Source organism: Alkalihalobacterium chitinilyticum (genome assembly GCF_029028005.1).
In the GTDB taxonomy this organism is placed as follows: Bacteria; Bacillota; Bacilli; order Bacillales; family Bacillaceae_F; genus Alkalihalobacterium; species Alkalihalobacterium chitinilyticum.
The window spans coordinates 1-115343 of the sequence record NZ_JAOTPO010000009.1 but is presented as its reverse complement, the minus strand read 5'-3'; the positions used below and the strand labels follow the sequence as shown (position 1 = coordinate 115343).

General features: G+C 37.1%; 109 protein-coding genes, 1 other RNA gene and 1 riboswitch. Of the genes, 29 read left to right on the top strand and 81 right to left on the bottom strand.

Going from position 1 to position 115343, the window contains the following annotated elements; translation table 11 throughout:
• Nucleotides 1-397: 397 nt before the first annotated feature.
• The gene (locus N7Z68_RS13980; RefSeq protein ID WP_275119099.1) at nt 398-1462 is read right to left on the bottom strand and encodes an SDR family oxidoreductase; all 1065 of its coding nucleotides are present in this window, start codon (nt 1460-1462) and stop codon (nt 398-400) included.
• A 217-nt stretch (nt 1463-1679) separates the two neighbouring features.
• On the opposite strand from N7Z68_RS13980, the gene N7Z68_RS13975 reads away from it, so the two are divergent.
• Nucleotides 1680-1850: a hypothetical protein gene (locus tag N7Z68_RS13975; protein ID WP_275119098.1), complete on the top strand. Its 171-nt coding sequence runs from the start codon at nt 1680-1682 to the stop codon at nt 1848-1850.
• A 125-nt stretch (nt 1851-1975) separates the two neighbouring features.
• Here the strand turns inward: N7Z68_RS13975 and N7Z68_RS13970 are convergent, their stop codons facing one another.
• Nucleotides 1976-2893 (bottom strand): DMT family transporter, encoded by a 918-nt coding sequence (locus N7Z68_RS13970; RefSeq protein WP_275119097.1) that lies wholly within the window; start codon nt 2891-2893, stop codon nt 1976-1978.
• A gap of 147 nt (nt 2894-3040) precedes the next feature.
• Between N7Z68_RS13970 and N7Z68_RS13965 the strand changes: the two genes are divergently transcribed.
• The gene (locus tag N7Z68_RS13965; RefSeq protein WP_275119096.1) at nt 3041-3901 is read left to right on the top strand and encodes a hypothetical protein; all 861 of its coding nucleotides are present in this window, start codon (nt 3041-3043) and stop codon (nt 3899-3901) included.
• A gap of 197 nt (nt 3902-4098) precedes the next feature.
• Here N7Z68_RS13965 and N7Z68_RS13960 read toward each other — a convergent pair whose 3' ends face one another.
• Nucleotides 4099-5088: an NADPH:quinone oxidoreductase family protein gene (locus N7Z68_RS13960; protein WP_275119095.1), complete on the bottom strand. Its 990-nt coding sequence runs from the start codon at nt 5086-5088 to the stop codon at nt 4099-4101.
• Between the two features lie 131 nt (nt 5089-5219).
• Between N7Z68_RS13960 and N7Z68_RS13955 the strand changes: the two genes are divergently transcribed.
• Nucleotides 5220-5810: a TetR/AcrR family transcriptional regulator gene (locus N7Z68_RS13955; protein ID WP_275119094.1), complete on the top strand. Its 591-nt coding sequence runs from the start codon at nt 5220-5222 to the stop codon at nt 5808-5810.
• A gap of 101 nt (nt 5811-5911) precedes the next feature.
• Here the strand turns inward: N7Z68_RS13955 and N7Z68_RS13950 are convergent, their stop codons facing one another.
• From N7Z68_RS13950 to N7Z68_RS13910, 9 genes are all read right to left on the bottom strand, one after another.
• On the bottom strand, nt 5912-6097 hold the full coding sequence (locus N7Z68_RS13950) for a hypothetical protein (protein ID WP_275119093.1): 186 nt from the start codon (nt 6095-6097) through the stop codon (nt 5912-5914).
• A gap of 190 nt (nt 6098-6287) precedes the next feature.
• Entirely contained in the window at nt 6288-7664 is a 1377-nt protein-coding gene (locus N7Z68_RS13945; protein ID WP_275119092.1) for an MFS transporter, read from the bottom strand.
• A gap of 553 nt (nt 7665-8217) precedes the next feature.
• Nucleotides 8218-9132 carry a CBASS cGAMP-activated phospholipase gene (locus N7Z68_RS13940; RefSeq protein WP_275119091.1) on the bottom strand — a complete coding sequence of 305 codons (915 nt, stop codon included), beginning with the start codon at nt 9130-9132 and terminating at the stop codon, nt 8218-8220.
• Nucleotides 9133-9273: 141 nt separating this feature from the next.
• Nucleotides 9274-9519 carry a hypothetical protein gene (locus N7Z68_RS13935; protein WP_275119090.1) on the bottom strand — a complete coding sequence of 82 codons (246 nt, stop codon included), beginning with the start codon at nt 9517-9519 and terminating at the stop codon, nt 9274-9276.
• A gap of 232 nt (nt 9520-9751) precedes the next feature.
• Nucleotides 9752-10582, bottom strand: a complete 831-nt coding sequence (gene speD, locus N7Z68_RS13930; protein WP_275119089.1) for an adenosylmethionine decarboxylase — start codon at nt 10580-10582, stop codon at nt 9752-9754.
• Between the two features lie 138 nt (nt 10583-10720).
• Nucleotides 10721-11833: a polysaccharide deacetylase family protein gene (locus tag N7Z68_RS13925; protein WP_275119088.1), complete on the bottom strand. Its 1113-nt coding sequence runs from the start codon at nt 11831-11833 to the stop codon at nt 10721-10723.
• A 117-nt stretch (nt 11834-11950) separates the two neighbouring features.
• Nucleotides 11951-12343, bottom strand: a complete 393-nt coding sequence (locus tag N7Z68_RS13920; RefSeq protein ID WP_275119087.1) for a (2Fe-2S) ferredoxin domain-containing protein — start codon at nt 12341-12343, stop codon at nt 11951-11953.
• Between the two features lie 376 nt (nt 12344-12719).
• Nucleotides 12720-12931, bottom strand: a riboswitch (cobalamin riboswitch).
• Between the two features lie 68 nt (nt 12932-12999).
• Entirely contained in the window at nt 13000-13749 is a 750-nt protein-coding gene (gene map, locus N7Z68_RS13915) for a type I methionyl aminopeptidase (RefSeq protein ID WP_275119086.1), read from the bottom strand.
• Nucleotides 13750-14059: 310 nt separating this feature from the next.
• On the bottom strand, nt 14060-16831 hold the full coding sequence (locus N7Z68_RS13910) for a GTP-binding protein (RefSeq protein WP_275119085.1): 2772 nt from the start codon (nt 16829-16831) through the stop codon (nt 14060-14062).
• Between the two features lie 617 nt (nt 16832-17448).
• Here N7Z68_RS13910 and N7Z68_RS13905 point away from each other — a divergent pair.
• The 5 genes from N7Z68_RS13905 to N7Z68_RS13885 all read left to right on the top strand — a co-directional run bounded on the left by N7Z68_RS13905 (nt 17449) and on the right by N7Z68_RS13885 (nt 22267).
• Nucleotides 17449-17745: a hypothetical protein gene (locus N7Z68_RS13905; protein WP_275119084.1), complete on the top strand. Its 297-nt coding sequence runs from the start codon at nt 17449-17451 to the stop codon at nt 17743-17745.
• A gap of 145 nt (nt 17746-17890) precedes the next feature.
• Complete coding sequence (locus N7Z68_RS13900) at nt 17891-18232, top strand: hypothetical protein (RefSeq protein WP_275119083.1); 342 nt, start codon at nt 17891-17893, stop codon at nt 18230-18232.
• A gap of 210 nt (nt 18233-18442) precedes the next feature.
• Nucleotides 18443-19999, top strand: a complete 1557-nt coding sequence (locus N7Z68_RS13895) for a spore germination protein (protein ID WP_275119082.1) — start codon at nt 18443-18445, stop codon at nt 19997-19999.
• Entirely contained in the window at nt 19996-21168 is a 1173-nt protein-coding gene (locus tag N7Z68_RS13890; RefSeq protein ID WP_275119081.1) for a Ger(x)C family spore germination protein, read from the top strand. Before N7Z68_RS13895 ends, N7Z68_RS13890 begins: the two co-directional genes overlap by 4 nt.
• Nucleotides 21169-21181: 13 nt before the next feature.
• Entirely contained in the window at nt 21182-22267 is a 1086-nt protein-coding gene (locus N7Z68_RS13885) for a GerAB/ArcD/ProY family transporter (protein ID WP_275119080.1), read from the top strand.
• 54 nt (nt 22268-22321) lie between these two features.
• Here the strand turns inward: N7Z68_RS13885 and N7Z68_RS13880 are convergent, their stop codons facing one another.
• The gene (locus N7Z68_RS13880) at nt 22322-23494 is read right to left on the bottom strand and encodes a cyclic nucleotide-binding domain-containing protein (protein WP_275119079.1); all 1173 of its coding nucleotides are present in this window, start codon (nt 23492-23494) and stop codon (nt 22322-22324) included.
• Nucleotides 23495-23718: 224 nt separating this feature from the next.
• Here N7Z68_RS13880 and N7Z68_RS13875 point away from each other — a divergent pair, with 224 nt between their 5' ends.
• Nucleotides 23719-23976 carry a hypothetical protein gene (locus N7Z68_RS13875; RefSeq protein ID WP_275119078.1) on the top strand — a complete coding sequence of 86 codons (258 nt, stop codon included), beginning with the start codon at nt 23719-23721 and terminating at the stop codon, nt 23974-23976.
• A 93-nt stretch (nt 23977-24069) separates the two neighbouring features.
• Here N7Z68_RS13875 and N7Z68_RS13870 read toward each other — a convergent pair whose 3' ends face one another.
• Complete coding sequence (locus tag N7Z68_RS13870) at nt 24070-24330, bottom strand: hypothetical protein (RefSeq protein ID WP_275119077.1); 261 nt, start codon at nt 24328-24330, stop codon at nt 24070-24072.
• Between the two features lie 214 nt (nt 24331-24544).
• Between N7Z68_RS13870 and N7Z68_RS13865 the strand changes: the two genes are divergently transcribed.
• The gene (locus N7Z68_RS13865; RefSeq protein ID WP_275119076.1) at nt 24545-25036 is read left to right on the top strand and encodes a hypothetical protein; all 492 of its coding nucleotides are present in this window, start codon (nt 24545-24547) and stop codon (nt 25034-25036) included.
• A 100-nt stretch (nt 25037-25136) separates the two neighbouring features.
• On the opposite strand, the gene N7Z68_RS13860 is transcribed toward N7Z68_RS13865, so the two are convergent.
• The 7 genes from N7Z68_RS13860 to N7Z68_RS13830 form a co-directional block, all read right to left on the bottom strand.
• Nucleotides 25137-25931: a DUF4367 domain-containing protein gene (locus N7Z68_RS13860; protein WP_275119075.1), complete on the bottom strand. Its 795-nt coding sequence runs from the start codon at nt 25929-25931 to the stop codon at nt 25137-25139.
• Entirely contained in the window at nt 25909-26487 is a 579-nt protein-coding gene (locus tag N7Z68_RS13855; RefSeq protein WP_275119074.1) for an RNA polymerase sigma factor, read from the bottom strand. Before N7Z68_RS13855 ends, N7Z68_RS13860 begins: the two co-directional genes overlap by 23 nt.
• A 238-nt stretch (nt 26488-26725) precedes the next feature.
• Nucleotides 26726-27745, bottom strand: a complete 1020-nt coding sequence (locus N7Z68_RS13850; protein WP_275119073.1) for a potassium channel family protein — start codon at nt 27743-27745, stop codon at nt 26726-26728.
• A 93-nt stretch (nt 27746-27838) separates the two neighbouring features.
• Nucleotides 27839-29083 (bottom strand): glutathionylspermidine synthase family protein, encoded by a 1245-nt coding sequence (locus N7Z68_RS13845; RefSeq protein WP_275119072.1) that lies wholly within the window; start codon nt 29081-29083, stop codon nt 27839-27841.
• A 12-nt stretch (nt 29084-29095) separates the two neighbouring features.
• Nucleotides 29096-29512, bottom strand: a complete 417-nt coding sequence (locus N7Z68_RS13840; protein ID WP_275119071.1) for a DUF350 domain-containing protein — start codon at nt 29510-29512, stop codon at nt 29096-29098.
• Nucleotides 29509-30753 (bottom strand): glutathionylspermidine synthase family protein, encoded by a 1245-nt coding sequence (locus tag N7Z68_RS13835; RefSeq protein WP_275119070.1) that lies wholly within the window; start codon nt 30751-30753, stop codon nt 29509-29511. The genes N7Z68_RS13840 and N7Z68_RS13835 overlap by 4 nt, the downstream gene beginning before the upstream one ends.
• Complete coding sequence (locus tag N7Z68_RS13830; protein WP_275119069.1) at nt 30746-31261, bottom strand: DUF1190 domain-containing protein; 516 nt, start codon at nt 31259-31261, stop codon at nt 30746-30748. The genes N7Z68_RS13835 and N7Z68_RS13830 overlap by 8 nt, the downstream gene beginning before the upstream one ends.
• 314 nt (nt 31262-31575) lie before the next feature.
• Here N7Z68_RS13830 and N7Z68_RS13825 point away from each other — a divergent pair, with 314 nt between their 5' ends.
• Nucleotides 31576-31731 carry an aspartyl-phosphate phosphatase Spo0E family protein gene (locus N7Z68_RS13825; protein WP_275119068.1) on the top strand — a complete coding sequence of 52 codons (156 nt, stop codon included), beginning with the start codon at nt 31576-31578 and terminating at the stop codon, nt 31729-31731.
• 47 nt (nt 31732-31778) lie between these two features.
• Here N7Z68_RS13825 and N7Z68_RS13820 read toward each other — a convergent pair whose 3' ends face one another.
• Both N7Z68_RS13820 and N7Z68_RS13815 read right to left on the bottom strand, forming a co-directional pair.
• Nucleotides 31779-32288 carry a DUF6933 domain-containing protein gene (locus tag N7Z68_RS13820; protein ID WP_275119067.1) on the bottom strand — a complete coding sequence of 170 codons (510 nt, stop codon included), beginning with the start codon at nt 32286-32288 and terminating at the stop codon, nt 31779-31781.
• A 101-nt stretch (nt 32289-32389) separates the two neighbouring features.
• Nucleotides 32390-34825, bottom strand: a complete 2436-nt coding sequence (locus N7Z68_RS13815) for a S8 family serine peptidase (RefSeq protein WP_275119066.1) — start codon at nt 34823-34825, stop codon at nt 32390-32392.
• 476 nt (nt 34826-35301) lie between these two features.
• Here N7Z68_RS13815 and N7Z68_RS13810 point away from each other — a divergent pair, with 476 nt between their 5' ends.
• Nucleotides 35302-36735, top strand: coding sequence for a carbon starvation CstA family protein (locus tag N7Z68_RS13810; protein WP_275119065.1), 1434 nt, complete (start codon nt 35302-35304; stop codon nt 36733-36735).
• 387 nt (nt 36736-37122) lie between these two features.
• On the opposite strand, the gene N7Z68_RS13805 is transcribed toward N7Z68_RS13810, so the two are convergent.
• A complete protein-coding gene (locus N7Z68_RS13805) occupies nt 37123-38544 on the bottom strand; it encodes a hypothetical protein (protein ID WP_275119064.1) in 1422 nt (473 codons plus the stop codon).
• Between the two features lie 653 nt (nt 38545-39197).
• Between N7Z68_RS13805 and N7Z68_RS13800 the strand changes: the two genes are divergently transcribed.
• Complete coding sequence (locus N7Z68_RS13800) at nt 39198-39686, top strand: hypothetical protein (protein ID WP_275119063.1); 489 nt, start codon at nt 39198-39200, stop codon at nt 39684-39686.
• A 132-nt stretch (nt 39687-39818) separates the two neighbouring features.
• Here the strand turns inward: N7Z68_RS13800 and N7Z68_RS13795 are convergent, their stop codons facing one another.
• The 3 genes from N7Z68_RS13795 to dacB all read right to left on the bottom strand — a co-directional run bounded on the left by N7Z68_RS13795 (nt 39819) and on the right by dacB (nt 43434).
• Entirely contained in the window at nt 39819-41003 is a 1185-nt protein-coding gene (locus N7Z68_RS13795) for a sensor domain-containing diguanylate cyclase (protein ID WP_275119062.1), read from the bottom strand.
• A 183-nt stretch (nt 41004-41186) separates the two neighbouring features.
• Nucleotides 41187-41900 carry a DsbA family oxidoreductase gene (locus tag N7Z68_RS13790; RefSeq protein ID WP_275119061.1) on the bottom strand — a complete coding sequence of 238 codons (714 nt, stop codon included), beginning with the start codon at nt 41898-41900 and terminating at the stop codon, nt 41187-41189.
• 79 nt (nt 41901-41979) lie between these two features.
• Nucleotides 41980-43434, bottom strand: coding sequence for a D-alanyl-D-alanine carboxypeptidase/D-alanyl-D-alanine endopeptidase (gene dacB / locus N7Z68_RS13785; protein WP_373323150.1), 1455 nt, complete (start codon nt 43432-43434; stop codon nt 41980-41982).
• A 208-nt stretch (nt 43435-43642) separates the two neighbouring features.
• On the opposite strand from dacB, the gene N7Z68_RS13780 reads away from it, so the two are divergent.
• Both N7Z68_RS13780 and N7Z68_RS13775 read left to right on the top strand, forming a co-directional pair.
• Entirely contained in the window at nt 43643-43915 is a 273-nt protein-coding gene (locus N7Z68_RS13780; protein ID WP_275119059.1) for a DUF1292 domain-containing protein, read from the top strand.
• A 198-nt stretch (nt 43916-44113) separates the two neighbouring features.
• Nucleotides 44114-44983 (top strand): VanW family protein, encoded by an 870-nt coding sequence (locus tag N7Z68_RS13775; RefSeq protein ID WP_275119058.1) that lies wholly within the window; start codon nt 44114-44116, stop codon nt 44981-44983.
• Nucleotides 44984-45037: 54 nt separating this feature from the next.
• Here N7Z68_RS13775 and N7Z68_RS13770 read toward each other — a convergent pair whose 3' ends face one another.
• The 3 genes from N7Z68_RS13770 to N7Z68_RS13760 all read right to left on the bottom strand — a co-directional run bounded on the left by N7Z68_RS13770 (nt 45038) and on the right by N7Z68_RS13760 (nt 47666).
• Nucleotides 45038-45868 (bottom strand): 1,4-dihydroxy-6-naphtoate synthase, encoded by an 831-nt coding sequence (locus N7Z68_RS13770; protein ID WP_275119057.1) that lies wholly within the window; start codon nt 45866-45868, stop codon nt 45038-45040.
• Nucleotides 45865-46557 (bottom strand): futalosine hydrolase, encoded by a 693-nt coding sequence (locus tag N7Z68_RS13765; RefSeq protein WP_275119056.1) that lies wholly within the window; start codon nt 46555-46557, stop codon nt 45865-45867. The genes N7Z68_RS13770 and N7Z68_RS13765 overlap by 4 nt, the downstream gene beginning before the upstream one ends.
• A 161-nt stretch (nt 46558-46718) precedes the next feature.
• Nucleotides 46719-47666, bottom strand: a complete 948-nt coding sequence (locus tag N7Z68_RS13760) for a DMT family transporter (protein ID WP_275119055.1) — start codon at nt 47664-47666, stop codon at nt 46719-46721.
• Nucleotides 47667-47840: 174 nt separating this feature from the next.
• Here N7Z68_RS13760 and N7Z68_RS13755 point away from each other — a divergent pair, with 174 nt between their 5' ends.
• Complete coding sequence (locus N7Z68_RS13755) at nt 47841-48008, top strand: hypothetical protein (protein WP_275119054.1); 168 nt, start codon at nt 47841-47843, stop codon at nt 48006-48008.
• A 63-nt stretch (nt 48009-48071) separates the two neighbouring features.
• On the opposite strand, the gene N7Z68_RS13750 is transcribed toward N7Z68_RS13755, so the two are convergent.
• The 5 genes from N7Z68_RS13750 to N7Z68_RS13730 all read right to left on the bottom strand — a co-directional run bounded on the left by N7Z68_RS13750 (nt 48072) and on the right by N7Z68_RS13730 (nt 54531).
• Nucleotides 48072-49298 (bottom strand): SulP family inorganic anion transporter, encoded by a 1227-nt coding sequence (locus tag N7Z68_RS13750; protein ID WP_275119053.1) that lies wholly within the window; start codon nt 49296-49298, stop codon nt 48072-48074.
• Nucleotides 49299-49561: 263 nt separating this feature from the next.
• Nucleotides 49562-51007, bottom strand: coding sequence for a sucrose-6-phosphate hydrolase (locus N7Z68_RS13745; RefSeq protein ID WP_275119052.1), 1446 nt, complete (start codon nt 51005-51007; stop codon nt 49562-49564).
• A gap of 24 nt (nt 51008-51031) precedes the next feature.
• Nucleotides 51032-51979 carry a carbohydrate kinase family protein gene (locus N7Z68_RS13740; protein WP_275119178.1) on the bottom strand — a complete coding sequence of 316 codons (948 nt, stop codon included), beginning with the start codon at nt 51977-51979 and terminating at the stop codon, nt 51032-51034.
• Nucleotides 51980-52044: 65 nt separating this feature from the next.
• Nucleotides 52045-53421, bottom strand: a complete 1377-nt coding sequence (locus tag N7Z68_RS13735) for a sucrose-specific PTS transporter subunit IIBC (protein WP_275119051.1) — start codon at nt 53419-53421, stop codon at nt 52045-52047.
• 288 nt (nt 53422-53709) lie between these two features.
• A complete protein-coding gene (locus N7Z68_RS13730; protein WP_275119050.1) occupies nt 53710-54531 on the bottom strand; it encodes a PRD domain-containing protein in 822 nt (273 codons plus the stop codon).
• Between the two features lie 100 nt (nt 54532-54631).
• On the opposite strand from N7Z68_RS13730, the gene cbpA reads away from it, so the two are divergent.
• Complete coding sequence (gene cbpA / locus N7Z68_RS13725; RefSeq protein ID WP_275119049.1) at nt 54632-55279, top strand: cyclic di-AMP binding protein CbpA; 648 nt, start codon at nt 54632-54634, stop codon at nt 55277-55279.
• Between the two features lie 163 nt (nt 55280-55442).
• On the opposite strand, the gene N7Z68_RS13720 is transcribed toward cbpA, so the two are convergent.
• Nucleotides 55443-55616 carry a hypothetical protein gene (locus N7Z68_RS13720; RefSeq protein WP_275119048.1) on the bottom strand — a complete coding sequence of 58 codons (174 nt, stop codon included), beginning with the start codon at nt 55614-55616 and terminating at the stop codon, nt 55443-55445.
• Nucleotides 55617-55847: 231 nt separating this feature from the next.
• On the opposite strand from N7Z68_RS13720, the gene N7Z68_RS13715 reads away from it, so the two are divergent.
• Nucleotides 55848-56054, top strand: coding sequence for a YjcZ family sporulation protein (locus tag N7Z68_RS13715; RefSeq protein ID WP_373323149.1), 207 nt, complete (start codon nt 55848-55850; stop codon nt 56052-56054).
• A gap of 121 nt (nt 56055-56175) precedes the next feature.
• Here N7Z68_RS13715 and N7Z68_RS13710 read toward each other — a convergent pair whose 3' ends face one another.
• The 8 genes from N7Z68_RS13710 to N7Z68_RS13675 all read right to left on the bottom strand — a co-directional run bounded on the left by N7Z68_RS13710 (nt 56176) and on the right by N7Z68_RS13675 (nt 65657).
• A complete protein-coding gene (locus N7Z68_RS13710) occupies nt 56176-56580 on the bottom strand; it encodes a MaoC/PaaZ C-terminal domain-containing protein (protein ID WP_275119046.1) in 405 nt (134 codons plus the stop codon).
• Nucleotides 56577-57026 (bottom strand): MaoC family dehydratase N-terminal domain-containing protein, encoded by a 450-nt coding sequence (locus N7Z68_RS13705; RefSeq protein ID WP_275119045.1) that lies wholly within the window; start codon nt 57024-57026, stop codon nt 56577-56579. Before N7Z68_RS13705 ends, N7Z68_RS13710 begins: the two co-directional genes overlap by 4 nt.
• Before the next feature lie 12 nt (nt 57027-57038).
• Nucleotides 57039-57803, bottom strand: coding sequence for a 3-oxoacyl-ACP reductase FabG (gene fabG, locus N7Z68_RS13700; protein WP_275119044.1), 765 nt, complete (start codon nt 57801-57803; stop codon nt 57039-57041).
• A gap of 39 nt (nt 57804-57842) precedes the next feature.
• Entirely contained in the window at nt 57843-59018 is a 1176-nt protein-coding gene (locus N7Z68_RS13695) for an acyl-CoA dehydrogenase family protein (RefSeq protein ID WP_275119043.1), read from the bottom strand.
• 295 nt (nt 59019-59313) lie between these two features.
• The gene (locus N7Z68_RS13690; RefSeq protein ID WP_275119042.1) at nt 59314-62406 is read right to left on the bottom strand and encodes an AAA family ATPase; all 3093 of its coding nucleotides are present in this window, start codon (nt 62404-62406) and stop codon (nt 59314-59316) included.
• Nucleotides 62403-63560 carry an exonuclease SbcCD subunit D gene (locus N7Z68_RS13685; protein WP_275119041.1) on the bottom strand — a complete coding sequence of 386 codons (1158 nt, stop codon included), beginning with the start codon at nt 63558-63560 and terminating at the stop codon, nt 62403-62405. Before N7Z68_RS13685 ends, N7Z68_RS13690 begins: the two co-directional genes overlap by 4 nt.
• A gap of 208 nt (nt 63561-63768) precedes the next feature.
• Complete coding sequence (locus N7Z68_RS13680; protein WP_275119040.1) at nt 63769-65124, bottom strand: purine-cytosine permease family protein; 1356 nt, start codon at nt 65122-65124, stop codon at nt 63769-63771.
• A gap of 44 nt (nt 65125-65168) precedes the next feature.
• A complete protein-coding gene (locus N7Z68_RS13675; protein ID WP_275119039.1) occupies nt 65169-65657 on the bottom strand; it encodes a flavodoxin domain-containing protein in 489 nt (162 codons plus the stop codon).
• Between the two features lie 247 nt (nt 65658-65904).
• Here N7Z68_RS13675 and N7Z68_RS13670 point away from each other — a divergent pair, with 247 nt between their 5' ends.
• Nucleotides 65905-66384, top strand: coding sequence for a glutathione peroxidase (locus N7Z68_RS13670; protein ID WP_275119038.1), 480 nt, complete (start codon nt 65905-65907; stop codon nt 66382-66384).
• Nucleotides 66385-66519: 135 nt separating this feature from the next.
• On the opposite strand, the gene N7Z68_RS13665 is transcribed toward N7Z68_RS13670, so the two are convergent.
• Together N7Z68_RS13665 and N7Z68_RS13660 are read right to left on the bottom strand one after the other, a co-directional pair.
• Nucleotides 66520-67410, bottom strand: coding sequence for an NAD(P)-dependent oxidoreductase (locus tag N7Z68_RS13665; protein ID WP_275119037.1), 891 nt, complete (start codon nt 67408-67410; stop codon nt 66520-66522).
• On the bottom strand, nt 67407-68189 hold the full coding sequence (locus N7Z68_RS13660) for a hydroxypyruvate isomerase family protein (protein ID WP_275119036.1): 783 nt from the start codon (nt 68187-68189) through the stop codon (nt 67407-67409). Before N7Z68_RS13660 ends, N7Z68_RS13665 begins: the two co-directional genes overlap by 4 nt.
• A 143-nt stretch (nt 68190-68332) precedes the next feature.
• Between N7Z68_RS13660 and N7Z68_RS13655 the strand changes: the two genes are divergently transcribed.
• Complete coding sequence (locus N7Z68_RS13655; protein ID WP_275119035.1) at nt 68333-69730, top strand: class II fumarate hydratase; 1398 nt, start codon at nt 68333-68335, stop codon at nt 69728-69730.
• Between the two features lie 30 nt (nt 69731-69760).
• Nucleotides 69761-70975: a DUF4179 domain-containing protein gene (locus N7Z68_RS13650; RefSeq protein ID WP_275119034.1), complete on the top strand. Its 1215-nt coding sequence runs from the start codon at nt 69761-69763 to the stop codon at nt 70973-70975.
• A gap of 49 nt (nt 70976-71024) precedes the next feature.
• Here the strand turns inward: N7Z68_RS13650 and N7Z68_RS13645 are convergent, their stop codons facing one another.
• Nucleotides 71025-71660, bottom strand: a complete 636-nt coding sequence (locus N7Z68_RS13645) for a lytic transglycosylase domain-containing protein (protein WP_275119033.1) — start codon at nt 71658-71660, stop codon at nt 71025-71027.
• Nucleotides 71661-71679: 19 nt separating this feature from the next.
• Nucleotides 71680-74247, bottom strand: coding sequence for a DEAD/DEAH box helicase (locus tag N7Z68_RS13640; RefSeq protein ID WP_275119177.1), 2568 nt, complete (start codon nt 74245-74247; stop codon nt 71680-71682).
• A gap of 172 nt (nt 74248-74419) precedes the next feature.
• On the opposite strand from N7Z68_RS13640, the gene yxiS reads away from it, so the two are divergent.
• Nucleotides 74420-74722, top strand: a complete 303-nt coding sequence (gene yxiS, locus N7Z68_RS13635; protein ID WP_275119032.1) for a protein YxiS — start codon at nt 74420-74422, stop codon at nt 74720-74722.
• Nucleotides 74723-74753: 31 nt separating this feature from the next.
• On the opposite strand, the gene N7Z68_RS13630 is transcribed toward yxiS, so the two are convergent.
• Nucleotides 74754-75023, bottom strand: coding sequence for a hypothetical protein (locus N7Z68_RS13630; RefSeq protein WP_275119176.1), 270 nt, complete (start codon nt 75021-75023; stop codon nt 74754-74756).
• 167 nt (nt 75024-75190) lie between these two features.
• Between N7Z68_RS13630 and N7Z68_RS13625 the strand changes: the two genes are divergently transcribed.
• The 3 genes from N7Z68_RS13625 to N7Z68_RS13615 all read left to right on the top strand — a co-directional run bounded on the left by N7Z68_RS13625 (nt 75191) and on the right by N7Z68_RS13615 (nt 77325).
• Nucleotides 75191-75685: an NUDIX domain-containing protein gene (locus N7Z68_RS13625; RefSeq protein WP_275119031.1), complete on the top strand. Its 495-nt coding sequence runs from the start codon at nt 75191-75193 to the stop codon at nt 75683-75685.
• Between the two features lie 86 nt (nt 75686-75771).
• Nucleotides 75772-76104 (top strand): hypothetical protein, encoded by a 333-nt coding sequence (locus N7Z68_RS13620; protein WP_275119030.1) that lies wholly within the window; start codon nt 75772-75774, stop codon nt 76102-76104.
• 222 nt (nt 76105-76326) lie between these two features.
• Nucleotides 76327-77325, top strand: a complete 999-nt coding sequence (locus N7Z68_RS13615) for a DUF4003 family protein (RefSeq protein WP_275119029.1) — start codon at nt 76327-76329, stop codon at nt 77323-77325.
• Between the two features lie 100 nt (nt 77326-77425).
• Here the strand turns inward: N7Z68_RS13615 and N7Z68_RS13610 are convergent, their stop codons facing one another.
• Together N7Z68_RS13610 and N7Z68_RS13605 are read right to left on the bottom strand one after the other, a co-directional pair.
• Nucleotides 77426-79159, bottom strand: a complete 1734-nt coding sequence (locus N7Z68_RS13610) for a glycosyl hydrolase family 18 protein (protein WP_275119028.1) — start codon at nt 79157-79159, stop codon at nt 77426-77428.
• A 175-nt stretch (nt 79160-79334) separates the two neighbouring features.
• Nucleotides 79335-80312, bottom strand: coding sequence for an HD domain-containing protein (locus N7Z68_RS13605; protein WP_275119027.1), 978 nt, complete (start codon nt 80310-80312; stop codon nt 79335-79337).
• 141 nt (nt 80313-80453) lie between these two features.
• Between N7Z68_RS13605 and N7Z68_RS13600 the strand changes: the two genes are divergently transcribed.
• Nucleotides 80454-80714 (top strand): DUF6154 family protein, encoded by a 261-nt coding sequence (locus N7Z68_RS13600; protein WP_308447226.1) that lies wholly within the window; start codon nt 80454-80456, stop codon nt 80712-80714.
• 22 nt (nt 80715-80736) lie between these two features.
• Here N7Z68_RS13600 and N7Z68_RS13595 read toward each other — a convergent pair whose 3' ends face one another.
• The 4 genes from N7Z68_RS13595 to N7Z68_RS13580 all read right to left on the bottom strand — a co-directional run bounded on the left by N7Z68_RS13595 (nt 80737) and on the right by N7Z68_RS13580 (nt 86471).
• Nucleotides 80737-82134 (bottom strand): hypothetical protein, encoded by a 1398-nt coding sequence (locus N7Z68_RS13595; protein WP_275119025.1) that lies wholly within the window; start codon nt 82132-82134, stop codon nt 80737-80739.
• Nucleotides 82135-82612: 478 nt separating this feature from the next.
• Nucleotides 82613-84058: an aldehyde dehydrogenase family protein gene (locus N7Z68_RS13590; protein ID WP_275119024.1), complete on the bottom strand. Its 1446-nt coding sequence runs from the start codon at nt 84056-84058 to the stop codon at nt 82613-82615.
• Between the two features lie 58 nt (nt 84059-84116).
• Nucleotides 84117-84866: an oxygen-insensitive NADPH nitroreductase gene (nfsA, locus tag N7Z68_RS13585; RefSeq protein WP_275119023.1), complete on the bottom strand. Its 750-nt coding sequence runs from the start codon at nt 84864-84866 to the stop codon at nt 84117-84119.
• A 105-nt stretch (nt 84867-84971) separates the two neighbouring features.
• Nucleotides 84972-86471 (bottom strand): carboxypeptidase M32, encoded by a 1500-nt coding sequence (locus N7Z68_RS13580; protein WP_275119022.1) that lies wholly within the window; start codon nt 86469-86471, stop codon nt 84972-84974.
• Nucleotides 86472-86615: 144 nt separating this feature from the next.
• On the opposite strand from N7Z68_RS13580, the gene N7Z68_RS13575 reads away from it, so the two are divergent.
• Nucleotides 86616-86921: an iron-sulfur cluster biosynthesis family protein gene (locus N7Z68_RS13575; RefSeq protein WP_275119021.1), complete on the top strand. Its 306-nt coding sequence runs from the start codon at nt 86616-86618 to the stop codon at nt 86919-86921.
• 166 nt (nt 86922-87087) lie between these two features.
• Here the strand turns inward: N7Z68_RS13575 and N7Z68_RS13570 are convergent, their stop codons facing one another.
• The 7 genes from N7Z68_RS13570 to N7Z68_RS13540 all read right to left on the bottom strand — a co-directional run bounded on the left by N7Z68_RS13570 (nt 87088) and on the right by N7Z68_RS13540 (nt 91182).
• On the bottom strand, nt 87088-87336 hold the full coding sequence (locus N7Z68_RS13570) for a DUF2564 family protein (RefSeq protein ID WP_216829576.1): 249 nt from the start codon (nt 87334-87336) through the stop codon (nt 87088-87090).
• Nucleotides 87337-87542: 206 nt separating this feature from the next.
• Complete coding sequence (locus tag N7Z68_RS13565; protein WP_275119020.1) at nt 87543-88700, bottom strand: THUMP domain-containing class I SAM-dependent RNA methyltransferase; 1158 nt, start codon at nt 88698-88700, stop codon at nt 87543-87545.
• A 145-nt stretch (nt 88701-88845) separates the two neighbouring features.
• An RNA gene (rnpB, locus tag N7Z68_RS13560) (RNase P RNA component class B) lies at nt 88846-89236 on the bottom strand.
• 83 nt (nt 89237-89319) lie between these two features.
• A complete protein-coding gene (locus N7Z68_RS13555; protein WP_275119019.1) occupies nt 89320-89709 on the bottom strand; it encodes a reverse transcriptase-like protein in 390 nt (129 codons plus the stop codon).
• A gap of 63 nt (nt 89710-89772) precedes the next feature.
• Entirely contained in the window at nt 89773-90084 is a 312-nt protein-coding gene (gene gpsB / locus N7Z68_RS13550) for a cell division regulator GpsB (RefSeq protein ID WP_275119018.1), read from the bottom strand.
• Nucleotides 90085-90181: 97 nt separating this feature from the next.
• A complete protein-coding gene (locus N7Z68_RS13545) occupies nt 90182-90730 on the bottom strand; it encodes an SLOG family protein (RefSeq protein WP_275119175.1) in 549 nt (182 codons plus the stop codon).
• A 116-nt stretch (nt 90731-90846) separates the two neighbouring features.
• Nucleotides 90847-91182 (bottom strand): CotD family spore coat protein, encoded by a 336-nt coding sequence (locus N7Z68_RS13540; protein ID WP_275119017.1) that lies wholly within the window; start codon nt 91180-91182, stop codon nt 90847-90849.
• Nucleotides 91183-91493: 311 nt separating this feature from the next.
• On the opposite strand from N7Z68_RS13540, the gene N7Z68_RS13535 reads away from it, so the two are divergent.
• A complete protein-coding gene (locus tag N7Z68_RS13535) occupies nt 91494-91817 on the top strand; it encodes a 2Fe-2S iron-sulfur cluster-binding protein (RefSeq protein ID WP_275119016.1) in 324 nt (107 codons plus the stop codon).
• A 74-nt stretch (nt 91818-91891) separates the two neighbouring features.
• On the opposite strand, the gene N7Z68_RS13530 is transcribed toward N7Z68_RS13535, so the two are convergent.
• From N7Z68_RS13530 to hmpA, 15 genes are all read right to left on the bottom strand, one after another.
• Complete coding sequence (locus N7Z68_RS13530; RefSeq protein WP_275119015.1) at nt 91892-93175, bottom strand: ribonuclease H-like domain-containing protein; 1284 nt, start codon at nt 93173-93175, stop codon at nt 91892-91894.
• The gene (locus N7Z68_RS13525; protein ID WP_275119014.1) at nt 93165-95456 is read right to left on the bottom strand and encodes a DEAD/DEAH box helicase; all 2292 of its coding nucleotides are present in this window, start codon (nt 95454-95456) and stop codon (nt 93165-93167) included. The genes N7Z68_RS13530 and N7Z68_RS13525 overlap by 11 nt, the downstream gene beginning before the upstream one ends.
• 74 nt (nt 95457-95530) lie before the next feature.
• Nucleotides 95531-95800 carry a hypothetical protein gene (locus N7Z68_RS13520; protein WP_275119013.1) on the bottom strand — a complete coding sequence of 90 codons (270 nt, stop codon included), beginning with the start codon at nt 95798-95800 and terminating at the stop codon, nt 95531-95533.
• A 227-nt stretch (nt 95801-96027) separates the two neighbouring features.
• A complete protein-coding gene (locus N7Z68_RS13515; RefSeq protein ID WP_275119012.1) occupies nt 96028-96462 on the bottom strand; it encodes a DUF5392 family protein in 435 nt (144 codons plus the stop codon).
• A gap of 42 nt (nt 96463-96504) precedes the next feature.
• A complete protein-coding gene (locus N7Z68_RS13510; RefSeq protein ID WP_275119011.1) occupies nt 96505-97245 on the bottom strand; it encodes a GTP pyrophosphokinase in 741 nt (246 codons plus the stop codon).
• A 273-nt stretch (nt 97246-97518) separates the two neighbouring features.
• Nucleotides 97519-98718: a DUF418 domain-containing protein gene (locus N7Z68_RS13505; protein ID WP_275119010.1), complete on the bottom strand. Its 1200-nt coding sequence runs from the start codon at nt 98716-98718 to the stop codon at nt 97519-97521.
• 149 nt (nt 98719-98867) lie between these two features.
• A complete protein-coding gene (locus N7Z68_RS13500; protein WP_275119009.1) occupies nt 98868-99299 on the bottom strand; it encodes a MarR family winged helix-turn-helix transcriptional regulator in 432 nt (143 codons plus the stop codon).
• A 60-nt stretch (nt 99300-99359) separates the two neighbouring features.
• Complete coding sequence (locus N7Z68_RS13495; protein WP_275119008.1) at nt 99360-99836, bottom strand: glutathione peroxidase; 477 nt, start codon at nt 99834-99836, stop codon at nt 99360-99362.
• 208 nt (nt 99837-100044) lie between these two features.
• Complete coding sequence (locus N7Z68_RS13490) at nt 100045-102762, bottom strand: cytochrome P450 (protein WP_275119007.1); 2718 nt, start codon at nt 102760-102762, stop codon at nt 100045-100047.
• Nucleotides 102763-103587: 825 nt separating this feature from the next.
• Nucleotides 103588-104151: a GNAT family N-acetyltransferase gene (locus tag N7Z68_RS13485; RefSeq protein ID WP_275119006.1), complete on the bottom strand. Its 564-nt coding sequence runs from the start codon at nt 104149-104151 to the stop codon at nt 103588-103590.
• Nucleotides 104152-104441: 290 nt separating this feature from the next.
• Complete coding sequence (locus N7Z68_RS13480; RefSeq protein ID WP_275119005.1) at nt 104442-105563, bottom strand: amidohydrolase; 1122 nt, start codon at nt 105561-105563, stop codon at nt 104442-104444.
• A gap of 519 nt (nt 105564-106082) precedes the next feature.
• Nucleotides 106083-106859 (bottom strand): VOC family protein, encoded by a 777-nt coding sequence (locus N7Z68_RS13475; RefSeq protein ID WP_275119004.1) that lies wholly within the window; start codon nt 106857-106859, stop codon nt 106083-106085.
• A gap of 169 nt (nt 106860-107028) precedes the next feature.
• Entirely contained in the window at nt 107029-108228 is a 1200-nt protein-coding gene (lhgD, locus tag N7Z68_RS13470; protein WP_275119174.1) for an L-2-hydroxyglutarate dehydrogenase, read from the bottom strand.
• A gap of 170 nt (nt 108229-108398) precedes the next feature.
• Entirely contained in the window at nt 108399-109520 is a 1122-nt protein-coding gene (locus N7Z68_RS13465) for an MFS transporter (protein WP_275119003.1), read from the bottom strand.
• A gap of 126 nt (nt 109521-109646) precedes the next feature.
• Nucleotides 109647-110879, bottom strand: coding sequence for an NO-inducible flavohemoprotein (hmpA, locus tag N7Z68_RS13460; protein ID WP_275119002.1), 1233 nt, complete (start codon nt 110877-110879; stop codon nt 109647-109649).
• Between the two features lie 196 nt (nt 110880-111075).
• On the opposite strand from hmpA, the gene N7Z68_RS13455 reads away from it, so the two are divergent.
• Nucleotides 111076-111510: an Rrf2 family transcriptional regulator gene (locus N7Z68_RS13455; RefSeq protein ID WP_275119001.1), complete on the top strand. Its 435-nt coding sequence runs from the start codon at nt 111076-111078 to the stop codon at nt 111508-111510.
• Between the two features lie 113 nt (nt 111511-111623).
• Here N7Z68_RS13455 and tatC read toward each other — a convergent pair whose 3' ends face one another.
• The 4 genes from tatC to N7Z68_RS13435 all read right to left on the bottom strand — a co-directional run bounded on the left by tatC (nt 111624) and on the right by N7Z68_RS13435 (nt 114901).
• Complete coding sequence (gene tatC, locus N7Z68_RS13450) at nt 111624-112349, bottom strand: twin-arginine translocase subunit TatC (RefSeq protein ID WP_275119000.1); 726 nt, start codon at nt 112347-112349, stop codon at nt 111624-111626.
• 68 nt (nt 112350-112417) lie between these two features.
• The gene (locus tag N7Z68_RS13445; RefSeq protein ID WP_275118999.1) at nt 112418-112609 is read right to left on the bottom strand and encodes a twin-arginine translocase TatA/TatE family subunit; all 192 of its coding nucleotides are present in this window, start codon (nt 112607-112609) and stop codon (nt 112418-112420) included.
• Nucleotides 112610-112638: 29 nt separating this feature from the next.
• Nucleotides 112639-113208 carry a Rid family hydrolase gene (locus N7Z68_RS13440; protein WP_275118998.1) on the bottom strand — a complete coding sequence of 190 codons (570 nt, stop codon included), beginning with the start codon at nt 113206-113208 and terminating at the stop codon, nt 112639-112641.
• A gap of 58 nt (nt 113209-113266) precedes the next feature.
• Nucleotides 113267-114901, bottom strand: a complete 1635-nt coding sequence (locus N7Z68_RS13435) for a flavin monoamine oxidase family protein (protein ID WP_275118997.1) — start codon at nt 114899-114901, stop codon at nt 113267-113269.
• Between the last annotated feature and the right edge of the window lie 442 nt (nt 114902-115343).

The window sequence follows — 115343 nt, the reverse complement described above, 5'->3', positions numbered from 1 at the left end:
AATTTTGACACACGAATTTTAAGGAACTTTCAGAAAAATTAGTTTTCCAAAACGATCTACTTGTTTTATTACCTTAAAAGATATAAAAGAGAAGAAACACAAGTGAATGCATGAACACCTATTTATGCCTTACAACAGACTGGTATGGTATTGTAAAATACAAACTTATAACGCTTTAGAACTACTTCTATTACACTATAATTACAATTTCTTTAAGAAAAATGAAAGTAAAAATTGTTTCCCTAGCTAAACTATGAGGTAAAATAAAAACTGACCCTTCAACAAGAGTCAGCTATTGCAATTTGGAATTTAATTTTAATTAATTCTACACCAGTATATATATTAAAGGTTTCTTGATGTTTCTTACCCAATAATTTTCGTTTGTCATTATCCCTTATTACACCGAAACTACCTCTTTTTCTTTTTTATATCCGAGGATAATCGTTTTAAACATGTTCTCATCCATGTTCAACACTTCGTGATTCGTTTCATTTAGAAGTTGTGTCGTGTTCGAAATGTCAAAATAAATATCGCGGTTGAAATAAACTGAAAAGCTCGAGATGAAATCGTTTAATACCCTTTCTTCCTTAGATAACACGATATCTTCTTGGTTACTAAATTGAATTTCAGGTAAATCTAGTAACTTTCGAATTAACTCCAGCCCCTCATTATTTACAGGGGGACTAGGATTTGTTATGTGATAAATCGTCTGATTTTGTGCATTCGACAAACCCGCTAATAAAACATGACATACATAGTCAACAGGTACAAAGTTTTGACTACCAAATGGGTTACCAATGATATTAAATGTTTTCCCCTTTTCATATCCAACTCTAGTGATCCGCTTCTTAAAAATCTCAAGTCCCTTCAAAAAGCCATATAAACCAAACCCTGAGTCCGTTTGACCCGTTTTTGAGTCACCTACTATAATCGCTGGCCTAAAAATAGCAACTTTCATCGTCTGACCATAATCCATTACTAAATGCTCAGCTTTGCATTTCGTTTCTTCATACGCATTATTAAATTTTCCACTCAAATCATGTAATGTTTCGACAGCATGCTCTTTTTTTCCTAAAGTATAAGCTGTACTCACATAATAATAGGATTTGACTCCCATATCTCTAGCAAACTCTAATGTATTTTGCGTCCCAATATAGTTTATTTGATGAAGTTCATCCTGTTTTTTTAAATCAAATGATAATAGTGCAGCAATATGATAGAAAACATCAATCTTGTTCAATAATTTGTTTTGATCCTCTTTAGAAGTGGATAACTCTTTATTTGAAAGGTCACCTTCAATAACCTCAATCTGAGAATGTAAATCATTAGGTATTTTATTAAGTAACGTCTGGCTTTTCTTTTTGGATCGTGCCAACACATATACTTTATGTTTTGACTGTATCAACTGTAAAATGAGTTGGGTACCTAAAAAGCCTGTACCTCCGGTCAAAAATATGTTCATCTCGTTGCCCCTTTCCGAGCTGTAAGGTAAAACTCTCGGTCAAGTATAACAAATACTAGCCCTCATATCGCCCAAAAATCTTTCAATTTTGTGAAAATGCAACTTTACCACTATAGCAAGTGGTTAAATTGGAGTCACGAACTACTAATATTCTAACGTATAATATACTAATCCTTATGGTGATACCTGGAAATTATAGAAAAAAGGATGATAATTCATGTGGCTTACAGTTAAAGAAAAAGAGTACTTGTCTCAATTGCTCGCTAAACAGAAAAGAAAAGTCCTTTTGTCCAAAGAAGAAAAAAAGCTCATTGATACTATTCAACAAAAATTACAACAAACCGTCCAAAACCAAAAAGTAAATCAAATAAAAAAGCCCAAACTGTAAAAAAATAAACGAACTTAATAAAACAGAGATCAAAAAGTGTCCTACATATAGGACACTTTTGTGTATATTTTTATATCTGAAACTTAGGTTTCTTAGCGAAAACAACCTTTTTTTCTTTCATGCTCTTAACCCGATTTTCTTAAATCCGTCTTTTCCCTTTTAGCAGACAACTTCTTGTCTAATAACCCAGTTGTTAGGTATACACCTAGAAATACAAACAATCCACCTAAAATTTGAACGAATGTAATCATCTCACCTAAGATCATACTGATGATTGCTGTGAAGACCGGGATAAGGTTTAAAAATATCCCCGATTGACTCGCACCAATTTCTCGGACAGCAATATTCCAAAAAATAAACGAACCCACCGATGGAAACAGCACAAAGTAAACAATTCCAGTTAATGCAAGCGGGCTTAGATCTGGGATCGGAAATCCTTGTGAAAATGCAAAAGGTGCTAAAAGTGTCATTGCAAATAATGTTGAAACTGCCGTTGCAGAAATAGGCGGTAACGTTAGGCGCTTTCCTATGATCGAATAAAAAGTCCAAACGATTATCGCTCCAATCATAAATAAATCACCTTTATTAAAGTCGAGGTATACTATTCGACTAATGTCCCCTTGCGTTAAAATAACAACCACACCAACTAAAGAAATGAAAAACCCGAGAAGCTGAATTTTTGACAATTTTTCTTTTAATAGGATCACAGAGGCTACAACGATAACAGCTGGATTCATCGCTGCGACTAACGATGCATTTGTTGATGAGGTAAACTCTAAAGCAGAGTACAAAATTAAATTGTAGCCAATTATTCCAAGGACTCCGATCATTATGAGAAAAGGCCAATCTTTTTTGATAAGCTTCCAATTCGGCTTTTCTACAATATAAGCTATCGGGAATAAAAGAAATAATGCTAATACCCACCTTGAAAACGTCATCCATATTGGGTCCATCTCGTTTACTACATAACTCCCAAAGACGAAATTACCTGCCCAAAACAAGGTCGCCAGGATAAGCATGAGCCACACTTGATATTTCTTCACGATAAGCACAACCTTTTATCTATTTTAAGTTTGTTTTCACTAGTTGTTTTCTCACATTACTTTTCATTTGACTTTTAAGCACTTAGTAAGCAAGAGGAATAAGACAAAAAACCCTTTTCATACGTTCTATTTAAGGGGGTGAAGTATATGGAAATAATGAAGATCCCACTTGCAAAGATAACTCCTGCTTTTGAAATACAAAGGTGTAAAAGTGTAATCAACAACATCAAGCGATGCATGAATTATAAATCCGTATTGTACATTCCTCTTTTTGTCGAAAAGCAGTCAAACGATAAATACTTACTCATTGGTAACTACCAAGATTATTATGCGGTTAAAGAAACCTATAATGATCCTGAAAAAAACATACTGCTTCCTTGTGTCATCATCAATACATCCATCACTAGAAAAGAGCGTCTCTTGATCATAATTCGTTATCTATTACGCTACTCTACACTAGGACCTCTTGATAAGCACACACTGTTTGTTCAATTAAGAAAACATATTACAGCAGAAACACTTGCAAAAGAAACTGGGCTTACAACTCAAGAAGTGAGCGATTATTTATTTCACCCTAACATTCCGGATCGGTTTCGTAAATTGTTTTATTTAGATCGACTACTCATCCTTAATAAAATTGAAAACCTTGACTTGGCTTTGGACTTAAAAGAGAAATTATATTACTTAGCTGTCTTACCTGAAGAAGACTCAAAACGACTAACTTATGAAAAACTCATGTGCTTTAGCCGTTTTATACGTAACTTCAAAAAACAGCTTGGAAGAATATCAAAAACAGATAAGGAAACACTGCTTATTAAAATCATTGAGTCAGATCTTTATATTGAACAATATCTTGAACACCTATTGTATGAATACGCCCATCACTACAAACGAACTACTACACGTATTTTAGTAAAAAAAGAAATTAATACGTTTCCCTTCCCAACTAAAAGACAACAACACCTAATCAAAATCAGGTTAAAGAACAAAGTACTGTTCACTTATTGACAAAAACTTTGTACTTGAAATAAATAATTAGAAAAAGCAAAAAAGGGTTCATTTCATTAGTTTTGAACCCTTTTCTCTTTTTTAGAAATTCTAAATAGGAGTCGATTTTCAATCTTTCAGACCTTGTAAAGTCCACAAAACTGATTTTTTTGTTATCAACTATCCATTAAACATCATATTCCTCACGTGAGCCTACCCTATAGTTTAACAACTACTCTACCACGAACTTGCCCCTTTAAGATAGAACTTAGGTGTTGTGGCAAATCGTTAAGTTCACTTTCAACAGCAATCTGTGCCAAGCTTTCAGGTTTATATTCATTTGCCATACGTTCCCATATTACTTTTCTAAGCTCCATTGGACAATACACTGAGTCGATTCCTAACAAATTAACTCCTCGTAAAATGAATGGAAAGACGGTCGTCGCAACGTCCATTCCTCCAGTCAACCCGCTAACCGCTACAGATCCACCGTAATCCATGCGACTTAGGAGGGCTGCTAATGTGGTTCCGCCTACAGGATCAACTGCTCCTGCCCAATATTGCTTATCAAGGGGGCGAATATTTTCAGGAACTACATCTCCACGTGTGATAACCTCATTTGCGCCGAGTGTATGTAAATAGTCATGCTCGCTCTCCTTGCCTGTACTAGCTACGACTTCATAGCCCCGCTTATGTAATATAGCTACGGCAATACTTCCAACTCCTCCAGTTGCTCCCGTAACAAGTACTTTTCCCTTTTCAGGAGTCAAACCGTTTTCTTCTAAGCGGTGAACAGACAAAGCGGCTGTGAAACCAGCTGTCCCATAGATCATTGCTTCTTTTAATGTTAATCCTTTTGGCAGAGGAACTACCCAATCTCCAGGAATACGTGCATATTGACTATATCCGCCAAAATGTGAAACACCAATTTCGTAGCTCGTAGCGATGACCTTGTCTCCTTCTTTATAACGAGGATCGATCGAGGATACGACAGTTCCCGCTAAATCGATGCCTGGAATAAACGGATAAGATTGAACGATCTTGCCTTTAGGAATACTTGCAAGTCCATCTTTATAGTTCACACTTGAATAATGAACTTCGATTAACACTTCACCCTTAGGCAGATCATCGGTAGAGACATCTTTAAAACCAAGTGAAAAATCGTCCTCTGTTTTATTGACAACTAGCGCTTTAAATACTTTATTCACCTTATTATCCCTCCTATAAGTTATCTTTACAAGATAACTATAACAAAAATTATTCTGACTGGTCAAAATATTCATAAAATTTATTTTATAGTATACTATAGAAAAGCAATACCATTAAGGTGGGAGTTCCTATGAAGAAAAGGGCATTAGAAAGACGAGAACAAATTTTAAAGGCAGCATTTCACGCTGTTGCAGATAAAGGGTTTGAAGCGGTAACCTTGCAAGATTTCGCTGATTACGCAGGGGTAAGTAAGGGGGTGACGAATTATTATTTTGAAAATAAAGAAGATGTTTTTTCATCTTTATTAGACTGGGTAACAAAACAAATTTACAAAAATGAATGCGAAGCTATTAATGACCAATCCAGTGCCATGAAAAAATTAGAGGCATACATACATTCAGTTTTTATTAGCCCTGAAAAAAATCGAACGTTTTATAAAGTATACCTAGATTTCATTGCTCAAGCGAGTCGAAATGAAAGGTATCAACAAATCAACCTTCAGTTTTATGAAAATTGTTGGGGTTTAGGAAGAGAAATCATCGTTTTCGGGCAAGAGGAGGGTGTCTTTCCAAAAGAACTTGATCTCAACCAATCAGCAAAAATGATAAGAGCAACTATTGATGGTTGTTTAATCCAATGGTTAATGTGTAATCAAGATGAACTTCATGAACTTTATAAACAAAGTTGCTTAGAAACGATTGTTCGTTTTCTTAGATGTTAATAAAATGGGTTTGTGTCGGGGAGATTGATACATTTATCCATTACATCATAGTTCAGGGTGCAAATGCCAAATGGCTTAGCACCCCATATATTATGAAGTAATTATATATCTTTGGAACCGCCGTTTGCTTTCTTTTTTGTATTATTCAACTGACGATTTTTTTGTTGATTTTCAACTGCGATATTTCTTTCACCGCCGTCTGCAAGCTCTTCTGCAAACTCATGGTCTACAACATCATCACTTAATACAAGGTCTAAAGGTCGACCTCTATGTTTTCTATGTGGCATATTCACCCCTCCTTCTCAGCTTATTTTTTGTCAGTGATGTCTTTTTTATGATTTAAAAATCAACCACTATTGCTGATTTATAATGTAAATATTACTACCTATTTTTTTAATTGTATTTCCCCGTTTTTCCTCCTACTTTTTCCTTTCACAAAAAAGAGGCCAACATTTAAGTCAGCCTCAATTCTTTATATTAGTTAACAGATTTACGTCTTTGAAGTTCAGCTAAAATCGTCGGATACTCTTTGTCAATTTTAAACATAAGCAATAAGATGATTTGAACCACAGCTAAAGCTAATGGAATATAAATATTTAATGCTAAAATCATATGAATAGCTAAAGCAGGTTGCTCAGCTGCCCCTCCTAAATATCCTCCAATACCTAATAGCCAACCAATTAAAGCGAGTCCAATACCAGTTCCAATCTTAATTCCAAAGCTAGCCCCACTATTTACAAGTCCTTCTGTTCTCAAGCCAGTTTTGTATTCACCATATTCAATCGTATCGTTAATCATTGCAAATACTAATGCAATTGCCGGCATTGCTCCTAAACCTGCTATAACTGTTCCAATTAAGAAAGTTGTTAAGTTTGTCGGATCTATTCCTTTTACAATTTGTCCAACAATAAATACAGCAGCTCCGAGCATCGCTACATTTCTCTTTCCAATTTTAGCAACTAACGGTCCGATAAAAAACAAACCAATAATCATTGGGCCAGATAAAGCAAGACCAATAACCGGGAACAAGTTAATATCACCTAAAATCCACGCTGCATAATATAAACCAGCACCTTGAGTTAATCCAATTGTTGCATAGAATGTAACACAAAATGCTGTCACAATGATCCAATATTTGTTACTAAATAAAGATTTTAATGATTTTTTAACACCTAGTCTCTCTTCTTGGTGAGTTGATGCTGAAACTGCTCTTTCCTTTACGGAGCGGAACGTAATTAACAAGCATAGAACAGTAACAAAACCGTATAATGCAGCAAGAGTAGTCCAGCCTAGTGAAGCTGCCAGCGGTTGGGTTAAAGTCATAACAATCATCGTTCCAACCATAATAAAGATTGCAGAATAAATATTTGATAACGAGCGACTATGCTGATGTTGCGTCATGACTCCAAGCAATGTCTTATATGGAATTGATACAGCAGTATACAGTAAAATAAATAATATGTACGTAATGTATGCATATACGACCTTACCATTACTGCTGATGTCCGGTACAGAAAACAGTAAGACAGTAGTAATTGCTAACGGCAAAGACATCCAAAGCAGCCAAGGACGTGCTTTTCCATGTTTTGATTTCGTGCGGTCAACAACAGACCCCATACCTAAATCCGTAACACCATCAAAGAGACGTGCAATTAACATAAGGGTTCCTACTGCACCAGCGGCCAACCCCGCAACATCTGTATAGTAAAATGTGAGGAATGCTCCAATTAATGTCCAGACAGAAAAAATTCCAAAACTACCTAAAGCATAGGCCCACATTTCTTTTTTCTTCGGCTTTTCAACTTCAACTGGCTTTTGTAAGACTGCATGATCATTTAGTTTTTTTGCTAACATGACGAATCTCCTCTCATTACTGCAATAGAATTTGATTTTTTTCGACGTAGATTTGAAATAGAATTAGTAATTCACTAAGTTTTGTAAGGTGTTTCATCTTTTTTGCTTCTAAACAAAACCTTACAAACCAATTGAACTTTTCAAAAGCCATTTACTGCAATTATCACCTCACAGATACCGACCGGTCAGTTAACAACAGTGGGATTCCAGTCGTTATTTCTTTGTTATTTTAGATTATTAATTTAATCGACGATTTTGTACATATTTTTCGCTCGACAAACCTTATGTGATTCATTTAGTTATTTTGTCGATTATTTTATAAAAAAGAGATGCAATTCCTTTTGTTTTATATACCAAGTAAAGATCAAGTGTACTAAATCTTTTGTGATAATAGGTCGAATTTTGACTAATAATTTTTGTAGTTATTTGCAATATTCACATTTTTCTACAAGGTATTAACTATTTTAAAGCAGAATGACTTAGATCAAACAACTTAGAATTAACTAAAGAAAAACGAGATACCCTTGTTCTCGGTCATCTCGTTTTATAACTTCTACTTGTCGTTTAGGAATTGAGTTATAGAATCCTTTTTTTCTTTAAATACCTTTTTTCCTAAGTCACTGAGTTCATCTATATATTTGACCTCATCAAAAGGGATTTCCTTCCCTAATTCGCTGTTAATACGAAGATAATGATCACCTAAGAGATGCTGACAGTGGTAGGAAACTGATTCGGAAGATAAATGCAACGCTAAATCCAATAACTTAGGGGTCACTTTCATTGATGGTAAATCGAAGGGTAGCCATTCCTTTATGCCCCAATCCATATTATCGTCTTCTGTAAAATCAATATTTTGCTGTCCTGTCCCAAGAGACATTATTCTAATATCATTTAATCCTTTTTGAAAAAAGTCCATCGCCTCAGTTACACAAACTAAAGACGGATTATTGGCCCACAGTCCTCCATCAATTGATAAATATTTATCTTTAACTTTATTAGGTGGAAAATAAACAGGAGCCGAACAAGATGACAAGACAGCATCCCATAGTTTCACTGTTAAATCACTAGTTTCAGGGTGTCCATAGTTCGACCGATGGACAAAGGGCTTGCCGTGGGTTAAGTCCACCGCTGGAATTAGCAGCGGCCTTACGACATCTTCTAAAGAAACTTCTCCAAAGCCCTCTTGCAAGAACTGTCTTAAATACTCATCACTGTATACACTTCTAAAAATTCCAACCTTCGTTTGCCGAACAAAAATTTTCTTACCATACTTTTTATAATCATCAAGTACATCTTTCATTTCTTTCTTCAAGGAAATGGAAGCAGCGATAATCGCTCCTGTACTTGTCCCAGCAACTGCATCAAAAAGATCCCCAACTGCACAATCAAACTCTTCTTCAACCGCTTGTAAAATAGCAAGCGCGAATATACCGCGAATGCCGCCTCCATCAATACATAACATTTTCATTCTATTCACCTAAGCTTTTTATATGTTATCTTTTATTATCTCCTAAGTTTAAACGAAACAAAAGGAAATACCCTTACGCAAGTTAACTGCACAAAAAAAATGTTCTATACATATAGAACATTTTCTAATTAGAAATAACTTTTATCCGATCTTCTCTTCAGTATCTTTACTTAATAAATGACGTTTGTTCTGAGTCGGTGATAGGTCCTTCTTCTTTAAGAGATATAATAGGTGATCAACAGGCATCGAACCATGACCTTTACCATTCTCTAACGTAAATTGTACGATATTGCGATTTTGCCGAATGACAGTTAGTGACTTCGCTGAATTAAAATGTCCTTGCCTTTTTTCAGTAATCTCATATTCAGTTCCTAATTCAATTTTCATAAAGGGAATCTCCTTTTTCGTAATCTCCCCGTTATCATTCCAATATTTACATTTTTTATACACAGTAATTTCCAATCCATATTATATTTATATTCGAATATTTTAGTTGATTAACAAATTTAGTAAAATACGCAGATTTACTTTCATGCTAACCGCAAAAATCAAAAAATCTTTTGCTTATAAGCCCCAAAAGAAAGAAGCCGATAATTCAGCTTCTTTCTATAATAGAGCATCAATCTTTAATTTGTGTACCCAGATGGATATTCTTACCATAAAAAATTTCATCCATTTCAAGTTTTAGTTTATCCGTTATTTCCTCTACATCTTTTTTGTCTAATTTTTCTTTTGTATATCCAAATAAATAATTATTAATGTCAAATTCTTTAAGGCGGCATTTCGTATGAAATAGATTTTCTTGATAAACATTTACATCAATCATATCATACAGACTCTTCACATCATCAGGTATGTAGTTTTGAATGGAATTAATATCGTGATCAATAAATAATTTATTCCCATCAATATCTCTTGTAAAACCACGAACCCGATAATCCATCGTCATTATATCCGTTTCAAGAGAATGAATTAAATAATTTAGCGCTTTCAACGGTGAAATTTCTCCACAAGTTTGAACATCAATATCTGCTCTAAATGTACTAATTCCCTCAGTTGGATGAAACTCCGGATACGTGTGGACTGTAATATGGCTCTTATCAAGCCCCATTACAACTGCCTCTGGAAGTGGTCCTGGGGACTCATCAAATGACGACTCCGTCGGCACTTCGACAACGGGGCCTTCAGAAACTAATATTGTCACACTTGCTCCTTGAGGTACATAATCCTGCTTTGCAACATTTAATACATGTGCTCCAATAATATCAGCAACATTTTTCAGTATTTTCGTGAGGCGGTCCGCATTATATTGCTCATCAATGTAATCAATATAAGCTTCCCGTTCTTCTTTTGTTTTTGTGTAACAAATATCATACATATTGAAACTTAGTGATTTTGTCAAGTTATTAAATCCATGTAGTTGGATACGTTCTTGTGGAGTAAGTGACATCAATCCGTTCCCCCTTACGTTGATTAATCTTTTGATGGATCTTGAAAGTCTAACGACAATAGCCCGATACTTGATGAATTTAAACTAGTTTTTCTTAGGTTGCCCATTCTTTTCTATCTATATCAAACACAAAATTATTTACTGTGATAATAAAGTCTGAACAGTAACAAATCGATACCCTTTAGCTCTTAAGTCATCGATAATCATCGGTAACGCTTCTACCGTACCATCTAGGAGACGGGCATCTGTTTGAAAGTTATGTTGCAATATTATCCCGCCCGGTGATATATCCCGCTGTACTATTCTTAAGATTTCATCCCCTGATAACCCGCTCCAATCAAGCGTATCAACAGACCACATAATCGTTCGAAAGCCCATTTCATGTAGGACAAGTGCATCAGATTTTGTTATTGCTCCAAATGGCGGACGGAATAAATCTGGTTTTCTGCCGACCGTTTTCTCCATGATATTTTGAGTCTTTCTTATTTCTTCAATTACTCTACCCGTCATTTGCCGTGGCATTACGGGATGGCTCCACGTATGATTGGCAATACCATGCCCTTCATTAACGATTCGTCTCATCACGTCCGGATATGCTTCCACTTGCTTACCCATTACAAAAAAAGTCGCTGGTACCTGTTTACTTTTGAGGATGTCTAAAATTTTAGGAGTATAATATCCATCCGGTCCATCATCAAAAGTTAAAGCCACTAGTTTTCTTGCTGGATCTCCACGATAAATAAAATTAGGTGCTGAACGAATATTCGTCGTAATGAAAGTCCGTTCGAGTTGTGGATTATAGGTTGCTCTCATCCCAAATTTCCGGGTAACATCTAGTAATGGCACAAATATATCGCCATCGAATTCTATCGTTCGTGTCGATAACGGTTGACGTTTCCATTGGCCTGTCGCTCTGACAAAATCATCTGAATAGTTTTCTCCAACGGGCAACGCAAAGCGAATATCTCCATTGGTAAAAACAACAGAACGATACTGCTCATTCCAATCAATCCTCACCCCAGTATGTTTTAAAAACAAAGAAGGCACCATCAACTGGCCATCTCTCATAATGTACTTTGTTTTTACAGGTAGATTGTCAATAAAAATAGGGGCTTCCGGTAATCTTGATTCTTGTGCATATGTATGAGTGGAAAAGGAGGTATTAATAATAATCGCCAATAATATCATACAAAATATTTGTAAATGCACTTTCTTTACCCTTTTACTATATAACACCGTCTCAGTTTGCATTTATGTCTCTCCTAGCTTATTAAATTCAGATTAGACGATGTTATATTTACCAATTTGGTGCTAATTTATTTAATAAATTTGGGATTGATGGAAAACCCCCACTGAAAAATTTTCACTTTATAATACTTTAGATACTTTTTTAACACGTTCACGGTCTTTAAATTCCCCTACAGGTACATCACCATGCCTTCTAAACCCATTCCCATCAAAGCAATGACTGATTTTATTTGTCATTCTTGCCTCATTTACTAAAGAATCAATGAGATCAGCGGCATCATGTGCAGCTAAATCCTTATACCAGATACCTTCTGGGTAGGCAATTAACACACACTTATCCTGACATCGCCCATTACATTTCGTCCGTGTCGTATGGATCACGTCGTCAAGACTACGCTCTGATATCTCTCTTCTTACTGCTTGTGTTAAATCCTCAGCTCCAGCCTTATTACAACTACTACCATTACAAATGAATAGATGATGTTTCGTCTCCGATAAATCCCATGTCGCCATTCTGCTTACCTCCAGTTTTTTATTAGCTCTGTTAATTGTTAATGTTGGGCTTCAGTTTTCGACTATAAATGCTGTGAAACTATCATTTATTCATGCAAAATGCCCCTGAACTAGCTTCAATAACAAACTAACACCAGCCTTTCTTATAATAGGAATCATCGTTAATCTACCTTCAGGAAGGAAGTACAGCTGAGATGTCTATGTAATTCCTAGAAAAAATCAAACAAAAAAGCATCTCTGCCTTCATAAGAGGTCAGAGATGCTTATCATAATCCATAAAATTACAAATGGAACATTAGCCGATAATAAAATACGTCAAGAAATATAGACAATTGTTCCGCATTCTAACCACTTCCCTAACAACCCCGTAGGTCAAACAGTGATGTTAAAATAGGTAGGTCTCCTGACTTAGGGTTCCTTCCAGTCCTTCCCAGGTATTTCCCAGTGGATCTATCTGAAAGTTTCAGTAGTACTAACTACTGATACCCAACACAGTGGCGGGTCCGTGCCGGCATTAAACCGAACTTCCCTATTAAGCTTGTAAAAGCAGTCTTGCTTTTATCTAGCACCTATTTTCATCTATGAAGTTGATCAAGTCTATTAATCGATGACTTGAGTTTATAGTAGACATAATACTGTATATTGTCAATACTTGTTTATTCTTGTGATGTTAGCAATTTCGGTCCTGTTTTTGTAATCGCTAATGTATGTTCATATTGTGCAGACCACTTTCCGTCCACTGTTCTTGCCGTCCATCCGTTAGCGTCCATTTGACTATACCAAGTACCTTCGTTAATCATCGGTTCAATCGTTATGACCATTCCTTCTTTTAGGCGTGGTCCTCTGCCCGGCGAACCGAAGTGTGGAATTTGTGGTGCTTCATGTATTGTCGGACCAATCCCATGTCCTGTAAAGTCTCTAACCACCGAAAACCCTTCCGACTCAGCATACGTTTGAATGGCATGACCAATATCGCCGAGTCTATTACCGTCTAATGCTTGCTCAATTCCTCTATATAATGAGGTCTTCGTTACATCCATTAACTTTGTAGTTTGATCCGAAACATTTCCTACTGCATAAGTCCATGCCGAATCCGCTAATCCACCGTTTAAATTAATGACCATATCAATCGTAACGATATCTCCATCTTTTAACGGTGTTTTTCGAGGAAACCCATGACAAATTTCATCGTTTATAGAGGCACAGGTTGCATAGGGGTAACCTTTATAACCTTTTTGTTCAGGTGTTGCGTCATTTTTCTTTAAAAACTTTTCCACAAACTGATCTATCTCCATTGTCGTTATCCCGGGTTGGATCAGCTTCGCAATTTCTTTATGACAAGCCGCTAACAACTTTCCGGCTTCTAGCATTTGATTGATTTCTCTTTCAGACTTCAATGTAATCATAGGATCATTCCTTTACAAATCAAATAAAATACAAGTTTCACACTCATTTAAATCCTGCAATAATTTAGTTTTCCACTTATGACTTTAATTAAAACAAAAATTACCTATACTATAATTATGCTGATTAAACTAGAGACTGCTCAAAATTTTATATAAAGTTATGTTTCTTTTCAAGAAAGATGAACCATGGCCCTTGGTCATTAATAATAACTTTTCTAAGCAAAGCAAAAAACCGGATTTGTCATGTGACAACTCCGGTTAAATCCTTTATTCTCATTAATTAATTTACATAACTATATTATTGTTTACCTTAGGTGAGTAGCGGGCTCTTAGAGTGATCTTTTTGCATCCATTCGTATTGTAGTAATCTTACTTTAAACAAAGTGATAGGGTCCAGATATTGTTCTGGGTTGGCTTTTAATCGCTCTAACTTATTTTTTTTCTGTTGAATATCTTGTTGCTCTTCTTCAATGACTTCATGGATAACATTGAAAGGTTCACTATAGAACATTGTAATATCACGGTGTAGCCCTTTTTCAAATAATTCAAATTGTAAAATAAACTGGTTAGTAACCGTGTTTGCAATCTTTTCATAGTCCTCATTCTCAATAAGCTTCTTATACATATTACATAACATCGTTTTATTTGGACGAAGTGTTCCAAAAAGCTTTCCAGCACTTTTCAATACTAACTGAGACGGAGTCGAACGGTTTAGTATATTCATTATTTCTAATTGAACCCCGTTTGATAACCGGTTAGCATCACGACTCCAATCATCGAGCACTTTAAAATCACAATTTAGCTTCAGCCGCTGTTCCCCATACATCATATTAAAGCCTTCGCTCATTTCCTCCAAGTAGTCCTGACTCAAGTGAAATTCCTCATTAGCCATTTCGATCCAGCCTTGAATGGCTTTTGAAAATCTCGGTAAAATTGTATGTTCAATATAATTATGAATTCTTTGATTCATTTCTTGATTAAGCTCGATATGAATTTTTCGGAAATCACTTTCTTCCTTAATAAGGGCTGAACAATCTCTTAATAATTTAGGGATCGTCATCTTAAGATCTAACTTAATATCTTCCTTGATCGTATGGTAGGAACTTTGAATGACTTTCATTTTCTCTTTTTCTAAGTCACTTAGTTGGTGAACAGCTGCATTTAACTTAGAAACCATGTCTTCTTTCCATAAAATGGCCTCGGTCATTTCGTTTTCCGTTTCTACTCTTCTCTTGAGCAAATAAGTAAGCGCTTCTCGAATGTAAAATAGTAAGCGTTGATTTCGTTCGGAAGTTCGCATTTTTGGGTTTAGAGCTTGTTGAATAAACTCGGCCAATTCTTCCACTTGTTTGCTGCTTTTATTGTGCTTTGAAAATGGGAAAACCTTTGCTTTCGGAAAATCTTCAGCCAACCTTGTACGGATTTCTTCTACCATCTTCGTTACTTCTTGTTCATGATAAATTGCATCCGTTTTTAGTAAAAAGTGAACTGGTAAATGCGGAACATTCTCCTGTATTTTCAACAAGAGATCCCGCTCCCTATCCGTAAAAAGAGTCGTAGCTGTTAGAACAAACAACAATCCATCAGCTAAATGCAAAAATTTATTCTGTTCTTTTTTATTATTTTTAATGGCTTCAAATGTACTACGATCAAAATCAGGAAAATCGATTACATTTAATTTATTTTCTACAAGGAATTTGTTGGGCATTTTAAATTGTACGAGAGATGTTTCTGAGGTTGACATATCCTCTTCTTGCTTCATCTCAGCAAAATCAACGAGACTTGAAACCGTATGAATGGCTGTTTCGGTCACCTCACTGATGTCGATCTCTTCATCATTTTTATATAAAATAACAGTCGAAGGAGGAGTTGTTCCTATATTTCCACCTATAAGGGAATGAATAACCGACGCCTTGCCATTCCCTGTCATACCAGCCACTAGAAGGTTGTTGGTTTGAATATCTAGTATTCTTCCAACCGCCCACTTCAAACGATGATCAACGTTTAAGTCATGTGTTTTTCCCCACTTGACTATTTCTTTAAACAATTCAGAACTACGCTCAATTTGAGTCACAGGAATTTGCGTCTGCTGTAGAACATACTCGGCTTTTTCAATGGTTAACGGAGATAGCGCTTCTTCGAAGGTTTCATTCCACGCCATTACAGCTGTTGCTGCGAATAAAGAATCCGAATCGTCAGCTAGTTGTAACCAGTTCGTAAGTAAGTTTGGAACGATTCCTGTAATTTCGTCCAGATAATATTTACCGCTTATTAATTCAAAATAAGTGTCTTGATACTTAGCTGACACTTCATGCCACATATATGAAGTTGTGAATTCAAGATGAAGAAATAAACGATCAATTTCAGTAAGCCAAGGAAAATAAAACTCATCGCCTTGGTAACTATTCCAGAAAGCAACGACTAGCTTTTCAAAACTTTCTTGATTTCCATCATATAAAACCTCAAGCAGTTTTGAGAAATAATGAGGTGGGATTTGTTTCGTCAGCCCTTCTTCTACATAACCCCTTAAAATATCGAACCACTCAATCTCCCGCGTACGGATCGCTTCATCGACAGCAAGTTCAATGGCACTGCTCCAATCACGATACTTTTCGAAAAACGTTCGAGCGACTTTTGTAACACTTGGATAGTCTGGATTGACAGATACAGCTTCTTTAATAACATCTGCAGCAAAATCCAATTGGCCTTGTTCGTTATAAATAGTAAATAACTTTAAGGCCACTTCGGAATTTAGCGTTAAGCTGTCACTGTTAACCGCTTGATATAAATCAATGGCTGCTTGTAATTGACCTAATTCATAATAAGCATCAGCCATATTTTTCCTTGCCCATTGCTCTAAATCATTATGTACCTTTTCCCATTTAAAGATTGCTGCTTCGAAATCTTTATGATGAAAATATACTTCTCCTTGTGAAAAACGAATATATGAAGGGTCTGCCTCATCCTTTCGTTGTTCATCTATAAATAAATATCCTAGGAATTGAACTGGATTTTCAGTTGCTTCTTCTATAATTAAGTTTTCATAATACGTTTTTTGGATCAGTTGATTTTCTCTGGTCATGTCTATTCCCCCAAATATGAATTTTTTAGTCGAAAGAGTTTAGAGCCCTCTTCCCTAAGTTCATATCATGTTAAATTAAGCATCTTCCATAAATAGTAGCAAATGTTTTAATTACAAAGGTTTCAGTTATGTTTCAATTCCGCGTCAACCTATGTAAAATAACCGCAAAATAGGGTTCAGTTAGTACAGGAGAGATTTGTAATATGAGGCATTAGTGAGTTTTTTTTACGGACTGAGAGGCCCTTATTTCGTCAAATATACTAGTTTACCGCTCTCAGCGGACTTAGAGGCCTCTATTTCCCACGATTGTAGTGCAATTAACCACTTTTCTATAGAATAAGAGCTTCTGAGTCCTTCAATCCTTAGAAAAAAGTGTTTCTGACACGAATAAGGGCCCTTGAGTCCGCTAAACTGTGTTCAACGCCACTGTTCCATTTCTATAGTAATCTCTCAAAAATAACAAACACTTTTAAAAAACTAATCTAGGAACATCGCAAAGAATGTAAAAGTCTAAAAGAGAAATGTTAAAGTCATGGTTTCACTATACAAAGCAATTCAACCTGCGTAAGATGGCAATTGTAAACAGAAATTCAAATTCCATGAGGAGGTTTTTTCAAATGAAAAAGCTATTTTTAACAGCAGCATCAACTATTCTTGCCGTAGGAGTTTTAGCAGCTTGTGGAGATCAAGATTTAGATGATCCGACAATGACTGATGAACCAGATTACGGAACAGAAACAGAAGGAGACATGGGTGGATTTGATGAAGAGCCTGCAATGGATGAAGGTACAGAAGACTTTGGCGGCTTCGAAGACGAGTCAGATGACTTAGAGTCTGATTTAGATATGGGTGAAGAAGAAGATTCATTTGAGTTTGAAACTGAAGAAGACGACGCAATGGAAGACGAAGCTTAATTCTTTTAATAAATAATTAACAGTCTATAACCAATCAGTAGGTTCTGCCTGCTGATTAACTTTTCATAACGCCCCCCACCCGTATCTATTAACGACAAGGATTATAGGATACTGACCAAAGCTGGTCTTGAACGGAGGGACAAATATGGATCGTCAATCAAAAAACCAGAGCCATAATCAAGAAAACAATCATTTGCCAAACGAGCATCATTCATCACCTGAACCAGAAAAGAATAAAAAACCTTGGTACAACCAAGGTTGGCTCTGGCTGCTAGTGGCCCTGCTAGGAATTGGTGTTTTGTTTTTCGGTTTCTCTTCTCTTATCGATGAAATTGGAACAACAAATCAAATGATCCAGGAACAAACAGAAACAATAAATGAACAAAATAATGTATTACATTCGATTAATGAAGGTATACATGAGCTTACATTTACTATTAAAGACGCTATTAGTACAATTAAAGACTCCATTAATGGTTCAGCATAAATAAGTTGGTGATCAGGGATACAAAATCAATAAGTTTGGTGAATGTTCTTTCAATATAGAAGAAGCGGATGACATTATCGTCATCCGCTTCTTTGTATTTTAAAATTTTTATATCAAAAGAAATTTACTATTAAATGGATAAACCTACAATAAGTGAGGTAACCTACGTTTTGTATTAAAGTAGACTGAATGATAAAGGTGGAATTCAACATGGGTCTGTTTTCCTTTCTCAAGAAAGTCAGGAGGTCACAAAAAAACGTTGAACCGAAATCTTCTAATGTTCAGCTAGAAAAAAGGCCAATTGAAAAAAGCCTTTATAAAAATGTCCAATATATAAAGTCTACTTTAGGCAATGCTCCCGACTTAGTGATTCGTGAAGTCATCATACGAGAAACTAATTTAAAAGGTGCAATTTTATTTATTGATGGAATTGTAGACGAAAATTTACTTAATGAGTTTTTTTTAACTCCTTTACTTCAAACTGACGAAGAGATTGAAACACTCGATCAACTCGAACAAACAGCTTTACAATTATTGCCCATTAGCAGGGTAAAAGACTTAAATATATTAATTAAAGAACTTCTCTCAGGGAATAGCATTTTTCTTTTAGAAGGTCAAACAGAGGCGATTAAATTAGCCATTTCAGCTTGGGAAATGCGGTCAATTGATGAACCTGAAACAGAAGCGACCGTTCGCGGACCACGTGAAGGTTTCAATGAAACGTTAGGTGTAAGTTTAACTTTAATACGTCGAAAAATTGTCAACCCTAACCTTCGATTTGAAGTAATTACGGTTGGAGCAGCTACTAATACAAAAGTTTGCCTCGTTTACATACACGACCTAGCTTCTCCTCGTTTAGTGAAAGAAATAAAAAAGCGAATTAACAAAATAGAGCATGACACAATTCTTGAATCTGGCTATATTGAAGAATTCATTGAAGATGATCCTAGTTCCATATTTCCTACTATCGGAAATACCGAAAAGCCTGATAAGCTAGCCGCAAAAATTTTAGAAGGTCGTATTGGAATTCTTGTAGACGGCACACCGATTGCGTTGACGATACCTTATTTATTTGTAGAGGCTTTTCAAACTGCTGAAGATTATTATTCGAGGCAATACTATAGCTCATTAGTACGAATTATTCGCTTTCTATCTTTTGGAATTTCTATTAACTTTCCAGCTTTATATGTTGCCACACAAAACTTTCATAAAGAAATGATTCCAACAGAACTACTTGCTAGTATTGCAGCCGCAAGAGAAGGCGTCCCCTTTCCTCTTGTTATGGAGCTCGTGATGATGTTAATTGTCTTTGAAATACTGCGTGAAGCTGGGGTTCGCATGCCACAAGCAATCGGTCAAGCAATGTCAATTGTCGGTGCCTTAATTTTAGGGGATGCAGCCGTTCAAGCAGGAGTAGTCGGAACACCAACGATAATCATTATCGGGATTACGGGGATAACCTCATTTGTTGTCACTCCATTGAGCGATAGTTCAGCCATTTTACGGTTTTTATTTATTGTACCCGCTTCAATTATTGGCTTGTATGGATTAATATTAGCAAATCTCGTTTTACTCGTTCATTTAAGTAGTATTAAATCTGCTGGTATCCCTTACCTTTCACCGATTTCACCAGCGGTATTTAATGATTGGCGTGATGTATTTATTCGTTTGCATCCTAATTTTTATAAAGATACACGGGCCAAGTCTATCCCGTTACAAAAGGATCCGAAAAAATATCGATTTGAACCTGAGGATGAGCAACTATGAAAAGAGCTCTCATAAGCTTAATAATCTGTATTTTACTTACGGGTTGTTGGAGTTCTAAAGAACTTGGTGAGTCTGCCTTCGTTGCAGCAGTCGCGATTGAAAAGGAGGGAGATCTATATACGCCTAAGCTTCAATTTCTTCAACCTGTTAAATTGGAGCAAGGAGCAACTGATGCCCATATCATGATTGCTTCTGAAGGTCTATCTGCCCATCAATCCTTACGTTCGGCTATTAAAGGAGTTCATAGAAGAATTTATTTATCTCATGCTCAAACTTTCGTAGTAAGTACCGAGATCGCAAAAGAAGGGATATTTCCTGCGCTTGATATTATTTATCGCGATCAAATGTTTCGGCTGACCAGTTATTTATTTATTGCTGACCAACCAGGAACTTTACTTGCGTTACCTTCACCAGTAGATCCACTTACAGGGATAAGTTTGGCTAATGGAATAGAAGCTGCTGAAGATAGTCATCAAAGAGTCATAACAACTACCTTAAAAGAGTTCATGGAAATGAGTTATGAACCTGGCGGGTGTGCGTATGTTATAAGATTAAAAAAACATGCCGATGAAAATCAAAAAGAACCCCATATTGATTTGGATGGGACGGCTATCTTAAAAGAAGGTATTTATGTTAAAGATATCAATGACATTCTGGCGGATGCTCTTCGGTATTATCGGAATGAAGCAGGCAATGATACATTTACTATGCAAGTTCCCGATGGTGATGACTGGTTTGCTTTAGAGCGGTTACAAGCCCGTACTTCAATTCATACAAGACTACAAAATAATGAATTAATCATAGATGTTTCTGTTAACACAGACGCTAACATCAATGAATGGCATTCAAGCACTGAATTGGACGGTCTAATGTTTAAAAAAATAGGAAAAGCTTACTCAGAAGAACTCCAAGCAAGAATGGAAAAGTTACTAGCCAAAATGAGAGAAGAGCCTGTTACAGACATACTCGGATTTGGCACAGAGGTGCGTCGTCAACTACCAACCTATTGGAAACAAGTACAAGACAATTGGGATACTGCTTTTAAAACAGCAAAAGTAAATATTACAGTTGAGACCAATATTGAGAACTTTAACCTGATAGAAAACACCAACAGAGAACCAAACCAGGGTCCACCCAAGCGATTTCAGCTTCCTTGGATTAAGAATTGAAGGTGATCAACCTATGCTTCAACGACGAGCTGTATTTTTTTTATTATTTATGAGTTTACCGATTATGGCCCATGTCCTGCTCCTCCCCATGCTTTGGGACATATCCGGCAGGGATGTGTGGGTTGCTGCAATCATGTCCACACCCATAGGCTTTTTATTTGCATATTTAACATGGAAACTGATGAACATTGAGCCAAAGCTATCTTTTTTTGAAAGAACCATGAAATTGTTTGGAACTGTCCTTGGTCCGGTCCTTCTGTTCATTTGGTTTATTTACTTTCTATTTCTAGCAAGCTTAACAGTTAGTGGTTTATCGGAAATGTTGCATGTTGGCTTTTTTGAAGAGACTCCTTCTTGGTTTTTCGGTATATTGTTTAGTGCGCTTGTTTTATATAGTGTGATGAAAGGCATTAAGGTGATTGCGTGGTGTGCTGCTGTTTTGACTATTATCATTATGATCAGCGGGCACACGATTTCGCTAATGCTAGGCGGTCAACGAACTTGGCAGCATCTTCTTCCTATTTTAGAGTATGGATTTACGCCTGTTTTTTGGGGTGTATTTATTATAACCGCTATGTGGGCAGAAGTTTTTAGTTTAGCTGTGTTTAATTTTCGCAAAAAAGAATCGAAAACGATGTTATATATTCTCCTCATTTCAATTTTCATTAATGTCTTACTTGTCGTTAGTACCGGCGCTGGAACAATTACCGTCTTTGGACTAGAACAGTCACAAGCTCTTACGCATCCTGCCTTAAGTTCAGTCCGTATGGTTTCATTAGGGTTTATTGACCGTTTTGATGTTTATGGTTTATCTCTCATGACCTTTGGTTGTTTTATTCGTACAGGCTACTATGTAGTTGCTTTATTAAAGTGTGTATCGCCTGCCCTTATAGAAAAAGCACCAAAACTTTCTATATTGGGTTCTGTTCTGTTGGTGTATTTTCTTTCACTTTACTTTTACAAAGATAAAATCATGTTAGATACGATGCTTGTGTATTACACTTTAACCAGTGTAATCGTTTTACTGCCAATCGTCTATTTAGTTAGAGCCAAGTTTAAGAGCAGTACGACTCATTCAGAAACAGAGTCAATGAACTAGCTAGTGATAATAAAAAGGGAGATCTTCTTACCGAGATCTCCCTTTTTGCTTCATTTAACCGATAAATTCTGTAAAGCCTAATATAAAAATAACCCATATTCCTATTAGCATATGTGAGACGCAAACACCGACGAATGACTTTTGCCTGGCAAACATCCACCCCCAGAATAAGCCTGGAATAAAAGCGGCGAGTGCAAATAACGTACCAATATGCGAATGAGCCATGGCAAAAAGTAAATTTGATAGAATAATTGATTTCAAATGATTTCCTTTTGAACCTGGTAGAAATCGATAAAATGCGGATTGCAGACCAGCTCTGGCAATAAATTCTTGAACGACAGAAAATAAAATGTATACGATAATGGTTATTAAAAAGATAGAAAAACTAAAGCCTATTTCAGAAAACGCTGCAGTTGGATTAAACAATGCAATATCAGCAAATGCCGGTATAAAAGTAATAAGGCCCCATTTCAAAACCAGGAAAAAGAATAATACAGGCAGCGTAAGAAGAATAGCGTCTTTTACATGAACCTTCCATTTGTCCAGCGATAAACCGAAGGACTTTAACGGATATCCACTTTTCTTTAGGATCGTATACATAACAAACGCAAACCCGATTAATAATGCAACATCAACAAAAGTAGAAACTCCGTGATAATCAACAAAGTGGGTAAGCGACATAAGCATAAGTGTATAAATCGATAGAACGACTAGTAGATTCGTAGCAAGTAACCCGAGAGCTTTGTAGGATTTCAACTCCTTACGTTGTCTTTCTTCTTCTTCTAGCATCATTTCATTCTTATGCTGTACTTCTAACGAAAGCTGCTTCACCATCTTTCGTAATAACTTTACTTGAAGACTTTTATAGTTAGGATTATCTAATAGATTTGTAACGTTAATTTTTATTAATAAGGAAGGTTGTCTCGTCCTAATTGCAGTGGTTGAACCATGACCACCAACCTCTGCTAGATCCCCAACAAAATCACCATCGTTTAAGACGGTTACTAACTGTTCGCGTTCCCTCTTCTCCTGGTATAGGCCAACACTACCGGTTTGGATGATATATAAAGATGGTTCAGGATCTCCTTCACGAACGATATATTCATCTTTTTCAGTCATCATTACTTTTGAATGTTGAGTGATAATGTTAACCTCATCATCAGTAAACTCCGCCCCAAACGGATTATTTTTTATTTCATGATACACATTAAGAGTTTTACTACTCATAGTAACCCGCTCCTAGTTTCACAAAGGTGTTATTTTAGTCATACCTTTAATTATAGTAGATGCAATGGGGCAAATATAGTAGGTACCGGACAGCAATATTTAGCAATGTAGAAGGATTTTAGAAACTAGATTAATATTAAATGCATACTTCATGTTAATACAATGAAACAAAATACATATAAAATCAGAAACTTGGAAAGCTATGAAAAAGGAGGAGGGAGATAATGGAAAGGCAAGAATTAACCTATGTTGAAAAGTTACAAAGTGTCCATGTTTTAATGGAAACAAGGCAAATGTTACAAAGCAAATTAAATGAACTAGAGCCTGCTAATGAAACTTTCGAAGTCGTTAAGGATGATTTAAGAAAGATTGAGCAAGAAATCAAAGCTTATACTGGTGATTTGCCTATAGATGAGATCGATCAATCAATGTCACATTCCTTATTCAATCCAGCTGTTATTGAAGAATCAGATGAACGATAAGGCCTTCTCTAAAGTGTAAATAGATTGTTGCCAAACAAGCTTCAGGGCAACAATCTATTTCAGTTCTAAATTATCATTCATTAGTTTCACCAATTATTGACTGAGTACTTCAAGCTGTTTTAGTAATTTCTTATCCCCTTCCACTATTCCACCATCATTATAAACCGTACCATCAATTGAATTATATATACTGACTGTTGAATGTTTTCTTAGGTACAGATCACCTGTCAGTTCAGCGTACAAAAATAGTTTTGCCCCACTTAGTACCTGAATGTCACCCTTTACTTTCCCTTTAATGATTGTATCTACTTCAATGATTGCATCACTTAAGTTATTACCGATAATAAGTTTCAATATTACCATCTCCTTTAATTAAACAAACATCAACTCTATTAGAATTAATCGTTAAAGTTTCTCTTTTGTTACACAAAAATAAATTTTTTTGGCGTTCGGCACTGAAATCATATGTTTTTTAAAAACTTAAATATAATTTCTGATATTTTTCGTAACAAGTTAATGTTTAAGTAGATTAGTAGAATTGAATCACTTAATAAGGAGGAATTATTTCATGTTTCTAATTCGAACGACTTTTATGTTTTGTTTATTTTCTTTGGCTGTTTTCACCTGTACAACAAGTACAATAGCGGTGGAAGACCAGTTGGAGGCAGGTGCTTTAACTCCCCCACCGCCAATTGATTATGACAATAGTGAGGAATTAATTGCTACTTTTAGTACCTCATCATCTCTCATTAGTAATGCATATAGCAGTATTTCCAGAAGTAATAATACGGTTCGGGTTTCTGGGGATACGTATACGACTAGAACGGTGGATGAGTTACGGCTTACTCTTGAAATTCAACGATGGGATGGATCTAGATGGAATACAATAGGTTCAAGAGGTCCCTTTATCGATTATAATTGGTATTTCACTTCTGCCTCACAAAGTTATGTTGTGACAAAAGGCTATTATTACCGAGCGCGAACTTTACACTATGTTCGATCCGGCAGGACCACCGAACAAGTCACACGTTACAGTAGACATATTTTGGTTCCACTTTAAAAGATGAACTAAATGCAATTAGTAGAAAAGAGCAAAACAAAGCCCAGCCAACGATTTTTTAACGGTATCGGCTGGGCTTTAATTTATTCAATAACCTCCACTACTCCTTTAACTGGTTGGCTACATTAATAGCTTCATCTTCAGATAATGCTCCAAAAATTGTAATATAATTATTACCTAAAATATACTCTAGATTAGTTATGTTATTGGACACAACTACGGTTGCTGGAAAATGTCCGATCATCACTTCACTCACTTCAGCCTGATCTAGATTATATTCAATACTTCTGCTAAAGTGTTCTGGTATTTTTTCTTGTAAAATAGAAAACCAAAACTCCCCATCAGAATAAGCTAATTCTATCTTCTCAGCACTAGTCTCTTGTGAATTCGTCCATACTCTTACTTTCTGAAGTTCGTATGAGCCAAGCAACTTATCTTCTATAGGAAATAAAGCATCAAATTTAACCATCGCTTTCCCTTCGTCTAGGTCCACTTCTTTTATTTGTGATTCCGTTAAAATGGCTTCTTGTTCGTTTTCATCCAGCATAAACTCTTCACCTGGGGCTGGAGTTAGTGCTGCTCCTTCATCTGTATGGTCAGTTTGTACAACAAACTGAACGACATTGTCTTTCCATTGATTAACAACATGTACGACACTTGAAAAAGCGGAAGATCCTGTAGGGCTTGATAAAAATACAATTAATATAATGCTAGCTGCTATCAAACCACTGTATTTCTTTAGATTATTTTTTTTCATTTGGACTTCTTGTTCTTTCTTTAGTTCAATCTGAATGCGATTCCATATTTCTTCTTTATCAGGTAGAGGAATATTCGTTTCATTCAATGCATTTTTTGTTGCATTTTTTATTTCATTATCCCATTTTGGACTGTTCATCATGATCCCCCTCGTTTTTCATACCTTTTTGAATAAAGTTTCTTACTCGAAAAGCACGTTGCCTGACTGTATTTTCTTGGAGGTTAAGACGCTCCGAAATCTCTTTATAAGGCAGATCATGTACATACCGTAGTAAAAAGATGACCCTTGAAATCTCTGGGAGGTCACAAATGATCTCTTGTAATTCTTCTATCGTTAATCGATTCATGATCTCCGTTTCAACTGAAGAATACTCTTCAGTTAATTCAATCTCTTCTTTCAGTATTTCGTTACGCTTGCTGACACTTTTTAAATATTTTAATGCTTCATTTCTAGCAATCGTAACTAGCCACGCTTCAAAGCTAGTATTTTCCTTTTCTTCATAAGTAGAAATGTATTTAAAAGCGCGAATAAATGTATCTTGGACAATATCTTTAGCGATATCTTCATCAGCACAATATCGATAAGCCGTACGATAAATACAAGGATAATATTGATTATAAATGACTTTTTGAGTCGATAAATCCAGCGTATGATTTGCCTTCTTATTAAAAAAAGATAAAATGAACTTTTTCATAGTTTCTCCCATCTTGGAAATAATAACTCTATTTTCTACTAACTATACCAATTGTAGCAAATTATGTATTTATTGATATGTCATTTCATATTTTGTTAAGTATAAAAATCTATGAAGAACACTCAAAAAAGCTCTCGATCCAAACAGGAAATCCGAGAACTCTTTGTATGATAAATCTATCTGAATAATTTAATAATATGCCTAGATTGGACCTGTTAAGGCGAAATTTTAAAAGCTATTACTTTTCTGACAACGCCTTGTAAGTTTCTTTGTTACAAATGATATATAACACCGCTTCGTCAGGAATTTTCTCTTGTAATCTTCTATTTATATTCAGTTGATCCCGGTCAGCAATCAATGTTGCTCCCTTAGTGAGTAACTCCTGAAACGCGTCATTGTACGTCACCCAATTTTCCTTTTTCGTCACTTTGTACAAATCTTCACCGTGTTGCCTGCTAATTAATTGGGAATAAACTTTACTTACCCCTTTATACATCGCTGATCGAACCGCTAAGCTAGATATTGTTTCTTGCGATAATATAAACTCATCTACTCGTACATGAGAGAAGTTGGAAATATGTTTTTCGGTTAACACTTCAACGGTAGTATGTACTTCTGGTGCCAAGCGATCAACAGTAATCGCAACTAATAGCGTTTTCGCATCTTTTAGTGAGCCATCTTGAATCGTGTCATCTGCAAACACAATAACAGCACGGGCCTTTTCAATATTTGCTTTTTCATATGTTTCTTCTTCAGTAGGGTCCCCTTGAATATAATGAATTCTGTTATTTGAAACATCGATTGGAGCCTGCTGTAGAGTGTCAATAATAATGACCTCTACCTGTTGATCAGAGTCGAGAATTTCTTTAACAGCAAAGTCCGTTTTCTTTCCCCAACCAATAATAATGACGTGGTCTTCTTTGATATAGCTCAACTTCCCTTCCTCCCTTTTTCTCCTAAAGATCGTGAATGCATCTACGATTTTTCCAATTACGACCCCTAGCAAACCAATACCAAATAAATACATAAAGACAGCAAACATTTTGCCAGACATCGTGACAGGAGAATAATCTCCGTATCCAACCGTAGAAAAAGTCGTCATGACAAAATAAAACGTATTCAAAACACTTTCAAATGTATCTGGTTCCAACAGGTACATAATAATGGTGCACATTATAATGAAAACTAGTGATGTAATAAATAAAGTTAAATTCCTCATTTTAATTAAGCCCAGACTAATTTTCAGAAAGAAATGCAACTGAGTCCCCTCCTTCCGTTTTCAATAACTAATTAACCAAAGAAAACGGGAAGCTAACCCTTCCCGTTCATTGAATGAGATTAGAATTTCACATCAAGCCGTTGTGTATGGCACAAACATTGATAAGTTACCTGTTATAAAGCCGCCAACTCGGAAGAACAAACCACTCGGTTCGCCGTTCATAACGTGAGAACCAATTAATAACTTTCCAGTATATGGACCATCCCACGTATCAATGGTTTGATCGGGCATCGGGAAATATTGCTGATAAACCGCTTGTTGATCTTGATAGTAGTCAACATCCTCATCGAGAATTCTCCCGTTTGTAACAACACGGATGCCTCCACCTTCTCGTCCTAATACCGGTTTTTTAACATAAGTATCCCTTAAAGAATCAGCAGAAAAATAAGTTGGTAAAAAATATTTTTCGATCGCAGCCTGTTCCATTCTCGTATACCACTCTTCTTTTTTGGCTGTAATGAGTGCTAATATCGCTTTTGATTGCATAAGTAGTGCAGCAGGCGGATTAATAACCTTCAATTTTTTATTGATAATATGAACTAAAAATTGTTCACCAATTGGTTCACCAGTTCCACTTTGCTCTTCTAGAAAGTATTCTAAGGGATAGAGACGATATAAAAATTCAATCGATTCGCCATCAGGCGTTTTCACACCCTCTTTATCTACTACAATCTGTTCAAGTGGAACATATTTCGCTTGTTGCGGAAACAATTCCATTAAATATTTCACGGTTTGTTTATCTTCATCGTGCCAATCCGCACACGTAAAATAGAGCGTGTCGCTGCTGCGAATGTCATAATCACGAATGATTTGCTCCCAGGTACTTTTCACTTTTTGGTTGATGTGTGCGTTTGGATTTTTACTCTTATGCTCATTACAAAGAACTTCTTGTGCAATAGCTGATTCTACTATGCCTACGGGTGTATCCGTATTAGCCTCGATTATTTTTAAACCGCTAGCTGACGCAATAAAATCATATCTCGTAAAGTAAGAAAATTTTGTCTTGCCCAGCTTCTGAAACAAGTCCCACAGCATAATTGGCAAACCTAACTCATGAATCGTATGTGGATTTTTTACAATTTGCTCGTACGTTTTCGTAAAGATATCGTGGGCCGCTCTTGACGCATTTTCAATTTCGCGAACCATCATTTCTGGAACAAGTAATAAAGAGTCACTCATATATTGATTGTCTTCATAATTTTCATATAAACTTGCCCATGTAAAGCCTTTTTCCGCTACTTTCTTTTCTACCGCTTCCCAGGATTTTAAATACGTTTCCGGGTGAAACGGCTTTGTTAATGATTGGTATGGAAGCATTGAGGACCTCCTTTAATAACTTATAGCTGCAGCAACAATCATACCGACGAGAATAGAAACACCACCTAAGAAAAGACCAACAGCAACATTTCCTTTTTCCACTTCTTTCGCCAAATTCGTATTTCGAGTAAAAACATACTCAATGACTAAGTGAAGCACGATTTGCACAATAATAGCAATAATGGCCCAAATCGCTAAATCAACTAGATTGATCGAGCTCCGGATCGCCGACTGAAGAACAACGACAAGCCCTGCCATCTTACCTAATAGTTTAAGAGAAACGGCTATATTCCCTTCTTTAATAAGTGCTCGTTCAGAGTATGGGGTAATTAATTTAAAAATATAAGTACCAATCAAAAATAATACTAATGACGCTGCTAAGTAGATTAAAAAGTGATCAAAAGTTTGTAAATAATAGGTTAAATTCATTCACTTTCTCCTTTCACACCACAAGGTAAGAAATATGATAAGTTATTTGTAATTTTATCGCCTGCTCGAAGGCCAAACGCACTCGGTTTTTCATTGATAATAAAACTGCCGATTAATAAGTGCACGCTTTTAGATCCCTCTTCTGTTTGGATCACCGTTGCCGGAAGATCAACATATTTTTGGAACACCTTTACATATTGATCATACGTTTTTTGCTTTGGAACATAAATCGCATGACGATTTTGTCGGACTTCAACCGTATCGCCTTCACGTCCGAAGGCTGGTTTGGAAACGTAAATCTCATCCGTTTCATAAAACGGATCTTCATCTAAATAAGTAGGTAAAAAATATCTTTCAATGATAGCGTATTCTTCTTCACTAAAAAATGGATGACGTTGTTCAAACATCCCCCATATAACCGCCATGACGGCTTTACTTTGCATTAAAAACGCGGACACTGGATTTAACATCCCGACTCTTTTCTGCTTGACTAATTTCATAAATTCAATACCGATCGGAAAATCATCACTCGTCTTATCTTCTAATAGCGCTTCTAAAGGATATGTATGGCGATAGACGATATCAATTTTCTTTCCATTTGGATCATATACGCCCTGTCCTTCTACGACTTGCAGATCTCGAAGGGGTATAAAAACAGTACCCTTAATTCGGGCAACAGCCATTAAATAGTTCATCGTTTCACGGTCTTCAATATCGTCTTCATGAGCAGTAAATACAACATACGGATGCCCTTTGACACCGATGGATTGTGCACAATGAAAGATACTATTCCGAATCGATTTTCCTAAATAAGCTTCCTCATTCTCATTGGGGTTACTTACACCAAATTGTTCACATACGAGCCCGTTCACTTCAAACAATTCACGAATAAACGTTGGCGTATCGGAATTGAATTCAATAAGCTTTAATCCTTCGATTGTTTTTACAAAATCAAAGCGACCAATCACTGTTTCGTAAGGAATTTGTGCGATCCGTAAAAAAGGTAACGCACTCTCTGGAAATCCTAAATCTAATAAAGTTTCATCAGGTGCATTCTTTAAAAGAAGATTAAGTTTTTTATAAATTGAATAAGCATCATTCGTCGCCCTTCTTACTTCAGTCGCTTCAACTGGTGAAATGGAATGACAATCGTACAAAGCGTATTCCGTTCCGTATAACCGATCCCAAAACATCGGAATCTGCTTGTAAAAGGCATTACGTTCACTGTATTGTTTATCCACCAAAACTGCCACCACTACCCATCCCAGATCTTGAATTGGTTACTTGACCTGAATTTGTGCTTGAACGATTCGTTTGTTGACCTGTTGTCGTTTGATTGTTTTGATTAACCCTTTGTTGATTTGTCGTTGTCCCAGTTGGTTCCTGACGTCTTTGTGTATTATTTACATTCGATTGATTGGAACTATTTCTCCCGATCGCTTGCCCAGCCATAAATGCCGCAATTGTAGGAAACCAACTGCCTCCTGAATAATAGTGCCCATAATTCTCTGATCCCTCCTGGACACATTGGTATACCTCACCTTCAGCATCCCACGTCCACGTATCACAATCTGCTTCATCTGGAGATGGCGGGGATCCTGGATTTACAGCCTGATTATGAGTAGGAGACTCCTCTGGAACTGAAAATAATTCCTCTTGAGTATTGGTGGAACAGCCGGCTAAACCGAAAAGAGCAACACTTGTACCAACAATCCCCTTAAGAAGTTTATCTGTTTTTGGTTTTTTCATAATTTACACCTCCCGTACTTACTTACGAAACACTTATAAAAAAGTTTCAAAACTAGTTTCAAGACTATTAAATTCTACCAGTAGTAAACCATTTGTTCAAAAATAGTTTTATCGATAAACCTGTATGTAGAAACCCCCATTCTAAACCAGTAATATAGTCATATCTTTATTGGTCATTTGATGCAGAAAAATGTAGAAAAGTTTTTTTGAAATATTTTTAGTTCTAATAGGATTTTAGTACCCATTTATCGAAATATTTACTAAATTTTATTTTAGAGAGACAGAAAAAAGAATATGGGGGGGCCTACGTAAAGATGCCTACAAGTCTAATGCAAACGATTGAACTTAAACGCAGTGAATTGGTTAATTTCGGAAAAAAATATGGATTATCCTCTGAGATCACCATTAAAAGCAGTCAAGAACTCGACCAGCTATTAAACACACTGGAGAAAAGCAAAAATTATCATTAATATAGGCAACTCCCCTTCTTAATAAGGTGGAGTTGCCTTTCTGTTAATTACAAATGTTGTAATTCATCCTTCATCGTTTCACCAGAATACGATTTGGGAAGCCTCAGCATAACAAAACGATTAAGTTTTCGATTAAACTCGTCAATGTTGATTTCCTTCCCTTCGTGTTCTCGGAGTTCCATCCAGTATTTGACGACGCTGATCATTTCATTTATTTGACTAATAATGCTTCTCTCACTTGTTTTCGTATAAGTAACCGACTGGCAATCTTTCATGTATTTATGTACCGTAAGTTCATCAATTCCCTCAGCTACCATATTACGCTTCATTTCTTCCATAACGATTTGATCCAGCTGCTTGAAATCACTAGCTTTTAAGCCATACAATAGAAAGTTATACCGAGAAACGTTGTTCATCACTAACACACATTTCTTTCTCTTGTAAAGAAACAGATGTGCATGCCAAGAATATAAAGGTTCGTTGTTTAAGTCGGTTAAATCCGTCATCGGAACCTTAAGAGTGTCTTGTAGTTTTTTCGTACATTGAATGGTGAGCAAATCTATCACCTCTGTTATTATTTGTTTTAATCATTATAGCAAAGTTATAGAAAGGAAAAAACGATCCTTATAGATTTTCTATAAGGATCGTTTTGGTTTGATTAGTTTTTAGTTACTAGATATGCTCTATACTCCGTAACTCCACCTTGTTCAACGTAAACTGCAAGTACATATTGCCCGTTTGGAAGTTGTTCTCCACCGATGTTACCATCCCATGACAATTCATGGATTGGGGCTGGAACGTTAGTGAATTCACCGATTGTTCCTAGGAGAGAACCGATTGTTCCATCAGAAGCATTAAATTTATAAAAGTCATAATCTAATACTTCTGCACCACCTGGGAGGTATGAACCTACAGTATAGCTATCTCCATCCTTCTCAAAGAAAGTACCAGTTACACGCGGATAATCTGGCTCACCAACAAATAGAATACTAGGAACATCTATAGTAGTTTCGCCATCACTTACTTTAATTGTTCCTTCATAATAACCTGGCGTTAGCTTAGAAGTATCCACTTGAACGTTGAAATTCACTTGTTGTCTTTTACCAGGTTGTACATTTAAATTGTTACTCGTCATTACTTTAATACCGTCTGGGTTGCCAGTAAATTCAACTTCAAAGCTGTAACGCTTTCTTTCGTTTGATAGATTTTGAATTTCAAAGCTTTGGCGCTCTACTTGTCTACCTGTGTCTTTCACGAATTTACCGAAAGAATGGCTTCCAGGAGCAACTAAAGTTTCTGTTTCAATTGCATCTAGCACTCGGATACTTCCAGCACCTTGAGTATTATGTGGATATACTTTTCCTGTGGCTGGGTCAATCATATCTTCTGCAGTGTTCATTAACGCTGCTTTTACTTGATCAACATTCCAAGCTGGGTTAGCTTGTAAGATTAATGCTGCTGCACCTGCTACGTGTGGTGCCGACATTGATGTTCCTTGAAATGCCCCGTATCCATGTGGGTTATCTGGGTTATGTGTAGGGATTGTACTTGTGATATTTACACCAGGTGCCGATACATCTGGCTTAATCATCCAAGTTTCCATAACAGGTCCGCGAGAAGAGAAATCTGCAACAGTTTCACCAACTTCATAAGCAAACTCGATGTCAAAAGAAACCGTATTGTTTCCTGCTTCTAGTTCAGCAAGTAATTTTTGCCCATCAACCAATGTCGTTTTAATTGTCGGTACTGCCATTCCTGGCACATCTGGATGTTCACCAGCAACGTTATTGTAGATGATTGCTCCTACAGCACCTGCATTTTTCGCATTTGTCGCTTTATCAACGAATGCAAAGTCACCGCGGCTAATTAAGGCAATTTTCCCTTCAAGATCTTTTCCTTCAAAATCTGCAGGATAACCAAGACCTACATCTACAAACTCATACTCACCTTCATCTAAAGCCAATAATTCATCTTCACTAGTGAAGCCCATTACTTTTGCCGAAGGATATTCTACACCTTCAGAAGTAAAGATTTCAGAAGAAAACACATTGTAAGGTAAACGTGTTGCACCTACAGAAATCGCTTCACGAGAAGTTCCTGGAGAACCGACTGTCCAGTTGTTTGGACCGCTGTTTCCGTTTGATGTTACTGCCACAACACCTTCAGCCATCGCCCAGTCTAATGCGATCGAAGTTGCCCAGTCCGGGTTGTTTAAGGTGTTACCTAATGATAGATTCATAATGTCAGCACCGTCTTGAACCGCTCGTTCAATACCGGCAACAACATTTTCAGTTGAACCTGATCCACCTGGTCCAAGAACACGATAAGCTAATAATGTTGCATCTGGAGCAACACCTTTAATTTGTCCATTAGCAGCAACTGTACCAGCTACGTGTGTCCCATGGTTCGTTGATCCTCCACGCGGGTCACCAGGAGGAGTTTCTTGCGGATCATTGTTGTTATCAACAAAATCCCATCCTTTATACTCGCCGAATGCATGTGCTAAATCTGGGTGTGTGTAGTCTGTACCAGTATCGATAACCGCTACAGTCACACCTTCACCTGTAAAGCCAGCATCCCAAACAAGGTCCGAGCCGATAAATGGAGCACTATCCATCATATACGGACTAAATGCCTCAGCTGAAATTTCTTCCCCACCAACCGCATCTACTGTATACTCCACATTCGGATACACTGCTTTAACCCCTGCTGTCGTTAATAATTGTGGAATTTCGTTTGCAGGAAGTTCTACTGAAAATCCTGAGAATACGTGGTCATACTCACGGTTTACTTCCGCGTTAGAAACCTTATTCTTGAGTTCAGAAATGACTTTTCCTCTTTCGGTCGCTAACTTTTGTTTTGTTTGGTTCTTTCCTTTATGTTTAGCTTCAACGATCGACTCTTCTTCTAGTTCAACGATGACCGTTGTAGGAGCTTTCGAAGCCATTTCAATATCGCCAAATATTTCAGCGATTTTTAGTTCCTTAGCTTGCTGCTTACTACCAGTGTTTGCTAAGGCACTCATACTAAATGACGATAAAATGAGTGCTAATGTCAGTAACCATAAGACAGATTTAGATATTCTTTTGTGCATCTTTTGTAAACATCCTCTCTTTTTTATATTTCAAACACATTGTTTTGCTCTACTCATAGGACCTCCTCTCTATATAGGAATTTGAGTATTTCGAAAATTTCGAACGGTGTAATAAATACTCTTTTATCATAATGTTTTCCTTTCATACTAAGGTCCTCTTGTTTCGACTAAGTTCAACCTTCAATATTAGTATATATTTACTACCAATCTCATCTTCTTATATTCCTTCATATTAATTTTCACTCTATTACATATTTTTTTAATCTCCAGTCTTATTAACTAGGTAATAAGTAATAATTTATAAGGGGGTGAACTTTGTCATTTTTACATTTCTCGACCAAAATTCACAAGATCCTGAAATCATTATAAATAAATAATAATATAATTTTTCAAAATATTGTTTACACTACTTCAATACTTTAGTAAAATAACGTAATAAAATTATACATACATAGTAATATAAGGAGATTAGACACATGATCACGTTTTTAGCATCTATCGTACTACTTGTTCTAGGTTACATTTTCTATTCTAAAATGGTTGAAAAAGTATTTGGCATTGACGACAACAGGAAGACTCCTGCTTACACGAAGCTGGACGGCCTTGACTTCATGCCGATGAGTTGGGCAAAAGGAAGTCTAATTCAACTATTGAACATTGCTGGTCTAGGTCCGATCTTTGGAGCTATTATGGGGGCTCTATATGGACCTGTTGCTTTTATTTGGATCGTGGTTGGTGCTATTTTTGCAGGTGCCGTTCACGATTATTTTGCTGGGATGATGTCTGTTCGACATGGCGGAGACCAGTATCCTTCCATTGTTGGCCGTTATTTAGGGACAACTGCAAAGACAATCATTAACATCATTTCAATTATATTGATGATTTTAGTAGCAGCTGCCTTTACAGCAGGTCCAGCCCAATTATTATCTTCTGTTACACCGCTTAGTTTTACGGTTGCTATTTTCATAATCTTTGGTTATTTTTTAGTAGCTGCCTTACTACCTATTAATAAAATTATTGGGCGAATTTATCCGATCTTTGGTGCCGTATTAATTTTTATGGCATTAGCAATTGGAATCGGTCTCTTATTTCAAGACCAACCGATACCAAATTTGACCTTTGAAAATTTACACCCACAGGAGTTGCCGATTTGGCCTCTCATTATGATTACAATTTCATGTGGAGCTATTTCCGGTTTCCATTCGACGCAAAGTCCGATCATCGCTAGAACGATGAAAAAAGAAAGTGACGGACGAAAAGTTTTTTATGGGGCAATGATTGTTGAAGCCATCATCGCGATGATTTGGGCAGCAGCGGCGATGACCTTCTTTGGAAATACAGGTGGATTGCAAGCAATGCTCGCAGAAGGTGGTCCTGCCGGGGTTGTCGATCACATCTCTAAGTCTATGCTTGGAACGTTAGGGGGAATTCTTGCGATTATCGGGGTAATTATTCTTCCTGTAACAACTGGTGATACAGCACTGCGATCTTCACGAATGATGCTCGTTGATTTACTTCGTAATTTCTGGAAGCTTGAAGCAAAGTGGAAACAATCACTGTTAGCTATCCCAGTGATTATCCCTACTTTCTATTTAACACAAATTGATTACTCCTTCTTATGGAGGTATGTAGGATGGACGAACCAGGTCGTAGCTACAGTCATGTTATGGACAGCTGCGATTTACCTCTTACAAAAAGGGAAATTCCACTGGATTTGCTCTATTCCTGCGTTATTTATGACAGGTGTTGTCGGGACATACATCTTCTACGCACCAGAAGGATTTAGTCTTCCTTATCCTGTTTCTGTCGGAATTGGTATTGCTGTTACAACAATCGTTGCCATTTGGTTTATTTTCCAAATGAGAAAAGCCAAGCTGGTACAACTTGAACAAAAACAAAATGTGGCTTAGCACTTTCTTTTGGTGATGAGCTTTACAATTAGATAAACACTGAACGCTAGGAGGTTACGTTCCTAGCGTTTTTTCATTCTATGGGGGTGTTAAAAAATTGTATTTAACGTAAGAGAAAATCAAATAATGTTAATGCAACCACAAATCCGCCTACAAAAACCACATAGAATAAGATAATAAAAAGCACCCAATTTTCACTAAATAATTTCTTTAAATTCATCGTCCTCACCATTCGATTTGTATTTATTACCTATCGTTCCAAATTGATGGTCTGACCATACTTAAATCTCAATTCCTATTTAAAAGTCGTTGCTAGGTAGAACCTACTTTACATATTTCACAAAAATAAATAAAGGCTGGCGCCAGGCCAACCTTGTTAAATAATTTTTAAAAGAATATTAACCCAAAAATTGTTGAAATGATCAACCCGATCACGACAGGAATAAAACTCTTCCGGACCAGTTCCATCACTGGTACTTTAGCAAATCCAGCAACGGCTACAAGTGAAGACCACGCAATTAATGTTCCACCACCGACCCAGATCGACCCCATTTGTCCGATCGAAGCTAAAGTTGCCGCATCTACTCCAACAGTCGGACTTAATGCTCCTGACAACGCCCCAACTAAAGGAAGTCCTGAAAACCCTGAACCGTCTAAACCTGTTATCATTCCGATCATGAGAATACCGAACCCTGCAACAAATGCACTTTCAGGAATGAGTTGCTGACCAGCTTGCACAAGGTCAAATAAAAACGATGGCGAACTTTCCACACCTAGAATTTTAGCTGATAATTCTCCGCTCCCGATGAAGAAAAAGCCAGCAATCGGAATAACCGGCCCCATTGCTTTAAAGGCAAATAAAAATCCTTTGACAATATTGTCACTGACATTTCCAAGTGCTTGCTTCACATTTTTAAAGAATGTTGCGGCTATTAATAGTACAGCAGCCGTACCACCAATCAATGCTGCTCCCGAACCGCCTTCAATGGAAGGAATAATGCTCGAAAATTTTGCCAAAACCATGTAGATAATAATGATGAGAAACGAAACAGGAACGAGCACTGCAAATAATACGCTAGATTTACCTTTCTTTTGCTTTACCGTCTCTTTTACCTCATCTTCCACCGTTGAGTTAATTGCTTCCCAACTAATTAGATGTTTATCAGACGGACGTAAAATAGACTTTCTTAAAAATAAGTACGCAAGCGTAATTGCAACAACCCCAGTAACAATTGATAATAGAAAAGCTTTGTCGGCAACCGCACTTACTTCTACTCCAGCAGCTGTTGCACTTAACATCGGGGCAATCTGGATAACATAGTCAGAGGATAAAGCCATGCCTTGACCAGCTAAGGATATAGCGATCGCTGCACCAATCGGCGGCAGTCCTGCCCGAATAGCTACAGGAATAAGTAATGCCCCAACTAGCGGTACAGCAGGCGTTGGCCAGAAGAATAAGGAAATTGAATAGGTCACGAATACTAAGATCCAAAACGAGATATGGCCATTTTTCATAACGCGCTGAAAAGGGGTTATCATTTGTTGGTCAGCACCGATAGACTTGAGTGAGTGGAGAAGTGCCGTCATAATCGCGATGATTAGAAAAATATTAAATAGCTCTCCAGCGGCAGTTAAACTAGCATTGAAGATTGATTGTAACCCACTAACGAATGAACCTGTATAGATCCACCCCACTAAAAAAGTTACAACGATCGCAGGAACAACCACATTTTGTCTAAACAACATCGTGAGTATTATAACCGTTGTGCCAAAAAGGTACATCCAATGAGCAGCTGTTAATTCTACCATAAACATTTTACTCCCTTCTAGGCGTATTAGCTGCAACTGCTTGTATAAAGAATGCATGTTTAATTTTAAAATAATATATGAAATTTCACTGCTATTGGATACACGTGGAGGTTTGTATTATTAAATTATTTTTGTTTTTTTGCGCGAAACATTATTAGCTACCCTAATTTAGCTAGATTAGTAGTTTTTTTAGAGATTGATAGAAATATAGCGCACATCAATCCTACCCTTTGGTTCACGGTTTCTCCTAATTTTCCCCTCTACTGCGCACCCATCCGGCTCTTGGCTTCACGCTTTCTCCTATTTTTTCCCTCTAGCGCTCACCATTCCGGCTCTTTGCTTCACGCTTTCTCCTTAAATTTCCCTCTAGAGCCCGTCAAACTGGTATTGACCCGCATCTGTCACTCCTTTTATTATTTTGCCTACACTGACTTTTTACATACACTTTTTAACATTTTATTTTGGTATAAAAACCTTTTGATTCCTCATAATAACTTAGGTCTAAAGTGTCTATATGTAGTATGTGTAATGATCGTACGTATTTAATGGAGCGCAGGAATGTGGATCATTTTCACTTTAGATGCTTTGAAACTGAGTAATCATTGAGCACTACTCAGTTTACTTTAAACACCAAATTTAAGGAGGAACTTAGAATGGGTCGAGACATGGAAATGGATGAAATGTATGCAGAACGTGCAGAGGAAGCAGCGGAAGAAAAAATTGAAAGGTTAGCTGCCGCTAAAGTAGAGGCAGAGATTGGTGAAGAAATTTCCCCTTTAAAAGGTCAGTTACAAAATATGCAAAACGTATTAAATCAATTACAATCCTCTGGACAACAGATGTCTTCAATGAGTTCTTCATTTGGACAAAATCAACAACAATCACAAGAACTTTTACAACAATTCCAGCAATTTAGTTCACAAGCCCAACAACAGCAACAACAAACTTTCCAACAGCTTCAACAATCTATTCACCAAGCTTCGCAAATGTTATCTAGTGTAGAGCAATCTCTTCAATCATTTAATATGTTGAACCAAGTTACACAACAAATTGATCAAACGCAACAGCAATTATATCAACAAATGCAAGGTCAAAATAGTCAAAACCAAAATAACCAAAATCAAAGCAATCAACAACAATAACGACACACTCTTTTTAACTGTAACAATCATCTTCTGTTACTTTGAACAGAGAAAGGGACTTATCCTTTATGATAAGTCCCTTCTATACCTTCACATCTCTGTTGAAAAAGCAGCAGCGCTTAAACCCCATTCTTAGCGAATGTAAGTTTCTTTTATTTTAGAGACAGACTCTATAAACTTTTCAAAGATGCCCACCTTTTTAGAGTGATAATCTTCTAGTTCTGGAGAAAAGAATTGATATGTTCCTTTACCCTTTTCTTTTGCATGATACATTGCCTTATCAGCATTTTGAATTAGTGTCTCTAAATCTTCACCATCATCGGGCAAAATACTAATCCCTATACTTGGTGTCACTTTTGCTTCATTCTCATTTATCGTGTACGGAGCTGAAACAACTGACAAAATTCGCTCTGCAATGCCAATAATTTCATCTTTACTCGTCTCCTCAAAGACAATCATAAATTCATCTCCACCGAGACGTCCCGTTAAATCCTCTTCTCTTACACAACTGTTAAGTCGGTTAGCCACTTCTTTTAATAAGATGTCTCCACCTTCATGTCCTAATGTGTCATTCACCTTTTTAAAACCATCTAAATCAATAAACATAATGCTTAAGCTGTGCTGGTGACGTTTTGATCTCGCCATTGCTTTCCGCAAGTGTTTATGAATTAACTTGCGGTTCGGTAAATCGGTTAATTCATCGTAATAAGCCATTTGCCTTAAATATTCTTCTAATTGTTTACGCTTCGTAATATCTGAAATCATACCATCTACTCGAACAATGGTTTCCGAACCATCAAACAGAGGCGTGGTTGATATTTCAAGCCAGCGCTTTTCATTGTATTTATCGGTAACAACCAGCTGGTTTCTCATTTTTCGATTCGCAAACAATTGATCTCGAAATGAAGTCGTGCTTTCCTCCAATGGTTTTAAAACGGTTTCTATTAATCTAACATTTTGATGGTAGTCTTCTTGATCATGAGAGAAAAGGCTCTCAATTCCTTTCGTGATAAATAGCTTATTTTCATTTACATTATAAGAGAAAAAAGTTTCATTAAAACTGTTCATCAATTCATGAAGATGTTCATTTTCCTTTACGAGAGAATGATAGTTTTTTTCGAGTTCACTTTTGTCTAAATCCACCTTTGCCTTTTCTTTTTGCAAATGATTGTATCGACTGCATAACCAAAACATGGGAATTAGCAGTACAACGAAAAGTAGAACAGCATTTGGAACCTGGAACGCATAATGGACAAGTAAAAAAAGACCCATACAAACAAAGGTGTATATAGTAAATACCTTACTTATATTTTTCAAAAAACCACTCCAACTTTTTAAGAATTTCAAAATGAAGTTTACTATCATAATTATCTTTAAATGAGTATTTCATTAACTGTCCTCAATTATAGCAGAGTTTGTAGAAATAGAAATGATTTTGTCGAATCGAATTAATTTTTCCACTATAAAACCCAACTCACAATGTGAATTGGGTTACAATGTTTAATAGTCACAGCGATCATCGGTACATGTCGCACCTTGATCCCCTGCTGATGTAAGAGGTTTTAACGGTGATTCTCCATTCTCTTCCTCCCATACTTTTTGTAAAGCATTTAGGAATGTTTCTGTTGGTTGTGCACCGGAAATGGCATACTTATCGTTAATCACGAAGAACGGAACTCCTTGAACACCGATATTTTTCGCTTTCGCTTCATCTGATCGTACTTCTTCTTCAAAGGCATTACTGTTTAATACCTTCTTCACATCATTTACATCGAGACCTGCATTGACCGCCAGCTCTTCTAAAGTCGTATGATCACCAATATGCTTCGCCTCAATAAAATAAGCTTTTAATAGATCTTCAGCCACTTCTTTGTCCTTACCTTTTGATTCCGCAAACTTAGCAAGACGATGTGCATCTAAAGTATTCGTTCGTATCATTTGATCAAAATCAAAGTCAAGTCCAACCGTCTTTGCTTGTGCAGCAACACCATCCGTCATTTTTTTAGCCTCTTCAACCGACATGCCATACTTTTTAGATAAAATTTCATACATCGATTCGTTCGTATTGTGACTAGCGTGTGGGTCTAGTTCATAACTCTTAAACTTTACCTCGACCTCGTCTCGATGAGAAAAATTTTCTAAAGCACTTTCTAAGTGCCGTTTTCCAATATAACAAAACGGACATACGTAATCTGACCAAACTTCAATCTTCATTAAAACACACCTCATTTTTACTTTTACAAAGAGAATATCATATCTTGGAAAGCAAGACTGAGCAATATGCTCACCGATTTTAAAAATTTGCCAATACCATTAAAATTTGATCTTCTAAGTTCTTGCCTGATTTATTATCAAGCATGTTATTGGTGAGTATTGAAAAAATAAACGTTTCCCCACTTGCCGAGTTCACATAACCTGATATCGTACTCACAGATGTTAATGTTCCTGTCTTTGCCCTAATCCGATCATGTGTGTTCTTCATACGACTTTTTAATGTTCCGCCGATCATTTTATCTGATGCTCCGGCAATAGGAAGCGATTGATAAAAAGTAGAAAACCATTCTTCGTTCTGGATAGTGAATAATAAATTCGACAGTTCATTGGCTGGAATTAAGTTCGTGTGTGAGATGCCAGATCCATCTCTTAATAACATCGAATCCATATTCATACCATAACGTCTAAGTACTTGCTCAGTAACTTCAAGACCATTCTCCCAAGATCCTTCATTGTTCACAATCTTCCCCATTTCTTTAACGAGCATTTCACCGTGTCCATTATTACTCAATTTCATAAAAGGGATAAGGATATCAGCTAATGGCATTGACGTGTGTTCACTCAAAACCGCTGCGTTGTCTGGAGTAACACCGTTTGATACATTGCCTAACAAATAAATGCCTTGTTCCTTTAACGATTGTCTAAAAAGATGTAAGGCAAAATCAGTTGGTTCCCATACTGCAATCGTTTCTTTAAAGTCTGTTGTATGTATTGGTAAAGTTCCTTCAATTAGCACTTGGTTTGTACCGTGTTTCCGTACAATACTTAGTTCTTCTTTCTCATCTTCGGAAACCGTTTTTGTGAGATTGACAATTTCCAAATAGGTGTTGGACGGTTGCATAATCACTTGAGCAGGTTCACCAACCTCTTCACTGGGAACGATTTGAAGCGTAACTGTACCGACATCATAATCTTCATATGAAGCTACTGTTAATGCTGAAATCGCAGATCCGTACCCCATCGTCTCATCACTCCATGGTAAATCAATCGAATAACGTACATCGTCATACCATGTATCATCACCAATTAAATTACCTCGAATTGCTTTTATACCTTGCTTCTTAAGCGTTTTTACCATTTCATCAATATCAGACTTGAGAAGCGTCGGATCACCTTTTCCTTTTACATACAAATTCCCGTGCAGTATTCCCCATTTCAACTTTCCATCGGTTAGGACTTCTGTTTGAAAGCAGTACTCTTCCCCTAATGTTGACAAAGCAGCAACAGCCGTTAGTATTTTCATATTAGAAGCAGGCTTTAAGCGAACATCTCCATTATATTCATATAGTAATTCTCCTGTCGCCGCCGATCGAACACTGATTGAAACTAAGGAGCCTTCTAAATGAGACTGGTCTTGCAGGACCTGATCAATCTTCTTACTTATTATTTGGTGATCGATAATCGCTGCAACCACAGGGCTTCCATAGAAATAGAATAACAATACAAAAAAACAAATGAATTGAATTTTAAACATCCTATATATTAATTTCAAGCTCAACCACCTCTAAATCACGTCACATAGCTATAGCAGTACATGGTAATGAATGATAATAGTAATTTGTATTTGTATTTTTTCTTATCACAGGCAATTCATGTAAAAATGAATAACATTTCTTTTTGATTAAAATAAATACTCTCGTTGAAGGGCATATTACGTCTGAATAATGAAGTGAGGTGATTATGTGGAACCGAATGAATTACGTGATCATATTACCGTAGAAGATGAACATGGAAATGAAATGGACTATGCGGTAGAAGCATTATTTGATATGGACGAACATTCTTATGCGCTTCTTTCTTCAGATGATGAAATTGTTTTAATGCGTGTTGAGGATCATGAAGGAGAACAGCAGTTAGTCGGTCTCTCCGACCCTGAAGAGCGGGATGCTATTCTAAGTGCCTACGAAATTGCAGTAGAAGCCAACCCTGCTGAGGACGAGAATGATTTCTATTGAAATGGTAAGTTGATGAACTCTAGCGATTTGTTCTATTCAAGTCGTTGAGTTTTTTTGGATTTGTTATTGCTACAATTATCCTTATACGTGAGAACTAGCGCACACACTATTTTTTTACCAACTTAGACACTCCCATTTTTTGTATTTCATGAAAAATTATCTTACAACTCAAACTAGTTGTAGGAGGGATTATTTCTGATGAATTATACTTTTATTACTTTCATCTTAATTTTTATGCAAATCATAAATGTACATAGTGATTTAACCATTACGTTTAAAGGTGAAACACTGGCCACGGTCAACCGGTCTGATTTTACATCACCTGTTTTCCAAGGGATACTGGTGGATGAAGAAAAACTGGAAACCTTCATTGATAAAATTGAAGAGCAAGTAACGAAAGAACCGGTGGATGCTACTATTGATCCTTACGGCAGGTTAGTTCCGGAACAATACGGGTATTCGTTAGATCGGAAACGGTTTTCTGAAGCTTTTTACGCTTACTTTTTTAATAACTCTTCTGATGAAATTGAAGTTCCACGATTCATTACCTACCCTCGCGTTGACAGCGAACTACTTTTATCGCTTCGCAACAAACAGGTTGGACAATATGTCACATATTTTAATAAATTTAACAAACAACGAGCTCATAATATCTCTTTAGCTGTAGATGCGATTAATAACTACGTTGTTTTTCCTGGAGAAACCTTTTCATTTAACCAAGTAGTTGGCAATCGTACCGTTGAAAAAGGATATTTACCCGCCCCCATTATTGTTAGAGGCGAGTTGACTGATGGAATTGGCGGTGGTATTTGCCAAGTGTCCTCTACCCTTTTTAATGCCGTTGATAAAGTTGGTGTAGAAATCGTCCAACGCTATTCCCATAGTCGTCGTGTTCGATATGTCCCTCCTGGCCGTGATGCAACTGTCAGTTGGTACGGACCTGATTTTAAATTTAAAAATAACTACACTCAACCATTACTCATCCAAGCACGTTTATATGGTGGATCAGTAATAATTCGAATTTTTTCTTCCGAAACATTTGTTAAACCGCAAAAGAAAACATCATAAATATTATCTTTAATGATTTGAACTGCTTCATACTCTATTACTATTAACGTTCTCTTATAAACGCAATGCATTCAGGTCAAATTTCGGGACTAAGCCTTCGTCTGCCGCTCGGCCTAGGAGCGAAAAGACGGCTTCGTAGCCTTCATCACCTAAATTTCTAGTAAATTCATTCACATACAAATTGATATGGGCTTGGGCAACGTCCATTGACATTTCTTGTGCATGACATAATATATAATCTTCTGACGCTTTTGGATTTGCCCATGCATAGTCAACGGATGAACGTATCCAATCTGTTATAGCCGAAAGATCAAGTGAACGCCGAGCAATGATTGCCCCTAACGGAATTGGTAAATTCGTATCTGCTTCCCACCAACTCCCTAAATCTTGTAACATGTTTAATTGATACGTTTGATATGTAAACCTTGCCTCATGAATGACTAACCCAGCATCTATTTTCCCGTCGCGAACCGCTGGCATAATTTCATGAAACGGCATAACTACAATCTCTACTCCCCCAGGAATGTTTTGTGCGGCCCAGAGCCGGAATAATAAATAGGCGGTTGAACGTTCACTCGGTACAGCTACACGACGACCAGTTAACTCTGTCGCCTCTTTAATCTCACCTTTCGTCAGCACTAACGGTCCACACCCCCTGCCTAATGCGCCTCCACATGGCAACAAAGCATATTCTGATAATACCCAAGGCAGTGCAGCATATGAAATTTTAAGAACATCTAGATTATTTGGTTTCGTTGCCAAGTTATTTGTTATGTCAATATCTGCAAATGTGACATCAAGCATAGGGGCACCAGGAATTAACCCATGTGCCCATGCATGGAAAACAAATGTATCATTTGGACATGGAGAATAAGCTATTTTCAAGTTAAAACCTCCTGTAAAATGGTGCTTGCTTCTTGTAAAGTTTGTAATGCTTCTTTTATCCGCCAGGCATCCCGATCTCTTGGTCCAACTGCATTTGAAATTGTACGAATTTCAAGAATCGGGATACCGAATTGTCCGGCAGCTGTTGCAACTCCGAAACCTTCCATGGCTTCCGCCTTAACACTAGGTACTCGTCGCAACATTTCTTCGGTAGTTTCAGCCGTCCCTGTCACTGTCGAAACCGTAATAATCGGACCAGTTGTTACCGTTTGACCTGCGTTTCTAAATGTCTTTGAAACAACTTCAACTAGATTTTCATCTGCTTTCATTCGAGACGAACCAAACCCGAGCTCATCGATACTCGCGAAACCCTCTGGTGTTTCTGTGCCAAAATCGGCTGCAACGATTTCATTTGCGATGACAATCGATCCCACTTCTGCTTGTCCAACAAATCCACCCGCAATTCCTGCATTGATGACTAAATCATAAGTTTTAGTTGCTAATACTCTAGCTGTTGCAGTAGCTGCAGCTGCTATGCCGACTCCTGAAACGACCACATCAATAGAGTTCGTCGGTTTCAGTCCGCGCAATATCGCTTCTTTTTCCGCTTCAACTGAAGTAATGATAAGAATTTTTCTATTATTGATCTTCTCTTTATGTTGGTTTTCGTTTGTCGTATTCTGATTCAATGGAAATACTCCTTTGGGGTAAGAATCTTTTTAATTTATGTATGTCGAAAAATGGTACTACGTTATTTTACCATAAAATTTAACTTGACTCAGTAGTCCACTTTTTCATCCAGACCAAATAATATCAAAAAGAAAAACACCTCAAGAGAGATGTTTTTTCACTAATTCGTTTTAGCTCGGTGAATTTGGTTATTTGTCGTTTTGGCTTTCGGTTTTGTTTGCGATAGGATAACGATCGTTGCCATAATACAAAATGCTCCAATCCATTCTGAGAGGCCGAACGCAACATTTAACCATATGACAGCTAAAATCGCGGCTGATAATGGTTCAGCACACGCTAATAAACTTGTTTCTGTTGCTTTTAAATACTTCAAACTTTCTAGATAACTATAAAAAGCAATTAAAGTACCAAAAATGATAACAAATAACACGGCTAGTATCGATACTAAAGAGATTGAACCAACCACTTGCCAAGGGGGATGAATTAAGCTCATAACAACTCCACCGACTACCATTCCCCAGCCAACAACAACTGCTGATCCGTATTCTTTCAATAGCTGAATGGGCTGCAACGTATAAAAAGCTAGCGCAAGTGCTGATGCGATCCCCAAAAACAGCGCCCACCCTGAAATGGATAACGTTTGAAAATTCCCATGAGTAACGAGTAAAAAGGTTCCTGAAAGCGCAAGAAAGATCGCTATCACTTGACTCCTAGTAGGTAGAGCTTTCGATTTAATTGCTATATATACCGTAATAAAAACAGGACCTAGATATTGAAGTAATGTGGCTGTAGCCGCATTACTCGCTTCGATTGCTGCAAAGTATGTATATTGAACTCCCAGCATTCCGACAATTCCAAAGTAAATCAACGCATATCGATGCTTCTGCACCTTCCAGATTTTCCAGACGTTCGGATTATGGTTCCAGACACAGATAAGCAATAATAAAAGACCTGCTATAAGTAACCGAATAACAACTAACCATTCAGCACTAAAGCTCTTTTCTTCAAATAAGAATTGAGCAACCGTACCTGAAACTCCCCATAAGATAGCTCCTAATAAAACAAGCCCAATTCCAAGTAAACGTAACTTAGTATTTGTAGTTTGCAAGCTGCATGTTCCTTTCGAATATAATAAAACAGCTCTCTATTCTTTGTATGATTATTCATTCAAAATTTATATATTTCAAATATTGAAATAATGACACATGATTGAATAATAACAGATATTGGTGAGAAAGTTAATGACATATTACAATAATTTATCCGAACTTAGGAGGAACCCATGACAAACGACCGTAAACAACCTATGGAATATGATCGATACACTGCAGCAGATCTCAGCCCTGAATTATTAAATCGTGTTATAGAATTAGAAAAAGATTTGCAGGCTGAAGCACATAAAGACGTCATCCTTATCGCCTACGAGGAAAGCGATCACAACGCAACCTAAAAAAAGGTACCAGGCACCAATTATACACAAAAGTGTATAACGGTGCCTGGCACCTTTAGTTCACTAAAGGGAAATGCGTGAGTTCCACAGTTGCAATAGTACGCCAAGTGTTATCCCGCATACGATTCCCCACTCTGGACCGTATAACAAGGTCATGAACAATGTAGTCAGTAATAAAATGCCGTCTCTTTTACTAGATTTACAAGTTAACCATAATCCTTTTATGTTAATTATTTTAGTGATTGCCACTATAATAATTGCTGCTAAGGTTGGTTTCGGTAAAAAATAAAATAATGGCGTAAACAACAGTAGCGTTAAAAATATAAATATCGTTGTAATCAAACTAGCAACCTTTGTTCTTGCACCAGAATCGTAATTTACTGCTGAACGTGAAATGCCTCCTGCTACTGGCATACTCGAAAAAAAAGCACCGATGGTATTAGCTAATCCTAAACTAGTTAGTTCCTGATTTACCCCTAGCTTGTAATTTTCTTTTTCTGCAATCACTTTTGCGACCGCAATTGACTCAATGTATCCGATAAAAGCTATAATGATAGCTGTAGGAAAAACTGCCATTAATACCTCTGCATTAAACATTGGTAATGTAAAGGTTGGAAACCCTTGCGGAAGCTGTCCTATGATCGGCACCCCAAAATTATCTAAGCGAAAAAAAGATACACTGACAGTTAAAATAATTACCACAAACAACGGTGTTGGTAATTTTCTACTGATAGAATTAATCGTTAAGATGAGAAGTATACTTATTAACCCAATTAAAAACGTTGCCAAATGTATACTCTCTAAGTTTGTAAATAACGTCATAGAAGTATGAATGACTGATGTAGAGTGCCCAAGTGAAAATCCAATTAAATTTTCAATTTGACTAACTGCTATAATAACCGCACATGCCGAGGTAAAGCCTTTGATGACACTATAAGGAATCCATTCCAACAATGTACCGAATTTCAAGGCAGAAAAAAACACCTGTAATACACCTACTAAAAAAGTGACTGTTATTACTAGACTAAAATAATCATCCGTGCCAGGTATCGCAATGGATGATACACCTGAAAAAATGAGCAAAGATACGACAGCAACCGGACCTACCGACAAGTGTGGTGAGGTGCCGAATAATAAGTAGATCAAAACTGGGACTGTAGCTGAATATAATCCTACAACAGGAGGAACACCAGCTAGAATAGCATAAGCAATTGCTTGTGGAATAATTAATATTGCAACGATGACTCCAGCGACCATGTCATGATGAAAACTGTTTTTCCAGTAAGACAACTATTGAATCCCTCCTCTCCTGCCACATTTTCCTCTTTATTTTTATGGGACAGACATAACCCATTCATATGAAAAGCCAATCACAATCATGACTAGTCCAAACAATCGAATATCAACTGAAGGAATTAACCCTTTACCCAACCGATCTCAAAAACCAATCCCCCCAACTTAAGGACGTATCTATTAATAAGAAAACATATATCTAAAAGTATAAAAAAACACCACAGCTTCTCAAAAAGCCATGGTGATACAAATGTATTCTCTTATTCAAAATCCCACTTTTGGATCGAACCCTTTACATGACCGTCCCCAACTTTAAAGACAATACTTTTATTAGAAACATCCTCAGGGAACATCCGAGCTGTAAACACTTCCTGTCCATCATTAATAAAAATTTCAATCGCAGAAGTGTCGACAAACACTTGAATCTTAGTCAAGTTAGTAAGCTGACATTGACGTACTTCTGGTGCCCCCTTAGTTAAACTCACTCGTTCAAGTGTAAACACTTGTTCTTTTTTATTGTAACGAAGTTGAACACTATCTTTTATAGAAATTTCTAGCTGCTGAGCTTCAAATTCTTCTACATGCATTTGAAGTTCATAAACCGATCCTTCCAGTTTGGAAAACGAATGCTGTGGATCAACCTTAACATCTGTGAGTGTCGATTCATTTATTCGCAGGTCCTGTAATTCTTTAACAGGTTGCTGCAAAATACGACCATCTCTAAATAACAACTCCCGCGGAATGGTCATCGCATGAATCCAATGCTGAGCAATCGTTGGATGCTTATCTTCTTCCTGTTCAGGTACACCCATCCAGCCAAACATTAAGCGCCGGCCTTGATCATCAACTGTTGTTTGCGGTGCATAAAATTCAAAGCCACGATCGAGTTCAAAAAATTCACCATGCTCGAGTGCACCCGTTTGATAATCTAGTTTCCCTACAAAATATCCGGTATTATAGACATTTTGATAAAGCATGCCTTCTGGTTTAAGTCCTTGAGGCGACACAAGTAAAATGTCATTTTCTTCTAATTGGAACAAATCAGGACATTCCCACATATACCCGAAGTTACCGAGACCGTTTAAATTCGTCCCGGCCACATCACCAATGATTGTCCATTCTTCAAGGTCGTTTGATGAAAACAACACTGCTCGTCCTTCTAATTGCGCGGATTGAGCGCCAATGACCATATACCACTTTCCTTCATACTTCCAGACTTTTGGATCGCGAAAGTGAGCAGTATATCCTTCCGGCAGACGCAGAACAACGCCTTTCTTTTTAAAATCAGTTCCATTCGTCGACTCCGCCAAGCATTGGTACGTTTCCCGGTTCCCCTGTTCATCTTTCACATTTCCTGTATAAAGGAGCTTTAGTTTTCCATTGTCTTCTACGGCACTTCCTGAATAGCACCCATTTTTCTCAAACCATTCACTCGGGGCAAGGGCGATTTTCTCTTCTTTCCAATCGACTAAATTACTTGAACTATAATGTCCCCAAAATTTGGCACCATGAGATGTTTTAAACGGATTCCACTGATAGAATAAATGATATCTCCCCTCCCAGTGAATAAAACCATTCGGGTCATTTAATAATCCTACGGGTGGCATCAAGTGAAAATGTAAACGGTACTTATCTTGATTGACTATATCTTTATATTCTGCAACTGTTTGTTCAGCTTGATGAATTAGATCACTGTTACGATCCACAAGTGATCACTCCTTTTCTTCTAACTACTTTTCTAACATTTCTTCAACTTTTTGTAATGTCGGTAATGCTGTCATTGCCCCTTTTGTAGAAGCTGCTAATCCACCTGACACACTTGCAAACCTGGCCATCTCTACAACTTCTTCAAGAGTTAATGAATGTACTTCTTTTTCCGTTCGATTAAGTCGGTATAAAATTCCTGAAACGAAAGCGTCGCCAGCACCAGTTGTATCAATCGCATCGACTTTCATTGCAGGTACTGACTGTCTCTCACCATTTAAGTACACAATACAACCATCCGCTCCTAGCGTGATAAAGATCAGCCGGATCTCATAACGAGCTAATGCTTCTAGCCCTTCGGCAAGATCTTTTTTGCCTGTTATGAATTCCAGTTCTTCCTCTGAGATTTTCAAAACATCGGTTTGATCAAGCATAGAGATAATCGCTGTTCTAGCTGTTGTTTCACTCGGCCACAAGTTTAAGCGTAAATTAGGGTCGTATGAAATGAGCATGCCTTTTTCTTTTGCAAGCGCTACTGCTTTTTTCGTAGCTGATCTCGCGGGATCATTGATTAAACTAATTGAACCGAAATGAAGGATTTTATTTTCCTCAAAAAGTTCTGGTGTGATTTCTTCTGTTGTTAACATTTGATCCGCACTTGGATTAATGTAAAAATCAAAACTACGCTCTCCATCTGCTGCTAGTGTAACGAACACAACACCCGTTCGAGTTTGTTGGTCTAAGTACATGTAGTTGGTCTGTACACCATATTTCTCTAATGTTGTTTTTAAAAAATGCCCTAAGACATCGTCGCCTACTTTTCCAAGAAACGTTGATTTCGCACCTAAACGTGCAAGTCCTACGGCTACATTTGCAGGCGCTCCACCAGCACTTTTCTGGTATGAGATATTATCTTTATCTAACGGGATAAAATCAATTAAAGCCTCACCTAACGAAATGACACCTTGCTTCATCATCTTGTAAACCCTCCATTAAAAGTTGAGAAAAGAACAGGCATCAATCGCCTGTTCTCAACTATTTATTTTTCCTCTTCTTTAAATCCTAAGATCCACGTAGCCACAAACGCAGCTACTAGAGCAATCGCAAATCCAATTAAATAGTTCATTAAGTTAATTGTGCCGAGTGGTAAGACAATCGCAATCATCGGGATACCTGTTAAGCCGTATGCCGTTGCTGCTACATTCATGAATACAACATAAGCTCCACCTAAAGCTCCACCAATCATCGCTCCTATAAATGGTCTACGATACCTTAAGTTTACCCCAAAAATAACAGGTTCTGTAATACCTAAGAAAGCGGAAAAAGCAGAAGGTAATGCAATCTCTTTCGTTTTTGCACGTTTCGTTTTAAAGAATACTGCAAGTCCTGCTCCACCTTGTGCAACGTTGGCCATTGACCAAATGGGAAGTAAGTAGTTAATACCAATACTTGCAATTAACCCTGCTTCAATGGCATGGAAACTGTGGTGTACTCCTGTAAGTACGATAAGAGAGTAAGTACCACCAAACAATAATCCAGCTACAAACCCAACATGGTTATAAACAAAGTTTAAAATGGTTGTAATGCCATCACCCACAAATGTACCAAGTGGTCCGATGATCATTAGAGAAACGAATCCGGTAGCAATAATGGTAATGAATGGAACAACTAATAAATCTACTGAATTGGGAACAACTTTTCTAAGTCCTTTTTCTAGTTTACTCATAAAATAGACCGCAAGTAACACAGGGATAACTGTTCCTTGGTAACCGATTAATGCAATTTCAAAACCTAAGAAAGGAAGCATATCCGGTTCAGCATTTCCTAGGCCCCATGGATTTAACAAGGCCGGGTGCGTCATAATTCCACCGATAACCGCTCCTAAATAAGGATTTCCTCCAAATTCTTTAGCTGCACTAACACCAATTAGGATAGGAAGAATGATAAAGGCTGCACTTGAAAACATATCAAGTAAAACAATAAATGCACTATCAGGAGCTACCCATTCAAAGGTTCGAAGCATTCCAAGCAGTCCCATTAATAGACCAGCTGCAACAATGGCCGGGATGATAGGAACAAAGATGTTTGATAATGTACGAGCGAACCTCGCAAACGGATTCATCTTCTTTTTCACCGCTTCTGAATGATCAACGGCTTCTTTCTCCTTTAAACCGACCTCTTCAGAAAACGGGCCATACACTTTATTGACGATACCAGTTCCAAATATGATTTGGAATTGTCCTGAGCTCAAGAAAGCTCCTTTCACTCCATCTAACTCCTCAATTTCAGTTTTCTGTGCTTTCGAGTCGTCTTGTAAAACGATTCTTAAACGTGTCGCACAATGGGTTGCACTAATAATGTTGTCTTTTCCTCCTAAGAGAGGAATGAGCTGTGAAGCTACCTCTTTGTGGTTCATTCTAATCACTCCAATATTTTATTATGGATCGTTTGGCAGTCATTTAGACAAAAGAAAAAGACCTAAAATGCATAGAATACCCCCATAGAAAAAGGGAATCCTTTTTACGCATTTTAGGTCTTGCCTGCTTAACCAGTAACAATCCTACAATATATAATTAATACGCTTTCATTGTAATCTGAAATCTATCTTTCGTCAACAACTAAAATAAACTTTTCGACTTTATTCGCTAAGATTCGATAATCAAATTTAATGTTGTGACTATTGAAAGAGATACCAGACACACCTTTACGTTATGAGCCTTTGAATATGCAGTGAAATATAGCCCATTTCAGAACTTGGTAGTTGAATATCGTACTCCTTTTCAAGATAATCCGCTACTTTTACTGCAATGGTATAGGCTTTTGCGTATTTAGTTTGAATGATTTCTAACATATCTGGGTCCATCACTTGAAACGGCTCATTACTTTCAATTCGTGTTAGAGCAAAACGCAGGTGTGTTAATAACCGTTGGTAGGAGATACTCTCTTCATCGAGATCCATCCCGAGCTCTTGATGGATGATTTCAATCATTTCACTTATGATCGTTGTTTGTTGAAGTGTACTTGCTATATCACCGCTGCCAAGTTTAGCCGTATGAATATGAAGAGCAATATGTCCTGCTTCATCGACCGGTAGTTGTACCTTTAATTTTTCTGCAACATACTGAACCGCCCATTTTCCAATTTCAAATTCTTTTTTATATAAGGCCTTAATTTCAGTTAATAGCTTATTATTAATTTGAAATCCTTGCTGATGACGTTCAATCGCAAAGGATAGATGATCGGTCAAAGAAATATGAATATGATTACTTAACGGAACTTGTAAATAACCTTCCGCGTAAGTAATGATGTCCTCAGCTATTTGTATATGTTCTTCAGGTAATGTCTTCAAAAGCTCTTGGAATTTTTCGTTTCCCTCATTCATTACAAAGATCTTCTCAACTTTTTGACGATTAATAATGTCATTTTTCTTTTTTTGAAAAGCAATTCCTGAACCCATGACAATTTTCTCTTCATCATGTTCTTTTACTACAACGGCATTATTATTTAATATTTTATATATTTTCACGGACTACACCTTTTCGACATATTCTTCATGCTAGTTAGTGTACCATATGAAGTATAATATTACTAAATAATATAGTAATACAGTCAAAGGAGGAATTTATATGAGAGTGAGTAACATTTATAAAGACATATCAAATATTGTCTTTAGTAAGGAGACCGATACGTTACAAGAAGCACTAACCAAACTCGAGGAATCCGGATATCGTTGCATCCCCATTCTAGATGAAAACAGTGAAAAATTTTTAGGGAATATTTATAAATCGAAAATCTATGAATATATCGTAAAAGAACAAGGCGATTTGTCTTTACCGGTAACTACATTAGCTAGAGACAAAGCAGCGACAATCCATAAAAATTCTTCCTTCTTTGAAGCGTTTCTCTCCATTAAAAGATTACCATACTTAACCATTCTAAATGAAAAAGAACAATTTGTTGGGATTTTAACTCATGGTCATATTATGGATATTTTAGAAGACAGTTGGGGCGTCGACCAAGGAAGCTATACTTTATCAATTATTGCGATGGAATATAAAGGGGCACTAAATAAAGTAACTCAAGTCATTAATAAATATACTCACATTCAAAGTTTGATTACTTTAGATAATCGGAAAACGTATTCTCGACGAATTGTTGTTACTTTACCGAAAGAAGTAGACGAGGCATTGTGCCAGAAAATTATCTCCAGTTTAAACAAAAATGGCTTCCGAGTTTTTGACACGGAAGAGCCGTTTGAACATTTTGATCAATAAAACAGGTTGTTGGGGCTGACCGAGTTAGGGTCGGCCTTTCTTCATGTATAGACGATAGATAAAAAGGAATTTCAGTTTATGTATTGCGTAATGCAAAGCATAAGACATATTCCCTTACTTTTTCTGTCATTGTAGTTTCTAACCCAATTCAATAATCAATGAGTCAATTCTTTTTTTCTAATAAAAGTTTTTCAGTTTCTGCTGGCTGTTCATGATTAGCAGTACTCACTTCTAGAGTCGATTGTGCATTGGTTGCGCTCGTGCCTACGATAAACAGACCTAATAATACACATCCTAAAAAAACAGCAATAAAAAAGTTTCTCGCATATTCAACCATTATCTCACCTCCATTCATTAGACGCCGCACCTCAAATAAAGTTTCTAGTTAACGAGCCTAATCTTTAAGTCTTTAATTCTCACTAATACTCCTGAAATTTCTAGAATACAGGGGTGTACATAAAGATTTTATTGTCCATACTCCTAAAAAATTCCTCTCCAATTCATATATTTATTAACTCTTCGTGACAATTATACATACAATGTACTACCTGATAAGAAAGGTGGTGTTATTATGTTTGGACACGGATGCGGTGCTTACCCTGTAAGTCCAGTGCTTCCAGGTTGTGCTCACACAGGTCCAGGGTTTGGTTATGGCCCACAAGTGGCTGGTGTAGGACATGGACCTAGATACGGCGCAGGCTTTTCACTAATTGTCGTACTGTTCATCTTGTTAATCATAATCGGTGCGTCTTGGGGTCATAAAAAAGTCTGCTAATAACTGTATAATTGTATGCGGCTGACTCCTAAAATGTCTACGCCCTATTTAAGATATCCTTCTTTATCTTAAATAGGGGCGTATGACACTTATAAATGAGTCAGCCGATTACATTGTTTATCTAGTCATGTAAACTGTAAACAACGCTGCCTTTGATCACGTCACGGTTGTCTTGATTGACAGCCTTTACATCAAAAGTTAATTTCCCATCATTTACTTCGACTAAACTAGCATTTAGCGTAATGACATCATTTAAGAAAACCATTCCTTTAAAACGAATCTTATAATCCTGAATGAAACCCTCTTCATAATGAGCTGTAAACAGCTTCGCTAAATTACCCATCGTCCACATGCCGTGAGCAATAATTCCAGGTAACCCAGCTTTTGTTGCCTCATCATCAATTGTATGAATTGGATTGAAATCCCCTGATGCTCCCGCATATTTGATTAAATCAATTCTAGATACAGGGGAAAGTTGAACCGGCTCTAATGTTTCGCCTACTTGTAATTCTTTTAAACTGCTCATACACTTAACCCCTTTCTAACGGTTTCAGTAATGATAACCACCATTTTTTCTGTAAAAATAGTGTTTCCTTCTAAATCTTCCCCATAACGGTTAAAAGTTAAAAAACCCATCGAACCACTTTGACCTGACTTTTCTACATAATTAACTACTTCAACAAAGCAGTTAATCTCTTCACCTACTAAAAGAGGTCTCTCATAATGATAGACTTGTTCCCCGTGGATAAGGCCAATGTTCGGTAAGTTGAAACCTTCGATTTCGCCATAATCAAATACTCTCGGAAAGGTAGGTGGCGCGATATTGGATTTGTACCTTGACTGTTGACCTGTTTTCTCATCAATATAAATAGGATGAGGGTCACCAATAGCTTCCGCAAACTTCTTCACTGCGCCTCTTTCAACGACATTTTTTACTTTATTTGAACGTTTACCGATAAAATCTTTAAACATGTTCTCACCTCACTAATCTTTTGGTCCACCAGCTACGTAAATCACTTGGCCATTAACAAACGATGAGTTCTCATCTGCAAAAAACGCAACAGCATTCGCAATGTCACTAGGCTTACCACTTCTTCCAACAGGAATTTCCTGGATAGCAAATTCAATGAAATCCTCGAAAGGAACACCGATTCTTGCTGCTGTTTCTTTCGTCATTTCTGTTTCAATAAACCCTGGTGCTACAGCATTTGAAGTAATTCCGTATTTCCCTAATTCAATTGCCAACGTTTTTGTAAATCCTTGTAAACCTGCTTTTGCTGCGGCATAGTTGGCTTGCCCGCGATTCCCAAGAGCTGAAGTCGAAGATATGTTAATAATACATCCGTATTTGTTATTAACCATATGTGTTTGGACAGCCTTAGCTGCGTTAAATGAACCTTTCAAATGAACATCCATAACCGTCTGCCAATCTGACTCTGTCATTTTAAATAATAAGTTATCACGGATGACTCCGGCATTATTTACAAGAATATCTACGGAACCAAATGCCTGAACAACCTCATCAACCGCTCCTTGTACTTGCTCCGCTTCAACGACATTTACTACTTTTGTAAAAATGTCATACCCTTTTTCTTTAAATTCATTCGACGTTTCTGCTAGTGCCTCTTCGTTAACATCCACAATTGCTACTTTAGCTCCTTCTTGAGCTAATTGTAAGGCTACCCCCTTTCCAATTCCACGACTGCCACCTGTAATAAAAGCTACTCTTCCATCAAAACGATTACTCATATTCATTATCCTCCTATAAGCTATAAACTTAATAATTTATTAAATAGATTGTCCCAACTTAACATGACCTTTTAGTAAATTACGAGAAATGATTAAACGCTGAATTTCATCTGTGCCATCGTAAATTCTCCAAAGCCTTGCTTCTCGATACCAGCGCTCAATCGGTAATTCCCTCGTATAGCCCATACCGCCGTGGATTTGTAATACACGGTCGACGACTCGATTGCCGATATTAGAACCATATAATTTGGCAATTGAGGCTACGTGGCGATTATCCTCACCTTGATCAAGCGTAAATGCTGCATTTAAGGTTAACCAACGAGCTGCTTCAATTTCAACGGCAGAGTCCGCAATTTGCCACTGAATAGCTTGTCTTTCAGCAATCGGTTTACCAAACGTTTCACGTTCTTTAGAATAATCAATTGCCATTTGTAATAGTCGTTCGGACGCCCCTACTGCTGCGGCTCCCACGATCCAGCGAGCAAACCCAATCCATTCTAAGCCAAGCTGGTACCCTTTATGAAGCTCACCTAAAATGTTTTCTTCCGGCACACGAACGTTATCAAACACTAATCCAGCTGGACCCCATTCTCCCATCGTATCAATATACTCAGATCTCCAGCCCATATCACGATCTACAATAAAGCAAGTAATTCCTTCTGTGCCTGTCGCCTTATGTTTTTCTTTATCAGTAATCGCGATAACCATGACAAAGTCAGCTTCGTTTCCACCTGTAATAAATGTTTTTTCCCCATTTAGTATCCATTCGTTTCCATCTTTCACAGCCGTCATTTTAATGTTTCGCGTATCTGAGCCAGCACTTGGTTCAGTCATTGCAAAACACGACTTCTTTTCACCATTAATCGTTGGTATTAAGTATTCTTTCTTTTGTTCTTCATTTGCATAATAAAGAATGTTGTCTGCACTGCCGCCAAAACTGAATGGCACGAACGTCTTTGAAACTTCCATCATGACGATGGCTAACATCATATTGCCGAGATCAGCCCCCCCATATTCTGCTGGTGTATTAATCCCCCAGAAACCAAATTCTTTTGCTTTCAATTGAAGCGCTTTCATTTGTTCCGCTGAAAGGCTTGGTCTTCCTTCTCTTTCATTACGTAATACTTCATTCTCTAACGGCATTAGTTCATTTTCCACAAACTTGCGAATCGTCTTTTGTACCATTCGTTGTTCTTCTGTTAAACGTAAATGCATACTAATTCCCCCAGACATAATAAAAGTTAAGAGTTGCCCCTTTCTATTTATATTATACCTACCGGTTAGTATGTTGTCTTTAGTTAATTTTCAGAAAATTAATTTTTTTGTTAGTTTTTTTATATAATTTTTAAAAATTGACGTTCTTTTCGCCGTTTTTATGAAATAGTAGAAGAATAGAGGTGACTCTTTGCAAAGTTCCATATCCCTTACTCACTACATTTACCCTTCGTATATATAGTGAAATAATAAGATAAAGAGCCCTTTTTGAGCCACCTTCTCATAAATTTCCTTTTTACTTAATTACAAATGCCGTTTGACTGTGACCTTCTTTTGTCTTTTTCACATCTAAAATCGCTGGTATTGCTTGTTTGAGTTCTTGAACGTGTGAAATGACACCGATCAGCCTTCCGGATTGTTGCAGTTCAATAAGCGTATCGATCGCTTTACTGAGTGACTCTTCATCTAATGAGCCAAATCCTTCATCAATGAACATCGTCTCTATAGAAATCCCACCTTGGTGTGATTGAATAATATCAGCCATACCGAGTGCCAAACTCAACGATGCATTGAACTTTTCACCACCTGACAACGTTTTTACATCACGCTTTTGTCCCGTATAATTATCATACACATCGAGACTCAGCCCGCTTTGCTTTCCTCTTTTTTCAAGTCGATCACTTCGCACAAGCTGGAATTGACCATTGGAAAGTCGAGTTAATCGTTGATTCGCGACTTGAACAATTTGCTCTAAAAACTCGATTAATAAGTATCGCTCAAACGAGATCCTTTTCGCATTATCGCCCCGAACAACATCATAAAGGTCCTTATGAATATAATAAATCTGTTCAGCTTCCTTCACTTTTTCACTTGCACTTTCAATATCTATAATAGATTGATTAATCAAATTCACATTAGTGTCCATTTGAATATACGTTAATCTTACTTTCTCAATTAGTTGTTCTAATTGTTGAAGTTCCATTTTAAACGCAACAAGATCGAAACGTTCTTTACCTTTTAATTCACTTTCGAGTTCGGATACTTGCTTTTTCGTTGTAGCTAAGTCCGTCTTAAATGTTTCAATTTCTTCTTTCAGGTCATCTCGTTCTAATTTTGTTCGTTTTGCCCCGTGGTACTCTTCTTCTGTTGTGAAGCCAGTTGCTAACAGTTGTTCCTGAAACTTATCATACGCTTTTTCTTTTTTCTCACTTGTAGATAAGAATTGTTTTTCCACATTAGCAATTGTCGTTTTCGTAGTGAAGTAGCGTTCATTCGCTGCGTTTAATGCATCTTGAACCGCTTTCCACTGTCGCTCAATCTTTTGCTTCTCTTCTTCTCTTTGGGTAACTTCATTTTGAAGCTTTTCTAGTGACTGAAGATCCGCTGGAATGTCTTTTAAGAGTTGTTCATGTAACGTCGTTTCTTTTTCAAAAGTAATGATTGTTTGATTATATTGCTTTTCGACTTGGAGTTTTTCCGTTTCTGTTTGTTCCATGTTTTTTTCTAGTTGTTCCTGTGCTTTTTTGTGTTGCTCCAATTCTCTTTGCTCTGTTTTAAGTTGAGTGATCTCTTTTTGTAACACCATTTCTGTTTCAGTGAGTTGCTGTAATGTGTTGTGTGGTTCTTCAGGCGATATACTTAATTCTTGAAGTTCTTGTTGCTTAGTTTCCAGCTGAATAAAAATTGTACTGAGTTCAGCTTGTAATTTCCGAAACTGGTCTTCAATAATATCTTTTTCATTCCTTTTCTGTTCAAGAAGCTCTTTCGATGGAATATTGTGTTTTTGAATAGCTTTCTCAGGGTGTTCAACACTGCCGCAAACAGGGCACGATTCCCCGTCGTGCAGGTGTTCAGCTAATAAACTAGCTTGTCCGGCAACCCATAGGGCCTCCAATTCGTCATAGGCTTTTTTCACTTCCCCAAAAGCCGTTTCCTTTGTTTGCATCCGTGTAGACCATTGTGATTGCTTTTCTGTCAAACTTATATACTCATGAACCGCTTTTACTTTTGTTTTCATGTCTTGAAGTTGCTCTACTTTTAGCGCATAACCTTGACTATTTGTTTCAAGACGTTTAATCTCAGCTGTCCTCTCACTTTTTATCTCTTTATGTTGCTTCAACTGTAACGTAAAGGCTTCTGTTTGTTTTTCTAATTGCTCCGCTTCTTTTCTCAATTGTTGTAATGACGTTCGATGTTCATCGAGTTTGGCTACTTTTGGTACATATTCTTTTAACTTGTTAACGAGAACTACTATATCTTCCCGTTCTTCATGCTTCTCTTCTTCCACTTTGTACATTTTTTCAGCTGTGACCTTAGCTGCTTCTGCTTGTACAAGTTCTCTGTTTGCTTTTTCATGTTGCTCTTTAACTAGCTGAAGTTCTTGCTCGATTTCTTTATAATGTCCTTCATGAACCTCTAATTGGCTAGCTGTTTCCGCTAGCGTGAGCTCTCGTTCTTTTTCATTCATTTCAGGAATTTTATGTTCTAGAACTTCATTTAATTTCCGCTTCATTTCTAGATTTTCAAATCGTTCATTAATTGCTTTTGCTTCATGAAATTGTTTCGTTTTTTCTTGAAGGAGCTGATTTTGTTCGTCCAACCGTTGTTTTTGTTGAATTGTTTCTTGTTGGTAATACGACATTTCATCTGCTAAAGCTTCGAGGACTTGGTGCGTATTATAATTTTCTTGAGCAAACACTTCTGTAAACAATGAACCCTCACGCGAAGGGAGGTTTTTAGAAATATTTTTAATATGAAGGTCACGTTCTTGCCTTTGTCCTTCGTATACTTTTTGTGACGAAACACGTTTTTCATTTAAACGCTCTGTTACATGTTTAAACAATCCTGTTTTAAAAATCTTTCGAAGTATTTCTTCTTTGTCTTCAGTTTCTGACGTTAATAACTTTCGAAATTCGCCTTGTGGGAGCATAACGATTTGACTGAACTGTTCCTTCGTTAATCCGATAATTTCTTGAAGCTTTTCGTTAACATGGGTTACCGTCAAACGATCGACTAATAACGTTTCTTGGCCGTCTGTTATTTCATACAATTCATATTTGTCACCAGTTGCTGTTTTATTTGTTCCTTTAATGTGGGCGAGCTGTCTAAACACACGATACATCCGGCCACGAAGTTCGAATTCAAAATCAATAGATGTATGGTCCTCATCCGCTGCAAAATGACTTCTAAGCATTCTTGAATCATTACGATCTTCACCGCTTGCCTCACCATATAGAGCAAAACAAATCGCATCAAAAATACTCGTTTTTCCTGCTCCTGTATTTCCAGAAATGACAAATAGACGGTGTTCTTTTAGGTCTCTAAAATTAATGACTTCCTTATGTTTGTAAGGTCCAAACGCAGTTAATGTTAATTTTATCGGTCTCATTTGCGCTCACCATCCAGTCTGATCGTTTCTTGTAACACTGCGCTGAATAATTGTTCAGTCTCTTCTGTTATGTCTGAGCCTTTTACTTCTTTATAAAACGCCTTAAAAAGAGAAAGTTCATCCATTTTGGATCGTGCCATCGTTTCCTCGTTGTCATGATCCGCAGCTAAAAAGGAAATCACTCTTTCTACGTGCATCGCATTAGGATAAACCGAACGAATCCTCTCCATCGGTGATAGGACTGGACTCTCGTCTAATAATCTAACAAATACGTAATCTTCATTGCGTTCGTGCTGCTCAATTTCATCAATCTTACCTTCTACAGTACGTATCGTTCGGCGTGGCTCTAACAATCTTTTTTCAACTGACACTTCACCACTTTGATCTAACTCGATGATATAGTAGCCTTTTTTATGATGTTCTTCCGAGATTGAGTATTTTAATGGTGAACCTGCATAACGAATTTTTTCATTCCCAACGTGATGGGCTTGGTGTAAATGCCCTAAAGCTGTGTAATGGAACGGAGCAAACAGGTTAGCATTGACATGCTCGGCTCCCCCAATCGCCAGCGGGCGTTCCGAGTCACTTGTATTTGGCTTTTCTTCTCCGTACGGAGTTACAAAGGCATGTCCAACGAAAATATGTCTAGCGTTTTTATCCATCGTTTCAACAATTTTATGAATAATCGCTTGCATTGCTTCATTATGAGATCGGACGTCTTCTAGTTGCATTTCATAGCGAACTTTACTAGGTTCGGCATAAGGAACTAGATGAAAATGTACTTCTCCATGCTCATCATGCAGAATGACCGGGTCAAACGTATCTGTGTATTGACCTACAATATGAAAACCGTTCGTCTTCATAATTTTCCTTCCAAAATCAAGGCGCTCAGGACCATCATGGTTTCCGCCAATCGCAAGTACTGGAATTTTTAATTTTAAAACGATCGTTTCTAATACTTCATCTAGTAGATCGACAGCTTCAGTCGGTGGAATGGAGCGATCATATAAATCTCCAGCAATGACGACAGCATCTGGCTTTTCCTTTTCTACTTCTTTGATCAATTGGTCTAGTACATGTTTTTGATCTTCTGTCATATAGACACCTTGTACTAATTTTCCGAGATGCCAATCTGCGGTATGGAAAAATTTCAATCTGAGCACCATCCTTTTTATAATGAAATTTAAAAATGTGTACTTGCTTTTTGGTTCTTCTCAAAACTTACAAAAGAGCCTTGTTTAACTACTTCTATTATGACAAAAAAGGTATACCAAAAATGGTACACCTATTATTTAAGCGAAGCGATAATGATATAAAACCTATATCATTTTATCATATTTATAATAGCTTGATAGAGATTTTCTATTGGAATTCATCCATAATTGCATTCCTTTTGTTATACAGCTTTAAAACAATATAAACGAAGCAAGTTCCAACAAAAGTAATAAAACCAGGCGAAAGAGATACTGGGAGACACAAATAAAGAACAATGCCTATACTAATAGTGAGCAATCCGGTCTTATTATAGTGAAAACTATTAGTCGTTAGCTTTTCGAAATCAACTGAAGTTAGTTCACGTTTTTTAATGATAATATAATCAATTACAATAACAGCCGAAAGCGGGATAATAAGCGCACCCATCCATGAAATATAAACTTGCGCATTAGTCACTAGATTTGGAAAAGCACTTAGAGTAACCGCTGTGACTCCAAAAATAATTGCACTGCGAACTCTACCTAAATGAGGAATACTATTTAATAAGCTATATCCACCTGTATACGCATTACTTAAATTAATCGTAATCATTGAAAAAATGGCTGCGACAAAGATAATCGCAGTTAAAATAAATGAACTAGTAAGCTGACTCGAAACAACATACGGATTCCAATTTCCTGAAATCGTTGCAGTATAAGCTCCTAGTATTGCGGTTAATGCAAAACCAACTGTATTGCCTGTTAACAACCCAAAATATGCGTGTTTTGTAGATTTTGCGTACCGAGCCATATCCGAAGCTGAGCTAACACCAGAAATATACTGAACAAAGGCTAAGCTTGCAAAGAACATCATCGTTCCTATTGGTATAGTTCCATCATGTGTATTTACGTCCGACATTACGATACCACTTCGATCAGCAGTTATTAATATATAGAGCATAACGACACCACCCATAAAAAGCAGTGGTAAAAAATACTTCGTCATCTTTTTAACTGCTTCAAAACCAATGAGTGCTAGAGTTGCCATGATCGTAGCCATTACTAACGCGAGCGGGGTAAAAGGGACCTCGATTGATGCGACTCTTTCTAGTAACTCTTTTAATAGATATGTCCCACCTATCGTTTGTACAGCAAACCAGTATAGTGATGTAATCGTCCGAACCGGTGAGGCAATATACCGTGCCCCCTTTACTCCCATAATCGAACGAATAGCATATTGTGCAGGAATACCGTATTTTGCACCTGGTAACGCTAAAAATGAGACGAAAATAAATGCAACAGTTGCACCAATCATCGTTGATAACACTGCCTGAAAAAAAGATAAGCCACCTTGCAGTACTGCTAATGCAGGAATTAATACATTTCCTGCATTGACTGAGATGGCCATCTGAATCATCGCATATTCAATCGAAGTTGTCGTTCGCAAATGAATGGGTACCGACTCTAAACCATACCGTTCTACGACTGGAATTTTCTCTTTATGACGATAATTTACTTCTCCCATAATGCCACTCCTAGCTGTTCATTCGACTGAAACTGAATTAGGGACTAGCTGATTTTTTCATTCATCTGCTTAGCAAATGCACGAATGGATTCTTCATTTAAATTAGTAACGTCACTACTAATGCCCTTAACTTTCGTAACGATTTGCCGTTCTAAAAAGTTCATCTGTGAAAACAGGAGCTCGCCGCCAAAAAGTCCGTTGGCGAAGGAGTGCTCTCTTAATTGAACTGGGTATACCTTATTAAATTGCTCTTTTGCTAATTCACCTTCATTCATACAACAAAGAAAAAGCCCGACTCTTTTAGTTAACAGTTGATCAAGATTTGCTTTTATAAATTGTCTCACTTTTTTTTGGATTGTACCCAAGTGAATAGAACCGCCAATAATAATCGTGTCATACCGATCAATTTTAGGCTGAAAGATACTCCTATTTAAGTCTACAAGTTCAACATTACCTTCAAAATAGTGAGAAAGAAGTTTGGATGCTTTTTCTGTTGTCCCATGTGAAGTACTATAAACGATTAAACACTTCATATGTATTCCCCCACAATTTTCACTTATAAACAGTATATTATATGTTAATGGATAGGAATACCATAATGTTTGAGATTACCATGCCATTGTACTATACTTTACTTGAATAAAATGGATGCCTTAATTAATTGACATAATTAAGAAATAGGTGATCGAGTTGCGATTGTTGGTCTTTTTATTGTCCGCCCTCTTATTGAGCGCTTGTGGGCAACAAGTTACCGAAACGGAAAGGATTAGTGAAGATACAATGTCAAAGGACTCAATTTTTAACGTAAGTGTAACAACAGCTGATGGAAATGAAAGGAAGCTTCAAGATTATGAAGGAAAAGTGCTGTTCATTGTGAACGTTGCATCTAAATGCGGCTTTACATCTCAGTACGAACAGTTAGAAAGTGTATACCAAAAATACAAAAGTCAAGGTTTTGAAATCCTTGCCTTTCCATCCAATGACTTTGGTGGGCAAGAGCCAGGTACGGTCGAGGAAATCGTTGAGTTCTGTCAAGTAAACTACGGGGTTTCATTTGAAGTATTCGATAAAGTTCATGCAGGGGAAGAGGACACTCACCCTTTGTTTAAACAGTTAACAGCCTTAGGCGACCCAATTAAATGGAACTTTGAAAAGTTTCTTATTTCACGTGATGGTGAACTCATTGAACGGTACGGAAGTCGTATTAAGCCCGATGACGATCAAGTAATTAAGGCAATTGAAGCCGCGTTGGGCCAGTGATTATAGTCTCATTAGCTTAGTATTTGGATGCAAATCAAATCTAGATTTGATTTGCATCCTGTTTTTTGATAATTAGATTACATTCACGTGGTTGACCTTACAGCTTCGTTACTACCTTCTCCAAAATACTTCCCATCATCTTTTTTTAACAACGACATCGCATTCTTCTTCCAAAGGACGGATAACGGCAGACATATCTAAATCGGCAAACCCTTGATCAATCGCTTCTTGAAAAGCTCGTTCGGCAAACCGTCCGGAAAACTCCTGTAATCCTGCTTGTTCAAATAATGGATTAGCTAGTTTCACATCTTTGTGAACGTATTTTACAGCGCCGCCAGGTTCAAATTGGCGGTCTAAAACGTAATCTCCCATATGTCTTCGTAGCATTTTACTATCTCCATAGCTTACTTGTAATATTTCAAAAAGATGTTCAGGATTTAAACCGAGGGCTGTTCCTGTTACCATAGCCTCTGAAGCAGCAATGGAATGAACAGCTACTAAGTACTGGTTAATTAATTTGGCTGCACTACCCGATCCAGTTGGGCCGAGGTGCTTGATTGTCTTTCCTAACACATCTAATATTGAAAGAACTTGAACAAAAGAAGTCTCTTTTCCACCGACCATGATAGTTAATGTTCCTTGTTCCGCTCCTTCTGGACCGCCACTAACAGGTGCATCTAAATAATCGGTCCCTTTTTCAACAGCCTTCATCGCAACATATTTACTCGTATCAACGCCGACTGTCGTAAAATCAATACAGACGGTGTTAGACTTGGTGTGTTCTAATACCCCACCGCTCCCACAATACACTTCTTCTACATCTTGAGGCATGGATAGACACGTACAAATTACGTCTGACTGATTTGATAGAGTTGCTATATCTTCTGCTTGAAAAGCCCCTTCTTTTATAAGTGGTTCGACTTTTTCTGGAGAGCGATTATAGACCGTTACCTTATAGCCCGCAGCTAACAATCTTTTTACCATTCTCGAACCCATAACACCCGTTCCGATAAATCCAATGTTCATTTCCCATTCCTCCTCATCCACACAAAGCTGTCTTCACTTTTTCCCTTAGGCGTGTATTCTAGCCCAACAAACCCTTGATATTGAAGGTTATCCAGCGACTTAAAAACCAATTCATAATCGATTTCTCCTGTTCTAGGTTCGTGACGACCAGGAACATCGGCTATTTGTACATGTCCTATATGGTTTTTGTACTTTTCAAAGGCTGAGATAAGGGAACCAGCCTGAATTCTTTGCTGATGATAAAAATCATACTGAAGCTTCACGTTTGGTAAATCGACTTCTCGAAGGACGTTAACCGCTTCTTCAATATTCGATAAAAAGTAACCTGGCATATCAAAAGAATTAATAGGTTCTATGAGTAGTGTTAATTGATGTTTTTCAAAACGACTCGCTGCATATTGAATATTGTCTAAGTACGTTTTCTTCGCAACCGCTCTTTCAAGTCCTTCAGGCAGTACTCCTGCCATGCAGTGTATTTTTGAGCAGCCTAGAGCCTTCGCATACTTGATCCCGTCCTCAACTCCTTCCCGAAACTCAGTCATCATAGAAGGATCAACGGCTAAACCGCGATCCCCCTTTTCCCAGTTACCCGGCGGTAAGTTCATAAGTACAAGTGATAATTGATGTTGGTTAAGCTCCTTTTTAATATCTTCAATCGAAAAGCTGTATGGAAATTGACATTCAACATAAGAAAAATCCGCTTCCTTTGCTTTAGTAAAACGTTCTAGAAATGGTACTTCAGTAAAAACCGTTGAAAGATTAACAGCAAATTGAAACACTTTACACACACCTCTATAAAATTGATAGTTAAAACTATTTCGACAATTTATCCTAAATTCCTTCATAAATCAATTTTCAAATAATATAGATCTCCTCTGGAAACAATAACCTTTAAGATTAATGGATGTTAAGGAGATAAATAATGATACCATCTAATCAATTTCGCAAAGAAAAAGATACTTTAGGTGAAATTCATGTTCCATCTAATGCGTACTATGGTTCTCAAACCCGACGCGCTTTCGAGAATTTTCAAATTAGCGGGAGAAAACTGCCCCGATCCTTTATTAAAGCACAAGGTATTATTAAAGCTTCTGCGGCACTTGTGAACATGGAGGTTGGGAAATTACCTCAAAATATAGCTCAAGCCATCATTACAGCCGCTGAGGAAGTTACAAAAGGACAATGGGATGATCATTTTGTCGTAGATGTATACCAAGCGGGAGCTGGTACCTCACAAAATATGAACGCAAATGAAATTATTGCTAACCGGGCTACCGAGTTATTAGGTGGGTCTATCGATCATTCTCTCAATACATTTCGAGTACATCCAAACGACCATGTAAATATGGCACAATCAACAAATGATACATTTCCTGCAGCACTAAATATGGCTGCAGTAGAAAATATAAATCAACGGCTTCTTCCTGCTATCTCTGATTTGCAACAAGAGCTCCAAAACAAGTCTAATCAATTTATGCACATTTTAAAAACGGGTAGAACTCATTTACACGATGCAGTGCCGATGCGATTAGGACAAGAATTTTCAGGGTATGCCGGGACAATCGAATCAATGTACGCACAAATTGAAGCAACCGTTGACCCGCTTTATGAAATTGGTTTAGGCGGCAATGCAATTGGCACTCCTATAAATACACACCCAGATTACCCGCAAAAAGTTATTCTAGAGATCAGCAATCGCACGAATTACCCTTTTCGATCTCCAGCCAACCTGTTTAGCTTTATGCAAAATCGTAATGCACCGATCCGTACAATGATGGCTTTAAAGGAGCTCGCTGTTCACTTAATAAAAATTACCAGTGATTTGCGTTTGTTAAGTTCTGGACCTCGTACAGGCTTAGCTGAAATAACACTGCCATCCGTACAGCCTGGCTCAACGATTATGCCCGGAAAAGTAAATCCAGCGATCTTAGAAATGGTTCATATGGTTTGCTGTCAAATCATCGGATATGAAGCAGCTATCGCTACAGCCGGAATGTCCGCTCAGTTAGAGATTAATGTCATGATGCCGCTCATTGCCTACACTTTACTTGACGCCATCGATATACTAGCTAATGCTGTTTCGACATTAGTCACAAAATGTATTACAGGGATTCAAGCGAATGAAGAAGTATGTAAAAATTGGATGGAAGCAAGCTTAGCATTAGTCACTGGGCTCAGCCCATCTATGGGGTACGATCTTACAGCTCAGATTGGAATGCAGGCTGATGTTGAAAATAAGACGTTAAATCAAGTTCTCCAAGAGTTAGGGTTAATGTCAGATGAAGTTAAAAAAGCAATCGATCCTAATAGAATGGTTTAAGTTAAAAGTTTGATAAGAAGGAGACTGCCAATGGCGTCAAGTAAATTCAAATTAATTCCACTTGTTATACTTTCGTTTTTTATAGCAGGGTTATATAGTTATCCAACTCAAGCTGATGAATTAAAATCTACAACTAACATTGGTTCGGTTTTTGACATAGTTGGTCATATAGGATTAAAAAACGCTCGTGAAAAAGGTTTAACAACGGCTGTAAATAAAAAAGTTACCATCGAGGACAACGTCATTACTTTTACGGAGAGCCTTTTTGATGGGTCGAAGATCTATATCGGTTATATCATTGAACCTATAGATACCCTAAAAGTCGGGCCTGATAGAAACGGCTTTTTAGACGTAGGGATTTCAATTAATAATGGACAAATCGGAAGTCACAGTTTTGGGGTTAGTGAAACTAGATTGAATATTGGAATGTATATTGGAATGTTTGAAGTTCAGCTTTCTGATGAATATTCCTTGCCCAATTCCTTCTTGCTTGGATTACAATCCTACAAAGACCAATCATTGTACCTTGAACTTCCTGTTGAGAGAAAGGGTCACCATTACTCGTATTTCATTACAAAAGAAAAAGAAGCTAATGATTATTCACTTTACTATGACAAAATTACCTTCTTCCCAACTGCTATTGAAATAAAATACAGAGAAGTCATGGATTATGAAAGTCTTAACTCTCAAGATCCTCACATTTTGTCCTTTCAAATCGTAGACGACCAAGGACGTGTCCTACAACCATTAAGTAGTGGCGGGGGTGGAAGAATTAAAGGCGACAAGTTTATTAGCAATTCTAAATATTACTTTGAGCCCCTAAAAAAAACACCAAAAACGTTAACAGTCAAACCTTATTTCGTTGACATCAGTACTCATCAACCTAAAAAGGTCAAAAAGAAATGGAAGGGAAAAGCATTCACTCTTTCACAAGGAAAGATGGGACAATTAAAGATTTTAACGGTTGAGGAGAACAATGATATTGTTAATGTCACATACGAGACGAAAGGATACCATGCCTATCAGCAAGCAATGGTTTTATGGATTGAAGATACAGACGGTAATGAATACCATTTTGATGAAGCTCCTAAAAGAATTGAAGGTACAACCAATCAATATCAAGCAACCTTTCGATCAATGTCTTCTATTGATGGTGAGTTATATTTAAACACAGTTAAACTAAAAAAACCTAACTATGTTAATGAATTTGAAATTAAAGTTCAATTTGTAAACAATTCATTTTAGGGCTAACCATATAAGGCGAGCACTGTCACCAGGTGCCCGCCTCTTATTTCTATTTAAAACAATACCCAGACGGCTTTTCTGCTGTGTATCCGCCGTCGTTATACAGCTCATAGTAATGCAACACTTTATCTACATATTTTTGACTATGATTATAAGAAAAAACCGCTTTTGGTAGATCACCATTTGCCGCACCATGATCGGCTAAATATTTTGCTGCGGCATTCGCAGCATCAACTACATTAAAAGGATCTGCTTTTCCGTTACCTGAAGCATCTATCCCATAGCCGCCATATTCTACTATCAATTCGAGGTCGGTTATATCTACACCATCTGTTATATCTCCTAAGTCGGTTCCTGGGTATCGCCAACCGACCCATGTACGGGGCATAAATTGAAAATGACCGACAGCTCCAACTGAACTAACCATTGGATCTACCGTTGAAAATCTCGTTTCAATTCGATGAATCGCAGCGAGTAATTCCCATGGTATGGCATACGTTTCGGCAGCTTCTTTATAAATCGGTATATAACAGCTTGGAATGGCATTATCTTTAAACGAAAATTGAATAAGACCTCTTTTTATTTCCGTTTGATAATGTAACACCATCACAAGAAGAAGAACGGCGAATGCGAAGATTAACCGTCCTCTCATTGATTTTCTTATTTTCTTTTTCTTCTTCCCCATGATTCTTACCTTTCACTTTCTATCTTTTGAATTCATAATAATAATCATATTTCTTGTGTCGGGAAGCATAGCAGTCCTCACATATTGGAAATGCGAAGTCAAGGTCAAGCTTCGTTCCGCAGGTTTTACAGTTCTTGCTCATATTTCGGACGTCTGTTTTTAGGCGTTCGTGTACATCATCACTAATCTCCTCACGTACTCGCTCCCAGTATAATGCTTCGGTACGTCGGTCAAGCCGGTACAAGAATAGCAAATGTAAACCAACCGCTTTGTAAGACAGCTCTACTTCTTCAAGTGTCCCTTTTTTAATAATAGGCTCCGGTAGTTCTTCACCTTTTATTATCGCGGACATAGCTCTTCTCCACTGTTTTGTTAGGAGCGTTTCATTCGTCGAAAAAGGTAAATGTAAAAATCCATAAAGATCCATCATTGATAAGCGTGCCTCGATTTGCGTACCACGTACCATCGTATACAATTCTCTTTCCTCAGAAAGAGTTGCTTTCTTCGTACCTTTTGGACTTTCAAACTTATTCCATAGCTCAAAAAACGTTCCAAGATCACGATGATATTTCTGAAATCGCTCAAATACTGCATTCGTTGGTGCAATGGCGAATGTCGACACAAGTGCATCTTCTTGATCTAACAGACGCTTCATACGTTTAATGTCTTTCGTAAAAGCGACTTTACCAACATCATAGATCCCTTTCCGACCTGCACGTCCAGCAATTTGTTTTACTTCTTGAGACGTTAGACGTCGTCTTCTTGTACCGTCAAATTTTTCATTTTCTAGAAAAACAATTCGCCGAATCGGTAAGTTTAACCCCATGCCGATCGCATCTGTCGCAACTATGACATTCGTTTCACCATCAATAAAACGTTGCATTTGTTTTTTCCGCGTTTCAGGGGGCATACTGCCGTAAATCATACTGACCGAATGACCGCTGTTCTGCAACTTAGAAGCCGTTTCAAGTACTCTTCTTCGGGAAAAACAAACGAGTGCATCCCCTTTTCTCGTATGCTTCATGCTAAACTCTTTCGACTCTACTTCAAGGGGGATTTCGCGGTAATACTTATAAATTTCAATATCCGAATCCCCCAGCAGTTCGACAATCATTGATTCTGCGTTATGACTTCCGATAATATGGACTTCTTTCGCATTAGCTTTTGTGAGCGCCTTGAACCATGAAAACCCACGATCATTATCTGCAATCATTTGAGCCTCATCAATGACAACGATATCGTAGAACTCTTTTTCATGGAACATTTCAACTGTACACGAAATATGGTTCGCACCTTCCATCTCTTTTTCTTCTTCACCTGTTTTCAGTGAACAAGGAACTCCTTCGTGATTTAATTTATCGAATACTTCAAGAGCTAACAATCGAAGTGGTGCTAAATATAAACCGCTGTTTGCTTCTTTCATTCGTTCTAGTGCATGATGGGTCTTACCTGTATTGGTTTCACCGATATGCAGCACATACTGAATGTTTCGGCCAATCGATGGTCGATATTCACGCCCAAATATATCTTCGAGCATCCGTTCTTCCATCGCTTTTTTTCTTTCAATCTCAGCTATTTCTTCGGCTTTTTTTCGTTCACGATCTTCAAGATCTTGTTCGTATATTTTTTCGTGACGTTCTAGATCAAATTGAATGGTTGCTAATTCGAGAAGATCAGATACATATTCTTCTTGTATCCTTTTAAAATAATCACTTTCAAGAGTATTGACATAGATGGTTAACAGTTTTCTTAACGATCTTTGAGATAAGTCTCGATTGAATTCTATAGCATATTGATCCGTTAGTGATGGAGGCAATTGCTCCAATACAGTACGTGCTACAAAATTTGGAAGATAGTCACCGATTAATTTTTCATACGCATAAAAATACGTTTCGTATTCCCAATGAAATTTTTTATGAACAGCCCCTGTTAATTCATCAAAAAACGTAGCTATTGTTGAATAGTTAGAGGGATCAAAAGGACCTTCTTCAACTAACTTCTCTTCTATCTTAAAAGGTGCAATTGCAGGATACTTTTGATTGTTCTCAAAATCAAAAGCTAATTGTTTCGCCACATGGTGCCTGACGTAAAGGTAAAAATGTTCATATTCTTCTGCAATTAAATGTTGAGCAAAAGCTTCAATGTTTTCTTTAATGCTGCTTCTTTTTTCAGCTTGTAACTCTTCTTCTTTTCTTTTAAGAAATTCTTCGCGTACACGATGATAACGTTCTTCCCATCCTAAGTCATTTCCAGAAAATGATTCCTCAACCCATGAAAGGGTATCAAATGGTTCATATGAACGCATTTCGTTTCGAAACAAACGGTTAATCAATTTCCGGTCTACACCTTCAACTTCATAGCCATTTTCACTAAGAAAAGCCTTCTTCTCTCGCTTTGGTACATCATTCGTTACTTTTGTAAGCCAGACATTAATCCAAATTTGTTCAATATAGTGCCGACGGTCAATTATATATTGTTCATATGTGGGCATTGATTCTTTTATCTCAAGGTAATGATCGATGTCCTCATTAATTTTCATTTTCGTATGTTCTATCGCTTGAGGGTAAAGTACGGTTAGCTTGCTCATCATAAGCACCCCTTCCTATTCGTTCAGAGACACTATGTATTTTTTTTAGATTTTTACTACTTATTGGCTAGCTTCACTTTTGTCTGAAAGAGACGCAGTGTTCTTTTTTATTCGTCATCCAAAGTTGTTTGTTATAATATATTAACCATACTGTTTATAAGGAGATTTTTCAATGAGCAAAAAGCAATTAGAAGAACAGATTATCCAAAACTTTCAACAAGATGAACAAATGATGATTCTCGTTTTTGCCCAATGGTGTGTCAATCATGATTTAAATCCTGAGGAACTATACTTACGAGCCTATCCTAACCAAGAAAGTAACCAAGCTTTACAACAAGCTTTAAGTTTAACAGTTTCTAAAGAAGAAGCAGGTCCAATCCCTGACGATACCGTCCTCGGTGTACTTTCCTTATTTGGTAATGAGGACCTCGCATTTATTGTTACTGAAGAAATTTCAAAGCGAGAGCAACAATAAAGTGAAAGTGAAACTTTTCAGGGGGGGATCTTCATTCCTGATATAGGTATTGAATTTGTTCAAGATCTCTTAAGATGGCCTTTGTCTCTTTGCTTGATAACGGAACAAGCAGTTGATCGTAAAGGCTGACAACTTGTCCACCCGCTTCGTTCTCGTGCTTTTTCAAGTAATTATATAATTGGGCAACTTGACTTTGCTTTAAACTGGTTTCTGTTAAATGGTGTTTGACGGAATGCAGCAAGAATTCATTTGAATTCGTATCAAATTCTCCGGTAATAATTTGACCATTAACATAGGACATTGTCACTTCACTCTCCATAGCATTTTAAAATAGTTTGCCCTAATACTAAAAAGATAATTGCATTTATGTTTTTTTGAAGTACTTACCTTGACAATTTATTTAAAGTGCATCTATCTTCCATGGTGTCCTATGTTACATAAAAGCTATTTGATAAATGGGGTGATCAAATGCGCTACCGGTTTTGTCCGAAATGCGGTGGTACATTAGAAATTCAAGGTACGAAAAGTATTCACCAACCTAAGTGTATCAATTGCGGATTTATTTTTTATCAAAATCCAATCGTTGGCGTGGCCGCAATTGTTATCCAGGACCAAAAACTTCTTCTCGGAAAACGTAATATAAGTTATAAGGATAAATGGTGTATTCCATGTGGTTATGTTGAATACGATGAAGACGTTCGTGCAGCAGCCAAAAGAGAGTTTTTTGAAGAAACAGGTCTGCATATCGAATTAAAAAAAGTTTATGAGGTGCACTCGAATTTTCATAATCCTGAACAGCATACTGTAGGTATATGGTTTTTTGCAGAAGTTTTAGGTGGCACGTTAAAAGCGAATGATGATTTAAGTGAAGTAGACTACTTTGCCTTTGACGCGATACCAGAACTAGCCTTTGAAACCGACCTTCTCGTCATAGAAAAGTTAAAGGCAGAAAAACTCCTATAAGCGTCTTCCAAACTTATCAAGTAGTTTATCGGCCAACATTCTAATATAATGGTAGAAGATAATTACTAGATAAGGGTTGTTGCCTTATGATTGAGGAAAAAGCACTAGCTGTAAAATGGTGTAATGATTTTCTTGAAACTGATAGTAACCTTACACTATCACCGATTAGCTACCAATACATTTTATGGAGCCGTTCTAAAGCGTACGAAACACAAAGTTTTGATTGGGTTACCTTGAATGCTCATTTGCGGTCATCATTAGAAAATCGTTCTTTTACCGAACAGTTTATTGACGTAATACAAAATGTTCAAACGTTCACGGATGTCTTGAAACTGATTAAAATTGAGAGTGAGTTACGGGACTTTCAACAATTCACAAAAATTGTCCCATTCAAAAAGCTTTCTTATGCAAGAGGCTGATGTTTATCAGTCTCTTTTTATTTTGTTTTTGAAAGTAAACTCGATAATTCAAATGATGAAGTTAGGTAACAACTTTTTCCTAACCCTCAAAATATTTCTCCGATGATTGAAAAAATATTAGGATAAACTAAAAGGAAATAACCTTTCTTGTAATGTACAAAAGTGTGCAACCAATCGCTCTACATTTCGTATATTAAGTAAAGTCTAATGAAAGAAGTGATTATGATGATCTTACAGGAACCTTTGCAACAAAAGGTTGAGCAATACATAGATGGTTATAAACAATTAAAAAGTGCATTAAAATGGAAAGTTTCTGACAAAACATTGATGATGGTGGCCTCAATTTATGTCGTTAACAATAAAGCATTAAATATATCGCATTTTACAGAATTAAGTGAGTACATAAAAAGTCAGGTTGGACTGCTCTCAACATTAAGAGGTTACCAACGTTTTACGATCGCTGCGATGCTCGATGTCCGTTTTGAAAATCCAAAAGAAAAATTCCAAGAATTCATCGATTTATATGAAAAGTTAATTCAAGGCGGATTTAAACGCGATTCATTTTCCTATATAGCAGCAATGATTTTACTTACTAACGATCCTGATGAAAGTGATCATTGCGAAAGTATCGAGCGTGCACTAGCCATTTATAAGGGAATGAAGGCGCAACACTTTTTTCTCACATCCACTGTTGACTATCCGTTAGCAGTCTTACTAGCAAAAGTAGATACGGATAAGCAAAAGCTTCTAGATCTAACAGAAACGTATTATAATGAGCTCTCTAAAAATGGTTTTAGAAAAGGAAATGACCTTCAATTTCTTAGCCACATTTTATCGCTGCAATATGAAGAAAAACCAAATGTCCTCATTGAACGCTCTTTAAATATCTTGGACAGATTTAAGCAATCTAGACGAAGATTAAAGACGATGCACTACCCTGAAGTCGGGTTACTTGCCTTACTTGAGGACGGTATTCAGGAAATAGACTTTGTATTGAAACTTGAAGACCAACTTAATAAGGAAAAATCATTCAGATGGCATAAAGATATGAATTTTATAATGGCGGTTAACTTTTTAATGACAGATAAAATGAAGGAATCCATGATACTAGAAACCGGCATCTTTACTACTTTTGAAGCACTCATGCAGGCACAACAAGCAGCGATGATCGCTGCTGTTACCAGCGTTTCCGTTGCCTCTTCAAACTCAAACACGAATTAAAAAGGTGGTCGATATTCTTCGACCACCTTTAAATTACCTAATAAATTTATATATAAAGGTGGAATGACTACTTATTGTATAAATCCTACCTAGTATTCTTTTACTTTTCAGATTTACTGTGAAGTACTTGATTTAAATGCTTCCAAGCAGCATCATTTGCAAAGTGTCTGGCCCAACTCGCAACACCCGCTAGTTTGTGTTCCTGACTAATAGCCACCCTTTTTTCAATCGACGTTTCATCTTCTATCCAAATCTTATATGTCGCTTCTTCACTTTCATCAATAAACTCAACATAATATTGACCAGTTGCTATGTCATAGGTTGGTGTTAATCCCCGCTCTTTTATCCATTCTTGCACTTCATTCATAGACAATGCTTGAGAGGACACCTCAACATTTCCACCGTCTGTCGTTTGCTCAGTCCACAGTCTTGCATAGAATGGAATTCCAAGCACGAGCTTTTCATTCGGAACTTCTTCCAGTAATCGCAACACATTTTGTTCCACCCACGGCAGGCTAGCCACACTTCCAGACTGTGGAGATGTTGCCCAATGCTCATCATAGGCCATAACAATCATATAATCCACGATCGATGATAAGGCCACTCGGTCATAAAACATCGACCAATTTTCACTCGCAGAAATAAACGTAATGTCCATAGAAACAATCAATCCGGCACGATGGAGATACGGGGTAAGTTCTCTCATAAATTGCGTAACCAAATCTTTATCTTTTAAAAATACATTCTCAAAGTCAACATTAATTCCGTCTAAGCCATATAATTGACTATAATAAATAAGCTGACGAATCATGTTCTGACGGGTTTCAAAACTGGAGAGCGCCTCATTGGTTAAATCAGGATCAAAGTCATTAGAAAATAACCCCCATACTTGAAAGCCCCTGTCTCTTGCCCATTCCATATACTCTAACGATCCAAGATTTGAAATATTTCCTTCACCGTTTTTGAGTTTAAACCATGTCGGCGAAACAACGTTTACCCCAGGGAGTTCAGGTAAGGAGCTTGCACTAGGTGTTTCTGTGTATACAGCTTCCCACGTCAGGTTAATTGGTCCATCAATGATAGGTAGGTCCGTGTTTCCTTTTCCATCCACTTCTACTACGATCCGCTCTCGCTCAAGATCTAAGGTAATATGATCTCTTTTTATAAAACCAGCGACCCCATTTAACTTACGGACATACACAAACTCCTCGTTTTGTTGTTCAACAATGACTCTTTCATCAATCATTACTTCTGCTGTAAATGGACTTGTTACTGTCTCTTTTACTCTTAAGCGTGCTTCGTGCTCCTTTAATGAGTCTGCTACAACCGCATATTGTACTTCTTCACCGTCTTCGCGAATAAAAAGAGCTGTTGTCTCATCGACTACATTTGTTTCCAACGCATAAATCATTTCGACTAACTCAAGGCTTATAAAATAATCTTGTTCATTTAATGTTAATACTGGGATTTCAAATGTAAAAGGCTCTTCATTTATAAAAATAGACAGTTCCTCCTCTGGAACTTGGAGCACTTTATCATCCGTTGTAATGATCATTGACCTTGACTGTTCATCAAAAAAACCAGTTGGATCGATGTGTTCCTTAAAAAATCTTAAACTAACATAGTATTGGTTGTTCAAAAGAATAGATTCACCTTCAAAGACTTCTGTTTTATAAATAATCGGATGCTCGGAATGAAAGTACTCCACTTGTTCTTTTGATGAAAATGGGTAGATTGCTAGAATGGAACCTCCAACTACTAATAAAAAGAGTAAGGTACATCCAATATATATAAACTTACGATTAAATAATCGACGCTCATCATTGTGTGACACGAGCTCGCCCTCCTTTGCCTATATCCCGTATTATAACGAACATATAGAAGGAAAAGAGTTTGTAAATTATAGAAAGACAATGTATTGGGTGCCAAAGTTTAACGTTTGGGCCCACTAAAAAAGCGATGGAAACGTCCCCTTTACACCATCGCTCTTTAATACATTTCGTTTCGTACTACCTATGAATAACCTTCACATACGTACCTTCAGTGGATTTTTTTAAAGCCGCTTCGTTCATCATTTTAATTTTTTTAGATAAACTTGAGCCCTTCACTAATTGTTTTTCTATGTACACAGATGGATCGATCAACCTTACTTTCTTTTTCATGTGCACATGATAATCTTCTTTATCTTCACAAACGTTAACTTGATCGTGAAGTTGCCCAATTAAAAACTGTAAGTCCTGGTCTCGAGATTTGCTCATTATGGACATTATTTCTTCATCCACACCTAACATATCATCAATAGTTATTATGTTTTTTTCAAATCCGATCTTAATCGCTTTCGTTAATAGGTCGTAACCGTAAACATTTAAAGGATCCAAGAAGAAATCAATGACCTCTTTGTAGTACGTTTCCACAAACCACTCAGCCGTTTCTAAATCTCGAATAAACATTTTACCATCTACAACAGTAAGCTGGTCTAAAAAGTGTTCGATTTCATTACGGGTAATCTTGCCGTATTCAAACATATCTCGAAGTGTATAATCAACTCGATCTGCACAAAGCTCTGGAGCAGGCTGCTCAAGCAACGTCCATTTTTCATCATCAGATAGCAAGTCCTCATAACTGTACCCATGTTTCTTTAGAATTTGTGGGACCTCAGAAGTTTCAACAACTTGATGAAGTATTTTTTCGTGATAACTATCCTCTAATTGTTCAAGGACAAAATCAATCACATGAGAAAATGCAGTATGGGACACATCATGAAGCAAACCTGCGATTTGTTCTTCGAGCGATCCTCCAAGCTTTCGAATGAGTAACATCACTCCTACCGAATGGTCATATCTTGTCCCATTCCATTTTGGGTTAACTAAGTAACTAGCGCCACCTTGATGAATTTCCTTCAAGCGCTGCACTGGACTAGAAAGAATGAGTTCTTCAAGGACTTTTTCTATTTCATAACTGCCGTAAACGGAATCTTGTATAATCAAAATGCGTTCCTCCTCTCTCATTGCCTCATGTATCATAAATGAAAACAAATACTTTACTACACTATCGCTTTCGAATAATTCAAAGTAAAAGATGTCACACTAGAAAGATGAAAACACTTGGTTAAGCACGGGGGGATGGATATGAAATTTGTTGATGATCTTTATGAGATGTATAAAAACCATTTAACAGGAGATGAGGAAGATGCCTACATTATTGTGGACGGCATCCTCCAAGAAATAAGCAAAGAAGATGTGAAAAAATTGATTGATGAGCTTTCTGATAACGAACGGTTTGAAATGTTTGGAATGTACCTATATGAAACCTTTCGCTTAAAAGTCGCTCAAGAAGGAATCGGCGAGACCTTAAATGAAGACGATCAAGGAAAAGGTTACATTCATTAGACTATAATGTGCGTCTACCTATTTATTTAAATTGCCTCACGTAATCTTGGAGCGAACTCATGTTGAACCTAGGGTAATATTCAACCCAACCAACATCGATTATCTCCTCACCTTCACCTCCATCAACGACAATTCTCACAGGGGATTGGAAAGTGGCCAACTGTTGGTTGCTTTCCATTTCCTTCGGCTGAATCGTAAAAGTAACTAATTCACCTTCTTCATATTCTGAAGAACCTTTCCAGGCAAAAGTAAAGTAATCATGAACCTCATTTGGAAACGGAACAGCCAATTCCTCTATCATTTGAAATGATTTTCTTACTTTAAAGGTTAAACTATACCCACTCGCATCACCACTCCCACTTTGAAGTTCCATATACTTCGATGGATCTGTATTCAGTTCCCGTAATTCTAAATAATACAATTGTCCATTATTTTTCAAACGCTTACCGTTACTAAGCCTAAATTCACTGTTTAATAGATCTTTTACTCCTTCGTGATCCCCTGTTCTAAAACGCAACTGACCAATCGCAAAATAGCCTTCAAAAAAAATCATACTTTCCTGTTCAAATTCCTTATAAAAGATAAATTGAGGTTCCAAATCATCAGGTTTACCGTTATGTACGTAGTAAACACTCGCATAATCGTCTCCAGTAGTTGCAATAAAAGCAGGAAGAAGTAACGGCTCCTCTAAACGCCATTGTTCAAGCCACAGTATACTTCCAGCCCATGATAAAATGATGACCACCAAAGCGGTTATCGTTAATTTTTTTCGTGTAACATAAAATGGTTTGATCTGTTCCATTCCTTCTAATTCAACAAAAGTTTCCGTCTCAGCAATCTTTTTCATTCGATAAGCCGTCATTAAAACTCTAATAAACGCAATAAAGCTTAATAACAATAAAAAAATAAACACGATCGGAAGCCAACCAGGAAAGATAACTACAAATGGCATACTAAAAAGCAACAAACCATTTACTACGACATAAAAATTCCTACGCCTAATAAAGGTCAACCCCCATTGTTCTTCACTCGAATGTTTAACCAATTGAATATAATAGTTCATTAACAATATTACAAAAACAAGGGTTATTACCTGCTCTATCCCATCAGTTATAAAGAATAGATCAATAATAGGTAGCTCAATTGTAAGAATTCCAGCATGTTGCTTCAAAGCCGGTTCAGCATGGACTCTTATAAACGAAGAAAACCAAGCTATAGCTGACAAGACAATCAGACCGTATGTCCATGGAACGAGTGAATTCATTCCTTTATCTTGTTTTGATATCTCCCGAATCCCTGATAATACGAGGATAAACCCAACAAAGTCGGGTAATAACGATACCCCATTGATATCAAAGTCTAAAAATACAATTAAAAGTCCCCAAAAGATGGAAGATAGTCCCTGCTTATAATGAATCATTTCTTACCACCCTTTAAATTATAATTATTATTAATAAGTATTGATTATTTTTTGAAACATGATATTATTATAACTACAAGATTTATTTTTCTACTAAACTACTCTAATGAGCTAATCTTACCATTTTAATCCAGAAATTACACAGGGATCTTAATAAACTTTTATATATTAAATTGAAAAGGTGTGAACTCTATGCACAAAAAGCCCGTATGCCCTAAATGCCATGCCGCAGTTAAACAGTTAAAGCATAGTACACTATGTAAATGCGGTGTGAAGTTTAAAAACATTAAAACCATTGCCTAAATAACTGTCGTTTGTATCTTAAAATAAGCTGCACTATTAAAAAGAGCTTGAGAATATTCTCAAACTCTTTTTTTGTTGCATTAAAGTAGCGTTAATGATGATTATTAATCCTGATGGGTTACATAAAGAAAAATTTCTTGCGTCTATTACTTTTATATATGTCTCTAGTACATTATTATCCTAACTTAATCCCCACAAACTTAATGTCTGTCATATCTTCAACAGCGTATTTTACGCCTTCTTTACCAACACCACTTAACTTAACACCACCGTATGGGTAGTTATCTTGACGGTAGGTAGACATTTCATTAATCCACACTCCACCCGTTTCTAACTCATCTGCCAAGCGCATCGCACGGTTAATGTCTTTTGTAAAGACACCTGCTTGAAGTCCAAAGTCCGAATCATTAGCGTAGCCTATTACTTCCTCTTCTGTTTCAAACGGAATGATCGATACAATTGGAGCAAATACTTCTTGGCAAACAACTTTCATTTGCGGTTCAACATTTACGAGAACAGTTGGTTCAAATAAATTGCCTGAACGTGTTCCACCAGTTAAAAGTACAGCTCCTTGATCTCGTGCTTCAGCTACCCACTCTTCTGCACGAATGGCGGCCTCTTCCGTAATCATAGGTCCAATATCTGTTGTTTCCTCTTTTGGATTTCCTACTTTTAACGCTTTTACCTGTCTTACAAACGTTTCTTGAAATTGTTGAGCCACGCCTTTTTGAACATATATTCGCTGAGCTGAAATACAAACTTGGCCCGCAAAAGCAAATGCCCCTTTTACTAGACTCGTAGCCGCTGTTTCTATATCTCCATCATTAAATATAATATTAGGAGAGTTTGAACCTAATTCCAACGTTACTTTTTTAAGTCCTGCTTGGTTTTTAATCATTTTCCCTACTTTTGGGCTTCCTGTAAAAGTGATCTTACTAACACGATCATCCGTTACAAGCTTTTCACCCATGTCTGACCCGATACCCATTACAAGGTTTAATGCCCCTTTTGGGAGACCGGCTTCTTCAAATAATTTCGCTAACATATAAGAAGTAAACGGTGTCTTTTCCGCTGGTTTCAAAACAACGGTGTTCCCCGCTGCAAAAGCCGGGCCTAGTTTGTGCAAGGCTAAGTTTAAGGGGAAATTAAATGGTGTAATTGCAACAACGACGCCTATTGGTATCCGCCGAACCATACCGATACGGTTTTCACCGCCAACGGCACTATCCATTGGAACGAGCTCCCCTTCTATTTTTTTTGCTTCATCAGCAGCAAAATAAAGAACCTGAACGGCACGGCCTATCTCACCCCGTGCATCACGAATTGGCTTACCGGCTTCTAGTGCTAAAACTTGAGCAAACTCCTCTGTTCTTTCAGCTAATCGTTCACCTGTTTCCCTTAAGATTTCTGCACGGCGATGAGCCGGCATCTTTTTCATTGTATTACGGAAAACACTTTGAGAGGTGGCAAGAGCTAGCTCAATATCTTCATCAGAAGCTAAGTCAATGGTTCCTATAACTTCACCATCAAAAGGACTTCTCACATCTAAGCTTTTTCTACCCGAACCTTTTCGTTCTTCACCATTAATTAATGAGCCATAATGTAAAGGGGTACTAGGCATGTCTATCTCCTCCTAAACTTTTCTAATTTAAAAGAAAACCTGGCCTTATCTATTTCAATTATCTACGCGAAAATCCTTTTCCTTCAATGAAATCCTTCATATATTGACGTTTTGGATTTGACAACATTTGTGCCATTTGTTCGGTCCACGTGTCCTTTCTCTTACCACTTGTTCTTTTTTCGTAATAAGAGGAGATTAACTCATTGTAGTCCTTTAACTGATCTTTTAAGACACTATTATTCTCATTATAGCTATCTTCATGATATATATGTGCGAGAGGCAAGCGTGGTTTAACATCAGGAGATTGATCAGGATACCCGACCGCTAGACCAAACAACGGGATCACTTTTTTTGGTACATTCAGTAGTTGGCACACCTCTTCAAGGTTATTACGTATTCCCCCAATATACACGATCCCAAGTCCCATTGACTCGGCAGCAATTGAAGCATTTTGAGCCACTAATGCTGCATCGATCAAAGAAACCATAAACTTCTCTGTACTTTCTAGTGCGCCTGAAAAATCTTTCTCTTCCATTTCACCAATAAGTTCATGGCGATGCAAGTCAGCACAAAACACAAAGAAATGTCCGTTTTGGGCCACATACGCTTGGTTTCCTGCCAGTTCAGCTAACTTTTCTTTTTTCTGTTGATCTTTAACTCCAATAATCGAGTATGCTTGGATAAAGCTCGACGTTGAGGCTGCCTGAGCACTTTTTACAATCGTTTCAATTTGTTCTTTTGTTAGTGAACGCTCTTGAAATTTGCGGATGGATTTGTGATTAAGGATGGTTTCAATCGTTGAATTCATTTATTCACTACTCCTTTGTTTTAATAAAAAATATAGCTACTACTCACAGGATGAATACAAATACTCCTCCCCTGTTAATGAGGAGAGGAGTTGTCTGTTTAACCATTAAAATTGGTAAATTTCACCGTATTTTTTACGAAGGTAGTTCACAAGATAACTTGAATTAATTCCTTCTCCAGTAATATCTTTTAAGATTTCAACAGGCTTTTTCATTTTTCCATATTGATGTACGTTCTTGGTTAACCATTCTTTGATTGGTTGAATGTTATTTTCAGCTAATAGCTCTCCATAATTAGGAAGGTCTTTATCCATTGCTGCTTTCATTTGAGCTGAGTAAATATAACCTAAAGCATAAGAAGGGAAGTAACCAAAAGCCCCGCCTGACCAGTGCACATCTTGAAGTACGCCTTCTGCATCATTCGTTGGACGGACACCTAAGTATTCTTCCATTTTGTCGTTCCAAATTTGCGGAAGGTCTTTCACCTCAATTTCATCACTGAATAAACCTTTTTCAATTTCATAACGTACAATAACATGAAGAGCATAAGTCATTTCATCTGCTTCAATACGGATAAGCGATGGACCTGCCACATTAATTGCACGATAAAAATCTTCTAATGAAACATTATCAAACTGACCATTTGAATGTTTTTGTAATAATGGGTAATTTGCTTTCCAGAATGAAGGATGACGACCAATCATGTTCTCGAAGAACAATGACTGTGACTCATGGATTCCCATGGATGTACCATCGCAAAGCGGTGTACCGATTAAATCCTTAGAAATGTTTTGCTCATACACAGCATGACCACATTCATGAATCGTACCAAAAATAGCTGTACGGAAATCCTTTTCGTCATACTTTGTTGTTACTCGAACATCATTAGGATTTAAACTAATTGCAAACGGATGTACAGTTTCATCCAGGCGCCCCGATTCAAAGTCATATCCTAAGTTATTTAAAATTTCCAAGCTGAGTTGACGTTGTTTTTCTTTCGGGAAATGCTCAAATAAAAAGTCTGTTCTCGGTTGCTGACTGGAGTCTTTTACAGCTTGAACTAGAGGAACTAATTCTTTGCGTAGGTTTCCAAATACTTCATCTAGAATATCTACTGTAATTCCAGGCTCATAATCATCTAATAATGTGTTGTACTTATGCCCTTCGTAGCCCCAATAGTCTAAAAAGCGCTTTTTTGTTTCCACAATTTTTTCTAAATAGGGTTGGAACATCGCAAAGTCAGACTTTGCTTTTGCTTGTTCCCATACCGCTTCAGACTTTGACTCAAGGATAACATACTCTTTATATTCTTTTTCAGGGATCTTTTTGTTACGATCATAATTTTTCTTGCATTCCTCAACCGTTTTTCTTGTTATTTCTGAAACATCTGCACTTTCACTTAATGCCTCTATGTATTCCTTCATTTGATCCGATGTAGACATATTAAAAATTTCAGTAGATAGCGTACCAATTACTTCTGAACGTTGCTCGACACCTTTTCTTGGAGCTCCTGTGCGCAGGTCCCAAAACATTAACGAACGAGCCTCGCTAAAGTTTTCCATTTTTTTAACGTACTCTAAAAAATCTTTTTCGATTTCTGTTGACATCTCTTATGCATCCTCTCTTATTTAACAATATTTCGAAAAATGAAATACACTTTTATTATAAATTTTCTTTCAGCAAATGTTAACTATTTTCACTCGACAAAGAATTTTGTTATGATGTTCAGTATGAAAGAGGAGGTAACAACAATGAATGTAACCATTACACCTGAAGCTGCTCGCTTTTACAAACAAGAAGTTCTTTCAAATAAAAAACACCCGCTACGATTTTTTGTCCGTGTCGGCGGAGTGGGCTCAGGCGGTTTTTCAGTAGGTGTCAGCAAAGAAAATCCGACAAGCCATTGTTATCAAACAACTGTAGAAGGTATTACCTTTTTTATTACGGAAGATGATGCTTGGTACTTTGAAGGTATGACAATTGATTACAATGAAGATTTAAATATGATGATTTTTACTAATCCACAATTTGAAGATATCAACCATCCTGAACAATAGAAAGCGGCTGACTCATAATATCCTTTCTGTTTATATACATACGTCTTTAATATGTATATTACAGCGACGATGTTTAGAGTCAGCCTTTTCCAATTTATTGGTTTGTTCGAAAATAGGACGTCTTGTCTTCTATATCATAAAAAAGGAGCATTAGAATATATGCTCCTTATTTCTTTGCTTCTTCCAATTGATGGTCGATCTTCTCGATTAGCTCAGATGAGATTTCAAAAAAGCGCTCATCTACACCTGTTTGATGCGACGCTGCAGTATAATATTGTTTCTTAGCTTGTTGCACCGCCTCAGTTGCCGCTTGTAACTGATCTTCATCCATACTCATCGTAGCTTGTCCCACCATACGTTCTGCTGCTTTAATTGCCATTTCTACTTGTTTTAAATCGTTATACGGCTCTGACATACACTCTATTCCACCTTTCGTTCATATAGTGATAGTGTATGTCTAAACCAATTAAAATATTCACTACTTAGTTTACATAAAAATGTTATTGTAAATTAGTATTATCTATCATTAATTGGATACAATTGTGTCTTCCGGGAAAATTAACTTTATTAACTGAAGAAGATAAAGACGCCGAAGTAGTGGATTACTTTGGCGTCTTTTTTCTATTCGTTAGACGGGGCAACTGGTTTAGGTGGTCGTGGTCCCCAATATTGATATAGATCAGTGCGGATTTTCCCATTATATAACTTCCGCTTTTTGGTTGCCTTTTTACCATACAGCTCTTCAAATTGTTCATTTGAAGTTAACACATAAATCGACCATGTTGGAATATGTTCCTGAAAAATTTTGCCCATTTCTTTATATAATTGAGCGACTTGTTCCTTTTCACCTAGGCGTTCCCCGTATGGTGGATTAGCAATTACACAGCCATATTCCCGCTTCGCTCGAAGGTCGGTAACTTGCATTTGCTTAAAGCGAATAATATCGTTAAATCCAGCCTCAGCGGCATTATGCTCTGACAATTCAATCATTCTGTGATCAATATCAGTTCCAAGAATATCTAACTCTTGATCATATTTGGCTAAATCCTCAACTTCCATTCTTGCTTGATCCCATTTATCCTGACCGATCCAATCCCACCGCTCGGAAGCGAATTCTCGCATAAATCCAGGTGCGATATTTTGTCCGATCATTGCTGCTTCAATAGGAAGAGTTCCAGACCCACAAAACGGATCAATTAAAGGCTTGTCCGCTTTCCAATTTGTTAGCATAATCAATGCTGATGCTAACGTTTCTTTTAAAGGGGCTTGGTTAGAACGGTATCTGTAGCCGCGTTTATGTAAACCATCTCCACTTGCATCTATCGTAAGCGTCGCTATATCTTTATGTATCGCAACTTCAATTCGATAAAGCGGACCATCTTCCTTAAACCAATCGGTGCTATATTTCTTTTTTAAACTTTCTACGACAGCTTTTTTGACGATCGCTTGACAGTCAGATACACTAAATAACTGTGATTTGACTGATTTTCCTATTACTGGAAATTCTGCGTTTACTGGAATGAAATCAGCCCACGGAAGAGCTTTTGTTTTTTCAAACAACTCTTCAAAGCTTAGTGCTTTAAATTCACCGACTCTCACTTTAATACGGTCGGCCGTTCTTAACCATAAATTCGAACGACAAATCGCCATCGGATCTGCTGTGTATATAATTCGTCCATTTTCAACGGTTACATCTTCATATCCTAAATCTCTTACTTCTTTTGCTACTAGCGCTTCAAGTCCCATTGTTGCCGTAGCGATTAACGTCACTTTATCCATTTCAATCACCTACATTATAGTCTTTCCCCATTATAGACATGTTCAACCGAAATCACAAATAAGGATATTTGACCAACATTATCCATTAAAAAAGGGCAAATAAAAAAGCCCTTATACTGTGGGCTTAACAGTCATCATTTTAGCGTTCGATAAGCCATGTTTTGTCCCGTTGTACTGCAAGCGGTGATGAGCCTCGTACTCAGGGGGTAATCATCTATCTACAGGTGACGAGTCACCTGTCCCTCTCTCGGTTGAATTCCTTCAAGAGGGTGCCCCTACCATAGTTTGGGTTTCTCGCTCGAGGGGTTTACCCGTTCCACTCCACTTGTTTCCAAGCGGACTACGTCACTGTGGCACTTTCAGAAGCATCACACCATATCCCAAAGGACGTAGGTGCTTACCTCGCCGTTAGCCCAGTCAAAACCAGACTACCCTAGCTTATGAATTCGCTAGGCACGAACACTACGACCATCTCAGGTCGTGCGAGCATGGACTTTCCTCTATATCATCAAGTGATATAGCAATTACCTGAACGCTAAACGCTGTGCTGTCTTATCGACAAGTATTATTATATTACGATTATAGCTGTACGGTCAACTGGTACTACATTGAAAAGCAGTTAATTTTTTCTAACAGCTTGTCTAGATAGTTCATCAGCATTTTTATTTTGATTACTTGGGATCCACTTCAAAAAGAACAAATCCAGTTCATCAATATACGATAATGCTTGCTCTAATAATTTTTGGTATTTCTCTTTTTTGACATAGCGCTTTTCAACCGCCTGATCAATGAGCTGCGAGTCCGTCCGAAACGAAACGGCAGTTAAGTTTTTTTCTTTGCATATTTCTAATGCCTTTATAAGTGCCATATATTCCGCTTCATGGTTTGTCAGTTCGCCGAGTGGAATCGCAAAACGATCTTCATTTCCATCCTTATAATTAATATATATACCTGCTCCAGATGGTCCTGGGTTGCCAGCACTTGCCCCATCAATATATACTTCGATCAATAGAGCCTCTCCTTTAATTCCACGTAGTTGTGCCTACCTACATTTTTTGCCGACATCACTTTATTATTCGTATAGTTTTCTACCAAAAACTTCTTTTTCTAAGTTTGATAGACGTTGCAGGATATCATAGTTTGTACTTCCAACAGGTGATGTTGCTGCTGTTGGTGCTTTTGGTTTTTGTTCTTGCGCGCGTTTAACTTCGCGACGAAGCTGTTGATTTTCTTGTTCAAGTCTTTCCACCGTTTCGTGAAATTTTTCATAATCTTGGATAATTGCATCTAAAAATTTATCAACATCATCTTGATTATATCCTTTAATGCTTGTCTTAAATTCTTTTTCTAAAATATCTTTTGCTGTAAAACGAAATTGACTCATATTAAATCCACCCCAGTTCTTAACTGTAGACTACTACTTTTACTATTTTTTCAGAATTAAGAACAATTGTCAATTTGTTCTTTTCGACTTTATTCAACTAAAACTCGTCCATTTCCTCTTGGACTGTCGAATTAATATCATCTGGTGTGATGTAAAAAATAGGATAACCATCTCTTTCGTAGCGCCTCAAAGCCGGTTCTAAATAAAATTTTGGTGAACCTTCTTTCCATTCATCGTATAGAATGACTAATCCATCACTTTTTTCGATCAGATATTGATTTTTCACCCTCAACTGTGCTGGGCTTTCGTACTCACGTTTTGAAATGCTGTCCACAAAATCAGCTAGTCCTAAAACATGACGGTAATGCTCTTGGTTCGTCTCACTCCAATTTTTTTCTTGTTGCAAAAATGGGGTCATTACAGCAAGTCTCAGTTGCGGAAATTCTTGCTTTAGTTCATATACAACTTCAGCTGTCCAAAGCTCCACACCTAATTGTCCACTGATAAGAACCCATTCCAATCCCTCATCTAACAGTGAACGAAGCTTCTTCTCAATTGTCTTTTTTATGTAATGAATACCTTTATGCTTTTGATCAAAAATCCCTAACTCATGTCCCTTGTAACCGGAAACCACACACACTTTTATCATATTTTCTCCTAACGCTTTCTGAATGATTTATTACATGCATTCATACATAACCTATCGTAATACAAGTTTCTGAAATTGAAAAGGAGAGCTGAACAGCTCTCCTTACTTAATGATTACCAACCAAAACCTGGTCGTGGACGAGGGCCGAAACCTGCTCCTCCTACACCTGGACCACCAAATGGTGCCCCGGCTGCTCCTGGACCAAAACCTGGTCCTGCGAATGGTGCTGCTCCAGCTCCTGGTGATACAAAGTGCTGATGCGTAATTTGTTGCGATTGTGAAAATGTTTGAGGGAAACTGTGAATGTGCTTGTAGTGATGTTGTGTGTTATGGTGGTGATGACTCGGATGAATTTCCGGAACAATATACTCACAGCACTGTTGAGAATGCGTAGTTTTCGTCGGGTGAACAACTGCAGGCATTACTTTCGTACATGGTCTATGCCACATTTTAAATTCCTCCTTTAATGTTATTCAATATTAACCTATGTAATATCCCCTCTAGATGTACTAGTTGTTTGCCCTAATTTCCTATATAAATTATGAGTTCGCCTAAAGTTTATCTTTTCACCTTGTCCCCAGTTGTATCTAAATTCAAGGACAACACCTTTTTTTGCACTAGTGGGAATATTTCGTCAAAATAAAACAATTCTATCTGTTTATTTGACGAAACACCACTAATTATGCGCTTGCTCGGGAAATACGGTTAATTTGCTTCTTGGAAATAAGGGGAATATAATAATAAAAAAGGAGGGATAATCATGGCAAAAATAACAGTTCCTGGCCACGATTCATTTGAAGTAACTGAAGGTACTAAATTAGTGCTAGCTTTGGAAGATCACGGTGTTGATATACTTCACCGCTGTGGGGGTAAAGCAAAATGCACGACCTGTAGAGTGGAAGTACTTGATGGAGAATTTGGTGAACTAACGGATATTGAGAAAACCGCTTTTTCCGCGAAAGGAATAGATGCAAACTATCGCTTATCTTGCCAAGTCTTTGTAAAAAGCGATGCTACTATTAAGCCAATGATGACCGTAAGTGAATCAGGACTTGATGCTGGGCCAAGACCGAGTGACAGTTAATTAAGGAAAAGCGTCTGACTGAAGTAAGTACTTGTCGCCTCCTCTTACATAAAGGTTTTGGTTACAGTATCTACTTATAAGTCAGACGCTTTTTTTATTTTTTGCTCTAACCTTTCAATTCGCTTAATTACTTCTGCAGTTTGCTTTGTCTTTGATTTATCCACTAATTTAGTTGTTTCTTTCAACCAGTGAAGTCCATTTACTGCAGCGTCTAATGCTTTTTCATAGTCTTTTTCATGGTGTTCATATAGTTTCGACAGTTCAATTGCTATCTCAGCTGAAGAGAAACGCCGATTTTTAAATGTATCTTCTAAGAGGATGATTGCATCACTTTCACGGCTGGACTGTTTATATAATTTGGTCAGTAATAAAATCCCGTCTTCGGATACATTTCTGCTGTCTTCTTTCCAAAGTTGTTCTAGACAAACGAGTGCCCTCCCCTTCTCACCGACAAACTCAAACCATTTCCCAATCTGTAATTTCTCATTCGTTGAAAGTTCTTTACCATCATAATCTAATAAACAGCTAGAGATATGAACATATAAGGATATTAAAGATAAAACATCCCATTCATTGTGCGTCAAAACACCCTCAATATATTCTGGATCTGGTTCATGTAAAAAATCAAAATATAACATCGGTGCCATATAACCTGGTGTATCTTCTCCACGTTCAAACTTTAAAATTTCATTTTCAACGATGGATAGTTTACAAGAAGGCAACGTTTCTTTCCATAACCTTCTAGCCCCGTGCAATAAATCAAAATGGCCAAACGCTGGCAGCTTCGGAACTTCATTTCGAACGAACGTGTGCCTCGTCTTTACTTGCGGCCAGTCAAAAGCTTTCCCGTTATAAGTGACGAGATTACTTAAATTCTCTACATCATGTAGGAAATGATAATACATGGCCACTTCATGTTCGGGTCCAGGTAGGAAATATTGTTTTACCTTTACCCCTTCTCTTGTTAATTGACTATAACCAAGTAAAAAGATCGTACTTCCCGCGCCACTTGATAATCCCGTCGTTTCCGTATCAAAAAATAATAGTTCTTCTGGAGAACGGCCAGAAGCCGATAATGGGTGGTTAAAACTCGCCTCATGCCAACGGTCTACAATGTCAATGGCTTCGGAAAAAGTATATTTACCATGTATCGTATTCAGATCATACTGTAGTTCACGTAAAATCGTATAATGATCATCGAGATGGATTGCTTTCGCATTAAGCTTCTTCCATTTCTCATAAAACGGAATTTCGATTGGAGAATGTTCAAATGTAGATGCAGCTTTTATCGATGAGTCTTGCGCTGGTTCAATCGATAAGTGCTTTTTCATCCGTGACAGTTTTCCTTTAATGGACACTTACATCACCCCTTGTTAATTTAGCAATGAGTTTGCCCACTAAATTTTTTCCTTTTTCTCCTGTTTCCACAGCCGGTCCTACACAAGACGGACACCCACTTTCACACGGACAACCGCTGACCATCTTCTGAACTTCCCTTAAAACTTGCGGGAAATTTTTGTAGATCTGTTCACTTAACCCAACCCCGCCTGGATAGCGATCATAAAAGAAGATCGTTGGGTCTTCAGAATGAATCGCTTTAATTTGCGGAATAACATGCAAATCATTGCGATCACACATGACGAAAACCGGTGCAACGTGCTGGAATAAGTGAGCAAGCCCAGTTAGTGCTTGTTCAAGAGGTTCTTTACCAAACTCATCCAATACATCTTTTGAAAAGCTCATCCACATCGCATTTGTATGAAGTTCCATTTCCGGCAAATGGATTGGCCCTGATCCGATATTTTCGAACGTTGACATTTTAATCTTTTTAAAGATCGTCGCTTTGGCATTTACCATAACGTCTCCATAGGATAATTTTGCTTCATCCATTGGTTTATGCTTATCTTCTTCAAGTACCTTTAATTCAACAGCTAAATTTGCATCTGTAAAATACTCTACATCAACCTCTCGAACCCACGCCTTTTTCTCATCCCAGTCAAGTAATTCTACTTGATACTGTATTCCTTGGTGAAGGTAGATCGCCTCATCATGTAGTAGTGTCATCGCACTAAATGTGTCCATTTCTCCAATTACTTTTACATTTCCAACATTAGATTGATCAATAATGACGACATTTTCTTGAGAGGCTGAGCGCAGACTTATACCGTGAGCTGGAAAACCATCATTCATCCAATACCATTTCGACCCTTTATGGTGTAGGACTTGCTCTTCTGTTAAAAATTCAAGAACTTCTTCTATATCTTCACCATCAAATGTTTCACCTTGTTTAAATGGCAGTTCATAAGCAGCACATTTTAAGTGATCTACCAAAATAATTAAATTGTTCGGATTAATACGTGCCGATTCAGGATTTCGCTCAAAGAAATAATCAGGGTGCTGGATCATAAACTGGTCCATCGGTGTCGAGCTGGCAACCATAACAATAAGCGATTCTTCTTGTCTTCGCCCTGCTCTTCCGGCTTGCTGCCAAGCACTGGCGACAGACCCTGGGTACCCTGTCATGATACAAACTTGAAGCTGACCGATATCAACTCCTAATTCCAACGCATTTGTACTAACAACACCAATAATTTCTCCTTTTCTAAGTCCCCGTTCGATTTCTCGACGCTGTTTCGGTAAATAGCCTCCACGATAGCCTCTAATTGAAGCCGGTCCTAATTCTTTTTTGACAAGGTCCTGCAAATGACTTAAGATGACTTCGACACGAACACGGCTTCTAGCAAAAACGATCGTTTGAATTTTCTCTTTTAAGAACGTCTTTGCTAACTTATTCACATCCACTGTTGCACTTCTACGAATATTTAAAGGTTCGTTAACGATTGGTGGATTATAAAACAGAAAGTGCTTCCGACCCCTAGGTGCTCCATTTTTATCAATTAACTCCATTCGTTTCCCTGTTAACTGTTCAGCCAATTCTTTCGGGTTTGCAATCGTTGCTGACGTACAAATAAATACAGGATCACTGCCATAAAAACGAGCAATCCGTTTCAAGCGACGAATTACATTGGCAACATGACTGCCAAATACGCCGCGGTACGTATGTAACTCATCAATAATGATATATTTCAAGTTTTCAAAGAAAGCAACCCATTTCGTATGATGTGGAAGAATGGCTGAATGAAGCATATCTGGATTAGTGATAACGATATGCCCTGCTTTTCGAACCGCTTGACGAATGTTAGGAGCGGTATCCCCGTCATACGTATAACATTTAACATCAACACCGATTTCGTCAATCAGTTCGTTCACTTCACTTTTTTGATCTTGAGCTAATGCTTTAGTCGGAAAAAGATAGAGAGCCCTGCTTTCTTCGTCCTCAATAATCTGCTGTAAGACCGGCAAGTGATAGCAAAGACTTTTCCCCGAAGCTGTCGGTGTAACTGCGACGAAGCTTTTCTTTTGTACCCCTGAAGAAAACGCTTGTCCTTGATGACTATATAATGAAGTAATTCCGCGATTTGTTAATGCTTTTTTTATCCGGTCATCTAACTTGCTAGGAAAAGAAACATACGACCCCTCTTCTGGCTCAATTTCATGCCAGTATGTAATATTTTTTGATAATTCCTCATCCGTTCTTAATAATTCTAATACATCAGATAACGACTTTTTCCCGAACATACTTTTCACCTCTACTTTATATTGTAGCGAATGTGTGTTTGTAAATAAAGAAAAAAGTAGCAGGGAAATATTTTCTATAATTCCCTGCCACCTCGCCATTTTTTGATTAACTGTATAGCCAGTGCTGCTAAACAGGTAACAATAATAAAAGAAACAAACAAAAAGATTGGACTTATGATATATCCAAAAGTAACTTCATTTTGTAAATAAGCCACACTTTCATAAGAGTCAACAATGTCAGGAACGTACGAATTCGTTAACATCAAACCGTACACGATTTGACCAATAAAATAAAATGCGTGTATCACTAATGAAATAATAATAGATTGCACAAGTAGTTTCATAGATTGCTCCTCCATCATGATATATGACTAGTCATCATAATATCTCATTCACTCTTTTTAGATTTTACCATTTAGAACTGCTAAGTAGTGTAACTTTAATTATTTGTACTTATACATATTCGTTGTATTTAGTGTGATAATCCTGTTGCTCATATAATCTCTTGGAACACAAAAAGTAAAACGACTCTTCAAATTAGGAGAGTCGTTTTACTGCAATATTTCCCTTTTTATGAATTACCCATTTTCTTCATGCGCTCTTCTTGATGTAAGAAATCACTAAACGTGTGAAAGGCATTCATAGGTTCTGAAACAACTTTTTCAATAAACCTATCTCTAGTGTAATCAGGTACGATTTCACTTTTCATTATTCTTTCTTTAATATAATTAATACTCGTATTATAGATTTCCTTATTTTGAAACTTCACTTCTTTGTATAGTGCCATCCCAACAGCACCCAGTACCGAAAAAACAACCGTTAAAACCATGTTGCTTACGTGACCAAAGAGAAGATAGTACAAATTAATAAATGATATAGAAATTAATGAAATAGAAGCGACAGTAAAAATCGTACTCTTCTTCACTAACGGTGAAATTCGACGTTGCATTTTCTCAAATTCTTTTTTTGTGTAAGAGGAGACATGATCCATCTTAATAGGTAACATATGTCACTCACTCCTTATCAATGATTGTCATTATACAAATAACTATTTTAATAGACTCATATACTTCAAGAAATCATCTGGTAGATGGAACTTTTCATCACTAATCTTCAACTCCTGCGCATCATCATCAAAACTAACAACCGCTTTAAGTTCATTCATCTCTTTGTGAATGTTTTCCATCTTTTTGTCTAATTGTGATGCTGACTCTGCAGCTTCCTTCAGTTCATTCATTAATCGTTGTGGAATTTTTTTATTATATTTATAGTAGATTTTGTGTTCTAAACTTGCCCAAAAATCCATCGCAATCGTACGAATTTGAACTTCAACACAAACGTGTTCTTCTCTATCTGTCAAAAATACAGGAACTTCTAATATAAGGTGTAAGCTTTGATATCCATTAGGCTTAGGCACTTTTATATAATCTTTAATTTCAATGACTTTAACATCTTTTTGAGTTTGTAACATATGGCTTAATTCATAGATATCAGATATAAACGAACACGTTACTCTTATACCCGCAATGTCTTTAATATTTTCTTTAATTGAAGGTAAAGAAATCTCATATCCTTTATTATAGATTTTTTTTAAGATGCTCTCTGGTGACTTGACTCGCGATGACACATGTTCTATGGGGTTGTATTCATGAACATAATGGAACTCTTGTTTCAAAATATCAATTTTTGTATTTAATTCATCTAATGCAAATTTATAAGTCATCATAAAGCGAGTGAGTTCCATCTTAAGTTTCTTTAACGAATTTATATCAATCTTTTTTTGTGTCATTCATCCTTTCCCCCTTTAAGGTATACGAAATTCTTTAACGTCTTGGTTAAAAAAACATAATGCGTTCCTTCATTACCGGCAATTCATTTGACGCTCTTTCTTTATTAGTATTATAAATGGTTTGTATGAACTGAATATGAATTCATGACTTTCCCTAAAATTTACAAGAAAGATATACAACATTAATCATAATAGCTAGTTTGATATTTTGAGACCTTAAACAAATAAAAGCAAGCCCCGCAAAATAAAAAGGACCTGCTTTCATTTTTTATATCATTTTGAATACGTCCATTTTCTCCATAGAGCTTCAAGTGGCCCTTGCTTGTATTTTGTTAACCAGTAGTGACTGACTAGCACTTGAAAACTAATGATAACCATTGCTATACCGATTCCGACTGCAATTCCTACAGAACCAAATAAACCAAAACCAAATCCGTAAAAAATAAAGACACAAATAATGGATTGTGCAATGTAATTGGTTAATGCCATTCTACCATATGAAGCTATCGGCATAAGCCTCTTCGTACGGCCCTTGTTTTGTAAAGCTAATACAATAGTTGATACATACCAAAGCATAAGGAGAGGGCCACCGATAATATTAATGGTATACGCTAATGTATAGGACAACCAGTACGGTGTATTTAAACCATTATAGATTAAGAAAACGAATAAAACAGCTAAAAGACCGCCGCTCCAGAAAGAATGTAGACGAATTTTTTTCCAAAGTGGGAGAGAACCTTCAATATTATGAAACATCCCCTTTTTCCCCATGTAAAGACCGATGAGAAACAACCCTAGTACGTTAGGGAGAGTAAAGATTAAATTTAGGATCATAAGTGAAACTTCATTTAAAAGACGGAATTCCAGTATTTCAGCATAAGTACCATTCGATAAGATCATCATGGCTTGTTCAAATAGCTGTTGGCGCGTAACTTGTAACTCGGATTCAAATTGCATGAGAGCACCATATCCGAGCAGAGACAAAAACATGATCACCATCGAAACAAATACCAAGCTAATGGCCCAAATTAAAATCACTTTAAGACTTCTATTAACAAAGAGCAATAAAAACAGACCAGCTATTGCATACGTATGCAGGATATCACCAGACCATATAAATGTAACGTGTAAAATTCCTATCAAAAGAAGAAACAATGCTCTTTTTGTAAAATAACGATTTCCGTTTAATTCCTTTTGTTTCAAGCGATCATAAAAAAGAAAAAAACCTAGTCCGAATAACAGTGAGAACATTGGATAAAACTTTCCATGGATGAATAAATGTAATAAATAATCCGCTATTTGATTAAAAGTTCCTTCTACTAATAATCTTCCTTCTAGGACAAAGTTTGCTTCTTGAAATACAGGTGTTTTAAATGCAACCATATTTGCCATTAAAATCGCCATTAAAGCAATTCCACGAATAATATCGATTGTAATAATTCTTTCAGTATCACTTATAGGATTCCCCTTCATTTTCCGCTCCTTTAATTTTTATTTTTATTTGTATTGTTAATTCATGATATGGACAAAACCATCATTACATATTTCTCCTTAAATGTTAATCCTTGTTTTTAATAAATAATAAAAAGCGATACTATGAAAGCATCGCATACTATGAATAATTATAATTTAGTTAGTTTTGCTTGTAATGTTGCAAGTTGCTGCATCAGACGTTCGTATTCTTCTTGCTTGATATTACACGTTCGAATCGCTTCACTTACTTTCTGTGTAATATGTTCTTTCTCATCTACCCCTTTTTGCTGTAAGGAAATGTACACCTTACGTTCGTCCTCTGTTGAGCGTTGCTTTTGAACCCAACCGTTTTTTTCCATTCTTGCAATCATAGGCGTTAACGTCCCGGTTCCAAGATTAATTTTTTCCCCTAATGCTTTCATCGTTACATGGTCCTTTTCCCAAAGAGCCAATAATACTAAATATTGTGGGTATGTTAGCCCAAAAGGCTGTAATATTGATGTATATAATTTATTGAATTCCCCTGCTGTTTTATAGATAGCAAAACATAATTGCTTATCTATCTTTAAAAAGTCATCCACACTTATCACCCATCAGTTACAGTATTACAATTCATAAGCACATAGTGCATAAGCAGTATTTTATAATAGCTTTGCTAAATCGTGTTCAATTATACTTGGCTTTATCGTCGGTCCATAACGCTTGACTACCTGGCCGTGCCCATCAACTAGAAACTTTGTGAAATTCCACTTAATTCTACTCGATAATAGGCCCTTCTTTTGCTCTTTTAAATATTTAAAAAGAGGATCAGTACTGTTCCCATTCACATCAACCTTTGCAAACATAGGAAAAGTTACCCCATAGTTCACTTGGCAAAAATTCATCGTTTCATCTATGTTAGCATACTCCTGATTATTAAATTGATCACAAGGAAAGCCTAAAATTTCTAAACCTTGGTCATTATACTTCGAATACAATTCTTGAAGTCCTTTAAATTGTGGTGTTAAACCGCATTTACTGGCTGTATTAACGATGATTAACGGCTTACCCTCATATTCTCGCAAAGACTTTTGTTCTCCATTTGTCATTTTCACTTGAAAATCATACACCGTTTGCATTATTACTTCCTCCTTCAAGTTCATCTCATCTATTTTTATTAATCACACACAATTAAATCGTACACGATTTAATGAATAGGAAGCAACATTTTTGCCTGCTCTTTTTGATACTGAAAAAAGATACCTTAAATGATTTCATTTAAGGTACCCTTTTAATGATGAAGTTCAACTTCACTATCGAGCTAGAAAGTTTATATGATAAAAACCCTTATGAAAACCGCTCTCCAAAATTACTCGAAACTTTTAAGTTAGACTGTTGTTTATCGATGACCACCATTACCTCTTCACCTGGATTACATTGTTCCAAGTAATTAGAAGAGGCATTAAAACGAGTATCACCATCTTGGCCATGTGGATTTTGATCGAACATTATTGATACCCGGTTTGGATTTTTGAATAATGATGCTGGATAAAACCTAGGTTGTACAGGTGATAGAATTTCCAGCAACCGATCAAACGGTAACTCACAGGCTTCGTATTTTTCCAAAAGATCAAGGATAGTGGTTTGGTTTTTTACGATCTGTTCGTCGTATACGGATTCTTCTATGCATGCTTCAAGCTCAATTTTATGCGGTGGGCAGGTTGTATATTTAGCCAATTCACGTATTTGCTCTTGAGTAACCACTTCCTGTAAATCTACACTATAGCGAAGAAGCCTATTGAGACTAACTGTTTGATTGAATGGAAGATGCGGGGTGCTCTCGTGATCGCCGGATAAGATGACGTGATCCCAATCATTCCAGCCATAACGGTTCAATAAACGGTTAATATCTTCATCTCGGTTTGTACGAAAAATACCGATTTCTTCACCTTCCTCGTAATCGATATCTTCCAGCAAAGAGATATCAATTCTCCTCTTTACTTGAGATGTTCCCGTTTTATCTTCTATACGATTATCAATAATCGTTCCATGAAAAACTTCATATGATCTAGCAAGAGGAATACAGGAAGTACTATTCACTAATTTTATACTTATTTTAGTAGATTCTTCTTTTACCTGTTCAGCTATACCTAAAGAATTTAAGGCATCAGACCACATGCGTTCCACCCATTCATCTAATTGCTTTTCATAATCTCCACTTGCATCGACCTCACCACGTGAAGTAAACCTTTCAGCTCCCTTTAATACTAGTTGTTCATCTATTAGTCGAGGTACGGCCTGATACGTATTTGCCCAGTTGCGGTCTCCACACCCTAATACCGCAAACCGAACTCCTGTTATTCGTCCCTGCTCCACCTCTTCTAGCCATTTGACAAATTGCAGAGCATTCCTTGGCGGTTTTCCATTATAAGAAGAAGTAATGATTAGAACTAGTTCTTCTTTAGGTAATTGATCGATATGATCATTTAAAGGTGCTACTTTACTTTGGATACCATACTGAAGAGCCTGCTCGGCTAGGTCTTGAGCGATACTTTCTGCTGTCCCCATATTCGATCCATAAAGGATAAGAAGTGATCCTTTCTTACTTTTCACCTTTAACTCCCGTTTGGAATGACTTTCAACAACAGGAACATGTGTAACCATCTCACTAACATTTATTGAATGATTAAGATGCATTTGTCTTTCCCGTAACCTGACATGGATTTTAAAATCATCGGGTTTTAAAGTTAGAGTCTGTTTAATTTTTAACTTGTAAACCGTATGCTCAAGAAGCTCAAAATTTTGAAGAATCATCCCTAAAACTAACGTCGCTTCGTGCAAAGCAAACTGCATCCCAATACAGGCTCGCTGTCCATTACCAAATGGTTTATAAGCCCCATCTGGTATTTTACTCATATCTTCAAATCGTTCTGGACGAAATTGTTCTGCGTCTTCACCCCAGGCTTCTTTGTCCCTATGAAGTTGCGGTAAAAGAATAGTCACGTCCGTTTTGTTTTGTATCAAATACTTTCCACCAATCGTCACATCTTCTTTTGCAAAAAGTGAAAACTCGGGAGCTGTCGGATATAAACGCAACGCTTCATTTAAAATCATTCGGATATATTTGAGTTCGAGCACTTGTTGGTACGTTGGTATCTCATTTACGACCACTCGGTCCACTTCTTCGTAAGCCTTATTTAAAACATCCGGATGCTTTAATAGGAGATATAAAGCAAACGATAATAAACCACTTGTTGTTTCGTGACCAGCAATAAGGAAAGTAATGATTTGATAACGGATATTTTCATCATCAAGTCGCTCACCCGTTTGGGGGTCCTTTGCATTAAGCATTCTAGCAAGTAAATCCGTTTCACCATCATCACCATTCTCTTTACGCTCAGCGATGATTTGATCTACTAGAGAAAACATCATTTGCAAATCACGTTCAAATTGTCGTTTCTTTTTTATTGCGAGTTTGTTTTGGATAGGTAATCTTGTACCACGATACATCGCTTCTTCCAAGGAACGAACCATACTTAAGATAAAAGGGTGAGAAGTTTCTTTATAAAAACTATTAAAACGATAGTTAAATCCGCATAGTCCGATTGTGTCAAGAGTAAGTCGAGTCATATCATCTGGGACATCAATCGTTTCATTAGGGTTTAGCCGCGCCCATTTTTGTACTAGTTGTGATGCAATATCTACCATCATTGGATGGTACCCTTTCATTGCCTGTTGGCTGAAAGAAGGCATAAGTATATTGTGAGCCTTTTGCCAGTTCGCCTCCTTCGTACGACTTGTAAATAAGCCATCTCCCCCGATCGGACGCACCGAAATTAGACTGGCAATACTTTTGTCAAAACGGTTGTCATTACATACTTCAGCTACTAATTTATGACCCGAAAGAACGACAGTAGAATAACCAAAAGCTTCAAAACGATAAATGGGTCCATACTCTTCAGCTAACTTACAAAAGGATAAGGTAGGGACTTCTTTATTTATTAATGGCAGGTTCCCAAGGGGACCGTACGTCTTCGGTTGTGGGATATTCGATGAGTTTTCCAAAACCAGATCTCCTTTCGAGCATAATAATCTTTTTACCTCATCTAGATAAAAGGTCAATTAGTATCAGCGAAATTTGACTTTCATTAAGTATTCATAAACAAATACAACGACAATTTTATTTTACCACTGAACTTCAATTAAGTTAGGTTATTTTTTCAATTTTCAATCAAAACTGACATTTTAAATATATTATTCTTCTATTAATTAATACCTATTCAATTTACGACTGTTGTTATTCCCTTTTAAAGGCTTTCAATGATCACGCTATTTATAAGGAATGTAATAAATCGAAAGGGGTGTCCACGGTGGATGCAATATGGATTGTAGCTGAGGATAGTAGGACAGGGGCAGAGATCCTCCTGTCCCTTATATATGATCGTCTGTCTCGCCTTTAGGGGGGAGGCTTTTTTATTGAAATTCATCAGATAAAAATCGTTGCAGTGAGCGTACGGCCTTTTTACTCAATTTGTGACTGGATATCATTTTACCGGACTCACAGGCCCTTATTTTCATTAAAATTAGTAGTTTCTATACTTTAGCGGACTCCAGGGTTCTTATTTCTTAATTTTCCACTTAAAGTCACATGTATTTGAGCAAATAAGGGCCTCTCAGTCCGCTTAGCATTAACTGCACCTATCTTTTTATCTACTAGATTGGATGCGGCTCAAAAAGAGCTTCAAGTTACTTGTCACCAGAAATAGTTCCATAATACATATATTATTATTACGTCCCCATTTCAATGCGCCTGTACTCGATATCAATTTATTATATTAGTTTTATTCTAAGACATTACAAAAAACCGAGCACATGAGCTCGGTTTAGTTCTTATGCCTCTTTTAGTTGGCTTTCTTCATTAATCTGATGATTTTGTTCTCTAATTTTGAAAAGATGATATTGGTCCTTTTCAGTCTGGAACAAATCATATGTTGGACCATTTGCGTTAATATATTGATAAACATCTGTTCTAATTTCATTCGCCAGTGTGTTGTATGGAAGTTTTTGGGCAGCTTTAATAGACCTGGTATTTTCTTTCCGAATTCTCATAAAAACAGTTTGGATATCAAGCTCAAAAAAGAGCTCACTAAAAAAAGCGTCTTTTGCTAACTGATTATAACCTTTACCAAAATAAGGCTTACCGATCCAAGTACCAAGAAAACCAGTACCATCTTGAACATCAAATAAATTGATGGTCCCTATCGGATTTCCCCATTCATCAGTAATTGTACGTGAAATAAGCTCACCACGTTCCTCAGCCTCAATCGTTTGTTTCGTTAAAAATAGGTACTCCTCATAAGAGTTGGCCTTGTGGCGAACAAAAGGAAAAACAGCAGGGTCAATCATTAGATCATATAACTCATGACAGTCCGACAGTTCGCGTTTTCTTAGCATTTGAATCCCTCCTTAGTATAGAGGGCAGTCCTGTAGTATAAGACCCACCCTCGAAGTTGTTAAAATTCGGGGTGGGAATCGAACCCACTAGAACCAGCATGAACTGGTGGCGCACCAATTGCCTTCCCATTTCCTTATAATCAGTGAAAAAACGCCGAATTTTCTTTTATTTTATTAATATTAACGATAATGCTTGTGATATGACTGAAATACTTTTAAATATTCATATTTCCTCCATCACCTTCTATATAATAATCGATTTATACAAAAAAGGGAACCGGTTTTTTTATTTATTTTTTGTAAATAATTTCCCCATTAATCATGGTCATCATCGGGGTTGCAAGATAGTAGAATGGTTGTTCATTCCATAGTACGATGTCAGCATCCTTACCAACTTCTAGACTTCCTACTTTGTGATCAATTCCAAGGTTTTGCGCTGGATTAATCGTAATCCCTTCTAGCGCTTTTTTCTCATCTAAACCTTCACGTACTGCAAGTGACGCACAAATGTTTAAATATTGAATCGGTGTATATGGATGGTCAGTCGTTATTGATACATTAATACCGTAATCTGTTAAAACACGATAAGTTTCCCAAGTTTTATTTTTCAACTCAATCTTTGAGCGTCTCGTCAATGTCGGTCCGACCGTTACATGCAGGTTACGACCACTTAACTCTTCGGCGATCAAGTGCCCTTCTGTGCAATGTTCAATTCGCAAGTCCAAGTTAAATTCCTCCGCAAAACGAACAGCTGATAAAATATCATCCGCACGATGAGCATGAATTCTTACAGGAATGTCTCTTTTTAAGGCAGCTACTAAAGGAGCTACTCTTAAGCTTTCGGGTTCATCACTATTTTTGGCATGAATAAACGCTTCCCGGAGCATGCCCATGATGCCCATTCTCGTTATGGAATCGTTGTTTGTGGACCGGCTGTGAATTCGTTTCGGGTTCTCACCCAATGCGATTTTTAAACCGGCAATATCTTTAATCATCATTTTCTTTATACTCTTACCTTGCGTTTTAATGACGGAAGTTGTCCCACCGATTACATTCGCACTTCCAGGCATTACGTGAACCGTTGTCACCCCGTATTTCACCGCATCCTTAAACCCAATATCAAGAGGGTAGACTCCATCGATTGCTCGAATATGCGGTGTTGTAGCCTCAATCGTTTCATTTGCATCATTTCCTGCCCAACCCGTTCCTTCATCATAAAGACCAAGATGAGTATGTGCATCGATAAAACCTGGAAGCAAGTGAAGACCTTTCCCGTTTAAAACAGTCATCTGTGACGTTTGTTCTATGTCTGTTCCAATTGCAGCTATTTTACCTTCTTTTACTAAAACATCTCCGTTTTCTATTTTTTCTGACGTGACCGGATATACTGTTGCCCCTTTGATTAAAATCACTGCCTAAAACCTCCTTAGTGGCCAAATGAAACGAACCAGATTTTATTTAATTGATTTAATCATAGTCAATAATACTTTCATTTATGTAATTGAATATCGTAAAACTTTAATTATTTTATTCATCATTAACTGTTAAGAAGTTCCTCTAATCATTCTACATTCAGTGTACCTATTCTTGACAGGCTATATTCTGTCAAGAAGGGAGGGTTCGATTTTGGCTGCAATACAGTCTAACGAAAAAAGAACCCTCACCTATATGAGAGCTCTAGAGCTTAGCTATCAAGTTGCTATCAAAGTAATAGATTGTTGCTAGACGTTACTTTGGCGTTAAATCAGTTGTAATGAATACCTGCTATAACCATCCCCTTCATAATTGTATCTTTCACAGATTGTGTATATCCGATTTTCCCCTACCTAATAACTTATTTAAATATTAAGATATTTTAAAAGGTTTTCCTTGAAATATATAATCGAATTCAATTCAATTTAATTTAATTTATTTTCCTAGTGATGGCTCGGTTAATGTGGCTGACAAACCATAATAACGTGATCATCCGGATCTAGAATAGTAAAAAATGTTGCATCGCCGTGACCTTCTTTTTCAGTGAGCACTTCAATACGGTTACTTTTCACAAATGAATAAGCTTCATGAATATCGTCCGTCTCTAACATAAATCGAATTTTATAGTTATCCCCATTCAGAAAACGACTATTATCAAGTAATATATTCGCACCCTTTTCACTTTGTATTTCAACAATCGACTCCTTCGGGTGGATCAATCGTGGTTGAATATCTAATACATCAAAATGCCATTGGACGGCTTTTTGTATATCCGATACGTTTACAAAAACCGCTGGTATCCGGTTATGTATAGGTGAAGAAGCAGTTTTTTCTAACGGGATTTCATTATCCTCACAACTGCAAACCATAAAAACATTTCCATCTGGATCTTCAAAATTGAAAAAGGTTAATCCTTCGTGTGGGGTCTCAATTTCAAGTGTAATATTAACTCCTTTGCGTTTAAGGTACTCAAAAGCTGTGGTAACGCTCTTTGCACTATACATATATAGTGGGGCATTGTCTTTATTCCATTCACCTCTTGCTATATTTACACTATTATCATCTAAGATTATTCCTGTGAAGTTCTCAAGTTCCATCCAATATACGGGTCCGCCATTAAAACGCTCTTCTAATACCTTCAACCCAAGTAACGTACTGTACCACTCAGCAGACCGTTGAAGATTACTAACATGAACAAAAACACTATTAATCGAATTTTCAATGAAATGACTCATTAATGTTACTCCTCCAATTTGCAATTCATATCCTTTTATAGTTCACCTTTAAACATTCTTTTCCTTCTATTACTTCTGAATTTTTCCTAGGTTAAAAGTTGTTTTTTAGAGGAGCTTTTTGGTTATTTTAATTAAACTACTGCATTCGTCCTGACACTATATTCATGTGTCAGAGAACGATCTTTTGAGCAGGAAGCCTTCGAACGATTTCACTTCCTATTTGCAAAGATGCTGTTGCTGCAGGTGAAGGTGCATTACACACATGGATACTTCGTTTGCCTGCAATGATGTAAAAATCGTCTACTAAACTACCATCTGATTTTAACGCTTGCGCGCGTACTCCAGCTGGAGCAGGTTCAAGGTCATTTATTGTAATTTCTGGAATGAGATTTTGAAGACTTTCTACAAACTTGCCCTTATGTAACGAACGGGTAATCTCCTCAAAACCCTCCTTAACATTTTTACGGGCCAGCTTCCAAAATCCATGGTATTTCATGACTTCAAGAAAGTCCCCTAAATGAAAATCTGTTTTTTTATAACCTTCTCGTTTTAAGCTAAGTACAGCATTAGGGCCGGCTTCAACACCACCACCTATCATTCTAGTAAAATGCACGCCTAAAAATGGAAAAGACGGATTGGGTACAGGGTATATCAAATGTTTAACTAAATACCTTTTTTCTGGCTTTAACTTAAAATATTCACCGCGAAAAGGAACAATTTTCATATCCATATGATAACCCGTTAACTTGGCAATACGGTCACTATGCAGCCCCGCACAGTTAATCATCATTTTTGCCTGAATCGTTCCATTATTCGTGTCTATCTCTACGTCACTTCCTTTTTCTTTAACTTTTTCTACCTTCGTATTTAACTTTAACTCTCCCCCACGTTCCCAAATGAGCTTTGCTAACGTCTCACTAACTTTTTTGTAGTTAACGATTCCTGCCATCGGCACATGTATTGCCGCTTTCCCATTAACATGTGGCTCGATCTCTTTTAATTGATCAGCACATATTTTCTTAATCACTAACTGATTATTAAGCCCGCGCTTGTACAAGTTCTCTAGTAACGGCAGCTCTTCATCATTTGTTGCCACGACGACTTTTCCACAAACTTCATGTTCGATTTGATGTTCTTGACAAAACGCCACCATTGACTCGTTACCTTGTCGAGCAAACTTTGCTTTAAAACTACCAGGTTTATAATAGAGACCTGAATGAATAACTCCGCTATTATGACCTGTCTGGTGTGACGCAAAGTCTTTTTCTTTTTCTAAGACGATCACTTTGGCACCTGGAAACTTCTCTAAGATCGCTTTTCCGACCGATAAACCAACAATTCCCCCACCGATAATAGCAAAATCATACATCATTATTCCCCCATGAAATGATCTTTGAAAAACTTCAATTAAAATAGCCTTAAACCATCGTTAGATTTAAGGCATTTCGTATCTCTTTCTATTAATAATAGTTTAACAAAAGTTCATTAAAAGTTGTTTAATAATTTGTAATTTTTTATTTTTTATTTTTTATTTTCGTTTCATCTTTTCCATAGCATCGCAACAATTGTATAAGTGGATAATGTAAACAACACGAACATAGCTCCAATTACAAATTGATAAGCTGGTATAAACGAGAACACCCCTGCAGAGAAAGAACCACAAATGACCCCTAGTGAAAAGAATGCATAGAAAAGACCAAATGCTTTGCCTCTTTCTTTCTCCCTTGTTCGTTCTATAACTGTTCCACTTGCTGATGGAAAAATAAGTGCGAATCCAATTCCGTAAATAACCATAGAAATAACCATATGTGATAAAGTCACAGCAACCGCTAAATACAACAGTGCAATGGATATAACGATTAGACCACTTTTCATTAGTCTAGGTTTATTCCACTGATCAAACACCCTATTCGTTGGAAATACAAAAATTAAGATCGCCACCAAACCGAAGACGCTTAATAAAATACCTGTCAGTTCTGTAAATAAATTGAGGTCGATTACTTTCAAAGGTAACAAATACGTTAATAAGCCTAAAGTATACATTAACAAAAAAATGGATAAATAGGCAGGTACAAGCTCTTTCAATTTAGGAAGTGTATTATGCTTTACTGCAGAAGTTCTTAATTTACTCTTTTCTCTTAAAAAGACAGCTGCTAGAACACCAAACACTATCATTAAACTCGAGATGAAATAAAAAAGAAGATTATAACCAAATCGTCCACTGACAATGGCCCCAATTGCTGGCCCTGCAATTGCAGCGATGCCGACACCTGCACCTGAATAAGCCATCGTTCTTCCGTTCTCCGCCCGTTCACCTCTGGAACCTAAAAACGTAAAGGCGGCAGGAACAATTAGACCTCCTGCCATACCATGGAAAAATCGAATGACTAACAATTCATATGCGTTACTGACCATTGAATAGAAAAAGATTATAACTCCTACCGTAAGCATTCCAACATATAAAATTCGTTTAGAGCCAATACGGTCAATCCAAACTCCTGATAACAAATTTCCAAGCATATTAGAAAACGAGTACATTCCAATAATAATTCCGACTAAGAGCGGATTCGCACCTAGTTCAATGGCAAAAGGAGCAATAATCGGAAGTTGGGAAAACGTATCAATAAACGCAACAGCGATGATGATGTAGATTAAGATCATTTCTTTTCACCTTCAAATCACCAACTAAAATTACTAAGACCGCGATGGAACGAAAGCCATAGCGGTCTTAATATTGAGGTCAACCTTATATATTTAGCATTCCCTCAATAAAACGTTTTACTTATCTTACTTCTCTAAATCACCAGCTGGACCGAAAAACTCAAAATGGATTTGTTCTTCAGGTACTCCCCAATCTTTTAATGATTGATTAATCACTTTCATAAATGGGAGAGGACCACAGAAGTAGAATTCCGCATCGTTATTTGGCACCACTGTCTTTAACCAATCAAGGTCGATAAATCCTTCTTTTTGAAAGGTTTGAGCTGTTCGGTCTTCTTCTGTTGGCTGTTCATAAGCAAGAAAATAGTTAATGTTATTACTTTCTGAAACAACTGTTGCTACTTCTTCTTTCAATCCGTGATAGTTTCCATTTATCGCTGCGTGAATATAAGTGACCTGCTTTTCTGGAAGTTGAGATAATGTTTTTAACATGCTGATCATTGGCGTTTGGCCCACACCACCACTAATTAAAACGATAGGACGAGTTGGTTCAGTCTCTAGAACAAAATCACCAGCTGGGGCTGTTATTTCAAGAACATCACCTTCATTCACTTCATTATGCATAAACGTTGAAACGATTCCTGCTGGAATGTTTCCACGTGCGTCTTCACGTTTTATACTAATACGATAATAGTCCTTCCCCGAAACATCCGATAAACTATATTGTCTAATATGGTTATATTCTTCCCCATCAATAAGGGCTTTAACTGAAATGTATTGCCCAGGCAGGTAGTCCGAAATCTCCTCACCATCTAAAGGTTTTAAATAGAAGGACGTAATAACATTACTTTCCTGTATTTTTTTTGCAACTGTAAATGGACGAAATTCCTTCCAACCGCCCTCTTTTTGCTCAGCTTCATTATACATTTCTTTTTCAACTGCAATGAACACATCCGCAATTACCCCATAAGCATCTGCCCAGGCATTAATAATTTCATCCGTTGCGGCATCCCCTAACACATCTTTTATGGCCAATAATAAATGTTTCCCGACAATTGGATAGTGCTCCGCTTTTACATTTAAACTTCTATGCTTATGTGCAATTTGCTTAACGACAGGAATAATAGCTTCTAGATTATCAATATGAGCAGCCGCAGCGTATACCGAATTAGCCAACGCTTTAGGTTGCTTTCCTTGCTTTTGATTTGCATGGTTGAAAATATGTAATAACTCTGGATGATTTTCAAACATCATTTGATAAAAACGCTTAGTAATCGCTTCCCCGTGTTCTGCAAGAACTGGAACTGTTGATTTAATAATTGCAATCGTTTCTTGACTTAATGTTTTTGTAGTGGTCATTTCCGATCATCTCCCCATAAATATTAAAACATATATTTAAAATACATCTTTAATTTAAACACGGAAGGATTTCAAAAGCAATATTTGAAATACATCTTTTCACGAAATAGACAAAACTAAAATAAAATACTCTTTTATGCTACTATGATAAAATATAAGTATATTACTCGTTGATTTATTGAACGGAGGGGTTCGCATGCAATTAACAACTTATACAGATTACTCTCTTCGTGTTCTTCTATACTTAGGCACTCTTTCTAAGGACAAACTGGCTAGTATTAAGGAGATATCTTCAGCTTACGGGATATCAAATAACCATTTAAGTAAGATTGTGTACGAACTAGGCAAACTCGGATTAATAGAAACGATTAGAGGGCGGAATGGCGGGATCAGACTTGCTAAATCTCCAAGTGAAATTAACATTGGAAGTGTTGTACGACAAACAGAAGACTTAGAAGTAGTCGAATGTTTTGATGCGGAGCGAAACATGTGTATGATTAGTTCAGGGTGCCGCTTAAAACATGTATTGAACGAGGCTATGAAAGCTTATTTACAAGTACTGGATCGATATACACTAGATGATATGTTAGTGAATAAGGATTTTTTACGATCCTTATTAACGAAAGGGTAAAAATGTATTTCTATTGATTTATAATTGACTATACTAGTGGTCAGGATGGCTCCTTAGGAAAAGGATACCCTGACCTTATTATTTTGCACTAAACTACTGTTGTTGTTTATACCTTAACTAGCTTCTTTAAGAACTCTCAATCTCTTTCTATACATTATTTTCGAAATACTAATACTTATTTCATAAAGTAAAATGAGAGGTGCCATAACGATAAGAGCTGATATAAAGTCAGGCGGTGTAACGAGCGTGGAAACAATCGTTAAGATTAGATAACCAATTTTTCTTGTCTTTGCCAGCATGACTGGGTTAATGATACCAACCCTTGTTAATAACATGATAATAATTGGCATTTCAAACAAAAATCCAATAGGTAAAGTTAAGTGTAATAAAAATTTAAAATATTTTTCTGCTGTATACATCGTATTCAGTTGGTCGGCCGCTAATGTTTGTAAAAAAGATAAAACACTTGGGAATAAAACAAAGTAACCAAATGAAATTGCACCTGTAAAACAAATAAATAATAGTGGAAGAAACAGAAAAACTGCTTTACGCTCCTTTTCATTTATGGCGGGTTCTACAAACTTCCATACTTGATAAAGAATAATCGGTGTCGTTATGATAATCGCACACGATCCAGCGATCATAAAATAGATCCATAAAATATCACTTGGACCTAATATCGTTAAGTTTTGATCGGCAGCAATGATGAGCCAGTCATAAATTTCTTCAACAAATGCAAACGACACGATTAAGGCAAGAAGGAAAAAGCTAATGACAATAATTAATCGTTTTCGCAACTCTTCTAAATGGTCGACTAAATTCATTTCTTTTACCGTCATATGATCACATCCTTTATACAAAAGGAGATGTAAACAATTGTTTACATCTCCTTATTAAATTTATCGCCTTAACTTTTCACTTCTTTCGACTTTTCCTCTTCGGAATCATTTCCATTGACTAGATCTTTCGTTGCACTTTTAAATTCACTTAACGTTCTTCCAGCTGCTCTTCCAATCTCAGGGAGCTTGGATGGGCCGAAAATCACAAGCGCGATTATTAATACTAAAATTAAACCGGGAACTCCGATGTTTTGTAACATGAACTCATCTCCTACTCAATTGTTTTTATTTATTTTCCTTTTCCTGGGTTAATGCTTTTGTAAGCGACTTCTGCTTCGATTTCAATTAGCCAATCTGAGTTTACTAGACCTTCAACTCCAACCGTTGAACGAGCAGTTTTTACAGGGTTTTCTTCTGTATTAAAGTATTTTGCATAGGCATTGAACCAACCTTGATAGTCAATTTCACCAGGGTTTTCTGGATGTTCTGGATCTGGAACCACATAGACACGTAAATAAGTGATGTCTGACATCGACAATCCTTTTCCTTCTAAATCTTGTTTAAATCGCTCTAAGATTGTAATCGCTTGTTCTTCTGTATTCCCATATCTTTCATATATAGTTGAACCATTTCTATCTTTTACAACCGGAACCGTCCCACTGAAATAAAGCTTGTTATAATTATGTGGTATCGCCACTGAACTAGATATGGAAGAAGTCGGACTTCCGAAAAATACGACATCGTTTCCTCTTATCAGTTTAGCCATATCACCATTTGCTGCCGTAAACGTAACCCCTGCTAATAAGCTTGTCCCAACTATTGCTGATGCTACAATTTTTTTTGATAATTTTTTCATCATTTATTCCTCCTCTATTTTCTATACTTTTTTTAATAGTTTCGTTGTTATTATTCCTTTTTTATGAGGCAACACTTGGACTTTTCATCACTTCTTCATGGATAGTACCTACAGCGATCAATGCGGATTCAATAGCTCCTGACATCCAGCCTGTCATATAGCTTAAATGTTCACCCGCTAGATGAATACGCCCATCTGGTTTGTTCAAAGTAACGTACTCATTCTGCCTTTGCGAAGCAGAGTAATTTGCCCATCCCCCTTCGCTATACTCAATTTTATGCCATGCTAGAGAAAAGCCAGCTTCTAACTCTTTCTTATAATTTGCTCCATGAATTTTCACTCCTTGTGCTAAAGCATGTGCTTGGCGCTGAGCAATTGACATATCCCCAAGAGCCACAGCATCATTACCAAAATTGTAATAACCAACAACAGTTCCTTTTTGTGTTCCATAACCTGATGAAGGATACCAAATTTGATTAATATCAAGGTTCGTTGTTGTCATTCCTCCATACACACGCTCATCTTCCTCCCAGAAGCGGCGTTTGTATTGTAGACCAATTTTACCTGTCGTCGCATAACTGATACTTCCTATGGCACGTTGCATTTCTGAAGAAAAATCAGCAGGTATCTTCGTTAATACCGGTAGAGGTATTGTGCAAATACAATAGTCTCCCGTAATTTCTCTTAAGTTACCGCTTCCTGCGCCGTTCCCTTTTCCTTTTCCAGTATATAAAATTTTTACACCATCAGGTGATTGACGAATCTCTTTTACTTCAGCACCAAAGGTGATTTTGCCAGGAAGCTGTTCTTCAAACGCCTTCGGTATCGCATCCATCCCACCAACAGGCTGGAACATGTTTGGTTGTTGATTAAATGAATATTCACCACTAATACTATTAGGCATACCAGACGCAAGTAATTGATTTAAAGTATATGGATCACCAACTTTTCCTGGCTCTAATCCTGCTGCTGGAAAAATATCATATCCACGAGCACTTGATCCTGTATATTGATAGTTCGCATTTAATCCACCCTCACCACGAAGGTAAGTTAGTATTCTTTCTTTATCTTCAGCAGATAGCTCGCTATCTAACGCCGACTGATTAACTGCCTTTGCTAATAACTCAGAAACTTGCCCTCTAATATCTGCTTTAATCATTTGTTTTCTAATTTTCGTATTGGCTAGAGCACCGACATTTTCACGGTAATAGTAGGCGTGTTCGTTTGTATTTGTAAAAATTTCAAGCGGTACACCTAGTTCACGGCAATAGTCCATCGTAATATGATGCTGCGGGATCCTTGCTGGCCCAGCGTTAAAGTATTCCCCTCTTGCAAATTGAGCAGTTTGACTTACACCCCCAATTTCTGTTTCAGTGGTTCCTGGACGTACGGTCCAATTTCGACCACCTACACGATCACGCGCTTCTAAAATTTTGCAATTATAGCCTACCTTTGACATTTCGTAAGCGGCACAAAGCCCAGCTATCCCTGCTCCTAGGATAATGATCGTCTTACCATTCTTTCCATTAGGTAAGTCACCTTTTTTTGGAAGGTTGAAATCACTTTTCATAGCATATGTAGGTGTTCCGAATAACCCTAAAGTATCCATTGCACCAAATACAGCTACAGCGCCACCTAGCCTTCCCACTTGATTTAGAAAGTCTCTTCTTGTCATATTTTTGTTTGGTTTCTCCACTCTCTATATACCTCCTCTGTTTTGATAACTAAATAGTACAAGCATTCTCGAAATATAATAACAACTTTGACAGAAAATTTTACAGAATATTTCGAATAGTAAAATAGTTGTGTTATAATTGGTTGTTAATTTAGAAAAGAACACGAATTATCTATTTTTTTGTCGAAAAAGAAAGAATTCCTGTGTACTTTTATACAGGACCGCGTGAAGTAATTTTACATTTAATGACAAACTACAACCTTTACTACTAAACCTATATAACCATATAGATATTCATTTTAAGTATTTGGATACAATTTGTTACGTTAAAAAGACATCGAGTAGGAGGAGGTGATTAACCTCCGACCTCTCACACCACCGTACGTACGGTTCCGTATACGGCGGTTCAATTTTATACTAAGCATGTACTTTGTTGTAATGATGGACACAAGAGATTAGCCCG

Bases quoted from the DNA above. Each gene is read 5' to 3' on its own strand.
- N7Z68_RS13980 (WP_275119099.1), bottom strand. From the start codon at position 1,462: ATGAACATATTTTTGACCGGAGGTACAGGCTTTTTAGGTACCCAACTC.
- N7Z68_RS13975 (WP_275119098.1), top strand. From the start codon at position 1,680: ATGTGGCTTACAGTTAAAGAAAAAGAGTACTTGTCTCAATTGCTCGCT.
- N7Z68_RS13965 (WP_275119096.1), top strand. From the start codon at position 3,041: ATGGAAATAATGAAGATCCCACTTGCAAAGATAACTCCTGCTTTTGAA.
- N7Z68_RS13955 (WP_275119094.1), top strand. From the start codon at position 5,220: ATGAAGAAAAGGGCATTAGAAAGACGAGAACAAATTTTAAAGGCAGCA.
- N7Z68_RS13950 (WP_275119093.1), bottom strand. From the start codon at position 6,097: ATGCCACATAGAAAACATAGAGGTCGACCTTTAGACCTTGTATTAAGT.
- N7Z68_RS13945 (WP_275119092.1), bottom strand. From the start codon at position 7,664: ATGTTAGCAAAAAAACTAAATGATCATGCAGTCTTACAAAAGCCAGTT.
- N7Z68_RS13940 (WP_275119091.1), bottom strand. From the start codon at position 9,132: ATGAAAATGTTATGTATTGATGGAGGCGGCATTCGCGGTATATTCGCG.
- N7Z68_RS13935 (WP_275119090.1), bottom strand. From the start codon at position 9,519: ATGAAAATTGAATTAGGAACTGAATATGAGATTACTGAAAAAAGGCAA.
- speD (WP_275119089.1), bottom strand. From the start codon at position 10,582: ATGTCACTTACTCCACAAGAACGTATCCAACTACATGGATTTAATAAC.
- N7Z68_RS13925 (WP_275119088.1), bottom strand. From the start codon at position 11,833: ATGCAAACTGAGACGGTGTTATATAGTAAAAGGGTAAAGAAAGTGCAT.
- N7Z68_RS13920 (WP_275119087.1), bottom strand. From the start codon at position 12,343: ATGGCGACATGGGATTTATCGGAGACGAAACATCATCTATTCATTTGT.
- map (WP_275119086.1), bottom strand. From the start codon at position 13,749: ATGATTACATTGAAGTCTGAAAGAGAAATCAATCAAATGCTAGAAGCC.
- N7Z68_RS13910 (WP_275119085.1), bottom strand. From the start codon at position 16,831: ATGACCAGAGAAAATCAACTGATCCAAAAAACGTATTATGAAAACTTA.
- N7Z68_RS13905 (WP_275119084.1), top strand. From the start codon at position 17,449: ATGAAAAAGCTATTTTTAACAGCAGCATCAACTATTCTTGCCGTAGGA.
- N7Z68_RS13900 (WP_275119083.1), top strand. From the start codon at position 17,891: ATGGATCGTCAATCAAAAAACCAGAGCCATAATCAAGAAAACAATCAT.
- N7Z68_RS13895 (WP_275119082.1), top strand. From the start codon at position 18,443: ATGGGTCTGTTTTCCTTTCTCAAGAAAGTCAGGAGGTCACAAAAAAAC.
- N7Z68_RS13890 (WP_275119081.1), top strand. From the start codon at position 19,996: ATGAAAAGAGCTCTCATAAGCTTAATAATCTGTATTTTACTTACGGGT.
- N7Z68_RS13885 (WP_275119080.1), top strand. From the start codon at position 21,182: ATGCTTCAACGACGAGCTGTATTTTTTTTATTATTTATGAGTTTACCG.
- N7Z68_RS13880 (WP_275119079.1), bottom strand. From the start codon at position 23,494: ATGAGTAGTAAAACTCTTAATGTGTATCATGAAATAAAAAATAATCCG.
- N7Z68_RS13875 (WP_275119078.1), top strand. From the start codon at position 23,719: ATGGAAAGGCAAGAATTAACCTATGTTGAAAAGTTACAAAGTGTCCAT.
- N7Z68_RS13865 (WP_275119076.1), top strand. From the start codon at position 24,545: ATGTTTCTAATTCGAACGACTTTTATGTTTTGTTTATTTTCTTTGGCT.
- N7Z68_RS13860 (WP_275119075.1), bottom strand. From the start codon at position 25,931: ATGAACAGTCCAAAATGGGATAATGAAATAAAAAATGCAACAAAAAAT.
- N7Z68_RS13855 (WP_275119074.1), bottom strand. From the start codon at position 26,487: ATGAAAAAGTTCATTTTATCTTTTTTTAATAAGAAGGCAAATCATACG.
- N7Z68_RS13845 (WP_275119072.1), bottom strand. From the start codon at position 29,083: ATGCTTCCATACCAATCATTAACAAAGCCGTTTCACCCGGAAACGTAT.
- N7Z68_RS13840 (WP_275119071.1), bottom strand. From the start codon at position 29,512: ATGAATTTAACCTATTATTTACAAACTTTTGATCACTTTTTAATCTAC.
- N7Z68_RS13830 (WP_275119069.1), bottom strand. From the start codon at position 31,261: ATGAAAAAACCAAAAACAGATAAACTTCTTAAGGGGATTGTTGGTACA.
- N7Z68_RS13825 (WP_275119068.1), top strand. From the start codon at position 31,576: ATGCCTACAAGTCTAATGCAAACGATTGAACTTAAACGCAGTGAATTG.
- N7Z68_RS13815 (WP_275119066.1), bottom strand. From the start codon at position 34,825: ATGCACAAAAGAATATCTAAATCTGTCTTATGGTTACTGACATTAGCA.
- N7Z68_RS13810 (WP_275119065.1), top strand. From the start codon at position 35,302: ATGATCACGTTTTTAGCATCTATCGTACTACTTGTTCTAGGTTACATT.
- N7Z68_RS13805 (WP_275119064.1), bottom strand. From the start codon at position 38,544: ATGGTAGAATTAACAGCTGCTCATTGGATGTACCTTTTTGGCACAACG.
- N7Z68_RS13800 (WP_275119063.1), top strand. From the start codon at position 39,198: ATGGGTCGAGACATGGAAATGGATGAAATGTATGCAGAACGTGCAGAG.
- N7Z68_RS13790 (WP_275119061.1), bottom strand. From the start codon at position 41,900: ATGAAGATTGAAGTTTGGTCAGATTACGTATGTCCGTTTTGTTATATT.
- dacB (WP_373323150.1), bottom strand. From the start codon at position 43,434: ATGTTTAAAATTCAATTCATTTGTTTTTTTGTATTGTTATTCTATTTC.
- N7Z68_RS13775 (WP_275119058.1), top strand. From the start codon at position 44,114: ATGAATTATACTTTTATTACTTTCATCTTAATTTTTATGCAAATCATA.
- N7Z68_RS13755 (WP_275119054.1), top strand. From the start codon at position 47,841: ATGACAAACGACCGTAAACAACCTATGGAATATGATCGATACACTGCA.
- N7Z68_RS13740 (WP_275119178.1), bottom strand. From the start codon at position 51,979: ATGAAGCAAGGTGTCATTTCGTTAGGTGAGGCTTTAATTGATTTTATC.
- N7Z68_RS13735 (WP_275119051.1), bottom strand. From the start codon at position 53,421: ATGAACCACAAAGAGGTAGCTTCACAGCTCATTCCTCTCTTAGGAGGA.
- cbpA (WP_275119049.1), top strand. From the start codon at position 54,632: ATGAGAGTGAGTAACATTTATAAAGACATATCAAATATTGTCTTTAGT.
- N7Z68_RS13720 (WP_275119048.1), bottom strand. From the start codon at position 55,616: ATGGTTGAATATGCGAGAAACTTTTTTATTGCTGTTTTTTTAGGATGT.
- N7Z68_RS13710 (WP_275119046.1), bottom strand. From the start codon at position 56,580: ATGAGCAGTTTAAAAGAATTACAAGTAGGCGAAACATTAGAGCCGGTT.
- N7Z68_RS13705 (WP_275119045.1), bottom strand. From the start codon at position 57,026: ATGTTTAAAGATTTTATCGGTAAACGTTCAAATAAAGTAAAAAATGTC.
- fabG (WP_275119044.1), bottom strand. From the start codon at position 57,803: ATGAGTAATCGTTTTGATGGAAGAGTAGCTTTTATTACAGGTGGCAGT.
- N7Z68_RS13695 (WP_275119043.1), bottom strand. From the start codon at position 59,018: ATGCATTTACGTTTAACAGAAGAACAACGAATGGTACAAAAGACGATT.
- N7Z68_RS13690 (WP_275119042.1), bottom strand. From the start codon at position 62,406: ATGAGACCGATAAAATTAACATTAACTGCGTTTGGACCTTACAAACAT.
- N7Z68_RS13680 (WP_275119040.1), bottom strand. From the start codon at position 65,124: ATGGGAGAAGTAAATTATCGTCATAAAGAGAAAATTCCAGTCGTAGAA.
- N7Z68_RS13675 (WP_275119039.1), bottom strand. From the start codon at position 65,657: ATGAAGTGTTTAATCGTTTATAGTACTTCACATGGGACAACAGAAAAA.
- N7Z68_RS13670 (WP_275119038.1), top strand. From the start codon at position 65,905: ATGTCAAAGGACTCAATTTTTAACGTAAGTGTAACAACAGCTGATGGA.
- N7Z68_RS13665 (WP_275119037.1), bottom strand. From the start codon at position 67,410: ATGAACATTGGATTTATCGGAACGGGTGTTATGGGTTCGAGAATGGTA.
- N7Z68_RS13655 (WP_275119035.1), top strand. From the start codon at position 68,333: ATGATACCATCTAATCAATTTCGCAAAGAAAAAGATACTTTAGGTGAA.
- N7Z68_RS13650 (WP_275119034.1), top strand. From the start codon at position 69,761: ATGGCGTCAAGTAAATTCAAATTAATTCCACTTGTTATACTTTCGTTT.
- N7Z68_RS13645 (WP_275119033.1), bottom strand. From the start codon at position 71,660: ATGGGGAAGAAGAAAAAGAAAATAAGAAAATCAATGAGAGGACGGTTA.
- N7Z68_RS13640 (WP_275119177.1), bottom strand. From the start codon at position 74,247: ATGAGCAAGCTAACCGTACTTTACCCTCAAGCGATAGAACATACGAAA.
- yxiS (WP_275119032.1), top strand. From the start codon at position 74,420: ATGAGCAAAAAGCAATTAGAAGAACAGATTATCCAAAACTTTCAACAA.
- N7Z68_RS13630 (WP_275119176.1), bottom strand. From the start codon at position 75,023: ATGTCCTATGTTAATGGTCAAATTATTACCGGAGAATTTGATACGAAT.
- N7Z68_RS13625 (WP_275119031.1), top strand. From the start codon at position 75,191: ATGCGCTACCGGTTTTGTCCGAAATGCGGTGGTACATTAGAAATTCAA.
- N7Z68_RS13620 (WP_275119030.1), top strand. From the start codon at position 75,772: ATGATTGAGGAAAAAGCACTAGCTGTAAAATGGTGTAATGATTTTCTT.
- N7Z68_RS13615 (WP_275119029.1), top strand. From the start codon at position 76,327: ATGATGATCTTACAGGAACCTTTGCAACAAAAGGTTGAGCAATACATA.
- N7Z68_RS13600 (WP_308447226.1), top strand. From the start codon at position 80,454: ATGAAATTTGTTGATGATCTTTATGAGATGTATAAAAACCATTTAACA.
- N7Z68_RS13595 (WP_275119025.1), bottom strand. From the start codon at position 82,134: ATGATTCATTATAAGCAGGGACTATCTTCCATCTTTTGGGGACTTTTA.
- N7Z68_RS13590 (WP_275119024.1), bottom strand. From the start codon at position 84,058: ATGCCTAGTACCCCTTTACATTATGGCTCATTAATTAATGGTGAAGAA.
- nfsA (WP_275119023.1), bottom strand. From the start codon at position 84,866: ATGAATTCAACGATTGAAACCATCCTTAATCACAAATCCATCCGCAAA.
- N7Z68_RS13580 (WP_275119022.1), bottom strand. From the start codon at position 86,471: ATGTCAACAGAAATCGAAAAAGATTTTTTAGAGTACGTTAAAAAAATG.
- N7Z68_RS13575 (WP_275119021.1), top strand. From the start codon at position 86,616: ATGAATGTAACCATTACACCTGAAGCTGCTCGCTTTTACAAACAAGAA.
- N7Z68_RS13570 (WP_216829576.1), bottom strand. From the start codon at position 87,336: ATGTCAGAGCCGTATAACGATTTAAAACAAGTAGAAATGGCAATTAAA.
- N7Z68_RS13565 (WP_275119020.1), bottom strand. From the start codon at position 88,700: ATGGATAAAGTGACGTTAATCGCTACGGCAACAATGGGACTTGAAGCG.
- gpsB (WP_275119018.1), bottom strand. From the start codon at position 90,084: ATGAGTCAATTTCGTTTTACAGCAAAAGATATTTTAGAAAAAGAATTT.
- N7Z68_RS13540 (WP_275119017.1), bottom strand. From the start codon at position 91,182: ATGTGGCATAGACCATGTACGAAAGTAATGCCTGCAGTTGTTCACCCG.
- N7Z68_RS13535 (WP_275119016.1), top strand. From the start codon at position 91,494: ATGGCAAAAATAACAGTTCCTGGCCACGATTCATTTGAAGTAACTGAA.
- N7Z68_RS13525 (WP_275119014.1), bottom strand. From the start codon at position 95,456: ATGTTCGGGAAAAAGTCGTTATCTGATGTATTAGAATTATTAAGAACG.
- N7Z68_RS13520 (WP_275119013.1), bottom strand. From the start codon at position 95,800: ATGAAACTACTTGTGCAATCTATTATTATTTCATTAGTGATACACGCA.
- N7Z68_RS13515 (WP_275119012.1), bottom strand. From the start codon at position 96,462: ATGTTACCTATTAAGATGGATCATGTCTCCTCTTACACAAAAAAAGAA.
- N7Z68_RS13510 (WP_275119011.1), bottom strand. From the start codon at position 97,245: ATGACACAAAAAAAGATTGATATAAATTCGTTAAAGAAACTTAAGATG.
- N7Z68_RS13505 (WP_275119010.1), bottom strand. From the start codon at position 98,718: ATGAAGGGGAATCCTATAAGTGATACTGAAAGAATTATTACAATCGAT.
- N7Z68_RS13495 (WP_275119008.1), bottom strand. From the start codon at position 99,836: ATGCAAACGGTGTATGATTTTCAAGTGAAAATGACAAATGGAGAACAA.
- N7Z68_RS13485 (WP_275119006.1), bottom strand. From the start codon at position 104,151: ATGCTAAGAAAACGCGAACTGTCGGACTGTCATGAGTTATATGATCTA.
- N7Z68_RS13475 (WP_275119004.1), bottom strand. From the start codon at position 106,859: ATGAGTCATTTCATTGAAAATTCGATTAATAGTGTTTTTGTTCATGTT.
- lhgD (WP_275119174.1), bottom strand. From the start codon at position 108,228: ATGTATGATTTTGCTATTATCGGTGGGGGAATTGTTGGTTTATCGGTC.
- N7Z68_RS13465 (WP_275119003.1), bottom strand. From the start codon at position 109,520: ATGATCTTAATCTACATCATCATCGCTGTTGCGTTTATTGATACGTTT.
- hmpA (WP_275119002.1), bottom strand. From the start codon at position 110,879: ATGACCACTACAAAAACATTAAGTCAAGAAACGATTGCAATTATTAAA.
- N7Z68_RS13455 (WP_275119001.1), top strand. From the start codon at position 111,076: ATGCAATTAACAACTTATACAGATTACTCTCTTCGTGTTCTTCTATAC.
- tatC (WP_275119000.1), bottom strand. From the start codon at position 112,349: ATGACGGTAAAAGAAATGAATTTAGTCGACCATTTAGAAGAGTTGCGA.
- N7Z68_RS13445 (WP_275118999.1), bottom strand. From the start codon at position 112,609: ATGTTACAAAACATCGGAGTTCCCGGTTTAATTTTAGTATTAATAATC.
- N7Z68_RS13440 (WP_275118998.1), bottom strand. From the start codon at position 113,208: ATGATGAAAAAATTATCAAAAAAAATTGTAGCATCAGCAATAGTTGGG.